This window comes from Pseudomonas sp. LAIL14HWK12:I7 (assembly GCF_000483465.1).
Lineage (GTDB): Bacteria > Pseudomonadota > Gammaproteobacteria > Pseudomonadales > Pseudomonadaceae > Aquipseudomonas > Aquipseudomonas kermanshahensis.
Genome location: NZ_AXYZ01000004.1, coordinates 511851 through 618686 on the forward strand (window position 1 = coordinate 511851; position 106836 = coordinate 618686).

Annotated in this window: 95 protein-coding genes (1 of these 95 cut by a window edge); 43 read left to right on the forward strand and 52 right to left on the reverse strand. The window is 62.5% G+C overall.

Annotated features, from left to right (window positions below):
• From argR to acs, 6 genes are all read right to left on the reverse strand, one after another.
• A protein-coding gene (gene argR, locus D886_RS0106320) for a transcriptional regulator ArgR (protein WP_027593085.1) crosses the window boundary here: on the reverse strand, positions 1–537 show its 5' portion. Its footprint begins 444 nt before the window's first position; only the first 537 of its 981 coding nucleotides appear in the window; it begins with the start codon at positions 535–537; its stop codon lies beyond the left edge, outside the window.
• A 105-nt stretch (positions 538–642) separates the two neighbouring features.
• Positions 643–1407 (reverse strand): arginine/ornithine transport ATP-binding protein AotP, encoded by a 765-nt coding sequence (aotP, locus tag D886_RS0106325; protein WP_027593086.1) that lies wholly within the window; start codon positions 1405–1407, stop codon positions 643–645.
• 22 nt (positions 1408–1429) lie between these two features.
• Positions 1430–2128 (reverse strand): ABC transporter permease, encoded by a 699-nt coding sequence (locus D886_RS0106330; protein WP_027593087.1) that lies wholly within the window; start codon positions 2126–2128, stop codon positions 1430–1432.
• On the reverse strand, positions 2125–2814 hold the full coding sequence (locus tag D886_RS0106335; RefSeq protein ID WP_027593088.1) for an ABC transporter permease: 690 nt from the start codon (positions 2812–2814) through the stop codon (positions 2125–2127). The genes D886_RS0106330 and D886_RS0106335 overlap by 4 nt, the downstream gene beginning before the upstream one ends.
• A gap of 88 nt (positions 2815–2902) precedes the next feature.
• Entirely contained in the window at positions 2903–3688 is a 786-nt protein-coding gene (locus D886_RS0106340; protein ID WP_027593089.1) for an ABC transporter substrate-binding protein, read from the reverse strand.
• Positions 3689–4294: 606 nt separating this feature from the next.
• The gene (acs, locus tag D886_RS0106345; protein WP_027593090.1) at positions 4295–6256 is read right to left on the reverse strand and encodes an acetate--CoA ligase; all 1962 of its coding nucleotides are present in this window, start codon (positions 6254–6256) and stop codon (positions 4295–4297) included.
• A gap of 408 nt (positions 6257–6664) precedes the next feature.
• Here acs and D886_RS0106350 point away from each other — a divergent pair, with 408 nt between their 5' ends.
• Positions 6665–6919 (forward strand): DUF2790 domain-containing protein, encoded by a 255-nt coding sequence (locus D886_RS0106350; protein WP_027593091.1) that lies wholly within the window; start codon positions 6665–6667, stop codon positions 6917–6919.
• A gap of 72 nt (positions 6920–6991) precedes the next feature.
• On the opposite strand, the gene D886_RS0106355 is transcribed toward D886_RS0106350, so the two are convergent.
• Entirely contained in the window at positions 6992–8551 is a 1560-nt protein-coding gene (locus D886_RS0106355; RefSeq protein WP_027593092.1) for a sigma-54-dependent phenylalanine hydroxylase transcriptional regulator PhhR, read from the reverse strand.
• 256 nt (positions 8552–8807) lie between these two features.
• On the opposite strand from D886_RS0106355, the gene phhA reads away from it, so the two are divergent.
• The 4 genes from phhA to D886_RS0106375 all read left to right on the forward strand — a co-directional run bounded on the left by phhA (position 8808) and on the right by D886_RS0106375 (position 11603).
• A complete protein-coding gene (gene phhA, locus D886_RS0106360; protein WP_027593093.1) occupies positions 8808–9596 on the forward strand; it encodes a phenylalanine 4-monooxygenase in 789 nt (262 codons plus the stop codon).
• 37 nt (positions 9597–9633) lie between these two features.
• Entirely contained in the window at positions 9634–9990 is a 357-nt protein-coding gene (locus D886_RS0106365; protein WP_027593094.1) for a 4a-hydroxytetrahydrobiopterin dehydratase, read from the forward strand.
• 189 nt (positions 9991–10179) lie between these two features.
• On the forward strand, positions 10180–10308 hold the full coding sequence (locus D886_RS28545; protein ID WP_256214942.1) for a hypothetical protein: 129 nt from the start codon (positions 10180–10182) through the stop codon (positions 10306–10308).
• Positions 10309–10403: 95 nt separating this feature from the next.
• Positions 10404–11603, forward strand: coding sequence for an MFS transporter (locus tag D886_RS0106375; protein ID WP_027593096.1), 1200 nt, complete (start codon positions 10404–10406; stop codon positions 11601–11603).
• Between the two features lie 121 nt (positions 11604–11724).
• On the opposite strand, the gene D886_RS0106380 is transcribed toward D886_RS0106375, so the two are convergent.
• On the reverse strand, positions 11725–14745 hold the full coding sequence (locus D886_RS0106380) for an FAD-binding and (Fe-S)-binding domain-containing protein (protein WP_027593097.1): 3021 nt from the start codon (positions 14743–14745) through the stop codon (positions 11725–11727).
• A gap of 151 nt (positions 14746–14896) precedes the next feature.
• Here D886_RS0106380 and D886_RS0106385 point away from each other — a divergent pair, with 151 nt between their 5' ends.
• Positions 14897–15781 (forward strand): LysR substrate-binding domain-containing protein, encoded by an 885-nt coding sequence (locus D886_RS0106385; protein ID WP_027593098.1) that lies wholly within the window; start codon positions 14897–14899, stop codon positions 15779–15781.
• Positions 15782–15900: 119 nt separating this feature from the next.
• Here D886_RS0106385 and D886_RS0106390 read toward each other — a convergent pair whose 3' ends face one another.
• The 6 genes from D886_RS0106390 to D886_RS0106420 all read right to left on the reverse strand — a co-directional run bounded on the left by D886_RS0106390 (position 15901) and on the right by D886_RS0106420 (position 22468).
• Positions 15901–17319: an amino acid permease gene (locus D886_RS0106390; protein WP_172960378.1), complete on the reverse strand. Its 1419-nt coding sequence runs from the start codon at positions 17317–17319 to the stop codon at positions 15901–15903.
• A gap of 659 nt (positions 17320–17978) precedes the next feature.
• A complete protein-coding gene (gene rluB, locus D886_RS0106400; protein WP_027593100.1) occupies positions 17979–19079 on the reverse strand; it encodes a 23S rRNA pseudouridine(2605) synthase RluB in 1101 nt (366 codons plus the stop codon).
• A gap of 268 nt (positions 19080–19347) precedes the next feature.
• Entirely contained in the window at positions 19348–20127 is a 780-nt protein-coding gene (scpB, locus tag D886_RS0106405; protein WP_027593101.1) for an SMC-Scp complex subunit ScpB, read from the reverse strand.
• The gene (locus D886_RS0106410; protein WP_177323882.1) at positions 20114–20839 is read right to left on the reverse strand and encodes a ScpA family protein; all 726 of its coding nucleotides are present in this window, start codon (positions 20837–20839) and stop codon (positions 20114–20116) included. Before D886_RS0106410 ends, scpB begins: the two co-directional genes overlap by 14 nt.
• A gap of 125 nt (positions 20840–20964) precedes the next feature.
• Positions 20965–21594 carry an L-threonylcarbamoyladenylate synthase gene (locus tag D886_RS0106415; protein WP_033694002.1) on the reverse strand — a complete coding sequence of 210 codons (630 nt, stop codon included), beginning with the start codon at positions 21592–21594 and terminating at the stop codon, positions 20965–20967.
• A gap of 13 nt (positions 21595–21607) precedes the next feature.
• Positions 21608–22468, reverse strand: a complete 861-nt coding sequence (locus D886_RS0106420; RefSeq protein WP_027593104.1) for a PHP domain-containing protein — start codon at positions 22466–22468, stop codon at positions 21608–21610.
• 67 nt (positions 22469–22535) lie between these two features.
• Here D886_RS0106420 and D886_RS0106425 point away from each other — a divergent pair, with 67 nt between their 5' ends.
• From D886_RS0106425 to D886_RS0106445, 5 genes are all read left to right on the forward strand, one after another.
• Entirely contained in the window at positions 22536–23129 is a 594-nt protein-coding gene (locus D886_RS0106425; protein ID WP_027593105.1) for a septation protein A, read from the forward strand.
• Position 23130: 1 nt separating this feature from the next.
• Positions 23131–23430, forward strand: coding sequence for a YciI family protein (locus D886_RS0106430; protein ID WP_027593106.1), 300 nt, complete (start codon positions 23131–23133; stop codon positions 23428–23430).
• Positions 23431–23636: 206 nt separating this feature from the next.
• The gene (locus D886_RS0106435) at positions 23637–24314 is read left to right on the forward strand and encodes a response regulator transcription factor (RefSeq protein WP_027593107.1); all 678 of its coding nucleotides are present in this window, start codon (positions 23637–23639) and stop codon (positions 24312–24314) included.
• 239 nt (positions 24315–24553) lie between these two features.
• Positions 24554–24970, forward strand: coding sequence for a Spy/CpxP family protein refolding chaperone (locus tag D886_RS0106440; RefSeq protein ID WP_027593108.1), 417 nt, complete (start codon positions 24554–24556; stop codon positions 24968–24970).
• 60 nt (positions 24971–25030) lie between these two features.
• Entirely contained in the window at positions 25031–26368 is a 1338-nt protein-coding gene (locus tag D886_RS0106445; protein WP_027593109.1) for a HAMP domain-containing sensor histidine kinase, read from the forward strand.
• A gap of 89 nt (positions 26369–26457) precedes the next feature.
• On the opposite strand, the gene D886_RS0106450 is transcribed toward D886_RS0106445, so the two are convergent.
• The gene (locus tag D886_RS0106450; RefSeq protein WP_027593110.1) at positions 26458–27015 is read right to left on the reverse strand and encodes an NAD(P)H nitroreductase; all 558 of its coding nucleotides are present in this window, start codon (positions 27013–27015) and stop codon (positions 26458–26460) included.
• 102 nt (positions 27016–27117) lie between these two features.
• On the opposite strand from D886_RS0106450, the gene D886_RS0106455 reads away from it, so the two are divergent.
• Positions 27118–28572 carry a TrkH family potassium uptake protein gene (locus tag D886_RS0106455; RefSeq protein ID WP_027593111.1) on the forward strand — a complete coding sequence of 485 codons (1455 nt, stop codon included), beginning with the start codon at positions 27118–27120 and terminating at the stop codon, positions 28570–28572.
• On the opposite strand, the gene D886_RS0106460 is transcribed toward D886_RS0106455, so the two are convergent.
• On the reverse strand, positions 28529–29590 hold the full coding sequence (locus D886_RS0106460; RefSeq protein ID WP_027593112.1) for an AraC family transcriptional regulator: 1062 nt from the start codon (positions 29588–29590) through the stop codon (positions 28529–28531). The genes D886_RS0106455 and D886_RS0106460 overlap by 44 nt on opposite strands.
• A 153-nt stretch (positions 29591–29743) precedes the next feature.
• Here D886_RS0106460 and D886_RS0106465 point away from each other — a divergent pair, with 153 nt between their 5' ends.
• Positions 29744–30055 carry a DUF962 domain-containing protein gene (locus tag D886_RS0106465; protein ID WP_027593113.1) on the forward strand — a complete coding sequence of 104 codons (312 nt, stop codon included), beginning with the start codon at positions 29744–29746 and terminating at the stop codon, positions 30053–30055.
• Here the strand turns inward: D886_RS0106465 and D886_RS0106470 are convergent.
• Complete coding sequence (locus D886_RS0106470; RefSeq protein WP_027593114.1) at positions 30052–30861, reverse strand: UDP-2,3-diacylglucosamine diphosphatase; 810 nt, start codon at positions 30859–30861, stop codon at positions 30052–30054. The two genes, D886_RS0106465 and D886_RS0106470, sit on opposite strands and share 4 nt — an antisense overlap.
• Positions 30862–30989: 128 nt before the next feature.
• Here D886_RS0106470 and D886_RS0106475 point away from each other — a divergent pair, with 128 nt between their 5' ends.
• Complete coding sequence (locus tag D886_RS0106475; RefSeq protein ID WP_027593115.1) at positions 30990–31763, forward strand: AraC family transcriptional regulator; 774 nt, start codon at positions 30990–30992, stop codon at positions 31761–31763.
• A gap of 164 nt (positions 31764–31927) precedes the next feature.
• Positions 31928–32818, forward strand: coding sequence for a DMT family transporter (locus D886_RS0106480; RefSeq protein WP_027593116.1), 891 nt, complete (start codon positions 31928–31930; stop codon positions 32816–32818).
• On the opposite strand, the gene D886_RS0106485 is transcribed toward D886_RS0106480, so the two are convergent.
• Positions 32819–33100, reverse strand: a complete 282-nt coding sequence (locus D886_RS0106485; RefSeq protein WP_027593117.1) for a SelT/SelW/SelH family protein — start codon at positions 33098–33100, stop codon at positions 32819–32821.
• A gap of 67 nt (positions 33101–33167) precedes the next feature.
• Here D886_RS0106485 and D886_RS0106490 point away from each other — a divergent pair, with 67 nt between their 5' ends.
• The gene (locus tag D886_RS0106490; protein WP_027593118.1) at positions 33168–35354 is read left to right on the forward strand and encodes a patatin-like phospholipase family protein; all 2187 of its coding nucleotides are present in this window, start codon (positions 33168–33170) and stop codon (positions 35352–35354) included.
• Positions 35355–35381: 27 nt separating this feature from the next.
• Here D886_RS0106490 and D886_RS0106495 read toward each other — a convergent pair whose 3' ends face one another.
• On the reverse strand, positions 35382–35819 hold the full coding sequence (locus tag D886_RS0106495; RefSeq protein WP_027593119.1) for a MarR family transcriptional regulator: 438 nt from the start codon (positions 35817–35819) through the stop codon (positions 35382–35384).
• A 150-nt stretch (positions 35820–35969) separates the two neighbouring features.
• Positions 35970–38114, reverse strand: a complete 2145-nt coding sequence (gene recQ, locus D886_RS0106500) for a DNA helicase RecQ (protein WP_027593120.1) — start codon at positions 38112–38114, stop codon at positions 35970–35972.
• 246 nt (positions 38115–38360) lie between these two features.
• Here recQ and D886_RS0106505 point away from each other — a divergent pair, with 246 nt between their 5' ends.
• The 3 genes from D886_RS0106505 (at position 38361) to D886_RS0106515 (ending at position 41072) form a co-directional block, all read left to right on the forward strand.
• Positions 38361–38948 carry a YecA family protein gene (locus tag D886_RS0106505; protein ID WP_027593121.1) on the forward strand — a complete coding sequence of 196 codons (588 nt, stop codon included), beginning with the start codon at positions 38361–38363 and terminating at the stop codon, positions 38946–38948.
• A gap of 7 nt (positions 38949–38955) precedes the next feature.
• Positions 38956–39318 carry a YbaN family protein gene (locus D886_RS0106510; protein WP_027593122.1) on the forward strand — a complete coding sequence of 121 codons (363 nt, stop codon included), beginning with the start codon at positions 38956–38958 and terminating at the stop codon, positions 39316–39318.
• A 380-nt stretch (positions 39319–39698) separates the two neighbouring features.
• The gene (locus D886_RS0106515; protein WP_027593123.1) at positions 39699–41072 is read left to right on the forward strand and encodes a TolC family outer membrane protein; all 1374 of its coding nucleotides are present in this window, start codon (positions 39699–39701) and stop codon (positions 41070–41072) included.
• Between the two features lie 137 nt (positions 41073–41209).
• Here D886_RS0106515 and D886_RS0106520 read toward each other — a convergent pair whose 3' ends face one another.
• From D886_RS0106520 to D886_RS0106530, 3 genes are all read right to left on the reverse strand, one after another.
• A complete protein-coding gene (locus D886_RS0106520; RefSeq protein ID WP_027593124.1) occupies positions 41210–41809 on the reverse strand; it encodes a tRNA-uridine aminocarboxypropyltransferase in 600 nt (199 codons plus the stop codon).
• A 75-nt stretch (positions 41810–41884) separates the two neighbouring features.
• A complete protein-coding gene (locus tag D886_RS0106525) occupies positions 41885–43450 on the reverse strand; it encodes a PAS domain-containing methyl-accepting chemotaxis protein (protein WP_027593125.1) in 1566 nt (521 codons plus the stop codon).
• Between the two features lie 136 nt (positions 43451–43586).
• On the reverse strand, positions 43587–44480 hold the full coding sequence (locus D886_RS0106530; protein ID WP_027593126.1) for a LysR family transcriptional regulator: 894 nt from the start codon (positions 44478–44480) through the stop codon (positions 43587–43589).
• 224 nt (positions 44481–44704) lie between these two features.
• Here D886_RS0106530 and speB point away from each other — a divergent pair, with 224 nt between their 5' ends.
• Together speB and D886_RS0106540 are read left to right on the forward strand one after the other, a co-directional pair.
• Positions 44705–45655 carry an agmatinase gene (gene speB, locus D886_RS0106535; RefSeq protein WP_027593127.1) on the forward strand — a complete coding sequence of 317 codons (951 nt, stop codon included), beginning with the start codon at positions 44705–44707 and terminating at the stop codon, positions 45653–45655.
• Between the two features lie 154 nt (positions 45656–45809).
• Positions 45810–47189 carry a sodium:solute symporter gene (locus D886_RS0106540; protein WP_027593128.1) on the forward strand — a complete coding sequence of 460 codons (1380 nt, stop codon included), beginning with the start codon at positions 45810–45812 and terminating at the stop codon, positions 47187–47189.
• Positions 47190–47267: 78 nt separating this feature from the next.
• On the opposite strand, the gene D886_RS28550 is transcribed toward D886_RS0106540, so the two are convergent.
• Both D886_RS28550 and D886_RS0106550 read right to left on the reverse strand, forming a co-directional pair.
• The gene (locus D886_RS28550; protein ID WP_256214945.1) at positions 47268–47396 is read right to left on the reverse strand and encodes a PA1414 family protein; all 129 of its coding nucleotides are present in this window, start codon (positions 47394–47396) and stop codon (positions 47268–47270) included.
• Between the two features lie 124 nt (positions 47397–47520).
• Complete coding sequence (locus D886_RS0106550; RefSeq protein WP_027593129.1) at positions 47521–48414, reverse strand: LysR family transcriptional regulator; 894 nt, start codon at positions 48412–48414, stop codon at positions 47521–47523.
• Between the two features lie 106 nt (positions 48415–48520).
• Between D886_RS0106550 and D886_RS0106555 the strand changes: the two genes are divergently transcribed.
• Positions 48521–49702 (forward strand): YbfB/YjiJ family MFS transporter, encoded by a 1182-nt coding sequence (locus tag D886_RS0106555; RefSeq protein ID WP_027593130.1) that lies wholly within the window; start codon positions 48521–48523, stop codon positions 49700–49702.
• Between the two features lie 133 nt (positions 49703–49835).
• Here D886_RS0106555 and D886_RS0106560 read toward each other — a convergent pair whose 3' ends face one another.
• Entirely contained in the window at positions 49836–50762 is a 927-nt protein-coding gene (locus tag D886_RS0106560) for a DMT family transporter (protein ID WP_027593131.1), read from the reverse strand.
• A 105-nt stretch (positions 50763–50867) separates the two neighbouring features.
• Positions 50868–51263: a hypothetical protein gene (locus D886_RS0106565; RefSeq protein WP_027593132.1), complete on the reverse strand. Its 396-nt coding sequence runs from the start codon at positions 51261–51263 to the stop codon at positions 50868–50870.
• Positions 51264–51433: 170 nt separating this feature from the next.
• On the opposite strand from D886_RS0106565, the gene D886_RS0106570 reads away from it, so the two are divergent.
• Together D886_RS0106570 and D886_RS0106575 are read left to right on the forward strand one after the other, a co-directional pair.
• Positions 51434–51727, forward strand: coding sequence for an addiction module antidote protein (locus D886_RS0106570; RefSeq protein WP_027593133.1), 294 nt, complete (start codon positions 51434–51436; stop codon positions 51725–51727).
• A gap of 110 nt (positions 51728–51837) precedes the next feature.
• Positions 51838–52110 (forward strand): hypothetical protein, encoded by a 273-nt coding sequence (locus tag D886_RS0106575; protein WP_027593134.1) that lies wholly within the window; start codon positions 51838–51840, stop codon positions 52108–52110.
• Positions 52111–52166: 56 nt separating this feature from the next.
• Here D886_RS0106575 and D886_RS0106580 read toward each other — a convergent pair whose 3' ends face one another.
• Entirely contained in the window at positions 52167–53528 is a 1362-nt protein-coding gene (locus D886_RS0106580) for a DEAD/DEAH box helicase (RefSeq protein ID WP_027593135.1), read from the reverse strand.
• Positions 53529–53632: 104 nt separating this feature from the next.
• On the opposite strand from D886_RS0106580, the gene D886_RS0106585 reads away from it, so the two are divergent.
• Entirely contained in the window at positions 53633–54919 is a 1287-nt protein-coding gene (locus D886_RS0106585) for a mechanosensitive ion channel family protein (RefSeq protein WP_027593136.1), read from the forward strand.
• A 114-nt stretch (positions 54920–55033) separates the two neighbouring features.
• Here D886_RS0106585 and D886_RS0106590 read toward each other — a convergent pair whose 3' ends face one another.
• The 4 genes from D886_RS0106590 to D886_RS0106605 form a co-directional block, all read right to left on the reverse strand.
• The gene (locus D886_RS0106590) at positions 55034–55969 is read right to left on the reverse strand and encodes an AEC family transporter (protein WP_027593137.1); all 936 of its coding nucleotides are present in this window, start codon (positions 55967–55969) and stop codon (positions 55034–55036) included.
• Position 55970: 1 nt separating this feature from the next.
• Entirely contained in the window at positions 55971–56846 is an 876-nt protein-coding gene (locus D886_RS0106595) for a carboxylate/amino acid/amine transporter (protein ID WP_027593138.1), read from the reverse strand.
• Positions 56847–57129: 283 nt separating this feature from the next.
• Complete coding sequence (locus D886_RS0106600) at positions 57130–57729, reverse strand: FMN-dependent NADH-azoreductase (protein ID WP_027593139.1); 600 nt, start codon at positions 57727–57729, stop codon at positions 57130–57132.
• A 108-nt stretch (positions 57730–57837) separates the two neighbouring features.
• Positions 57838–58155 (reverse strand): hypothetical protein, encoded by a 318-nt coding sequence (locus D886_RS0106605; RefSeq protein WP_027593140.1) that lies wholly within the window; start codon positions 58153–58155, stop codon positions 57838–57840.
• Between the two features lie 48 nt (positions 58156–58203).
• Here D886_RS0106605 and D886_RS0106610 point away from each other — a divergent pair, with 48 nt between their 5' ends.
• The 4 genes from D886_RS0106610 to D886_RS0106625 all read left to right on the forward strand — a co-directional run bounded on the left by D886_RS0106610 (position 58204) and on the right by D886_RS0106625 (position 62399).
• Positions 58204–59127, forward strand: coding sequence for a LysR family transcriptional regulator (locus D886_RS0106610; RefSeq protein ID WP_027593141.1), 924 nt, complete (start codon positions 58204–58206; stop codon positions 59125–59127).
• A gap of 13 nt (positions 59128–59140) precedes the next feature.
• Positions 59141–59953 (forward strand): alpha/beta fold hydrolase, encoded by an 813-nt coding sequence (locus D886_RS0106615; RefSeq protein ID WP_027593142.1) that lies wholly within the window; start codon positions 59141–59143, stop codon positions 59951–59953.
• Positions 59947–60504: a peptidylprolyl isomerase gene (locus tag D886_RS0106620; RefSeq protein WP_027593143.1), complete on the forward strand. Its 558-nt coding sequence runs from the start codon at positions 59947–59949 to the stop codon at positions 60502–60504. The genes D886_RS0106615 and D886_RS0106620 overlap by 7 nt, the downstream gene beginning before the upstream one ends.
• A gap of 62 nt (positions 60505–60566) precedes the next feature.
• Entirely contained in the window at positions 60567–62399 is a 1833-nt protein-coding gene (locus tag D886_RS0106625) for an ABC transporter ATP-binding protein (protein ID WP_027593144.1), read from the forward strand.
• A gap of 72 nt (positions 62400–62471) precedes the next feature.
• Here the strand turns inward: D886_RS0106625 and D886_RS0106630 are convergent, their stop codons facing one another.
• Positions 62472–63599: a GNAT family N-acetyltransferase gene (locus D886_RS0106630; protein WP_027593145.1), complete on the reverse strand. Its 1128-nt coding sequence runs from the start codon at positions 63597–63599 to the stop codon at positions 62472–62474.
• A gap of 263 nt (positions 63600–63862) precedes the next feature.
• Between D886_RS0106630 and D886_RS0106635 the strand changes: the two genes are divergently transcribed.
• Positions 63863–65107: a putative porin gene (locus D886_RS0106635; RefSeq protein WP_027593146.1), complete on the forward strand. Its 1245-nt coding sequence runs from the start codon at positions 63863–63865 to the stop codon at positions 65105–65107.
• Positions 65108–65311: 204 nt separating this feature from the next.
• Here D886_RS0106635 and D886_RS0106640 read toward each other — a convergent pair whose 3' ends face one another.
• Positions 65312–66433, reverse strand: coding sequence for a beta-ketoacyl-ACP synthase III (locus tag D886_RS0106640; protein WP_027593147.1), 1122 nt, complete (start codon positions 66431–66433; stop codon positions 65312–65314).
• Positions 66434–66607: 174 nt separating this feature from the next.
• Entirely contained in the window at positions 66608–70513 is a 3906-nt protein-coding gene (hrpA, locus tag D886_RS0106645) for an ATP-dependent RNA helicase HrpA (RefSeq protein WP_027593148.1), read from the reverse strand.
• Between the two features lie 554 nt (positions 70514–71067).
• On the opposite strand from hrpA, the gene D886_RS0106655 reads away from it, so the two are divergent.
• Both D886_RS0106655 and D886_RS0106660 read left to right on the forward strand, forming a co-directional pair.
• Positions 71068–72432 carry a glutamine synthetase family protein gene (locus D886_RS0106655; protein WP_027593149.1) on the forward strand — a complete coding sequence of 455 codons (1365 nt, stop codon included), beginning with the start codon at positions 71068–71070 and terminating at the stop codon, positions 72430–72432.
• 25 nt (positions 72433–72457) lie between these two features.
• Positions 72458–73765, forward strand: coding sequence for an FAD-binding oxidoreductase (locus D886_RS0106660; RefSeq protein WP_027593150.1), 1308 nt, complete (start codon positions 72458–72460; stop codon positions 73763–73765).
• Between the two features lie 103 nt (positions 73766–73868).
• Here D886_RS0106660 and fadD1 read toward each other — a convergent pair whose 3' ends face one another.
• Both fadD1 and fadD2 read right to left on the reverse strand, forming a co-directional pair.
• Positions 73869–75566 carry a long-chain-fatty-acid--CoA ligase FadD1 gene (gene fadD1, locus D886_RS0106665; protein ID WP_027593151.1) on the reverse strand — a complete coding sequence of 566 codons (1698 nt, stop codon included), beginning with the start codon at positions 75564–75566 and terminating at the stop codon, positions 73869–73871.
• Between the two features lie 264 nt (positions 75567–75830).
• The gene (gene fadD2 / locus D886_RS0106670; protein WP_027593152.1) at positions 75831–77519 is read right to left on the reverse strand and encodes a long-chain-fatty-acid--CoA ligase FadD2; all 1689 of its coding nucleotides are present in this window, start codon (positions 77517–77519) and stop codon (positions 75831–75833) included.
• Between the two features lie 230 nt (positions 77520–77749).
• Between fadD2 and D886_RS0106675 the strand changes: the two genes are divergently transcribed.
• Positions 77750–78694 carry an alpha/beta hydrolase gene (locus D886_RS0106675; protein WP_027593153.1) on the forward strand — a complete coding sequence of 315 codons (945 nt, stop codon included), beginning with the start codon at positions 77750–77752 and terminating at the stop codon, positions 78692–78694.
• A 34-nt stretch (positions 78695–78728) separates the two neighbouring features.
• Positions 78729–79199 (forward strand): MaoC family dehydratase, encoded by a 471-nt coding sequence (locus tag D886_RS0106680; protein WP_027593154.1) that lies wholly within the window; start codon positions 78729–78731, stop codon positions 79197–79199.
• Positions 79200–79332: 133 nt separating this feature from the next.
• On the opposite strand, the gene D886_RS0106685 is transcribed toward D886_RS0106680, so the two are convergent.
• The 7 genes from D886_RS0106685 to D886_RS0106715 all read right to left on the reverse strand — a co-directional run bounded on the left by D886_RS0106685 (position 79333) and on the right by D886_RS0106715 (position 84201).
• The gene (locus D886_RS0106685) at positions 79333–80571 is read right to left on the reverse strand and encodes an RNA polymerase sigma factor (RefSeq protein WP_027593155.1); all 1239 of its coding nucleotides are present in this window, start codon (positions 80569–80571) and stop codon (positions 79333–79335) included.
• Positions 80571–81056, reverse strand: coding sequence for an SRPBCC family protein (locus tag D886_RS0106690; protein ID WP_027593156.1), 486 nt, complete (start codon positions 81054–81056; stop codon positions 80571–80573). The genes D886_RS0106685 and D886_RS0106690 overlap by 1 nt, the downstream gene beginning before the upstream one ends.
• 21 nt (positions 81057–81077) lie before the next feature.
• Complete coding sequence (locus tag D886_RS0106695) at positions 81078–81422, reverse strand: YciI family protein (protein ID WP_027593157.1); 345 nt, start codon at positions 81420–81422, stop codon at positions 81078–81080.
• Between the two features lie 44 nt (positions 81423–81466).
• Positions 81467–81892 (reverse strand): nuclear transport factor 2 family protein, encoded by a 426-nt coding sequence (locus D886_RS0106700; RefSeq protein ID WP_027593158.1) that lies wholly within the window; start codon positions 81890–81892, stop codon positions 81467–81469.
• Positions 81893–82124: 232 nt separating this feature from the next.
• Positions 82125–82769, reverse strand: a complete 645-nt coding sequence (locus tag D886_RS0106705; RefSeq protein WP_027593159.1) for a LysE family translocator — start codon at positions 82767–82769, stop codon at positions 82125–82127.
• A 79-nt stretch (positions 82770–82848) separates the two neighbouring features.
• A complete protein-coding gene (locus D886_RS0106710; RefSeq protein ID WP_008098794.1) occupies positions 82849–83181 on the reverse strand; it encodes a type II toxin-antitoxin system HicB family antitoxin in 333 nt (110 codons plus the stop codon).
• Between the two features lie 54 nt (positions 83182–83235).
• The gene (locus tag D886_RS0106715; protein ID WP_027593160.1) at positions 83236–84201 is read right to left on the reverse strand and encodes a threonine dehydratase; all 966 of its coding nucleotides are present in this window, start codon (positions 84199–84201) and stop codon (positions 83236–83238) included.
• 76 nt (positions 84202–84277) lie between these two features.
• Here D886_RS0106715 and D886_RS0106720 point away from each other — a divergent pair, with 76 nt between their 5' ends.
• Positions 84278–85639 (forward strand): PLP-dependent aminotransferase family protein, encoded by a 1362-nt coding sequence (locus D886_RS0106720; RefSeq protein WP_081717461.1) that lies wholly within the window; start codon positions 84278–84280, stop codon positions 85637–85639.
• Positions 85640–85705: 66 nt separating this feature from the next.
• Here the strand turns inward: D886_RS0106720 and D886_RS0106725 are convergent, their stop codons facing one another.
• Positions 85706–85963, reverse strand: a complete 258-nt coding sequence (locus D886_RS0106725) for a DUF2790 domain-containing protein (protein ID WP_027593162.1) — start codon at positions 85961–85963, stop codon at positions 85706–85708.
• Positions 85964–86303: 340 nt separating this feature from the next.
• Between D886_RS0106725 and D886_RS0106730 the strand changes: the two genes are divergently transcribed.
• The gene (locus tag D886_RS0106730; RefSeq protein WP_033694003.1) at positions 86304–86708 is read left to right on the forward strand and encodes a GNAT family N-acetyltransferase; all 405 of its coding nucleotides are present in this window, start codon (positions 86304–86306) and stop codon (positions 86706–86708) included.
• On the opposite strand, the gene def is transcribed toward D886_RS0106730, so the two are convergent.
• The 3 genes from def to D886_RS0106745 all read right to left on the reverse strand — a co-directional run bounded on the left by def (position 86663) and on the right by D886_RS0106745 (position 88574).
• Positions 86663–87199, reverse strand: coding sequence for a peptide deformylase (gene def / locus D886_RS0106735; RefSeq protein WP_027593164.1), 537 nt, complete (start codon positions 87197–87199; stop codon positions 86663–86665). The genes D886_RS0106730 and def overlap by 46 nt on opposite strands.
• The gene (locus D886_RS0106740; RefSeq protein WP_027593165.1) at positions 87196–88149 is read right to left on the reverse strand and encodes a YihY/virulence factor BrkB family protein; all 954 of its coding nucleotides are present in this window, start codon (positions 88147–88149) and stop codon (positions 87196–87198) included. Before D886_RS0106740 ends, def begins: the two co-directional genes overlap by 4 nt.
• Before the next feature lie 245 nt (positions 88150–88394).
• A complete protein-coding gene (locus D886_RS0106745) occupies positions 88395–88574 on the reverse strand; it encodes a CsbD family protein (protein WP_027593166.1) in 180 nt (59 codons plus the stop codon).
• A 229-nt stretch (positions 88575–88803) separates the two neighbouring features.
• Here D886_RS0106745 and D886_RS0106750 point away from each other — a divergent pair, with 229 nt between their 5' ends.
• Both D886_RS0106750 and D886_RS0106755 read left to right on the forward strand, forming a co-directional pair.
• Positions 88804–90276: a nitrous oxide reductase family maturation protein NosD gene (locus D886_RS0106750; RefSeq protein WP_027593167.1), complete on the forward strand. Its 1473-nt coding sequence runs from the start codon at positions 88804–88806 to the stop codon at positions 90274–90276.
• A gap of 131 nt (positions 90277–90407) precedes the next feature.
• Positions 90408–90788 carry a hypothetical protein gene (locus D886_RS0106755; protein ID WP_027593168.1) on the forward strand — a complete coding sequence of 127 codons (381 nt, stop codon included), beginning with the start codon at positions 90408–90410 and terminating at the stop codon, positions 90786–90788.
• Here D886_RS0106755 and D886_RS0106760 read toward each other — a convergent pair whose 3' ends face one another.
• A complete protein-coding gene (locus D886_RS0106760; RefSeq protein WP_027593169.1) occupies positions 90789–91625 on the reverse strand; it encodes a S1 RNA-binding domain-containing protein in 837 nt (278 codons plus the stop codon).
• 131 nt (positions 91626–91756) lie between these two features.
• Here D886_RS0106760 and D886_RS0106765 point away from each other — a divergent pair, with 131 nt between their 5' ends.
• Positions 91757–92617, forward strand: coding sequence for a DUF6279 family lipoprotein (locus D886_RS0106765; protein WP_027593170.1), 861 nt, complete (start codon positions 91757–91759; stop codon positions 92615–92617).
• A gap of 54 nt (positions 92618–92671) precedes the next feature.
• On the opposite strand, the gene aceK is transcribed toward D886_RS0106765, so the two are convergent.
• Entirely contained in the window at positions 92672–94387 is a 1716-nt protein-coding gene (gene aceK / locus D886_RS0106770) for a bifunctional isocitrate dehydrogenase kinase/phosphatase (protein ID WP_027593171.1), read from the reverse strand.
• 137 nt (positions 94388–94524) lie between these two features.
• On the opposite strand from aceK, the gene D886_RS0106775 reads away from it, so the two are divergent.
• Together D886_RS0106775 and D886_RS0106780 are read left to right on the forward strand one after the other, a co-directional pair.
• Complete coding sequence (locus D886_RS0106775; protein ID WP_027593172.1) at positions 94525–95400, forward strand: DMT family transporter; 876 nt, start codon at positions 94525–94527, stop codon at positions 95398–95400.
• 13 nt (positions 95401–95413) lie between these two features.
• A complete protein-coding gene (locus D886_RS0106780; protein WP_027593173.1) occupies positions 95414–95872 on the forward strand; it encodes a DUF4265 domain-containing protein in 459 nt (152 codons plus the stop codon).
• A 10-nt stretch (positions 95873–95882) separates the two neighbouring features.
• Here D886_RS0106780 and D886_RS0106785 read toward each other — a convergent pair whose 3' ends face one another.
• On the reverse strand, positions 95883–96764 hold the full coding sequence (locus D886_RS0106785; protein ID WP_027593174.1) for a DMT family transporter: 882 nt from the start codon (positions 96762–96764) through the stop codon (positions 95883–95885).
• Positions 96765–97207: 443 nt separating this feature from the next.
• Here D886_RS0106785 and D886_RS0106790 point away from each other — a divergent pair, with 443 nt between their 5' ends.
• Together D886_RS0106790 and D886_RS0106795 are read left to right on the forward strand one after the other, a co-directional pair.
• Positions 97208–98068 carry a formylglycine-generating enzyme family protein gene (locus D886_RS0106790; RefSeq protein WP_027593175.1) on the forward strand — a complete coding sequence of 287 codons (861 nt, stop codon included), beginning with the start codon at positions 97208–97210 and terminating at the stop codon, positions 98066–98068.
• Positions 98069–98192: 124 nt separating this feature from the next.
• On the forward strand, positions 98193–100649 hold the full coding sequence (locus D886_RS0106795) for a TonB-dependent receptor (protein WP_027593176.1): 2457 nt from the start codon (positions 98193–98195) through the stop codon (positions 100647–100649).
• Between the two features lie 193 nt (positions 100650–100842).
• On the opposite strand, the gene D886_RS26780 is transcribed toward D886_RS0106795, so the two are convergent.
• A partial coding sequence (locus D886_RS26780) for a non-ribosomal peptide synthetase (protein ID WP_033693992.1) occupies positions 100843–106836 on the reverse strand: 5994 nt, incomplete at its 5' end.

Here is a 106836-nt window from a genome sequence, read left to right on the forward strand (position 1 = left end):
CACCGCCCCCGCCAGCTCCGCGCCATGATCACGCGCCAGCACGGCCAGCAACAGGTCGGTCACTGCCATACCACCACAGGCAGTCAGGCGGTCGCGGTCCCAGTCGAACAGGTGGCTGGTAGCGATGACCTTGGGGAAGCGCTCGGCAAAATCATCCTGCCAGCGCCAGTGCACCGCCGCGCGGTAACCGTCGAGCAGGCCAAGCTGCGCCAGCGGATACACACCGGCAGACAAGCCACCGATCATGCAACCACTGCGCGCCAGTTGCTTGAGTGCAGTCGACAGCACCGAACCCACGGCCTGCGGCGGCTCGTCGGCCAGCAACAAGAGCTTCTGGCACCCTTCGAGGCGGCCATTCCACGGCTCGCCCGGCAGGCGCCAAGCGCCCTCTACCGCCGGCTCGGCCTGCAGAAACGCCAAGTCGTAGACCACATCCGGATGCACCCGCTGGGCCACCTGCAACACTTCCTCGGCCAGCGCCAGGGTCAAGGGCTTGGTGCTGGGCCAGATGAGAAAACCGATTCGCTGGGTGGTCATAGGGTGCGGTCCGAAACCTTGGGGGGCGTTCACGTCAGTGGCACAGGGTCAGGCTGCGCTCGCTGCGCAGCATGCCCTATCCTGGTGCAAAGATGCAGCCTACTTTTACTTGAGGCTGCCGGAGAGGAATTGCTTGAGCCGCTCCGATTGCGGGTTGGCCAGCACCTCGCGCGGGCAGCCGGTCTCTTCGACCAGGCCCTTGTGCAGGAACACCAACTGGTTCGACACCTCGCGGGCAAAGCCCATCTCGTGGGTCACCACCACCATGGTCCGGCCTTCCTGGGCCAGCGCCTGCATGACCTTGAGCACATCGCCCACCAGCTCGGGGTCGAGGGCCGAGGTCGGCTCGTCGAACAGCATCACCTCAGGCTCCACGGCCAGGGCACGGGCAATCGCCACGCGCTGCTGCTCACCACCGGACATGTGCCCCGGGAAGGCATCCTTGCGGTGGGCCACACCGACCTTGGCCAGGTAGTACTCGGCCTTTTCCAGGGCTTCTTTCTTGCTCACCCCAAGCACGTGCACGGGGGCTTCGATGACGTTCTCCAACGCGGTCATGTGCGACCACAGGTTGAAATGCTGGAACACCATCGACAGGCGCGAGCGCATGCGCTGCAACTGGCGCGCGTCGGCCGCCTTGAGCGCGCCATCTTTGCCGGCGACCAGTTTCAGCTCTTCGTTATTGAGCAGAATCTTGCCGGCGTGGGGCTGCTCCAGCAGGTTGATGCAGCGCAGGAAGGTTGACTTGCCCGAACCGCTGGAGCCGATGATGCTGATCACATCGCCTGCCTTGGCCGCCAGGGACACGCCCTTGAGCACTTCATGGCTGCCATAGCGCTTGTGCAGGTCTTGGACTTCGAGTTTGTACATGCTGTCGATTCTCACAAAGCGGTCAGTGCTTGCGCGGCGCCAGGTAGCCGAGCCAGCGGCGTTCGGCCATCTTGAACAGGCGCACCAGGATGAAGGTCAGGCACAGGTAGAACACGCCCGCCGTGATGTAGGCCTCGAAAGGCAGGTAGTACTGGGCATTGACCGTGCGCGCCGCACCCGTGATGTCGATCAGGGTGACGATCGACGCCAGGCTGGTGGTCTGCAGCATCATGATCACTTCGTTGCTGTACTGCGGCAATGCCCGGCGCAAGGCCGAGGGCAGCAGGATGCGGCGGTACATCTTGAAGCGCGACATGCCCATGGCCTTGGCCGCTTCGATCTCGCCATGGGGCGTGGCCTTGAGGCTGCCGGCGATGATTTCTGCGGTGTAGGCGCTGGTGTTGACGGCAAAGGCCAGGCAAGCGCAGAAGGTCGCACTGGACAGCAGCGGCCAGAAGATACTCTCGCGCACCGCTTCGAACTGGGCCAGGCCGTAGTAGATCAGGAACAACTGCACCAGCATCGGCGTACCGCGGATCACATAGGTGTACAGCCAAGCGGTGAGGTTCACCAGCGGCTGCTTGGACACCCGCATCAGCCCCAGCGGAATCGCCGCGAGCAAACCGAACAACAGCGACAGCGCCAGCAGCTTCAGGGTGGTCAGCAACCCGCCCAAGTACAGCGGCATAGCCTCCCACACCACGTTGTAGTCGAAGATCATAGCTCAACCACCTTGACGCCTACCGAGTAGCGTTTTTCAAGATACTTCAGCGCCAGCAGCGAGACACTGGTCAGCACCAGGTACAGGGCCGCCACCGCCAGGAAGAAGGTGAAGGGTTCACGGGTAGCGTCCGCCGCCTGCTTGGCCTTGAACATCATGTCCTGCAGGCCGACCACCGAAATCAGCGCCGTAGCCTTGGTCAGCACCAGCCAGTTGTTGGTGAAGCCCGGGATGGCCAGGCGGATCATCTGCGGCACCTGGATGCGGAAGAACACCTGACGGTTGCTCATGCCGTAAGCCACGCCGGCTTCGGCCTGGCCCTTGGGGATGCCGAGGAAGGCGCCGCGGAAGGTTTCCGACAGGTAGGCGCCAAAAATGAAGCCCAAGGTCCCGATACCCGCCGCCAGCGGATTCAGGTCGATGTAGTCTTCGTAACCGAGCAGCGGCGCTACCCGGTTGATGATGTCTTGCCCGCCGTAGAAGATCAGCAGGATCAGTACCAAGTCCGGAATACCACGGATGACCGTGGCATACATATCGCCCAGCCAAGCCAGCCAGCGCACCGGCGACAAGCGCAGCGCCACACCGATCAGGCCGAGCACGATGGCCAGGGCCATCGACGACAGGGCGAGCTGCAGCGTCAGCCACGCCCCGTCGAGGATGACTGCCCCGTAGCCTTTCAACATGATGAGGTCCTCGACCTAGAGAATGAAAAATGGTGCAAACCTCAGAGCCTCTGCTGTTTGCACCATTGCACAGGTTTAACCCGACGTCTTACTTCGAGTCTGGACCGTAGATATCGAAATTGAAGTACTTGGCTTCGATTTGTTTGTACTTGCCGTTGGCACGGATGGCGTCGATGGCCGCGTTGATGCGGTCGACGTTGGCCTTGTCGCCCTTGCGCACGGCAATGCCGATGCCGTCACCGAAGTACTTGGCGTCGGTGAATGCGGGGCCTACGAACGCGAAGCCTTTGCCAGCGTCGGTCTTCAGGAAGCCATCTTCCAGCAGGGTGGCATCAGCCACGGTGCCATCGAGGCGACCGGCCGCGACATCCAGGTAGATTTCGTTCTGGGTGCCGTAAGGGACCACGGTGGCACCTTTGGCGCCCAGTACTTCCTTGGCGAAGCGGTCATGGATCGAGCCACGCTGCACGCCGATCTTCTTGCCCTGCAGTTCGTTGAGGCTATCGCTGACGGTGGTGCCTTCCTTCATGACCAGGCGCGCTGGGGTCAGGTAGTAGCGCTTGGTGAAGTCGACCGATTTCTTGCGGTCTTCGGTGATCGACATCGACGACAGGATAGCGTCGATCTTACGCACCTTCAGTGCCGGGATCAGGCCGTCGAACTCTTGCTCGACCCAGGTGCACTTGGCTTTCATCTCTTCACACAGGGCATTGCCGATGTCGTAGTCGAAACCGGCGATGCTGCCGTCCGGCTGCTTGAAGGCGAAGGGTGGGTAAGCGGCTTCGATGCCGATTTTCAACGGTTTTTCATCGGCCTGCGACACCAGGGAAAACACGGACAGCGCCAGGGCGCCAAGCAGTGCGAGCTTCTTCATCAGGTAACTCCATCGGTACGGGGCAATACAAGGCAGGGTAACAACTGCCCGATATGCGAATGGGTACAACGCGAGCCGCGCAGGGTTCGACCAAGGCCGCAGACCACGAGCGAGTGAGTGGCATTTTAACGACAGCCCGGTAGTCGATATTTCTTCAAAGCGACAACTACTTACAGAAGCGCTTGAAACCACTGCGGGCGATGTTGACAGCCATTGCAAAACATGCAAAGGCGCAAGGAAAATAACCTATAGACCTAGCAATTACTGGGCCTATTATTCGCAAAGCCTTGTACGACGGCAAGTGTAGCGTGCTGTGTTGCAGAAAATGGCTCGGCGAACGCACCGAAACAGGTCATAACTGTTTCCGCTCGCCCCGCGCCTGTGCGTAATCGGTGACAGAAGAGTTACCGATGAATGTCGGGTAACAGTAAAGCAAAAAACCCCGCCGGTTGCCCGTGCGGGGTTTCTACTTGGAGGGGACTGCGCTGCAGTCCAATCGCCGGCAAGCCGGCTCCCACAGGTTCGGCGGTGCTCCTGAATACTCTGCACCCCCTGTGGGAGCCGGCTTGCCGGCGATAGGGCTGCAAGGCAGCCCCGCTCATAGCATCAGGCCGTAGCCAGGTTCATGGCCTTGTGCGTGTCGATCAGATGCTGCACCACACCCGGGTCGGCCAGGGTCGAGATATCACCCAGCGAGCCGTATTCCGCCGTGGCGATCTTGCGCAGGATACGCCGCATGATCTTACCCGAACGTGTCTTCGGCAGCCCTGGCGCCCACTGGATCACATCCGGCGAGGCAATCGGGCCGATCTCCTTGCGCACCCAGTTCTTCAGCTCCAGGCGCAATTGTTCACTAGGCTCCACGCCGGCATTGAGGGTGACATAAACATAGATGCCCTGGCCCTTGATGTCATGCGGCACGCCCACCACTGCCGCTTCGGCAACCTTGGAATGGGCAACCATGGCGCTTTCGATCTCGGCAGTCCCCATGCGGTGGCCAGACACGTTGAGCACGTCGTCCACGCGCCCGGTGATCCAGTAGTAGCCATCCTCGTCGCGGCGCGCGCCGTCGCCGGTGAAGTACATGCCCCGGAAGGTTTTGAAGTAGGTGTCGACGAAGCGGTCGTGGTCACCATACAGCGAGCGCGACTGGCCCGGCCAGGAATCGAGAATCACCAGGTTGCCTTCGGCAGCGCCATCGATCAGGTTGCCCAGGTTATCCACCAGCGCCGGCACCACGCCGAAGAACGGACGGGTCGCCGAACCCGGCTTGAGACCAGTGGCGCCCGGCAGCGGGCTGATCAGGATGCCGCCGGTCTCGGTCTGCCACCAGGTGTCGACGATCGGGCAACGCTCCTTGCCGACGGTCTTGTAGTACCAGTTCCACGCTTCGGGGTTGATCGGCTCGCCGACCGAACCCAACAGGCGCAGGCTGGAACCATCAGCACCCTCTACCGCAGCCTGCCCTTCGGCCATCATGGCGCGGATTGCGGTCGGTGCGGTGTAAAGGATATTGACCTTGTGCTTGTCGACGATCTTCGACACACGGGTGATGTCCGGGTAGTTCGGCACGCCTTCGAACAGCAAGGTGGTGGCGCCGTTGGCCAGCGGGCCGTAGACGATGTAGCTGTGACCAGTGACCCAGCCAACGTCGGCGGTGCACCAGTAGACTTCACCTGGGCGGTAGTCGAACACGCGCTCGTGGGTCAGCGCGGCGTAAACCAGGTAACCCCCGGTGGTGTGCAGCACGCCCTTGGGCTTGCCGGTGGAGCCGGAGGTGTAAAGGATGAACAGCGCTTCTTCAGCGCCCATCTCTTTCGGCGCGCAGTGGCTGGAGGCCACTTTCATCAGGTCTTCGTACCAGATGTCGCGGTGTTGGTGCCAGGCGATATCGCCACCGGTGCGCTTGCACACGATGATCTTCTGCACGCTGCTGGTCTCAGGGTTGGTCAGCGCCAGGTCGACGTTGCCTTTGAGCGGCGTACGGCGCCCGCCACGCACACCTTCGTCGGCGGTGATCACCACCTTGGACTTGCAGTCGATGATTCGGCCAGCCAACGCCTCAGGGGAGAAGCCGCCGAACACCACCGAGTGGATTGCACCGATGCGGGCACAGGCCAGCATGGCGACCACGGCCTCGGGGATCATCGGCATATAGATAGTCACCACATCGCCACGGTGCACGTCTTGGCCGCGCAGGGCGTTGGCGAACTTGCAGACCTGCTCGTGGAGCTCGCGGTAGGTGATGTTGCGGTGCTCGGAAGGGTCGTCGCCCTCCCAGATGATCGCCAGTTGGTCGCCACGCTCTTCGAGGTGACGGTCCAGGCAGTTGGAGGAAACGTTCAGAGTGCCGTCGGCAAACCACTTGATATCGACATGGTGGTCATCGAACGAGGTCTGCTTGACCTTGGTGAACGGCTTGATCCAGTCGAGACGCTGGGCCTGCTCGCGCCAGAAGCCGTCCGGGTTGATCACCGATTGCTGGTACATGGCCTTGTAGGTGGCCTCGTCGGTCAGGGTAGTAGCCGCAACCTCGGGACGAACGGGATACAGTGGAGCCGCACTCATCTGTGTTACCTCGGTGTAATAGTTGTTTTTGTATGGAACCGTTTGTAACTGTACCAGAGCGGCAAAAGCCATTCGACGTTGGTAGTAAAGCAGCAGATTTTGGTACTGACGTACGAGCAAAGCGCTCTAGCACGCGGCTCGCAGCCCTGGGCAGAAAGAATCGCAGTTTTTTTCGCGTGATTGTTACAGATTCTGTCAAAACACTTTATCAAAAGTCCCACTGTTTCAGCGGTTGCCACCTGCCTAGAATTCATCTCGCCAACAACGGCAAGGCGATTAACTTCTGGCAACAGCCCCCACGAAGGCAAGCGTTAATCACCCGCTTAATCCCGATCGTTAAAACTAGCAGCACTCGCGGCGCCACAAGCGCCGCGCACCCCCTCACGACCTTAGACAGGTAAATAGAAAATGAAAGCGTTACTGGTATTGGTACTTGGCAGTCTTTGCGGCGCGGCAATGGCCGGCGAAGCAAACGATGCCGAGCAGATTCCGGTTGAACAGTACAGTTACTCGCAGCACTTGGACATTGCCCGCGTCATCTCCATGAGCGAAGTGCCCAACGTCTGTGAAGTCGTGCCCGCCCGCATGACCTACGAGGACTCCCAGGGCCAGAAGCACATTCTTGAATACCGCGTGATGGGGAACGGTTGCTCTAACGGCTAACCCTTGAGATCGGGGCCCCGCTGGGGCCCTTCGCGGGTTTCCCCGCGAACAAATAAACCCAGTCGGCTGGCATTATTCAGTTGACTTTCCCAATGCATAATCCCGCAACTTATTGGCAATCGTGGTGTGCGAAACACCCAGTCTTTTGCCCAGCGCGCGACTACTTGTAAATTCCCCCATCAAACTTTCCAGCACGGCTTTTTCAAAACGGCCGACAATCTGTGAAAGGTCCCCTTCCAATGAAAACTCTCCCAACGGTTGCCGCACACCGTAGTCCGGCAACCGTATATGTTCACTTTTAACTACACCGCCTTCACATAACGAAACCGCCTGGAACAATACGTTTTCCAGTTGCCGTACGTTGCCTGGCCAGTGGTATTGGCTTAGTTTATCCATCGCGGCCGGTAATAACCGTGGCAAGGCGCAGCCGATCTGCCGGCTGGCCTGGTCGAGAAAGTGCTGCACCAAGCCTTCCAGCCCGTCCATGCACTCACGCAATGGCGGAATGTGCAGCGACAGCACGTTGAGGCGGTGGTACAGGTCCTGGCGGAACTCACCGCGCGCGCACAGCTCGGACAAATCCACCTGGGTGGCGCAGATCACTCGCACATCCAGGTACACCTCTTCATCACTGCCTACGCGGCGAAAGCAACCGTCCTGCAGAAAGCGCAGCAGTTTCACCTGCAAACGCGGGCTCATCTCCCCTACCCCGTCAAGGAACAGCGTGCCGCCGGCCGTCAGCTCCAGCAGGCCCAGCTTGCCCTCGGCCCGCGCACCCTCGAAAGCACCCGGCCCGTAGCCGAACAGCTCGGTCTCGGCCATGGATTCTGGCAACCCCGCACAGTTGAGCGCCATTAACGGCGACTGCCCACGCGGGCTGGCCAGGTGGCAGGCACGTGCCAGCAACTCCTTGCCGGTGCCGGTCTCCCCTTCGATCAGCAAAGGGGCATCCAAGGGCGCCATGCGCCGTGCCTCCCGCACCACCGCCGCCATCACCCGCGAGCTCTGGAAGATACTGTCAAAGCCGCGCAGTTCCTGCTTGCGCACGTTGTAGATGCGCTCACCGATACGGTCCGCGCGGTGCAGGGTCAGCACTGCGCCGGCCAGCGCCTCGCTGTCGTCATGCTCGGATTGCAAGGGGGCGATGTCGGCGAGAAACACATCCCCTTTCACCTTGACCCGCAGGCCATTGATGCGTGACTTGTTGGCGCGCACCAACTCGGGCAGGTCGAAGTCTTCCACATAACGCGCCAGCGGCATGCCCGGCACCTCGTCGACGCGCACCCCGAGCAACTGCGCCGCAGTGCGGTTGGCGGCGACGATGCTGCCGCCCATGTCGATCGACAGCACCGGAAAGTCCAACGCACCCAGCAACGCGTTCAGCTCCATGTGCCGGCGCTCGCTGGGCATCAAGCCGACGCGTTTGACGCCGAACACCCCGGCAATGGCTTCGAACTTGGGCCGCAGTGCCTGAAACTGCAAGTTGATTAGGTTCGGGCAGTGCAGGTAGATGGCGTTGCCATGGTCGCCGCCCACCTCACCACGCAGCACGTTGATGCCGTACTCCACCAACAGGTTGAGGATGTCGCGAAGGATGCCGATGCGGTTCTGGCAATGCACTTTGATACGCATGAACGCTCTCGAAGCGCCGAAGTTTTTCAACCCGACGCAGAAAATTCGTAAAGATAAGCTGACAAAAACCCGTAAACCATCAGCCCTTTGCCCCGGATTTTCCGACACCTACGCCTTTTTGTAAAATTATCGTTACGAACCAGGACCGATCCTGGACCGGGGTGGCTGCCCTACCCCCGTGCAAATCGGGCAATGAGGGGATATTCCTTAGGTATGTCGTGGACATAACAAGAAAAGCCCTCACCAGGAGAGCCACATGAAACAGACGCAATACGTGGCACGCGAGCCCGATGCGCATGGTTTTATCGACTACCCGCAGCAAGAGCATGCGGTGTGGAACACGCTGATCACGCGTCAGCTGAAAGTCATCGAAGGCCGTGCCTGCCAGGAATACCTGGACGGCATCGATCAGTTGAAGCTGCCCCACGACCGTATCCCGCAATTGGGCGAGGTCAACAAGGTCTTGGGCGCCACCACCGGCTGGCAGGTTGCCAGGGTGCCAGCGCTGATCCCCTTCCAAACGTTCTTCGAACTGCTGGCCAGCAAGCGCTTCCCGGTCGCCACGTTCATCCGCACGCCGGAAGAGCTGGACTACCTGCAGGAGCCCGACATCTTCCACGAGATCTTCGGCCACTGCCCGCTGCTGACCAACCCGTATTTCGCCGAATTCACCCACACCTACGGCAAGCTCGGCTTGGCTGCGACCAAGGAACAGCGCGTTTACCTGGCGCGCCTGTACTGGATGACCATCGAGTTCGGCCTGATGGAGACCCCGCAAGGTCGCAAGATCTATGGCGGCGGCATCCTCTCTTCGCCGAAAGAAACGGTCTACAGTCTGTCGAACGAACCGGAACATCAGGCGTTCGACCCGATCGAGGCGATGCGCACGCCGTACCGTATCGACATTCTGCAGCCGCTGTACTTCGTGCTGCCGAACCTCAAGCGCCTGTTCGACCTGGCCCATGAAGACATCATGGGCATGGTGCAGCAGGCCATGCAGTTGGGCCTGCACACCCCCAAGTTTCCACCCAAGGTTGCTGCCTGAAGCCACCTGATAACAACTCGAACTGGAAAAAGACACCATGAATGCCTTGAACCAAGCCCACTGCGAAGCCTGCCGCGCCGACGCCCCGAAAGTCAGTGACGAAGAGTTGGCCGAGCTGATTCGCGAAATCCCGGACTGGAACATCGAAGTGCGTGACGGCCACATGGAGCTGGAGCGCGTGTTCAAGTTCAAGAACTTCAAGCACGCCCTGGACTTCACCAACGCCGTGGGTGAAATCGCTGAAGCCGAAGGCCACCACCCCGGCCTGCTGACCGAGTGGGGCAAGGTCACCGTGACCTGGTGGAGCCACTCGATCAAAGGCCTGCACCGCAACGACTTCATCATGTGCGCGCGCACCGACAAGGTGGCCGAGACGGCCGAAGGCCGTAAGTAACAAGCGAAAACGGGGCCGCAATGGCCCCGTTTTTTGTAAGGCAAATGTCCGCTATTCGCCCGTAAAACCGACAAACGAACGGGAAAAATTTCAAACTGTCATCCAGACTGCTGTATCCTGCCCCAGCTTTTTAAAGCCCCATACGCGCCTGGCGCAGCCTTTTCACTCACACTTGCGAGGAACGACGAGATGCATGAAATCCCGAATCTTCCCTTCCCAAGCCTGAACCCAGAAGAGCAAACCGTTACCGTCCATGCCGAGCCGACGCCTGCCGTCGACCAGGATGGTGACGATCAATCCAGCGCTGACCAGGAATAACTGCGCATCCCCCGACTGTGTGAAAACGGCTGACCTGCGGGCCACCCCCGTCATCACGTTTTCACACCGTCCAGAACTCTGCCACGAAGGCCCCCATGCCCCACTCACCGCGCCCTCTTGCGGTCACCCTGCAAGTCGTCTCCATCGTCCTCTTCACCTTTATTGGCTACCTGAACATCGGCATCCCCCTGGCCGTATTGCCCAGCTATGTGCATAACGACCTGGGCTTCAGCGCCGTGGTCGCTGGCCTGGTGATCAGCGTGCAATACCTCGCCACGTTGCTCAGCCGCCCGACGGCCAGCCGCATCATCGACAACCTCGGCAGCAAGAAGGCGGTGATGTATGGCCTGGCCGGTTGTGGGCTCAGCGGCGTATTCATGCTGGCTTGCGCCTTTCTCACCCACCTGCCCTGGCTGAGCCTGACCTGCTTGCTGATCGGCCGCCTGGTGCTGGGCAGCGCCGAAAGCCTGGTGGGCTCTGGCGCGATCGGCTGGGGCATCGGCCGGGTGGGCGCTGAGAATACCGCCAAGGTCATCTCCTGGAACGGCATTGCCAGCTATGGCGCTCTGGCCATTGGCGCGCCGCTGGGTGTGCTGATGGTCAAGACACTGGGGCTATGGAGCATGGGCGTGAGCATCATGCTGCTGTGCGCGGCCGGCCTTCTGCTGGCCTGGCCCAAGCGCGCGGCGCCCATCGTCAGCGGCGTGCGCCTGCCATTCCTGAGCGTACTGGGCAAGGTGTTCCCGCATGGCTCAGGCCTGGCCTTGGGCTCGATCGGCTTTGGCACCATCGCCACGTTCATCACCTTGTACTACGCCAGCCGCGACTGGCCGAATGCCGCACTGACCTTGAGCCTGTTCGGCGCCAGCTTCATCAGTGCCCGCTTGTTGTTCGGCAACCTGATCAATCGCATCGGTGGTTTTCGCGTGGCGATCGCCTGCCTTTCGGTAGAGACCGTGGGGTTGTTGATGCTGTGGCTGGCACCCAGTGCCGAGCTGGCATTGGCAGGTGCGGCACTGAGTGGGTTTGGTTTTTCGCTGGTGTTCCCGGCGCTGGGCGTGGAAGCGGTGAACCAGGTGTCGGCGGCCAACCGCGGCGCGGCGGTTGGGGCGTATTCGCTGTTCATCGATTTGTCGCTGGGCATTACCGGCCCGCTGGTGGGCGCAGTGGCGGCGGGGTTCGGGTTTGCTTCGATGTTCTTGTTTGCGGCAGGGGCTGCGGCGTGCGGGCTGGTGTTGAGCCTTTATCTGTACAGGCAGGCGCGCCGGGCTCGGGATACCCTGGAGCTGTCCTGATGATGCAGTGGCTGTACCGGCCTCTTCGCGGGCTTGCCCGCTCCCACAGGAATCACCACAACCGTCGAGCCAACGGTATCCCTGTGGGAGCGGGCTTGCCCGCGAAGAGGCCGGTGCAGGTTTAACGCTGCGCGTACTGCAACACCACTTCCAGCGGATGGCGCATCTGCCGTTCGGTCATGCGCTTGACCTGACTGCGGCACGAATACCCCGTCGCCAGCGGTTCGTCTTGCTTGTCCAGCTTGGTCGCCCAGGACTGCTCGAAGATGGTCCGCGAGGTCTCCTGGTTTCGCGCTTCATGCCCATAAGTACCGGACATGCCACAGCAACCCGTAGCCTCGGTCACCAGCTTCAAGCCCAGGCGGGCAAACACTTGCTCCCATTGACGGGTGCTGGCCGGCACGTTGGTCTTCTCGGTGCAGTGCGCCATCAGGCGGAAGCTGCCAGCATTGGCCGCCGCTTGCTCGGGCAATGCATCCATCAACCATTCCTGCGGCAACAGCACCTTCGGGCAGTCTTCCAGGCCTGGCACCTTCTGGTACTCCTGGCGATAGACCAAGGTCATCGCGGGGTCCAACCCCACCAGCGGTACACCACAATCGGCCAGGGCCTTGAGCTGGGTGCCATTACGGATCGCCGCCTTGGCGAACGCGCCAAGGAAGCCCTGTACGTGCAGCGGTTTGCCGTTGGCACTGTACGGCGCCAGGAACACCCGGTGGCCAAGACGGTGCGCCAGGTCGATGAACGCGGCCAGCAGCGGCGTCTCGAAGTAACGGGTGAAGGCATCCTGCACCAGCACGATGCTGCGCTCACGCTGGGCCGGGGTCAGCTCGCGCAGCGCTGGCACGCTGGCCACGCCAACGCGGCAGCGGGTCAGGGTCGCCTGGAAGTTGAAACGACTGATCAGCGGGCTGTCGACCATGCCGACCTTGTCGGCCAACAGCTTGCTCACCCACTTCGAGCCCATCACCGCGTTATACAGCCCCGGCGCATGCGCCAGGTACGGAATGGTGAACTCCAGCGAACCGATCAGGTAATCCCGCAATGGGCGCTGGTAGCGGCCGTGGTACAGCTCGAGGAAACGCGAGCGGAAGTCCGGCACGTTGACCTTGATCGGGCACTGCCCCGCGCAGGACTTGCACGCCAGGCAACCGGCCATGGCGTCGTAGACCTCGTGAGAGAAGTCCGCCTGCCCCTGGTCACGCCCGCGGTTGTTGCGCAACCGTGCCGGCAGGCCCTTGAGCCAGGACACCTTGTTACGCGCCGCCGCCAGCACGTCGATATCCGCCGCGCCTTGCAAACGCAGCCACTCACGCATCAACGAGGCACGGCCCTTGGGCGAATGCTGACGCTCCCGGGTGGCCTTCCACGACGGGCACATGGCATCGTTGGGGTCGTAGTTGTAGCAGGCGCCATTGCCGTTACAGTGCACAGCGCTGCTGAAGTCCTGCCAGACACGCTCGTCGATGGTGCGGTCGAGGTCGCCGCGCAAGGTCACGCCATCGACCCGGGTCAGGCCTTCGGCGCTGTCGGGTGGGGTGCAGATCTTGCCTGGGTTGAGCTGGTTGCGCGGGTCGAAAGCGCCTTTCAGGCGCTGCAGCGCCGGGTACAGCTCGCCAAAATATTCGGGCACGTATTCTGAACGCAGGCCCTTGCCGTGCTCACCCCACAGCAGGCCGCCGTAGCTTTTGGTCAGCGCCGCCACGGCATCGGAGATCGGCTTGACCAGCGCGGCCTGGGCCGGGTCTTTCATGTCCAGCGCCGGGCGCACGTGCAGTACACCGGCATCGACGTGGCCAAACATGCCATAGGCCAGGCCGTAGCCATCCAGCAATGCGCGGAAGTCGGCGATGTAGTCGGCCAACTGCTCCGGTGGTACTGCGGTGTCTTCAACGAACGGCTGCGGGCGCACCTCGCCCTCGACGTTGCCCAGCAGGCCCACCGAGCGTTTGCGCATGGTGTAAACGCGGGTGACCGCCTCGGCGCCCTCGGCCAGGGTGTGCCCCAGGCGCTCGACGCTGGTGTCGTTTTGCAGGTGCTGGATGAACGCCTGCACCCGTGCATTGACCTCGTCCGGCTGATCGCCGCAGAACTCCACCAGGTTGATGCCCAGGGTCGGGCGCTCGGGGTCAGCCGGGAAATACTCGGCGACGCTGTGCCAGACGATGTCCTTCATGGCCAGCATCAGCACCTTGGAGTCGACCGTTTCGATCGACAGCGGCTTGTGCGCCATCAGCGCATTGGCGTCACGCAGGGCGTCCATGAAGCTGGTGTAGCGGACGTTGACCAGTACCGCGTATTTCGGGATCGGCAGCACATTGAGCTTGGCTTCGACCACGTAGCCCAGCGAGCCTTCCGCGCCGCACAGCACGCTGTTGAGGTTGAAGCGCCCCTGTTCATCGCGCAGGTGTGCCAGGTCGTAACCCGTCAGGCAGCGGTTGAGCTTGGGGAAGGTGCTTTCGATCAGCTCGGCCTGGGTTTCCTGGATCTCGCGGGCCACGCGGTAGACCTCGCCAACCCGGCCTGGCGCTGCGCAGGCCTGCGCCAGCGCAGCGTCATCGATGGGCAGGCTGTGCAGGCGCTCACCGCCGAGCAGCACGCTGTGCAGTTCGAGCACGTGATCGCGGGTCTTGCCGTAGGTGCAGCTGCCCTGGCCGCTGGCATCGGTGTTGATCATGCCGCCGACGGTGGCGCGGTTGGAGGTGGACAGCTCAGGGGCGAAGAACAGCCCGTGGGGCTTGAGCGCGGCATTGAGCTGGTCCTTGACCACACCGGCCTGGACCCGCACCCAACGCTCCTCGGCGTTGATTTCGAGGATGGTGTTCATGTGCCGCGACAGGTCGACGACGATGCCATCGGTCAGCGACTGGCCGTTGGTGCCGGTGCCGCCGCCACGCGGGGTCAGCTTGACCTGGGCAAAGCGCGCGTCCGCCATCAGCGCGGCGACCCGCGCCACGTCATCGGCGTCACGCGGGAACACCGCTGCCTGGGGCAGGCGCTGGTAAATCGAGTTGTCGGTGGCCAGCACGGTACGGGTGGCGTAATCGGCACTGATCTGGCCACGGAAGCCGCTGTTACGCAGGGCCTCAAGGAATTCGGGGTAGTTGGCGGTCGGTGCACTTGTAGGCAGCTGGGCGATCATCGACGGATGGCCTCTTGATATGGGCTAATTCACGGAAAACCTGTCAAGCCGGCATGGGTTGTTTCACACCAGATGACGAATAGGCCAATGTTCCTGTAGTTTCGCGCCAAGGGCAAACGGATAATCCTGCCGCTATCGATGACTTTTATGAATGAATTACCGCCACCTGACACCGTCCATGTCGCTGCTGCTGGCGTTCGAGGCTGCCGCCCGGCATGAAAGCTATACCCGCGCCGCCGCCGAACTGTCGTTGACCCAAAGCGCTGTCAGCCGCCAGGTGCAGGCACTGGAGCAGCAATTGGGGCTGACGCTGTTCCGCCGTGAAGGGCGCCAGGTGCAGCTGACCGACGTCGGCCGGCTGTACCAGCGCGAGCTGAGCGAAGCCTTGGGGCGCATCCGCAGCGCCACCTTGCAGGCGCTGGCCTACCAGTCGGGTGTCGGCACGTTGCGCCTGGCCACCCTGCCCACCTTCGGCTCGAAATGGCTGCTGCCGCGGCTGCATGCGTTCTACAGCGCCCACCCGGGCATGCTGGTGCATATCCATTCACGGATCGAAGCGATCAACTTCGACACCAGCGAGATCGATGCGGCAATCGGCGTGGCGAGCCACGACCTGCCGGGGCTGATCTGCCACCGCCTGCACGCCGAAGAGCTGCTGGTGATTCTGCCGCCAGAGGCCGGCGCCGACGCGCATGGCTGGAGCCCTGCCCGGGTCAGCGAAGAAGTGCTGCTGAACGTCGCCAACAACCCGCATGCCTGGGGCGAGTGGTTCTCGCACCACAGCCTGCCGCACCGGGCGATGCGCCTGGGGCCGAGCTTCGAGCTGACGTCGCATTTGATCCAAGCGGTACGGGCCGGCATCGGCATCGGCTTGGTGCCGCGGATACTGGTGGAAGAGGAACTGGCCAAGGGCGAGCTGTTCAGCCCCGGCGAGGCGTTTGCCAGCCAACGCAGCTATTACCTGATCTATCCGCCACGCAACGAAGCGCTGCCGTCGTTGCGGGCGTTTCGCAGTTGGTTGCTGGAGCAGATCTGAGTTTTGTGCTGGTTGCACTGGCCTCTTCGCAGCACAAGGCTGCTCCTACAAGGGGCGCGTAACCAAAAAAACCCGATGCCAGTCACCTGGCATCGGGTTTTTCGTGCCGCCTATGGCGATTACTTGGCCACAGTACCGGCAGCCCCGTTAGCCTGTGCGTCACGCTTAGGCTTGATGAGGTAGAAGAGGAACATCACCACCACCCACACCGGGATCGCATACACCGAGATCTGGATACCCGGGATCTGCAGCATGATGCCCAGGATCAGCACCACGAAAGCCAGGCAGATGTAGTTGCCGTAGGGGTACCACAGCGCCTTGAACAGCGGCTTCTGGCCGGTGCGGTTCAGGTGCTGGCGGAACTTCAGGTGCGAGTAGCTGATCATCGCCCAGTTGATCACCAGGGTCGCCACGACCAGCGACATCAGCAACTCCAGCGCGTTCTGCGGGATGAAGTAGTTGAGCAGCACGGCAATCAGGGTCACCGCCGCCGAGACCAGGATCGAACGCACCGGCACACCGCGCTTGTCGACCTTGGCCAGGGCCGCCGGGGCATCACCCTGCTCGGCCATGCCCAGCAGCATGCGGGCGTTGCAGTAGGTGCCGCTGTTGTACACCGACAATGCTGCGGTCAGGACCACAAAGTTCAGCAGGTGGGCGGCCACATCGCTGCCCAGCAGGGAGAACACCTGCACGAACGGGCTGCTGCCGTAGCTGCCGCCGGACGCGTCGATGCTGGCGACCAGGTTGTCCCATGGGGTCAGCGACAACAGCACGACCAACGCGCCGATGTAGAAGATCAGGATGCGGTAGATGACCTGGTTGATAGCCTTGGGGATCACGGTTTTCGGTTTGTCGGCCTCGGCTGCGGTAAAACCGAGCATCTCCAGGCCACCGAAGGAGAACATGATGAACGCCAGGGCCATGACCAGGCCGCTGACACCATGCGGGAAGAACCCACCGTGTGCCCACAGGTTGGTCACCGACGCGTCCGGGCCACCGCTGCCGCTGGTCAGCAGGTAGGCACCCAGGCCGATCATGCCGACGATGGCCACGACCTTGATGATCGCGAACCAGAACTCGGCCTCACCGAATACTTTCACGTTCATCAGGTTGATGAAGTTGATCAGCAGGAAGAAGCCCGCCGCCGTGACCCAGGTCGGGATCTCCGGCCACCAGTAGTGGATGTACTTGCCGACCGCCGTCAGTTCCGACATGCCCACCAGGATGTACAGCACCCAGCAGTTCCAGCCCGACATGAAGCCCGCGAAACCGCCCCAGTATTTGTGGGCAAAGTGGCTGAACGAACCGGCCACCGGCTCTTCGACGATCATCTCGCCCAACTGGCGCATGATCATGAAGGCGATGAAGCCGCAGATGGCGTAACCAAGGATCATCGACGGGCCGGCGGATTTCATCACGCCTGCCGAGCCGAGGAACAGACCCGTACCAATCGCACCGCCGAGAGCGATCAACTGGATGTGGCGGTTCTTCAGGCCCCGCTTTAGCTCGCCTGAATGCATGTTTTGTCCACTCATGAACGAAGTCACCTGCATTGTTTTTATCTGTGACGAAATCGGACCCACCGCGCTCGTGGCGCAGCGGAATGGGCAAGGTGGTTACCTTGGGTTTCTTGAACGCGGGCGCCGCCGAGGCGGTTCAGCCGGGTGTGATCAAGAGTGCGCGGTACGCAAGAGGGTCACAGGTAAAACGCGGCGCACTGTATACCCCTGCAAGCGCGCAGGCGTCAACGCGTTGCGTCATTTCCTTGGGAAAAAACGCAGCGATCCTGTGGTGTGAGCCTTGAAAGGCGGAGTGATCGGCGTACATGGCGCCTCCATTTGTTGTTTTGTCAGCACGCCTCTGTGGGCGGGCTCTTGCACACGGCAATGCCTGCTATATCAGCGTGTGGCGGGGGTTTGGGCAATAGGTGGCCACGGTATAGGGGGAGCGCTGGCGACATTGGCGCGGCAAGTTCTGTTTACAGGTGTAGGAAAATGCGCATTCGATGGCCGGAAAGGGATGATTTTGTATAAAAAACGTTACACGGTGGTTTGCCAGCTTTCCACTCGTCAGAAAAAGGTTGATTGATCAATGAGTTGGGCCCGCTTTACGCCCCAGGTCCGCGCTTCATTCGGGTTGGGTGGAGGCGAAAAAAAACCAGCCCGAAGGCTGGTTTTTTATCTCACGCTGCGGATCAACCGCGCGGCTTGCCGCGGCCACGGCCTGCCGGCTTGTCGCCCTCTGGCTTGCCGGTACGCTTGCGCATCTCGCTCGGGCGCTCGGCCACCGTGCTGCCACGGTTGCCTTTGCGTGGCGCTTCATCACGCGACGGGCGCGCTGGGCGCTCGGCGGCGGTGTCACGCGGCTGACGCGCTGGGCGCTCGCCAGCCGTCGCATCGCTGGCCGGGCGCAGGTTACGCACGCGCTCGCCACGCCCCATCGGACGGCTCGACTTGCGCTGCATGCGCTCCATCTTGTCCTTGGCCTTGAGGTTCAAGGTCGGCAGCGCCACCGGCTGCAGGCCCACTTCGGCGGCCAGGATGTCGATTTCGCCCTGGGTCATTTCGCGCCAGCGGCCCATCGGCAGGTCGGAGTTGAGGAACACCGGGCCGAAACGCACGCGCTTCAGGCGGCTGACCACCATGCCCTGGGACTCCCACAGGCGACGCACTTCGCGGTTACGGCCTTCCATCACCACGCAGTGGTACCAATGGTTGAAGCCTTCGCCGCCCGGGGCCTTCTGGATGTCGGTGAACTTGGCCGGGCCGTCTTCGAGCATCACGCCCGCCTTCAGGCGCTCGATCATCTCGTCGTCGACCTCACCCCGTACACGCACCGCGTATTCACGGTCCATCTCGTAGGACGGGTGCATCAGGCGGTTGGCCAATTCACCGTCGGTGGTGAACAGCAACAGGCCGGTGGTGTTGATGTCCAGGCGGCCGATGTTGATCCAGCGCCCTTCTTTCGGGCGTGGCAGGCGGTCGAACACCGTCGGGCGGCCTTCCGGGTCGTCACGGGTGCAGATTTCGCCGTCGGGCTTGTTGTACATGATCACGCGGCGGGTGGCCTCGGCGGCTTCCTCGCGCTTGATCAGCTTGCCGTCGACAGCGATGGCATCGTGCAGGTCGACGCGCTGGCCGAGGGTGGCGGCAACGCCATTGACCTTGATCCGACCCTGGCTGATCCAGGCCTCGACGTCACGGCGCGAACCAACGCCGATGCGCGCCAGTACTTTCTGCAGCTTTTCGCCGGATGGAGGGGTAATTTCGGTATTTTGCAGGTCTTGCTCACTCATCTGGGCACCTCCCGGTGTAGGAATGAAAAAGGGGTCTTGGCGACGAACGCGCCAAAGGGCCGCGCATCATACGCGGTTCGTGTCGGGAACGCACTGGAGCGTAGTGGGTTTTGTGGGGGTGGCAGTGATTTTCAGCCCAGTGGTTCTTTAGTGGGCTGTACCGGCCTCTTCGCGGGTAAACCCGCTCCCACACAGAATGCCTGAAGCTTGCTACTTACCTGTGGGAGCGGGTTTACCCGCGAAGAGGCCGGCACTGGTGGTAGAGAGCTCAGGGCTGTACCGGGTCTTCACCCTCAACCGAAGGCTCTGGCTCAACCACGTCCTGCTCGCGCAAATCATCGAAGTCAGTCTTCAACCCTTCTTCCATCGCATCCAGCTCCACCAGCAAGCTGCGGAAGCTGGTCTCATCCTTCGGCGCCTCGGCTTCAGCCTCATCCCCAAGGCTTGCATCGGCCAACGCCTGAAGGTGCGCAGGCACCGGCGCCTCGTCGGGGTCGAGCAAGGGTTCGGGCTCCAATTCGCGCAACTCGGCCAACGCCGGCAGCTCCTCAAGGCTCTTGAGGTTGAAGTGGTCGAGAAAGGCCTTGGTGGTGGCGAACATCGCCGGCCGGCCCGGCACTTCGCGGTAGCCGACGATGCGGATCCACTCGCGCTCCATCAGGGTCTTGATGATGTTGCTGTTCACCGCCACACCGCGCACGTCTTCGATTTCGCCACGGGTGATGGGCTGGCGGTAAGCGATCAGCGCCATGGTCTCGAGCAGCGCACGGGAATAGCGCTGCGGCCGCTCCTCCCACAGGCGCCCGACCCAAGGGGCAAAGTCTTCGCGGATCTGCAGGCGATAACCGGTGGCCACTTCCTTGAGTTCGAAAGCGCGGCCATTGCACGACTTGCCAAGTACTTCCAGGGCCTTCTTGAACACCTTGGGCTCCGGGCGCTCCGCCTCTTCGAACAACTCGTACAGGCGCTCAAGGGACTGCGGTTTGCCCGAGGCAAGCAGAAAGGCTTCGATCAGCGACGCCAGGTCGCGGGGTTCATTCAGGTTCATCAGGTTCTTCAACAAACTCGGCGCGAAGCCGCACGTGGATCGCGGCGAAAGCCTCATTCTGCACCAGTTCGATCAGCGATTCCTTCACCAGCTCAAGAATCGCCATGAACGTCACCACCACCCCCAGCTTGCCCTCTTCTGCCGTAAACAGCTCGACAAAGGGTACAAATGCGCCGCCCTTGAGGCGGTCGAGCACCTGGCTCATGCGCTCGCGGGTCGACAGCGTCTCGCGGGTGATCTGGTGGCTTTCGAACAGGTCATTGCGGCGCATGACGTCGGCCATCGAGACCAGCAGCTCCTCCAGGCTGACCTGTGGCAGCAGCTTGCGCACCTTGGCCTGGGGAGCCTCCAGGCGTGGCACGACAATGTCGCGGCCCACCCGTGGCAACGCGTCGATACCTTCAGCCGCCGCCTTGAAGCGCTCGTATTCCTGCAAGCGGCGGATCAGCTCGGCGCGCGGGTCGCCCTCTTCTTCCTCGACCTCGATGGAACGCGGCAACAGCATGCGCGATTTGATCTCGGCCAGCATGGCAGCCATGACCAGGTATTCGGCAGCCAGCTCCAGGCGCACGCTTTTCATCAGCTCGACATACCCCATGTACTGGCGGGTGATCTCTGCCACGGGGATGTCGAGGATGTCGATGTTCTGTTTGCGGATCAGGTACAGCAGTAAGTCCAACGGGCCTTCGAACGCTTCAAGAATGACTTCCAGGGCGTCCGGTGGGATGTACAAGTCCACCGGCATCTCGGTCAGGGCTTCGCCGTAGACCAGCGCCAGTTGCAACTGTTGAGGCGACTCGACCTCTTCGGCCGGCGCCTCGGGCGCTTCCACCTGGCTCACGCGTTGACCAGGAACGGGGTCGGGTCGCCGCAGCCTTCGCGGATCAATGCAGGCTCATCGCCCGTCAGGTCGATCACCGTGGACGCCTTGAGGTCGCCGAAGCCGCCATCGATGATCAGGTCGACATGGTGCTCCAGGCGTTGGCGGATCTCGTAGGGGTCCGTCATGGGTTCTTCATCGCCCGGCAAGATCAGGCTCACACTCATCAACGGCTCTCCCAGCTCCTCGAGCAGCGCCAGGACGATAGGGTTGGAGGGCACGCGCAGGCCGATGGTGCGGCGCTTCTCGTGCATCAAGAGCCGCGGCACTTCCCGGGTGGCATTGAGGATAAAGGTATAGGGCCCCGGAATGTGCGCTTTGAGCAGACGGAACGTGGAGGTATCGATCTTGGCAAACAGGCCCATTTGCGACAGGTCGCAGCACAACAGGGTGAAATTGTGTTGCTTGTCCAACTGGCGCAGACGGCGGACCCGTTCGATGGCGTTCTTGTCACCGATCTGGCAGCCCAGTGCATAGGCCGAGTCGGTGGGATAGACCACCACACCGCCCTTGCGAATGATTTCGACGGCCTGTTTGATCAGGCGCGCTTGCGGGTTTTCCGCATGTATCTGGAAAAATTGGCTCACATAGTCGTCCTGTTCATACCGCCATAGGCTGTTCATGGCTGAATCGGCGCCACAGAGGTGGCAGGTCCTCGGGCAAAGGCCGGTAGGCACCGATCTCTCCCCAGGTGCCGGGGCCGTGGAAGTCACTGCCAGCGCTTGCCAGCAGGCCGAACTCACGGGTGAGGATAGACATCGTGCCCACCTGCTCGGCGGGCATCATCCCGTTGACCACCTCAAGCGCTTGCCCGCCTGCCTGAATATAGTCGGCAATCAGCCGTCTGCGCTTGCTGCGGGTCAGATCGTAATGCATCGGATGGGCCAGGCTCACCCAAGCGTTGGACTGGCGAAGGGTCGCAACGGTTTCGTCCAGGGTCGGCCAATGCTGCTTGACGTCGCCGAGCTTGCCGGCGCCCAGCCACTTGCGGAAGGCCTCGCCGCGGTCCTTGACGTGCCCCGCGCGCACCAGAAACTCGGCAAAGTGCGGGCGCGCTGGGGCGTTGCCGCTGTCGCCGAGTTCTTGTTGCACGGCCCTGGCACCGTCGAGCGCACCCGGCATGCCCTTGACCGCCAGCCGTTTGTCGATTTCCTCCGCGCGCAGCCAGCGGCCACGGTGCAACGCCTCGATGGCGTCGAGCAAGGGCGGTGCGTCGAGCGGGAAGTCATAGCCCAGCACATGGATGGTTGCCCCGCCCCAGGTGCACGACAGCTCTACCCCGCTGACCCAGTGCATGCCGTGCGCGTGGCAGGCCTGGCGTGCTTCGACGAGCCCTTCGAGGGTGTCATGGTCGGTCAGTGCCAGCGTTTGCACCCCGTGCTCATGGGCCCGGGCGACCAGGACCGTGGGCGACAGGGCGCCGTCGGAGGCCGTGCTGTGACAGTGCAGATCAACATTCATGGAGGAGCGCTACCGCTGGAATCGATGTTTGTTATTATGCCGTCACATCCCGATTCTGGCTGCCATTGTGAAACAATTCATCGATTTCATCCCGTTGCTGCTGTTCTTCATCGTCTACAAGCTCGACCCGCGGCCCATGGAGGTCGCCGGCCACAGCTTCGAATTCGGCGGTATCTACAGTGCCACGGCCATGCTCATCGCCAGTTCCCTGGTGGTGTACGGTGCCCTGTTCCTGCGCCAGCGCAAGCTGGAAAAAGGCCAATGGCTGACCCTGGTCGCCTGCCTGGTGTTCGGCGGCCTGACCCTGACCTTCCACAGCGAAACCTTCCTCAAATGGAAAGCGCCAGTGGTCAACTGGTTGTTCGCCCTGGCGTTCGCCGGCAGCCACTTCATCGGTGACCGGGTGCTGATCAAGCGCATCATGGGCCACGCCCTGACCCTGCCCGATGCCATCTGGACCCGCCTGAACCTGGCCTGGATCTGCTTCTTCCTGGTCTGCGGCGCGGCCAACCTGTTCGTCGCCTTCACCTTCCAGGCCTTCTGGGTCGATTTCAAGGTGTTCGGCAGCCTGGGCATGACTGTGATCTTCCTGGTTGCCCAAGGTGTCTACCTGTCGCGTCACCTGCACGACGACCCTTCTACCTCCAAACCCAAGGATTGACATGCTCTACGCCATCATCGCCAGCGACGTCGCGAACTCCCTGGAAAAGCGCCTGGCTGCCCGCCCTGCGCACATCGAGCGCCTGCAGCAACTCAAGGCCGAAGGCCGCGTGGTGCTGGCCGGCCCACACCCTGCCATCGACAGCAACGACCCAGGTGAAGCCGGTTTCAGCGGTAGCCTGATCGTGGCTGAGTTTGATTCCCTGGCCGCTGCACAGGCCTGGGCCGATGCCGATCCGTACATTGCCGCGGGCGTGTACGACAGCGTCATCGTCAAGCCATTCAAGCAAGTTCTGCCTTGATTCAAGGCCGTGTCGCCTGCTTTCGCGGGCAAGCCCGCTCCCACAGGGACAGCGCAAGCTTCGCGCTTTGCGCAAACCTGCAGGTGCGAGCTTGGCCGCGAAAGCAGGCCACGCGGTGCTGCTGGTTACACACTTGCCATCAGTCTGCGGTATCTTTGCCACTGGCGGACCAATATGACGCCGTCGATGGTTGAGTTGAGTGAGTCATGAGTGAGCTGTTACTGATTGATGATGACCAGGAGCTGTGCGAGCTGCTCGGCAGCTGGCTGACCCAGGAAGGTTTTTCTGTACGTGCCTGCCACGATGGCCTGAGCGCACGTCAGGCCCTGGCCGCGCATGCACCAGCGGCGGTGGTGCTGGATGTGATGCTGCCTGACGGCAGCGGCCTGGAGCTGCTCAAACAACTGCGCAATGACCATGCCGAGCTGCCGGTGCTGATGCTGTCGGCGCGCGGCGAGCCGCTGGACCGCATCCTTGGCCTCGAACTGGGCGCCGACGATTACCTGGCCAAACCCTGCGACCCCCGGGAGCTCACTGCCCGCCTGCGCGCCGTGTTGCGCCGCAGCCACCCGGCAGCCACCACCACCCAGGTAGAGATCGGCGACCTGATCTACAGCCCGGCACGTGGGGTGGCCAGCATCGATGGCCGCGAGATGACCCTGACCCTGTCCGAAAGCCGCATCCTCGAAGCCCTGCTGCGCCAGCCCGGTGAACCGCTGGACAAGCAGGAACTGGCGCAGATTGGTCTTGGCCGCAAGCTGACCCTGTATGACCGCAGCCTGGACATGCACGTCAGCAACCTGCGCAAGAAAATCGGGCCCCATGCCGATGGCCGCCCGCGCATCGTTGCGTTGCGTAGCCGGGGCTATTACTACAGCTTGTGAGATCGCTGGGACCGCTGCGCAGCCCATCGCCGGCAAGCCAGCTCCCACATGAGCAGTGCAGTGTTCAAGGGCAGCGCTATCGCTGTAGGAGCTGGCTTGCCGGCGATGGGCTGCGCAGCGGCCCCAAAATCTCAGCCGCCATCTTTACCCAGCCTTTACCCTCCCCTGACCGCCCTTGACGGTGAGCTGCGTAGACTGTGCTCATCCGGTAACCACCGGCCTATGAAAGGAGAGACACCATGCGCAAGACCCTTATCGCCCTGATGTTCGCCGCCGCCCTGCCGACCGTGGCCATGGCCATGCCTGAAGGCGGCCCGCGTCACGACGGCCCGCATCATCGCGGTGATGCGCCTTTCGCCCAACTGGACCTGAGCCGCGACCAGCGTCAGCAGATCGGCAAGCTGATGGGCGAGCAGATGAAGCAACGCCGCGACATCACCGAGCGCTACCTGTCCAAGCTGCCTGCCGCCGACCAGAAGGCCATGCAGGATGAACTCAAGGCCAGCCACGACAAGACCGACAGCCAGGTCCGCGCCCTGCTCAAGCCTGAGCAACAAAAGCAGTTCGACGAACTGCAGAAAGAGCGGGCTGCGAAGAAAGCCGAATGGCAAGCGTTCCAGGCCTGGAAAGCTGAAAAAGCCGCGAAGGCCCAGTAAGCTAACCGCCCGACGCCCGGCCCGCACCCCTGCGGGCCGGGCTTTTCCCGTTTGCAGGAGGTGCACTTGCGTTCACTGTTCTGGCGCATCCTGGCCAGTTTCTGGCTGGCCATTACCCTGGTTGCCGGGCTGTCGATCCTGTTGGGCCACATGCTCAACCAGGACGCCTGGATCCTCAGCCGCCACCCGGGCCTCAACACCCTCGCCAGCCACTGGGCCAAGCACTACGAACAGGAAGGCACGGCCTCGGCGCAGCAGTTCCTCGAACGCCGCAAGCAGCGCTTCAAGATCGATGTGCAAGTGCTCGACGACAGCGGCGAGGCGGTGGTGCCCGGCACCTTCCCGCGCCGCGCAGCGGCCTTCGAGGCGCGCCAGCACAATGACGAGCGGCGCTTGCCGTGGCGGCGCCTGACCGAGGAATACACCAGCCCCTACAGCGGTGAGACGTACCTGCTGATTTACCGGATCCCGCACCCCGAACTGGACGCGTGGCACCGCGAGAGCCTGCTCTGGCCACTCAGTGCACTGGGCATCGCCTTGGTGGTACTGACCTTGTTCAGCCTGTTGGTGACCCTGTCCATCACCCGCCCCTTGAGCCGCCTGCGCAGCGCAGTGCACGACCTCGGCCAGACCAGCTACCAACAGAACAGCCTGGCGCGCCTGGCCGCCCGGCGCGACGAGTTCGGGGTCTTGGCCAACGACTTCAACAAGATGGGTGCCCGCCTGCAGAGCACCATCGGCAGCCAGCGCCAGTTGCTACGCGACGTCTCCCATGAACTGCGCTCACCGCTGGCTAGGCTGCGTATCGCGCTGGCCTTGGCCGAACGGGCTGAGCCCGAGCAGCGTCAGGCGCTGTGGCCGCGCCTGACCCGCGAATGCGACCGGCTGGAAGACCTGATCAGCGAAATCCTTGCCCTGGCCCGTGTCGATGCCGAGCAGGCGCATGCCGAGCCGGTCGACCTCAACGCCTTGCTGGGCGGTGTGCGCAAGGATGCGTTGCTCAGCGCGCCGGAGCAGGAGGTCCGCCTGCAGGCGCAACCTGGCCTGACCTTGCAGGGTTGGCCAACCTTGATCGAGCGCGCCGTCGACAATCTGCTGCGCAATGCCTTGCGCTTCAACCCGGTCGGGCAGCCGATCGAAGTCAGCGCCGAGCGTGAGCAGGGCCGCATCGTGCTGAGCGTGCGTGACCATGGGCCTGGGGTGGCGGCAGAACACCTGGCGCAGCTGGGTGAGCCGTTTTTCCGCGCCCCGGGGCAGCAAGCCGCTGGGCATGGATTGGGGCTGGCGATTGCGCGCAAGGCGGCCGAGCGCCATGGCGGCAGCCTGGTGCTGGCGAACCATCCGCAAGGGGGATTTGTGGCACGGCTGGAGTTGCCTGTGGCACAGGTTGTTGGTTGAGCCTGGGGCGGGGCCGCTTTGCGCCCCATTCGCAGCACAAGGCTGCTCCTACACGGGTTACGCGATAGCGGCCCCAACCCTCTCAGCGTTTACTCGCCCCAGGCACTGACAAAATCAGCAGTGTCCAGCACGGGCGCGGTACGCGGCTCGTTCACCGGCGTGCCGACATACAGGTAACCGATCAACTCCTCATGCTCGGCCAACCCCAGCCCTTTGTGCACATGCGCATCGAACGCCATGTCACCGGTACGCCACACCGCACCGACACCCTGGGCATGCGCCGCGATCAGAATACCGTGGGCCGCACACCCGGCCGCCAGGCGCTGCTCGGACTTGGGCACCTTGAAATGGTCCTGCAGCTTGGCGATCACCACAATCAGCAACGGCGCACGCAGCGGCATGGCACGTGCCTTGTCCAGCGCTGCCTGGCTGGCATCGCCCTTGTGCTGCACCGCTTCGGCGAACAGCTCGCCCAGCTTCTCACGGCCCTGGCCTTCGATGGTCAGGAACCGCCACGGGCGCAGCTGGCCGTGGTCCGGTGCACGCAATGCAGCCTGGAACAACGCCTCACGCTGGGCATCATTTGGCGCGGGGTCGGTCAGACGTGGCACGGAAACACGGTTGAGCAATGCGTCGAGAGCCTCCATCGGCTACCCTCCTGGCAGGTGAATGTGCGGCCATTCTAGCGTTTACATCACCAGACCCATAGGTAGAATGGCGCCCTTCCGTTCAGAGTCAGAGCAGATCACATGGCGTTGCCGACCTTAAGGATCATTGGTTTCATCATCGGCATCTTCCTGATCACCCTGGCCGTCAGCATGGTCGTGCCCATGGCGACCCTGGTGATCTTCGAGCGCACTGGCGACATGCCGTCGTTCCTCTGGTCCAGCCTGATCACCTTCATCGCCGGCCTGCTCATGGTCGTGCAGGGCCGGCCCGAGCACGTGCACCTGCGCCCGCGCGACATGTACCTGCTGACCGTCAGCAGCTGGCTGGTGGTGTGCGTGTTCGCGGCCTTGCCGTTCCTGTTGACGCAACACATCAGTTACACCGACGCCTTCTTCGAGAGCATGTCCGGCATCACCGCGACCGGCGCCACGGTGCTCAGCGGCCTGGACAGCATGTCGCCGGGTATCTTGATGTGGCGCTCGATGCTGCACTGGCTTGGCGGCATCGGCTTTATCGCCATGGCCGTGGCGATCCTGCCGCTGCTGCGCATTGGTGGCATGCGCCTGTTCCAGACCGAGTCCTCGGACCGCTCCGAAAAGGTCATGCCGCGTTCACACATGGTCGCCAAGTCGATCGTCGGCGTGTACGTCGGTTTCTCCGTGCTCGGCGCGCTGGCCTTCTGGTGGGCCGGCATGCGGCCGTTCGATGCCATCAACCACGCCATGTCGGCGATTTCCACCGGGGGCTTCTCGACCTCCGACCAGTCGTTGGCGAAATGGGATATCCCTGCTGTGCATTGGGTCGCGGTAGTGGTGATGATCCTCGGCAGCCTGCCCTTCACCTTGTATGTGGCCACCTTGCGCGGCAACCGCCGGGCGTTGATCCGCGACCAGCAGGTTCAGGGGTTGCTCGGCATGTTGGTGGTCACCTGGCTCGTGCTGGGTACCTGGTATTGGGCCACCACCAAGCTGCACTGGCTGGATGCCTTGCGCCACGTGGCGCTGAACGTGACCTCGGTGGTCACCACCACCGGCTTCGCCCTGGGCGACTACAGCCTGTGGGGCAATTTCTCGCTGATGCTGTTCTTCTACCTGGGCTTCGTCGGCGGCTGCTCCGGCTCGACCGCAGGCGGTATCAAGATCTTCCGCTTCCAGGTCGCCTACATCCTGCTCAAGGCCAGCCTTAATCAGTTGATCCACCCGCGCGCGGTGATCAAGCAGAAGTACAACGGGCACCGCCTCGACGAAGAAATCGTGCGCTCGATCCTGACGTTCTCGTTCTTTTTCGCGATCACCATCTGCGTGATGGCGCTGCTGCTGTCGCTGCTGGGCGTGGACTGGATGACCGCGCTGACCGGTGCTGCCGGCACCGTGTCGGGCGTAGGCCCAGGGCTGGGCGAAGTGATCGGCCCAGCCGGCAACTATGCGACGCTGCCGGACGCCGCCAAGTGGATCCTCGCCGGCGGCATGCTGCTCGGCCGGCTGGAGATCATCACGGTGCTAGTGTTGTGCATGCCGGCGTTCTGGCGTCACTGACCCCTTCAGGCTCCGCGCCCAGGCGGGCGCGGTATTCGCTGGGGGTGGCATCGAACCAGCGGCGGAACGCCCGGTAGAAATTGCTCGGGTCGGCGAAACCCAGCAGGTAGGCGGTTTCCAGCAGGGTCATACCGGGCTGGGCCAGGTACTGCTCGGCCAGCTCACGGCGGGTATCGTCGAGCAAGGTCTGGAAGCTGGTGCCCTCCTCTTGCAGGCGCCGCTGCAAGGTCCGCTGAGACAGGTGCAGGGCCTGGGCCAGGGTTTCACGCTTGGGCTCGCCCTGGGGCAGGATGCGGCACAGCACCTGGCGCACCCGGTGGGTGACCCGGCTTTCCGAAAAGCGCGCCAGGTACTCACCGGCAAAACGGTCGTGCAATATGGCCATGGCCTCGTTGGCCGTCGGCAGTGGCGCTTCCATGTCGGCACGCTCGAACACCAGCGCATCGTGCGGTGCATCGAACACCAACGGTGAATGGAAGGCGACCTTGTAGGGTTCGATATTCTTCGGCTGCGGCCCCTGCACCAGTACCCGGCGCGGCTGGATGACGCGCCCGCTGAGCCAGGTGCACAACGACAGCGCGCACGCCAACGACGCTTCGGCGCTGTGCCGGGTCGGCGGCAGATGGTCGCCATGCACGGTCAGAATCAGCGAATAGCCCTCAGGGCCAAGGCGGAAGCTCAAGTCGGAGCTTTCGGCAATGATGCGCTGGTAACGCACCAGCCGCTCGAAGCCTTCGGCCAAAGTGCGGCTGGACATCAACGCATAGCCCACCACATGGAACGAAGCCGGGCGCACTACCCGTGCCATGTTCAGGCCGATGGCTTCGTTGCCCGACAGTTCCACCGCCAGCTGCCACAGCCGGGTCATGGAATCCTGAGGGAAACGCGCGTCGGGGTCGTCGAGGGCGGCGAAGTCGAGCCCGAGTTGCTTGAACATGGCTGGGCAATCGAGCCCTTCCAGCTCGAGTGCCTTGACGATCCCTGATGCCCAGCTGGCTGACGTGGTTCTTTCACTCATGACAGGCTTCTTATGCTGACCGCTCCTGCGGTGAACCCCAAGGATACTCAATTGGCGCCTATTGTCACTGGTAGGCCCCGCCAATGACTCTAGACTCGATTCAGGCTCCACGCCGTGCATCTTATCCAGAAGTATTAATCCCGGAGCAGTGCCATGAACAGCACAGCGCAGTTTCGCAGTTTTGCCGAGTTCTACCCCTACTACCTGGGTGAGCACAGCAACCCCACCTGCCGCCGCCTGCATTTTGTCGGGACAAGCCTGGTGATTGCCTTGCTGGCGTACACCATCGGCAGCGGCAAATGGTTGCTGCTGCTGGCCGTGCCGCTGTTTGGCTATGGCTTTGCGTGGGTCGGGCATTTCTTCTTCGAGAAGAACCGGCCGGCGACGTTTACCTATCCGCTTTACAGCCTGATCGGTGATTTCGCCATGTTCCGTGACATCTTGCTGGGCAAGATCAGCCTTTAAATGGCCTGGGCCGCCTTGCGGCCTTCAGCGAGTCGCGCCTGCGCATCCGCCAGGCGATACAGCTCGATGCTGCCATCCCAGTGCTCGATCAAGGCCGTGCACGACTCCACCCAATCCCCGCAATTGAGGTACTCCACCTCCCCCACCTTGCGGATCTCGGCATGATGGATGTGCCCGCACACCACCCCCTGAAACCCGCGGCGGGTGCACTCGTGGGCAATGGCATCCTCGAAGTCGCTGATGAAGCTCACAGCGCCCTTCACTTTGTGCTTGAGGTAAGCCGACAACGACCAGTAGCCATAGCCGTAACGTGCACGCCAGTGGTTGAGCCAACGGTTGAGCACCAGGGTGAACTCATACGCGCGGTCACCTAGAAACGCCAGCCAGCGGTGGTAGCGGGTTATTACATCGAACTGGTCGCCGTGGATCACCAGCAGGCGGCGCCCATCAGCCGTCAGGTGCTCGGCCTCATCTACCAACTGGATGTTACCCAGCATCAGCTTCGAATAACGGCGCAGGAATTCGTCATGGTTGCCGGTGACATAAATGACCTCGGTGCCTCGCTTGCTCATGGTCAACAGGCGCCGGATGACGTTGGTGTGCGCTTGCGGCCAATAGATGCCGCCACGCAGCTTCCAGCCATCGATGATATCGCCGACCAGGTAGATGCGGTCGGCCTGGTAGCCCTTGAGAAACCGCGACAGGTGCTCGGCCTGGCAGTCACGGGTGCCCAGGTGCACATCGGAAATCCACACGGTGCGCACACGTTGCTTGCGCGAGGGACGGGAGAGTTCAGCGTGGGTCATGGGCGGGCTCCGGCGCAGTTTGCTGGAGACTGGCAGGCGCGGATGACAGCGCTGTGGCAAAACCATGACGGGTGATGGCCTGCAGTGAATGAGGCACAATGCGCGTCTGCCCTGCGAGGACGCCCCCCATGACCACAGGCCCGATCCTCTCGCTGCGCCACTACCGTGACAGCCTGATCGCCCACAGCCACGAACACCCGCAACTGGTGTTCGGCCTCAGCGGCCGCCTGGAATTCGAGGTCCAGGGCCACGGTGCACGGGTAGATCGTCAGGCCCTGATGGTGGTGCCGGCGGGTGCGCACCACACCTGCTCCAGCGGTGCTGGCAGCGACTGCCTGGTGCTGGATGTGCCTGGGGAGCACTGGTTGCGCGAGCAACTGGGCGAGCATGCCGATGCCAGCCGCCGGCTGCTCGATCGCCCCGCGGCCTTGGGCCTGGACGCTCGCCAGCAGCAGCTGGTGGACTGGCTGGCGGCCAGCCCCATGGGCGACCCGCTGATCGCCCGCCAAGGCGCGGCGCTGCTGTTGGCCAGCCTTACCCCGCCGGCAGCCGCCAGCATCAGGGCCAGCCAGCGCCTGCCTTATGCGGCGTTCGATGCGCATATCGAGCAACATGCTGCCTACCCGTTGCAGGTCGCCGACCTGGCGCGCCTGGCCGGGCTGTCCACTGCTCGCCTGCATGCACGCTTTATTGCCGAATGCGCGATGACGCCGATGGACTACATGCGCCAGCGGCGCTTGCTAAAGGCGCGACAACTGGTGGAGCAGACGGTGCTGCCAATGGGGGAGATTGCGGCGCGGGTGGGGTACAGCTCGCAAAGTGCGTTTTCGGCGGCGATGTTGCGGGCCTTTGGCTGTACGCCTTTGGCGTTGCGGCGAGAGCCTGGCGATAACGGACGCTAGTTGGGCGACAGAACGGGTTTGCCTGAAGACCTACACTGTGCCTGCACTGGCCCTTTCGCGGGGCAAGCCCGCTCCCACATGCTTCGGGGGTTGCGCCGTACCTGTGGGAGCGGGCTTGCCCCGCGAAAGGGCCAGTACTGACATACTCTTGCTCAAGGACCACCATGAACCACCGCACAGCCCTAGGCGCCCTGCACATTGGCGCGCTGTTCTTCGGCCTTACCGGCGTCTTCGGCAAGCTGGCCGCCAGCGCCAGCCCGGCCATCATCGTTTTCGGCCGCGCCGTTTTTGCAGTCCTGGCCCTGGCCCTGTTCGCCAGTTTTGCCCGCCAAGGCTGGCACCGGCTCAGTGGCCAGGATGTGCGCCGCCTACTGCTCGGCGGCGTGCTGCTGGCGGGGCACTGGGTCAGCTTCTTCATCGCCGTCAAGGTGGGCGGCGTGGCCATCGCCACCCTGGGCTTCGCCAGCTTCCCAGCCTTTACCGTGATCCTCGAAGGCCTGCTGTTCCGCGAACGCATCCGCCGCAATGAAGCCGTGCTGGTGCTGCTGGTGAGCATCGGCCTGGTGCTGGTCACACCGGCCTTCGACCTGGCCAGCGAGGCCACTGGCGGCCTGCTCTGGGCGCTGCTGTCGGGGCTGTTGTTCTCGTTGCTGTCGCTGACCAACCGCGCCGGCTCCGGCCGCTTGCCCGCCGTGCAGGCAGCACTGTGGCAAAACCTTGTGGTCAGCCTGTGCCTGTTGCCGTTTGCAGCACCCGGGCTGGGCGCGGTGACGCCGATGGACTGGTTGTGGATCGCCCTGCTCGGCGTCTTCTGCACGGGCGTGGCCCACAGCCTGTTTGTCGCCAGCCTGGCTGTGATCAAGGCGCGCACGGCTGCCGTGGTGTTCGGCATGGAGCCGGTCTACGGCATCGCCGTGGCCTGGGCCGTGTTCGCCGAAACGCCCACCGTGCGCATGCTGCTGGGTGGCGCGCTGATCATTTTCGCCATCGTGCTGTCCAGCCGCCTGGCCGCCGAACAACCCGTAAAGCCACGGCCGCTGGCCGAAGGCGCCTGATCAGCGATCGTTGTGGCCCAGGTCGCGCTGCGGGTCGATCTGGTCACGCACCCGCTGCTTGAGCACCTTGGCCTCCGGGAACCCACCGTCGGCCTTGCGCTCCCAAATCTGCACGCCATCACAGGTGATGCGGAAGATGCCACCGGTACCCGGCTCCAGCGCTACCCGACCAAGGTCGTCGGCAAAGGTGCTGAGCAGTTCTTGGGCCAGCCAGGCGGCGCGCAGCAGCCATTGGCACTGCGTGCAATACGTGATGACGATTTCAGGCTTGCTGATGGCCATTGCGAAGCATCTCCAGGTAAGGGGCCGCTTATACTAGCGGTCTTTTGCCCACGGTTTGAGACTCACGATGCGCCGTTTGCTGTTCTGTTTTTTGCTGATGCTGGTTGCTGCCACGGTCAATGCCGCCGAGCAGGTACGCCCCAAGGTTGGCCTGGTGCTCTCTGGCGGCGCTGCCCGCGGCCTGGCCCATATCGGCGTGCTCAAGGCCCTGGAGGAACAAGGCGTGCACATCGACGCCATCGCGGGCACCAGCATGGGGGCGGTGATCGGCGGGCTGTACGCCTCGGGTTACAGCGTCGAAGAACTGGAGAAGCTCGCCACTACCCTGGACTGGCAACAGGCCTTGTCGGATGCGCCACCGCGCAAGGACGTGCCGTTCCGGCGCAAGCAGGACGACCGTGATTTTCTGGTCAAGCAGAAGCTAAGCTTTCGCGACGACGGCAGCCTGGGCCTGCCGCTGGGCGTGATCCAGGGCCAAAACCTGGCGCTGCTGCTGGAAAGCAAGCTGGCCCATACCGCCGACACCCGCGATTTCGACAAACTGCCCATCCCCTTCCGGGCGGTGGCCACCGATATCGCCAGCGGCGAAAAGGTGGTGTTCCGCCGCGGCCACCTGCCCCAGGTGATCCGCGCCAGCATGTCGATCCCCGCGGTGTTCGCCCCGGTCGAGCTGGATGGCCGCTTGCTGGTGGATGGCGGCATGGTCGACAACATCCCGCTGGATGTGGCCCGCGACATGGGTGTGGACCTGGCCATCGTGGTCGACATCGGTACGCCGCTGCGTGACCGCAAGCAACTGGCCACGGTGGTCGATGTGCTGAACCAGTCGATCACCCTGATGACCCGGCGCAACTCTGAAGAACAACTGGCCAGCCTGCACCGCGACGACATCCTGATCCAGCCGACGCTGGCCGCGTTTGGCGTGACCGACTTCGGCCGCGCCCGCGAGATGATCGAGGCCGGCTACCGCGCCACCCGCCTGCTCGACCCGCGCCTGGCCGCGTTGCGCCAGCCCGAGGGCGACAGCAGCCTGGCCGTTGCCCGCTCGCCGCGTCAACGCACGCCGGTGATCACTGCGATCCGGGTGGAAAACGACTCCAAGGTCAGCGACGACGTGATCCGCTCCTATATCCGCCAGCCGATCGATGCGCCCCTGGAGCTCGACCGCCTGCAGACCGACATGGGCACGCTGTATGGCCTGGACTACTTCGACCGGGTGCAGTACCGCGTGGTGCACAAGGGCGCTGACAACACCTTGGTGATCAATGCCCGCGGCAGACGCGGCGGCACCGACTACCTGCGCCTGGGCCTGAACCTGTCGGATGACCTGCGCGGCGACAGCGCCTTCAACCTCGGCGCCAGCTACCGGGTCAACGGCATCAACAGCCTGGGCGCCGAATGGCTGACCCGCGCCCAGATCGGCGACCAGCAAGAGCTTTACAGCGAGTTCTATCAGCCGCTGGATGTGGGCTCGCGCTACTTCGTCGCGCCCTACCTGGACATAGGCTCGCGCAACATCGAGGCGACCCTGGACAACGACCCGATCGCCGAGTACCGCCTGGAACGCTATGGTTTTGGCCTCAACCTCGGCCGGCAGATCGGCACCTATGGCGAAGTGCGCCTTGGCGCGGGCAAGGCCTGGGGGGAAGCCGAAGTGCGTATCGGTGACCAGGACCTGCCCAAGGTCAGCTTCAATGAAGGGTTCTACGAGCTCAAGTACTCGTTCGATACCCTCGACAACGTGTACTTCCCGCACAGCGGCGAAGACATCGGCCTGACCCTGCGCAAGTACGACAAATCGCTCGATTCCGACCAGGACTACCGCCAGTGGCTATTCAACCTGGACAAGGCCATCAGCAGTGGCCCGAATACCTGGGTGCTGGGCGGGCGCTACGGGCGCACGCTGGATGATGCCGAGGTGGTGACCTCAAGCTTCGTGATGGGCGGCGCGCGGGAACTGTCAGGGTTCCGCCAGGACTCGGTGTCGGGGCAGAACATCAGCTTGCTGCGCATGGTCTATTACCGCCGCCTGACGCCACGGGCCTACGTGCCGCTGGACTTCCCGTTGTACATCGGTGGCTCACTGGAGCGTGGGCGGGCGTGGAACAACGACAATGAGTTCGACAGTGGCTACATCAATGCGGCGAGTATCTTCCTGGGGCTGGAGACACCGTTGGGGCCGTTGAACCTGAGCTATGGGGCCAACAGTGCGCATGAGCAAGCGGTGTATCTGAACTTGGGGCATACCTTCTGAATCAATGGGGCCGTATCCGGCCCGAAATCAGGATTTTTCGAGGTTACCCAGAATCTTCGCATGCACCCGCATGCACACTTCCAGGTCCGCCTCATCCACCCCGGTGAACAGCTCTACCCGCAGCGCGTTGGCAATGGTCTCGATCTGTTCGATCAGCGGCTTGGCCGGTGGGCACAGCAAAATCTTCTTCGCCCGCCGGTCTTCAAGCACTGCCTGCCTGCGCACCAGGCCCTGTGCCTCCAGGCTGTCGAGCAAGCGCGCCAGGGTCGGGCCTTCGACACCCACACTCTGGGCCAGCTCACGCTGGGTCGGTGCTTCTTCGAAACGGGCCAGGTGCAGCAACACCAGCCAGCGCGCCTGGGACAGGTTTAACCCGGCCAGGCGGCGGTCCAGCTCGGCACGCCAGCCCCGGGACATCTGGGCCAGCTGCATGCCGAAGCGGTGTTGGTTGTCGGTCAGGGGCATAAGCAACTCATTGAATAGATCTAATTATTAGGCAGCTAACCATGCCCCGGACCACGTGGCAAGGCTCGGGCGCTTGCCAGTGTTCGATAATCGTCAAAAAGCATGACAAAGGTCAGCAGTTGGCGGTTCTGGCCTCGAACCTGCCGGCTGTTAAACGTCGAACTCCGCGGCCAATGCTGCGCGTATGCAATACAGCACCCCCTCCGGTACCCGTGGCCCAAACAAGGGCGCGATAGTCGAAACTGGCGGCAGCTCGCCTTCGCCGTCGAGGAAGGCGTCCTGCACCTCCATCATCAGGTCTTCCGGCAGGTCGAGGGCCTGATCGAGGCTCAGTTCCTGGCGGCCGATGGCCTCGGCCAGCAGGCTGTACACGTTCTTTTCGCTGCAATTGAGCTGGCCGGCGATCTGCGCGGGGGTCATGCCCGCGCGCGCCAGGCTGACCAGTTCGTGGCGCAGGTCGAGCACCACCTTGGGCGCCTCATCGGTGCCACCGCTGTCGTTGAGCACCTCCAGGAAGGCCTGACCGTAGCGCTCCAGCTTGCGCGCACCCACGCCGCTGACCTGGGCCATGTCGCTGAGGCTGGCGGGCTGGCTGCGCAGCATTTCAAGCAGCGTCGAATCGGGGAAGATGACGTAAGGCGGCACGCTGTGCTCCTCGGCCAGCTTGCGCCGCAAGGTACGCAGCGCCTCCCACAGCTCGCGTTCTTCGGCACGCACCAACTGGCTGGCCGGGCTGCCGCCGCTGCCAGCGCTCTTGGCCACCGTCTGCGGCTTGAGGTCGCGGCGCAGTTGCAAGGTCACCTCGCCGCGCAACAGCGGCCGGCAGCTGTCGGAAAGGCGCAGGCCCCCGTACCCTTCGAGGTCGATATCTACCAGGCCGCGTGCGACCAACTGGCGGAACAACGAACGCCACTCGACCTCGGCCAGCGACTTGCCGACACCGAACACCGAAAGCTTCTCGTGGCCGAAATTGCGCACTTTCTCGGTGTCCTTGCCCAGCAACACGTCCACCAGGTGCCCGACACCATAGCGCTGGCCGGTACGGAATACGGCCGACAGCGCCTGGCGGGCAGGTTCGGTGGCGTCCCAGGTCTGCACTTGGTCGATGCAGTTGTCGCAATGCCCGCAGGGCTGCTCCAGGGTTTCGTCGAAGTAGGCCAGCAACGACTGGCGGCGGCAGCGGGTTTCTTCACACAGGGCCAGCATGGCATCGAGCTTGTGCTGCTCGACGCGCTTGTGGCGCTCGTCGCCCTCGGAGTTTTGCAGCATCTGCTTGAGCATCACCATGTCCTGCAGGCCGTAGGCCATCCAGGCATCGGACGGCAAGCCATCACGGCCGGCACGGCCGGTCTCCTGGTAATAGGCCTCAAGCGACTTGGGCAGGTCGAGGTGGGCGACAAAGCGCACGTTGGGCTTGTCGATGCCCATGCCGAAGGCAATGGTGGCGACCATGATCAAGCCTTCCTCGTTGAGGAAGCGGTGCTGGTTGGCGGATCGCGTTTCGGCAGCCAGGCCGGCGTGATACGGCAGCGCCGGGAAGCCCTGGTCGCAGAGGAAGGCAGCGGTCTCGTCGACCTTCTTGCGCGACAGGCAGTAGACGATGCCTGCGTTGCCGCGACGCTCGCCGAGGAAGGCCATCAGCTGCTTGCGCGGCGCCTCCTTGGGCACGATGCGGTAGAAGATGTTGGGCCGGTCGAAACTGGAAAGAAAACGCTCGGCGCCCTGCAGGTGCAGGCGCTGGACGATCTCTTCGCGGGTGCGCATGTCGGCGGTGGCGGTCAGGGCGATGCGCGGTACATGCGGGAACAGCTCGGCCAGTTGGCCCAACTGCAGGTATTCCGGACGGAAATCGTGGCCCCATTGCGACACGCAGTGGGCCTCGTCGATGGCGAACAGCGAGATGTCCAGGTCGCGCAGGAAGTCGAGCATGCGCGGCTGAACCAGACGTTCAGGCGCCAGGTACAGCATCTTCAGCTCACCGCGGCGCATGCGCCCGGCCAGCTCACGTTGCTGCTCGGCGCTCAGCGTCGAGTTGAGTGCGGCCGCAGCCACGCCAAGCTCGTCGAGCGTGGCGACCTGGTCGTCCATCAACGCAATCAGCGGCGAAACCACCACGGTCAGGCCTGGGCGCAGCAGCCCCGGCACCTGGAAGCACAGCGACTTGCCGCCGCCGGTGGGCATCAGTACCAGCGCATCGCCGCCGTTGGCCACGCATTCGATGATTGCTGCCTGGCGCCCACGGAAACTGTCGTAGCCGAAGATATCCTTGAGAACGCGCTGAGCCTGTTCGAGCATGTGCAACTCCACAAATCGCCGTACCATCCTGGAGACAGGCTGGACGAAAAACCCGCCCCGCACACGCCGAATGCGTAAGCGGTTTTTACTAGACGGCCGACAAAGACCGCCCCTGGATGAAAAATCGCGGATTATACCCCAGTGCTAACCCACGCAGGGTGCCGCTGTGACAGACGTTCCCTTTGCCCCGCCAACGCTGCAAGGTGCTAGAATTCGGTATCGTTTATTCCCCAAGGTAGCCCTGTAATGTCCTTCGCCGAGCAACTCACCCGCCTGCAAGCCTTCCTCGACGCCGACGAGCTGCACGAAGAAGCGCTGGACTACGTCGCCGCTCACGGCTACCTCACGGCCCTGTCGATCAATGCCGAGGACGTACCTGAGCGCGAGTGGATCGACGCCCTGTTCGCCGAAGAACCCCACTACGCCAGCGATGCCCAGCGCACCGAGATCGAAGCGACCCTGGTGGCACTGAAGGCGCACATCGCGCGTCAACTGGCCAGCGACGAAGAATTCGACCTGCCATGCGACCTGGACCTGACCGACGAGCCGGACGATTCCGACCTGCGCGGCTGGTGCATCGGCTTCATGGAGGGCGTGTTCCTGCGTGAAGAGGCCTGGTTCGAGAACGCTGAAGAAGAAGTCAGCGAGATGCTGCTGCCGATCATGGTCGGTTCGGGCCTGTTCGACGAGCAACCAGAGTTCGCCGACATCGCCAGCAATGCCAACCTGCAGGACGACATGATCGTGCAGATCCCGGAAGCACTCAGCGCGCTGTTCCTGCTTCTGCACGCTCCTGACGAGAAGCCGGCGCTGCTCAAGCCACGCCACCACTGAGTCGGCTGTGCGCTACCTGCTGCTGGCCGTTGGCTGGCTCAGCGTTGCGCTGGGGGTGCTGGGGATATTCCTGCCGGTGTTGCCCACCACCCCTTTTCTGTTACTGGCGGCGGCGTGTTTCGCGCGCAGCTCGCCTCGCTTTCACTACTGGCTGGTCCATCACCCGAAGCTCGGGCCGTGGATCCGTGATTACCTCAGTGGCGAAGGCATACCGCTAAAAGGCAAGGTCTACGCCATCGGCCTGATGTGGGCCAGCATTGGCCTGTCGTGCTACTTGGTACCGCTGTTCTGGGCTAGAGCGTTCATGCTCACCAGCGCGGTGCTGGTCAGTCTCTATATCCTCAAGCAAAAGACCCTGCGCAAGCAGTGATCAATGCTGCGTGCGCCAGTAATAGCACCCTCTCGATGAACACATAGCGGGCCTAAATCCTTGCGCGTCACTTTTTTGTCGCCAAATATCTATTTCGCCTATCCAGCCTTTTTTTTAGCTGCAAAAGTTCTGGAACTCGCTGTAAACCTTGAAAAACGAGACTTTCAGCCGCTTTGATTTCGGTGGTCCTTCAGCGTCGCCCGCGCCCTCTTAGACCTGATAAGTCAATTATCAATATCTGTTATGAGAAAATCTTCTTATCACTTTGATTGAATGTTCTTAGCTCTGTTGTTAAAAACCTGAAACGATTTGCATGATAACTATATCGTCATTTTTTTGGCGACCAGCAGGACTTATTTTAGGATCAGGGAGAGGTACCCATGCGCGTTTTGACCCCCATCACCAGTGCATTACTGTTGGCAATGGCGTGTGCCAACGTACAGGCGATGTCGATTACCGAGGCTGTTCAGAGCGCCGTGGACTACCATCCGCAGATCAGCTCCAACCGCAACAGCAAGCTGTCTGCCGATGAAGACGTGAAATTCGCGCGCGGCGGCTACTACCCTTCCGTTGATCTGGTCGCAGGCTATGGCCGCCAGCGTTCGGACAACCTCAATACCCGCGGCACCAACCCCGACGGTACGCGCAACCATGACAAGGCCACCCTCAGCTACACCCAGTCTGAGCTGCGCCTGCGGCAGATGCTGTTTGATGGCTTCAACACCTCGAACGAAGTAGGGCGCACCGAAGCGGTCGCCACCTCCCGCGCCTACTACACCCAGGCGGTCGCCCAGGATGTTGCCCTGCGCGCAGTGGAGGTTTACCTCGAAGTGCTCAAGCGCCGTGAGCTGGTGACGCTGGCCAAGAACAACCTGCAAGCCCACCTGCGGGTAAACGACCAGATCGGCCTGCGCACCGAGCGCGGTGTCGGCAGCACCGCCGACCTCGATCAGTCCCGCGCCCGCCGTGCCTTGGCGGAGAACAACCTGGACACCGCCGAAGTCGACCTGGCCGATGCCGAGGCCAACTTCTTCAGCGTCATCGGCAAGCACCCCGATGAACTGGAAGGGCCGCAATCGATCAAGGTTGAAATTCCTGGCACCCTCGACGATGCCCGGGAAGGCATGCGCCAGAACAACCCTTACATCAAGTCCGCCCAGGCCGACGTCAATGCGGCCGAGCGGCAGTACGAAGTGGCCAAGTCGACCTTCTACCCACGCCTGGACGCTGTGCTGGCCACGGGTGCCAACAACAACCTTGGCGGTGAAAAAGGCCACAGCAATAACGATTGGCAGGCCGGTGTCGAGCTGAACTACAACGTGTTCCGCGGCGGCAGCGACAAGGCCCGCCTGCAGTCCGATGCCCACAAGATCAACCAGGCCCTGGACATCCGCAACAACGCGCTGCGCGAGCTGACCGAGAACCTGAGCCTGGCCTGGAACGCCATGAACAACGCACGCAAGCAGACCCCGACTGCGCGTGAATACGCCGAAACCACCAAGCGCGTGCGCGCGGCTTACCAGGATCAGTTCGGCCTTGGCCAACGTACCCTGCTCGACGTGCTCGACAGTGAGAACGAGCTGTACAACGCCGACCGTCGTTACACCGAAGTGCGTTACACCGAGGAGTTCTCGATGTACCGCGTGTTGGCAACCATGGGTGAACTGTTGAGCAAGCAGCGTATTTCGCTGCCGCCAGAAGCCATTGCCAGCAATGAGGTGAAGACCGACGCACAGCTGCCTGAGATGCGTTGATCAACAGTCGGGGCAACCTGACTGTTGGCTGATACACGTGTAGGAGCAGCCTTGCGCTGCGAAGAGGCCGGTGAAAACAGCCAGGATTAACTGCGTTTTCACCGGCCTCTTCGCAGCGCAAGGCTGCTCCTACACGTTTATGGGGTGCCGTGATTGCGCTGGAACGTCTCGGCACCCATGGCCTTGATCTGCCCTTCGATCAGCGCCTCGAACGGTTTGAGCAGTGCATCGAACCGGGCTGGCTGCTCCAGCACGTTCAGCGCCTCGACCACCGCCTCAAGGGTCGACAATGCACCCGGCTCCGGCGCCTTGCGCAACCGGTAGCGCGAAGGCGCGACCGCCCCCAGCGTCACACGCGGCAGGGCCTCCAGCAACGGATTCAGGTACAGCAGCTTGCGTGCCTTGCGCCAGGTACCGTCGGGCACGATCAACAGCAAGGGCCTGTCATCCCCCTCACCATAAGCCGTCAGCACCTGGGCATGCTCACCCGGGAACAGCAGCGCCGGCCGGTAGCCTGGTGTCTGCAGCAATTCAACGAGGTCGTCGAACACCTCGCCAACGCGCAATTCGGCATTGACCAGGCCAAGGGCGGCCAGGCGGGCGGTATTCAGGGCGTGCGAGCTCTCACTGGGGTGCTGCAGCAGTACCACGCGGGTGCGGCTGTCGAGCGAGGGTATCAGTGGGCAAAGGCAGTGGTCGAGCGGGCGCTGGCAGCGCTCGCAGCGGGGTCTGGGCATCGGCTTCTCCTTACCGGGCGCAGTGTGCCATAGCCCTGCAGAAAAGCCCCACTTCCTTGTGGGATACGCTGAACGTCAGCGGTTGAAACGCTCCGCCAAGCTATGCAGATACTCCGCCATACGCTCCAGGTCCTGGCTGATTTCCGCCCCTTGCCTGGCCTGCCCGGCGCTCTGATCACACAGCTGTGCAATCCTCACGATCTGCTGGTTGATATCCTCGGCAACATGGCTTTGCTGCTCAGAAGCCGTCGCGATCTGCTGGCTCATGCCGGTAATCCGGCTGACCGCCTGGGCGATACCGGTCAACGCCGCTTGCACCGCTTCGACACTGTGTACGCTGTCGCGCGAAATCTGCTCGCCGCGGCTGGCCGTGCTCACTGCCCGCTCTGCCCCTGCTCGCAACGAGGCGATGATCTGATGGATCTCCTCGGTCGAGGCACGGGTGCGCTGGGCCAAAGAGCGGACCTCATCAGCCACCACGGCAAAGCCGCGCCCCTGCTCCCCGGCGCGCGCTGCTTCGATGGCGGCATTGAGCGCCAGCAGGTTGGTTTGCTCGGCAATCGAGGTGATCGTATCGACCACGCTACCGATCGACTGGGTTTGCTCGGCCAACGCGTTGACCGCCTGGCCGATGTCGTTGACCGCATCGCTCATGCTGCCCATGGCCTTGAGACTCTGCTGGGCCAACTCACTGCCTTGCTGCGCCAACTGGTCGGCATCGCCTGCCGCATGGGCAGTGCTTTGCACGTTGTGGGTAACCTCTTGGATAGTCGCCGCCATCTGCGCGATGGCCGTGGCGGACTGGTCGGTCTCGTTGCGCTGGCGGTCAAGCATCTGCGCCTGGGCGTCGGACAGGTCAGCCGACTGCGCCGCCCGCGACTTAACCCCAACGCCGGCATCAACCAGGCGGGTCAAGGCGGTTTGCAAGCGGGCCTCTTCGCTGATGATGGCCATGTCCAATTGGCCCTGCAGGCCCAGGTTGTCGCTGTAGGTCAACGCCACCAAGGGGCTGGTGAAGGCTTTCGGGTGCTCGCCAAGTGTGCGCCGAATGGCCTGGCTGTGGTGATGCTCGACCAGGTACCAGGCCAGCAACAGGCTGGTCATCAGCACCCCCAGGGCCGCGTAGGGCGGCAGCCACAGGTAGCTTGCCGCCGACAGCAGGCCTGCGCCAATCAGTGGCCAGCCGTGCCCCAATTCATGCCCTAGCCGCGCCGCCCACGACACCGGCGAACGGCCGGCACGCAAGCGCGCGTAAAGCGCTTCGGCACGGCGAATCTGCTCACGTGTCGGCACTGAACGCACCGACTCATAGCCACTGACCCTGCCCTGCTCATACACCGGGGTGACGTAAGCGCTGACCCAATAGTAATCGCCGTTTTTGGCGCGGTTCTTGACCACACCCATCCAGGGTTTGCCTTGCTTGATGGTGTCCCACATGTGCCCGAACACCGCCGGGGGCATGTCGGGGTGACGCACCAGGTTGTGGGTCTGGCCGACCAGTTCGTCGTAGGTAAAACCGCTGATCGCCACGAAGGCGTCATTGCAGTAGGTGATGCGGCTGTTGAGGTCCGTCGTGGAGATCAGGCGTTGATCGCTGGAGAAGGTTCTTTCGTGCTCAGTGACGGGCAAATTCATGCGCATCTTGGGCGATCCTTGCAGGATGAAATAGGGAGGAATCATCAGCGCAAGTTGATGTTTAGCAGAGCGCTATCAGGTTAGCGGTCATGTTCTGTAGGAATTGAGCCCGTCCCGACGGAATGCATGGACAGGCTGTGTATCAGCCCACGTTGAGCTGGCTTTTAAGCAGGTCGCGGAACGTCTGAATCAACGGCTCGCGGCTGCGGCCACGACGAATGATCAACGAAAAGGGCGCCTGATAGCCGAAGGTAGACGGCGACAACACCCGTAGATCGCCCTTCTCCACCCAAGCCTGGGCGTAATGCTCTGGCAGGTAGCCAATGTAGGCACCGGAGAGAATCAGGATCAGCTGCGCCTCCATGCTTTCCACCGTCGCCGCACTGTGCTTGAAACCATGCCGGGCCAGCTCTGCCTGGCTCCAGTAGCCGCGCCCGACCATGCGCTGCTGGGTCACCACCTGCTCAGGGATGCGCCGCTCGTTGAACAACGGATGGCGGCTGCTGCAGTACAGCCAGTGCTGCTCACGGTACAGCGGCTGGTAAACCAGGCCGCTCATGCGCGAAGAAAACGCCCCGATGGCCAGGTCGAGGCGGTTGTCCTGTACACCCAATTGCAGTTCGTACGGGCTGGACACCGACAGGTGCAAGTGCACCGCCGGGTGCTCCTGGCTGTAGGCGCCGATGGCTTCGGCCAGGGGCAGCGCGCGGTCGCCCACGGTGGAGTCGATCACGCCCAGGTTGAGCGTGCCGCGCAGTTCACCCTTGAGGGCTGCGGCATATTGCTCAAAGCCATCCAGCTCGGCCAGCAGGCGCAGGCTCTCCTGATGGAACAGCTCGCCCTTGCTGGTGAGGCTGAAACCGCCGCGACCACGGTGACACAGCACAATCCCCAACCCGCCCTCCAGCTGGCTCATGTACGTGCTGATGGCTGACGTCGACAGGTTCAAATCGCGTTGGGCGTTGGCGAAGCCCTGGTGACGCACCACGCTGACGAAGATGCGTAGCAGTTTCAGATCGGGCAGGGTCGAGGTCATGGTGCAACGGTTCCGCAACAGTAAGTGCGTGAAGTCTAACCGGTTGCGCGGGCATTAGTTCAGAAATTCCTGAAGTAAGTATTTGCCGGTAGCGATTCTTCCTACGCACTACCTTGCGCAAACTCGGCCGAAATGTCCTGCCCGCCGGCACAACCAGACTACACAGGCGCGCCGCGGCACAGGTTCGAACAAACACAACAATCGACCGACTGATGAGGCCCACCGTGGACAAGACTCTCCACCAACCACTGGGCGGCAACGAAATGCCGCGTTTCGGCGGCATCGCCACCATGCTCCGCCTCCCCCACCTGCAAAGCGCCGCCGGCCTGGATGCCGCATTCATCGGCGTGCCCCTGGACATCGGCACTTCGCTGCGCTCCGGCACCCGCTTCGGACCGCGTCAGATCCGCGCCGAGTCGGTGATGATCCGCCCGTACAACATGGCTACCGGGGCTGCGCCATTCGACTCGCTGTCGGTCGCCGACATCGGTGACGTGGCCATCAACACCTTCAACCTGCTCGATGCCGTGCGCATCATCGAAGAAGCCTACGACGAAATCGTCGAGCACAACGTTATCCCGATGACCCTGGGCGGCGACCACACCATCACCCTGCCGATCCTGCGCGCCCTGCATAAAAAGCACGGCAAGATCGGCCTGGTGCACATCGATGCCCACGCTGACGTCAACGACCACATGTTCGGCGAGAAGATCGCCCACGGCACCACCTTCCGCCGCGCCGTTGAAGAGGGCCTGCTCGACTGTGACCGCGTGGTGCAGATCGGCCTGCGCGCCCAGGGCTACACCGCCGACGACTTCAACTGGAGCCGTCGCCAGGGCTTCCGCGTGGTGCAGGCCGAGGAATGCTGGCACAAATCGCTGGAACCGCTGATGGCCGAAGTCCGTGAAAAAGTCGGCGGCGGCCCGGTTTACCTGTCCTTCGACATCGACGGTATCGACCCCGCTTGGGCCCCTGGCACCGGCACGCCTGAAATTGGAGGCTTGACCACGATCCAAGCGATGGAGATCATTCGCGGCTGCCACGGCCTGGACCTGATCGGCTGTGACCTCGTCGAAGTCTCCCCGCCTTACGACACCACCGGCAACACCTCGCTGCTCGGCGCCAACCTGCTGTTCGAGATGCTCTGCGTGCTGCCGGGCGTCGTGCGTCGCTGATCCTGGCGATAGCACGGCACCGCTTGACTGCAATACCCCGGCAGGAGCCATGAGGGAGGGCCACTGAGGCCCGCCAACACAAGACTAGACCGCCGGGTGGCGCTAAGCCCGTGCGGTCGATCTCGCCATAATAAAGATAATCGGGAGACCCCCAATGGCCTTGGACATCATCGTTGTAATGATCTATACCGCCGGCATGCTCGGGCTTGGCTGGTATGGCATGCGTCGGGCAAAAACCCAGGAAGACTACCTGGTGGCCGGACGCAACCTCGGCCCGACCCTGTACATGGGCACCATGGCCACTACCGTACTCGGCGGCGCCTCCACCGTCGGCACTGTGCGCCTGGGCTATGTCCACGGCATTTCTGGCTTCTGGCTGTGCGCAGCCCTGGGCCTGGGCATCATCGCCCTCAACCTGTTCCTCGCCAAACCGCTGCTGCGCCTGCGCATCTACACCGTGACCCAGGTTCTGGAGCGGCGCTACAACCCGATGGCACGCCAGGCCAGTGCGGCGATCATGCTGGCGTACGCGCTGATGATCGGCGTGACCTCGACCCTGGCCATGGCGACCGTGCTGCAAGTGCTGCTCGAGTTGCCGTTCTGGATGTCGCTGATGCTCGGCGGCGGCGTGGTGGTGCTGTACTCGACCATCGGTGGCATGTGGTCGCTGACCCTGACCGACATCGTCCAGTTCGTCATCAAGACCGTCGGCCTGATGTTCATCCTGTTGCCGGTGTGCCTGTACAAGGCCGGTGGCTGGGACACCCTGGTGGCCAAACTGCCTGCGGCCAGCTTCCAGCTGACCACCATCGGTTGGGACACCATCATCACCTACTTCCTGATCTACTTCTTCGGCATCCTCATCGGCCAAGACATCTGGCAGCGCGTATTCACTGCCCGTGACGAGAAGGTCTGCCAACGTGCCGGTACCACCGCAGGCGTTTACTGCGTGGTGTACGGCCTGGCCTGCGCCCTGATCGGCATGGCCGCGCACGTACTGATGCCCGACCTGGCCAACCCAAACAATGCCTTTGCGGAGATGATCAAGAGCACCCTGCCCGATGGCATTCGTGGCCTGCTGATGGCGGCGGCCCTGGCGGCCATGATGTCGACTGCCAGCGCCGGCCTGCTGGCCGCGTCCACCACCCTGACTGAAGACCTGCTGCCCAAGCTGCGTGGCGGCAAGCAGTCGAGCCTGGCCATCAGCCGCCTGTTCACCCTGCTGACCGGCCTGGTGGTACTGGGTATCGCCTTGGTGGTGAACGATGTGATCAACGCCCTGACCTTGGCCTACAACCTGCTGGTCGGCGGCATGCTGATCCCGCTGATTGGTGCGATCTTCTGGAAACGCGCAACCACCGCAGGCGCCATCGCCAGCATGTCGCTGGGCTTCGCTACTGCGCTGCTGTTCATGTTCAAGGATGGGCTGGAAGCCAACACGCCGATCTACTACAGCCTGGCAGTTGGCCTGGTGAGCTTTGTCGCAGTCAGCCTGATGTCGCGTAAATCGATGGCAGCAGTCAAGCTGGCCTGATACGCACTAGGCCATACAGACGATTCGCCGCAACAAAAAGGCCGCAGCATCAGCAATGATGCGGCGGCCTTTGTCATTTCAGCGACGGCGCGGTTGGCGCTTGCGCTGCTCTTCATCAGTCGGGATCGGCACCGGCTGCAGGGGGGGTGGAATCAACCCCAGTGCGACAGCCAAGTCGTGGAGCCAGTTGAACAGTGGTTTCTTCATAGTGCCCCCTTGACGGGTCAGCCTCACGGTCAATCAATCCAGTGATGTTTCATACAGATCATAGCCCGATGTCCTGTATTGCGCATGCATCTGGTCTTAGAGATAAGGGCCATTTTGACGCGGATCAAGCCTGAACGGCGCATTCCGACGATTGGTTAATCGTTTCGCTTTGTTGCAGATCGATCCAGGCCTGCAAATTCGCCCCGCGCATGCCCTGGCGCCACATCAACCAAGTCACCGCCTGATCGAAGGGTGCCTGCAGCCGGTGGACCCGCACCCGGTCGCGCCCAGGCAGGCTGTCGAGCATGGACTGCGCCATCATGGCCACGCCCGCGCCCGCAATCACGCAGGCCAGCATGCTCTGGTACGACTCGATCTCCATCACCCGCCCCATCGGCGTATGAGCGTGGGCGTACCAGGCCTCCAGGCGCATTCGGTACGAGCAGCCTTGGCGGAAAGTGAACACCGCTTTGCCTGCCACGTCTTTTGCCGTGTGCACGGGTGGGTGTTCAGGGCTGGTGATCAACACCAGTTGCTCTTCGCACAGCGGCACACCGTCCAGCCCGGCCAGGCTTGGCGGGCCATCTACCAAGGCCGCGTCCAGGCCATGGCTGAGCAAGCCCTCGAACAGCTCACCGCTGGGCGCTGCACGCACCTGCAGGTTCACCGCCGGGTACGCCTGGTGATAACGCGCCAGCAACGCCGGCAGGTGGGTGGCTGCGGTGCTGTACATGGTGCCCAGCACAAACTCCCCAGCCGGCTGGCCACCTTGCACGGCCGCCATCGCCTCGTCACGTAGCGCCGACAAGCGATTGGCGTAGTCCAGCAGCACCTTGCCCGCGGGCGACAATTGCAGGCGCTGGCGCTCGCGCAGAAACAGCTCCACGCCCAATTGCTCTTCGAGCTGGCGCAGCCGCGTCGACAGGTTCGACGGCACCCGATGCAGGCGCTCGGCGGCGCGTGTGACCGAACCTTCCTCGGCCACCGCCTGAAAGATGCGCAGCTGGCTGAACTCCATACCTTTCTCCAAAACAGAACAACTTCATCATCATTATTCAATTTTATTGAACGCGAAAGCCCCCTAACCTGCCATCCATCGCTTACCAACGTGCAGGAGCCCTTCCATGTCGCCCCGTATACAACTGCTGGCCAGCGCCGTGGCGCTGATGATGGCCATGGGCATCGGCCGCTTCGCCCTGACCCCACAACTGCCGCAACTGATCGCCGAAGGCCAGTTCGACCTCACGGCCGCCGGGCTGGTCGCGGCGGCCAATTACCTGGGTTACTTCATCGGTGCGGTGGATGGCATGTTCGCCCGCAAGCCTGCCCAGGTACGCCTGCGTCTGCAGGGTGGCCTGTGGCTGTGCGTGCTGTTGACCTTGGCCTCGTGGGCCGCCGATGGCTTCTGGAGCCACCTGCTGTTGCGCTTCGGTACCGGCGTGGCCAGCGCCTGGGTATTGGTGATGATCACCAGCCTCAGCCAGCAGGTTGCCAACGCACACCATCAACCCCGCTTGGGCGCTTTGGTGTTTGCCGGGCCGGGCCTGGGGATCGCCGTTACCGGGCTGCTGGCATTGATTGCGCATGGGCTGGGGCTGGGTTCGGCAGCGCTGTGGCTGATCTACGCGGTGGCGGCGCTGATGATGCTGTTGGCCGTACGGCCCTGGTTGCCGCAGGCGCAAGCGCAAACGGTGCACCCGGCCACTGCGCAGCCCCGTAAGGCAGGTAATGCCGGGATTGCGCGCCTTGGGCTGGTCTATGCCTTGTACGGTGTCGGTTACATCCTGCCGGCCACCTTCTTGTCACAGATGGCCAACCAGCAGTTTCACGGCCAGTGGATGGCCGACCTGTTCTGGCCGGCCTTTGGCCTGGCAGCCGCGCTGGGCGTGCTGCTGGTGAGCGTGCGCCGGGCCGGCCGGACCTCTGCCTGGCTGACCGCCACCCTGTGGCTGCAAGGGCTCGGCGTGCTGGCATGCCTAATGGGCGGTGGCCTTGGCTTGGGGTTGGGTGTGGTGCTGTGCGGCGCGCCGTTCCTGGCCTGCATGCAACTGGTGATGCAGCGCTCGCGGGAGCTGGCGCCGCACGCGACGCAGCGCAATGCCGGGCTGCTCACTGCGTGCTTTGCGCTCGGGCAACTCAGCGGGCCGTTGTTGGCGGCAGTCAGCAACCACTACTCGGGGAGCCTGCAACTGGCGTTGCTGCTGGCTGCGAGCGGGTTGGCAGTGGCCGGGGTGTTGGTGCTGACTGCAGCCCATGCCAACCCCAGCTGCCTGGCGGCCCCTTCAACCACCGCGCAATCCGTGTAGGAGCAGCCTTGCGCTGCGAAGAGGCCAGTCGCAACAACGTAGATGCTCGCTGCTGCCACTGGCCTCTTCGCAGCGCAAGGCTGCTCCTACAGGGGTTTCGGTTGACGGTCAGTGAAGCCTAGGGCAGCGGCTATCACCCCACCCATTTGCGCAATTGCTGCTTCACCCAAGGCTCGGCGCTCACCAGCACTACGCCAAGCAACACCATCACCGCGCCAAGTACAAAGTTCACGCTCAGCGGCTCATCCAGCAGCAGCACGCCGAACGTGACGCCGAACAGCGGCGTGATGAACGAAAACACCGCGAGGTTAGACGCCAGGTATTTGCGCAATAACCAGAACCAGGTCAGGTAGCTGACAAACGACACCACGACCCCCTGGAACAGCACACTGCCCACCGCCAAAGGCGTCAGCGACACCGCGCCGATCTGGCCGCTGAGCAAGGCAATCAGCAGCAGCCCGGCAAAGCCCACCGCCAACTGATAGAACAGGGTCAAGGTCGCCGGCGCTTCCGAAAGCCGGGAACAACGCACCACCACCGTCGTCGCACCCCAGGCCAGCCCCGCCACAACGCCAAAGGCATCGCCCAGCAACGTGCGGCTGTCCATTTCTTCAAACGACATGCCACCGGCAAACGCGGTGGCGATCCCACCGAAGGCCAGCAAGATCCCCAACCACTGCAGCAGCCGCAGCCGCTCACTGGGCAGCATGAAGTGCAGGCCCAACGCCGTGAAAACGGGTGCCGTGTAGAGGAAGACCGACATGTGCGCTGCCGACGTCAGCTTCAACCCTTCAGCGATGAACAGGAATTCGACACCAAACAACCCGCCCGCCAACAGCCCGGCGCGCCAAGTGCTGCCCACCTGCTCCCAACCACCGCGCCAGCAGATCATCAGGCCCACCAGCACGGCGGCGATGCAGTTGCGCAAGGCGGCCTGCATGACCGGAGCGATGTCGACGGCAGCCGTCTTGATCAGCACTTGCTGGCAGCCCCAGATCAGGCATAACCCAAGCATGACCTGGAAAGCGAAGGCGTCGGGGTTCTTCCGGGCCGCGCTCATCGGCGGGCCTTTGGGGTAATCATTGGCATGGGATCAGCACGGCAGTCTTCAAAGACTGCCGATTATCGGGTTTACAGGCCCACCCGTGCCACCCTCAAAACGACCTCAAGCAATCTGTGCCTTCGATGACACCTGCTCAAAGGTCGCTTCATCCAGCGCATCGGCTTGTTCATCCAAGACCTGACGCGGGTGCTCGAAGCCCGGGATGCTGCTGTCGATCAGGCTCAACAGGCGCGAACCGCGTTCGCTGAGGACAAAGTTTTCGCCGTTGCCCCCCTCTTCATCAGGCCGACTTTCGATGAAGCCGCGTTCGAACAACAGTTTTTCGTATTCGCAGGCCCGGGTCTTCAAGTGGTCCAGATCGCCTATCGGCTGGCCTTTGGCGGCTAGCGCTGCGGCGTGCTGCTCGGCGTAGGGGCGTGGCGTAAAGCTGTGACCGGCGCTGTTCTGCACTTCATGCAGCAAGCGTTCGATCAAGTCCCAGTCGTAGGTGGTGCTCATGGCGGCAGGCTCCTGCTGTGGACGGAAGGGGTACACAGGTTGGGACCTGCCTGCGGCGGGTCGTGTTCAGAAAAAAACGGAAACCATTTGATGCGCTAGCCCCGTGTGATTAATAAACTACATTCACCCAATGAAGAAGATCGAATCCAGCAGCTTCAGAGGGATGCAAAATGACTGAAACATTTTTTGAGTTCGATGCGGCCGATTACCTGACCACACCGCAAGCCATTGCTCAATTCATGTCCGATGCGCTGGAGACGGGTGATGCCAGCTACGTGGCCAAAGCCGTTGGCGTAGTGGCTCGTGCAAAAGGGATGAGCGATCTGGCGAAAGAAACCGGCTTGTCTCGTGAGCAACTTTACCGGTCGTTCAGCGAACACGGCAATCCGACCCTTAAATCGTTCCTCGCAGTCATGAAGGCGTTGGGTATAGACATGACGGCAAAACCTCACCTTGCACACTAACTGTTGGTTATCTTGCACCTGCGGGTTATCGAGCCCGCCGGTCGTCCAGGCTGAACTTCAAGGCATGTACCGCCCTCCACCAGGCATAGCCAATGCCGGAGGTATGAAGGATGAAATCACTGCTGCGCATCACTTGTGCAACCGCCCTGTTCTGCGCCCTGCCCGCTTGGGCCTGCACGCCGGAGGAGGCCACTCAGAAGCGCGAAGAACTGGCCGGGCTGGTCAGCCAGCTGACCGAACAGAACCCGCAGAAGGCCAAGGAGATCAACGATGAGCTCCAGGGTATGGAGCTGGGGACGGCGAGCAAGGACCTGCCGGACAAGTGCCAGCTGATCGATACGCGAATCAAGGAATTGAAGACAGCGGAGAAGAAAGCGGAGTGACGCAGAGGCGGTAAAGGCCCTATCGCCGGCAAGGCGGCGATAGGGCTGCAGACGGCTTACTCAGCCGCTGGCGTGCGCTTTTTCAGCGGCGCCATGCCGTCGGAGCTGGCCAGCGGCGCGTTGGCCTTTGGCTTGGCGGTCGGCTTGCGCTTAGCGCCAGCCTTCTTGTCACCCGACTTCTTCTCGACCTTTTTCTTTTTGGTACCGGCAGCCTTGCCCGAAGCCTTGACCTTTTTAGGCCCGTTGTAGGTGCCTTTGACTTCCTTGATCACCCGGCGCTCGAACTGCTGCTTGAGGTAGCGTTCGACGCTCGACATCAAGTTCCAGTCGTTGTGGGTGATCAACGAGATCGCCAGGCCTTCGCCCCCCGCTCGGCCGGTACGGCCAATACGGTGCACGTACTCGTCACCGCTGCGTGGCATGTCGAAGTTGATCACCAGGTCCAGGCCGTCGATGTCCAGGCCACGGGCGGCAACGTCGGTTGCCACCAGCACGTTGGAGCTGCCCTGCTTGAAGCGTTCAATGGCCAGCTTGCGGTCTTTCTGGTCCTTCTCACCGTGCAGGACGAATGCCTTCACGTCCTTGGCCACCAGGTGGCCATAGATACGGTCGGCCAGGGCACGGGTGTTGGTGAAGATGATCGCCTTCTGGTAGGTCTCGTTTTCCAGCAACCACTGGACGATCTTCTCTTTGTGCTGGTCGTGGTCAGCCATGATGATTTGCTGACGGGTGCCTTCTGCCAGCTGCGAGACGCTGTTGAGCATCAGGTGCTCAGGGTCTTTCAACACCTTGCCGATGATGTCGCGCAGGGCCGCGCCGCCTGTGGTGGCGGAGAACAGCAGGGTCTGCTCACGGTTCTCACACTCCTTGCACAGGCGCTCCATGTCTTCGGCAAAGCCCATGTCGAGCATGCGGTCGGCTTCATCGAGGATCATGACCTTGACGTGGGACAGGTCCAGGTTGCCGGCGTTGAGTTGCTCGAGCAGGCGGCCCGGGGTGCCGATCAGCACGTCCGGCACCTTGCGCAGCATGGCGGCCTGTTCCTTGAAGTCCTCACCGCCGGTAACCAGGCCGGCCTTGATGTAGGTGAACTGGGAGAACAGTTGCACCTGCTTGAGGGTCTGTTGTGCCAGCTCACGGGTGGGCAGCAGGATCAGCGCACGGATTTCCACGCGCGGGCCGCTCAGGTCGACCAGGCGATTGAGCATTGGCAGGACGAATGCCGCGGTCTTGCCGCTGCCGGTCTGCGCGGTCACACGCAGGTCACGCCCTTGCAGGGCCAGGGGGATGGCCGCTGCCTGCACCGGGGTCGGCTCGACAAATTTAAGCTCGGCCACGGCTTTAAGCAGGCGTTCGTGCAGGGCGAATTGGGAAAACACGGAGGTAACCTCAGGCAAGTGCGGGAAATTCAGTTGCATAGGGTAACGTTTTCTGCCGCCGTAGCCGAATTTCTTTTGGCAACTTTATCGGCATCCGCGCTCTAATGGCGCTTCGTTTGGCAATACAGACTGTTCAAAACCCCATGGATATCCAACGAATCTGGCGTGACTCCCTCGACCTCTGGGGCACCCTCGATCAACATCCCATGCTCCACGCCGCCATCGGCCTGGCCGTCCTGCTGCTGATTTCTCTAGTCGTCGGCCGCCTTTCGCGCTTCCTGATGCTGCACGGCACCCGCCTGCTGGCGCGCCAACAGGCGCTGAAATGGCTGGATGACCTGCGCCACAACAAAGTGTTGCACCGGCTGGCCCAGACCACACCGTCGCTGGTGCTGCAGTTTGGCCTGAAGCTGGTGCCGGAGCTGTCCGACACGGCGCAGCACTTCCTCGGCAACGTTGCCCTGGCCTTTACCCTGCTGTTCATGACCATGGCCCTGTCGTGCCTGCTGGATGCCTTGCTCGACATCTACGCGCGCACCGAGCATGCCCGCACCCGCTCGATCAAGGGCTATGTGCAACTGGCCAAGATGATGCTGTGGATCTTCGCCTCCATCGTCATCGTCGCCACGCTTATCGACCGCTCGCCGTTGCTGCTGCTGTCGGGCCTGGGTGCCATGTCGGCGGTGCTGCTGTTGGTCTACAAGGACACCCTGCTGTCGTTCGTGGCCAGCGTGCAATTGACCAGTAACGACATGCTGCATGTGGGTGACTGGATCGAAATGCCCCAGGTCGGTGCCGATGGCGATGTGGTGGACATCACCTTGCACACGGTGAAGGTGCAGAACTTCGACAAGACCATCGTCTCGATCCCGACCTGGCGCTTGATGAGCGAATCGTTCCGCAACTACCGCGGCATGCAGCAGTCAGGCGGCCGGCGCATCAAGCGCAGCCTGTTCATCGACGCGGCGGGTGTGCGTTTTCTGACCCGCGAAGAGGAACAGCGCCTGACCCAGGTGCGCCTGCTGGGCGACTACCTGGCTGGCAAGCGCCAGGAGCTGCAAACCTGGAACGAAGCGCTGGGGCCGGTGGCCGAGCTGTCCGCCAACCGCCGCAAGCTGACCAATATCGGCACCTTCCGCGCGTTTGCGCTGGCTTACCTGAAGAACCACCCCAATGTGCATCAGGGCATGACCTGCATGGTCCGGCAGATGCAGACCGGCGCCGAAGGGGTGCCACTGGAGATCTACTGCTTCACCACTACCACGGTGTGGGCGGAGTACGAGCGGATTCAGGGGGATATCTTCGATTATCTGCTGGCGGTGTTGCCGGAGTTTGGCTTGAGCTTGTATCAGCAGCCGAGTGGCAATGACATGCGGGTGGGGTTGGCTGGGCGAATGCCGCACCGGTTGGAAGAGATGAGCGAGGCTTGAGATCGCCGGGGCTGCTTTGCAGCCCATTCGCAGCACAAGGCTGCTCCTACAGGAGGTACGCGCTCCCTGTAGGAGCAGCCTTGTGCTGCGAATGGGGCGCAAAGCGCCCCCGAATCACCCCGCGTAACCCAGCAGGTACAACAACCCGGTCAGGGTTACCAACGAAGCCACGGTCGACAACAGGATCGTCCGCGAAATCAACCCCGCCTCGCGGTTGTAGTACTCCGCCAGCATGTACGGCCCGGTCCCGGTCGGCAGCGCCGCCAGCAGCACCGCCGAAGCCGCCCACATGCTCGGCAGGCTGAACACCTTGTACGCCAGCACCCAGGTCAGGGCCGGCTGCCCAACCAGTTTCAATCCCACCAACGGCCACGGGCTGGCTTGCGCACCCGCGCGCTTTTCTGCCAGGAATGCGCCCAGCGATATCAAGGCGCACGGCGTGGTGGCCAACGCCAGCATGTCGAGAAAATGCATCACCGGCTCGGCCAGCCCCAACCCGCTCATGGCCCACCCCGCCCCCACCACCGGCGAAATCACCAGCGGGTTCTTCGCCAGCGCCTTGCTCACCACCAGCACCGCCCGGCCGACCTGCCGCTCTTCCTGCAGCCCGACCTCAATAAAGGTCAGCGAAATCGCGAACACCAGGCACACCACGATCAACGACGAGATCAGCGCCGGCTGCAAGCCCGCCTGGCCGAACAGCAACAGGCACAGCGGGATGCCGATGTAGCCGGTGTTGGCATACCCCGCACTGAGCCCGTCGATGCTCGCCGCGACCAGGCTATGGCCGCTGTACAGCCGCCACGCCAGCGTGATCACGAACATGGCCAGGGCGCCCGTGCCAAACGCCACGATGAAGCCTGGGTGCCAGATCTCGCTCCAGGTCGCAGTGGCGGTCACCTTGAACAGCAAGGCCGGCAGGCAGAGCCAGACCACCATCTTGTTGATTTCGGCTGCAGCCTTGTCGCCGAGCTTGTTGGCGCGACGGCACAGATAGCCGACCAGGATGAGGGCAAAGATCGGCGCGACGATGACAAAGAGGGTATGCATATCAGGCCTTGCGGGTCAGCGCGGCGTCAGTGCGGCTACCCAACCGGCTCATCCACACCGACGCCAGAATCACCGCGCCTCCAATAAGCAACCGCCCCAGTGGCTCGTGCTGGTTCCAGATCAACAGGTTGAGCAACAGCCCCACCGGCACATGCAGGTTGTTCATCACGGCCAGCGTCGCCCCGGAAACCAGGCACGCACCCTTGTTCCACCAGTACAGGCCCAGCGCGGTCGGGCACACCCCGAGGAACAACAGCACCAGCCATTGCACATCGGTGCTTGGCAGGTGCTGGGCATTGCCGAACAGCAAAAACGCCGGCAGCACGACGATCAAGGCCCCGAGGTAGAAGTAGCCGAAGCGCTTGTAGTGCGGCAGGTCGCTGGGGTTTCGGGCGATCAGGTGACGGTACAGCACCTGGCCGGCGGCATAGGTGAAGTTGGCCAGCTGCAGCAGCAGGAAGCCGATGAAGAACTCACCACTGATGCTGTCGAAACGAATCACCGCGGCGCCCGCCACGGCCACCAGCGCGGCCAGCAACGCCCATGGGTTGAAACGCCGGTTCAAGGCATCTTCGATCAGGGTCACGTGCAACGGCGTGAGGATGGTGAACAGCAGCACTTCCGGCACGGTGAGCACGCGAAAGCTCAGGTACAGGCAGACATAGGTAATGCCATATTGCAGCGCACCGATCAGCAGCATCGAACGCATGAAGCGCGGCTCGACCTGGCGCCAGCGGGTCAGCGGCAAGAACACCAGGCCCGCCAGCAGCACCCGCGCGAGCACGGCAAAGTAGCTGTCGACGTGCCCGGCCAGGTACTCGCCGATCAGGCTGAAGGAAAACGCCTGAATCAGCGCGACGATAATCAGGTAGCCCATGGTTGCCTCTCGTGGATCAAGGCGGCGACCTTAGCGGGTTGCGCCGCGTGAGTTCAACCATGAGAAGTGTGGGGGCTGTGCCGGCCCTTTCGCGGGCAAGCCCTCTCCCACAGGTACACCACGGGCCTTGAGAACAGTGAATTCCCTGTAGGAGCGGGCTTGCCCGCGAAAGGGCCGGCACAAGCAACCGAGAAATCCCAGGCAAAAAAAGCCCGGCCATCAGGCCGGGCAGGTACACCCAAAGGAGCAAAAACAGGTGTCAGGGTTGGGAATTCGTTAACGCTCAGGCCACCGCAGCCAGCTTGGCCTTGGCCTGGTTGATGCCCTTCTCGTGGAAGTCGCCGCTCATGTTCAGGCCTTCGGCATGGATGAAATTCACATCGTGAATGCCGATGAACGCCATCACCTGGCGCAGGTAGGGTTCCTGGTGGTCGCTGGTGGCGCCGGCATGAATGCCACCGCGGGCGGTCAGGACGATGGCGCGCTTGCCAGTCAGCAGGCCCTGCGGGCCGGTCGGGGTGTACTTGAAGGTGATGCCGGCGCGCAGCACGTGGTCCAGCCAGGCCTTGAGGGTGCTGGGGATGGTGAAGTTGTACATCGGCGCAGCCATCACCAGCACGTCGGCCGCCAGCAGTTCATCCGTCAGCTCATTGGAGCGGGCCAGCGCTTCGAGTTCAGCGGCGCTGCGCTGATCTTCGGGCTTCATCCAGCCACCGAGCAGGTTGGCATCCAGGTGCGGCACCGAGCTCACAGCCAGGTCACGTACGGTGATCTCATCGCTCGGGTGGGCGGCCTGCCATTGCTGGATGAAGTCGCGGGTCAGTTGACGGGAAACGGAATCCTGCTGGCGGGCGCTGCTTTCGATGATCAGTACGCGGGACATGGGGTGCCTCCATCGGCAAAAAGGGTGCGATTCGATGGAGGTGAGATTAAGGCTTGACCTATCGATAAAAAAGCGTAAAAAGTGGGTTCAATCAATCGATTAATCCGTTTATTCCACTGTACAGTTCACGCTGATCCGCAATTTGATGATCTGGCGATTGAACTTGGCGGTGACGTCGACGTTTTTACCTGCCGGCACGTTCACCCGGCGCACCCGCGGCGCTTCCGGGCCGTTGCGGAACATCACCTTGCAAGCTGCAGGCACCTGCCCATAGTTGTTGAGGGTGATGGCGCCAATGTCGTAGGCGGTATCGTAGGCCGTATAGTCGAGCTTGACCCCGTCCTCCAATTGCTTCTCCACATCGATGGGGTAAGCCATGGCACCGAGGGGCAGGCACATCAGTATTGCCGCACAACATTTCTTCATGGGGCGCTCTCCTTGGAAGAGCGCAGCTTAGGACAACAGGAGCGAAACATGAAAGCGCCGCGCGTAACCCTTGATCAGTGGCGAACACTGCAAGCAGTGGTCGATCACGGGGGGTTTGCCCAGGCCGCCGAGGCGCTGCACCGTTCGCAGTCGTCGGTCAGCTACACCGTGGCCCGCATGCAAGAGCAGCTCGGTGTTCCGCTGCTGCGCATCGATGGGCGCAAGGCGGTGCTCACCGAGGCTGGCAACGTGCTGCTGCGCCGTTCACGCCACTTGGTCAAACAGGCCAGCCAGCTCGAAGACCTTGCCCATCACATGGAGCAAGGCTGGGAAGCCGAGGTGCGCGTGGTGGTCGACGCCGCCTACCCCAGCGCCCGGCTGGTCCGTGCGCTGAGTGCGTTCATGCCGCAAAGCCGCGGTTGCCGGGTACGCCTGCGTGAAGAGGTGTTGTCGGGCGTCGAGGAAGTGCTACGCGAAGGCATCGCCGACCTGGCCATCAGCAGCTACAGCATCGGCGGCTACCTGGGCGCCGAACTGAGCGCGGTAGAGTTCATCGCCGTTGCCCACCCCGAACACAGCCTGCACCGCCTGGGCCGTGAAATTACCTTCCAGGACCTGGAAAGCCAGCTGCAGGTGGTGATCCGCGACTCTGGCCGCGCACAACCGCTGGATGTCGGCTGGCTGGGCGCAGAACAGCGCTGGACCGTCGGCAGCTTGGGCACCGCCACCACCTTCGTCAGCAGCGGCCTGGGCTTTGCCTGGCTGCCGCGGCACATGATTGAGCGCGAACTGCGTGAAGGCGTGCTCAAGCCGTTGCCACTGGATCAGGGTGGCAGCCGTCACCCACTGTTCTACCTTTATTCGAGCAAAGAGAAGACCCTGGGCCCGGCTACGCAGATTCTCATCGACCTGCTGCGCAACTTCGACACCGCGCCTCTGGACGTGCCCTTCGCAGCCCCCCCACAAGCCTGAGAGGACCGCGCCCATGGCCTATTTCGAACACGAAGGATGCTTACTGCATTACGAGGAATACGGCCAGGGCGAACCCTTGGTGCTGCTGCATGGCCTGGGCTCCAGCTGCCAGGACTGGGAGCTGCAGATACCGCTGTTGAGCCGCCACTACCGGGTCATCGTCATGGACATCCGCGGCCACGGCCGCTCCGACAAGCCCCGCGACGGCTACCAGATCGCCACCTTCAGCGAAGACCTGCTGGCCCTGCTCGAGCACCTGCAGACCGGCCCGGTGCACTTCGTGGGCCTGTCGATGGGTGGGATGGTCGGCTTCCAGTTTGCCGTCGATCACCCGCGCTGGCTGCGCAGCCTGTGCATTGTCAACAGCGCCCCGGAGGTGAAGCGCCGCACCCGCAGCGACTGGGCCTGGTGGGCCAAGCGTTGGGGCCTGGCACGCCTGCTCAGCGTCGAGACCGTGGGCAAAGGCCTGGCCCAACGCCTGTTCCCCAAGCCCGGCCAAGCTGACCTGCGCCAGAAGATGGCGCAGCGCTGGGCACGCAACGACAAACGTGCCTACCTCAAGAGCTTCGACGCCATCGTCGACTGGGGCGTGCAGGAACGCATCGGGCAAATTCGCTGTCCCACGCTGGTGATTGCCGCCGACCACGATTACACGCCGATACATCTGAAAGAGCGCTACGTAGCCCTGATGCCGCAGGCCAGGCTGGTAGTCATCGACGATTCCCGGCACGCTACGCCCCTCGATCAACCCGAGGTCTTCAACCAGACCCTGCTGCAGTTTCTTGCAGCGGCTTCTACCTCTCAAGGATCTTTGAGCCCATGCTGAAAAAACTCCTGCTCACCGCCTGCTCGGTCGCCTTCGCCACCAGCGTCATGGCGTCCGACAATACCCCTCATGTGTTGCTGGACACCAGCTTCGGTCAGGTCGAAATTGAGTTGAATGCCGAGAAGGCGCCGATCAGTACCAAGAACTTCCTGCAGTACGTCGACAGCGGCTTCTACAACAACACCATCTTCCACCGCGTGATCCCGGGCTTTATGGTCCAGGGCGGCGGCTTCACCGACCAGATGGTGCAGAAGAGCACCCAGGACCCGATCCGCAACGAAGCCAGCAATGGCTTGCTGAACACCCGCGGTACCCTGTCCATGGCCCGCACCTCGGACCCGAATTCGGCCACCAGCCAGTTCTTCATCAACGTGGCTGACAACGACTTCCTCAACCCAGGCCGTGACCGTGGTTATGCCGTGTTCGGCAAGGTGACCAAAGGCATGGAAGTGGTCGACCAGATCGTCAACTCACCGACCACCGTGAAAAAGGGCATGCGCGACGTGCCGGCCGATCCGGTCTATATCAAGTCCGCCAAACGTATCGACTGAATGCAGGTTTCACAGGGACGTGAACCCGCCTGAAGGCCGGACCAACAGGAGTGTTGTCACCCATGCTGTACCGCCGTTTCGAACGACTCATCGACATTTTTCGCGAGGCACCGAGCGAAGCACCGCCGAGCACGGTGTGGCCGTTCTACCTGTATTACCTGCGCCAGGTCTGGCCAAGCTTCGCCGCCCTGCTGGTGGTCGGCCTGGTCGCTTCGTTGATCGAAGTGGCGATGTTCAGCTACCTGAGCCGTATCATCGACCTGGCCCAAGGCACGCCCAATGCCAACTTCTTCAGCGAACACAGCGGTGAGCTGATCTGGATGCTGGTGGTGATCCTGCTGCTGCGCCCGCTGTTCTTCGGCCTGCACGACCTGCTGGTGCACCAGACCATCAACCCAGGCATGACCAGCCTGATTCGCTGGCAAAACCACTCCTATGTGCTCAAACAGAGCCTGAACTTCTTTCAAAGCGACTTCGCCGGGCGTATTGCCCAGCGCATCATGCAAACCGGCAACTCGCTGCGCGATTCGGCGGTACAAGCAGTGGATGCCCTGTGGCACGTGCTGATCTATGCCGTCAGCTCGCTGGTCCTGTTCGCCGAGGCCGACTGGCGCCTGATGCTGCCACTGTTGGCGTGGATCGCCTGTTACATCGCCGCGCTGTTCTACTTCGTGCCACGGGTTAAGGCGCGTTCGGTGATTTCGTCCGACGCACGCTCCAAACTGATGGGGCGCATCGTCGACGGCTACACCAACATCGCCACCCTCAAACTGTTCGCCCACACCGACTACGAACAGCAGTACGCCCGTGAGGCGATCCGCGAGCAGACCGAAAAAACGCAACTGGCCTCGCGGGTGATCACCAGCATGGACGTGGTCATCACCACCCTCAACGGCTTGCTGGTGGTCGGCACCACCGGCCTGGCGCTGTGGCTGTGGAGCCAGTCGCTGATCACCGTGGGGGCAATTGCCCTGACCACCGGGTTGGTGATCCGCATCGTCAACATGTCGGGCTGGATCATGTGGGTGGTCAACGGCATCTTCGAGAACATCGGCATGGTCCAGGACGGCCTGCAGACCATCGCCCAGCCGGTCACCGTCACCGACAAGCCCAATGCGCCGGCATTGAAGGTGAGCCGTGGCGCGGTGCATTTCGACGATGTGGACTTCCACTACGGCAAAGCCAGCAACGTGATCGAAGGGCTCAATCTGAACATCCGCCCGGGCGAGAAGATTGGCCTGATCGGCCCTTCTGGCGCGGGCAAATCGACCTTGGTGAACCTGCTGCTGCGGCTGTATGACGTGCAGGGTGGGCGTATCCTCATCGATGGCCAGGACATTGCCGAAGTGAGCCAGGCCAGCCTGCGTGCGCAGATTGGCATGATCACCCAGGACACCTCGCTGTTGCACCGCTCGATCCGTGACAACCTGCTGTACGGCCGCCCAGAGGCCAGCGAAGCGGCACTGCTTGAAGCCGTACGCCGCGCCCGCGCCGACGAGTTCATTCCGCAGTTGACCGACGCCCAGGGGCGTACCGGCTTCGATGCGCATGTGGGCGAGCGTGGGGTCAAGTTGTCTGGCGGCCAGCGTCAACGTATCGCGATTGCCAGGGTGTTGTTGAAGAACGCACCGATCCTGATCATGGACGAGGCCACTTCAGCGCTGGACTCTGAGGTTGAAGCCGCGATCCAGGAGAGCCTGGAAACGCTCATGCAGGGCAAGACCGTGATCGCCATCGCCCACCGGCTTTCGACCATTGCCCGGATGGACCGGCTGGTGGTGCTGGACAAAGGGCATATCGTCGAGAGTGGCAGCCACAGTGAGTTGCTGGCGCAGCAAGGGTTGTATGCGCGGTTGTGGCATCACCAGACCGGCGGGTTTGTTGGGGTGGATTGAGATGAGCGGTTGCCTGCGCCGGCCTCTTCGCGGGGCTTGCCCGCGAAGAGGCCGGCGCAGGCAACGTGTTATTCAGTCCCTGCGGTAAGGCAACATCCCCCGCGCCTCTTCGGCATACCCCTGAACCCCTTCCCGCTCCTGCAACAAAAACCCTTCCACCGCCCGCCGCAACCCGGGATGCAGCAGGTAATGCCACGACCGCGTCAGCACCGGCTCGAACCCTCGGATCAGCTTGTGCTCACCCTGAGCCCCCGCATCGAACCGCTGCAAGCCTTCAGCAATGGCAAAGTCCATGCCCTGGTAGAAGCACGTTTCAAAGTGCAGCCGGTCGAACTCATCCAGGCACCCCCAGTAACGGCCATACAGGCTGTCACCGCCCACCAGGCTCAGGGCCATGGCCACGTCACGCCCGCCTTGCCTGGCCATCACCACCCGCAGCGCGTCGGGCATGCGCTCGGCCAGCAGGCTGAAGAACTCACGGGTCAGGTACGGCGCACGCCGGCGCACTGCATAGGTGTTGGCGTAGCACAGGTAGACGAAGTCCCACTGCGCCTCATCCAGTTCATCACCCCGGTACCACTGAAAGTCGATGCCCTGCCCGGCCACTTGCTCGCGCTCTTTGCGCATCTGTTTGCGCTTGCGCGAGCTGAGCGTGTCGAGAAAGTCCTGAAAGTCCCGATAGCCTCGGTTGCGCCAGTGAAACTGGCAACCCAGCCGCTCCATCCAACCTGGCAAGCCGGCCATCTGCTGGTCCAATGCCGGGTCGGTGAAGTTGATGTGCGCGCCAGAGAGCCCGCCCTTGCCCAGGTACTCGGGCAATGCTTGCAGCACCAGCAAGCCATCGGCGGGGTCGGCGGCCAGCAGGCGCGGGCCACTGACCGGGCTGAACGGCACGGCGCCCAGCAGCTTTGGGTAGTAGGCAATGCCTGCCCGCTCACAGGCATCGGCCCAGCCGTGGTCGAACACGTATTCGCCAAACGAATGCCACTTGCGGTAGGCCGGCAGCACGGCGCGTACCTGCCCTTCACGCTCCAGCACCAAGTGCTCGGCAGCCCAGCCGGTCGAGGGGGCAACGCTGCCGCTGTCCTCCATCGCGCTGAGAAAGGCGTGGCGCAGAAACGGTTGGCCCGCAGGCACCAGGGCATCCCAGGTGGCCGCGGGAAGATCACGCAGATGAGCAAGGCTGTACAGACTGGTCACGGTTTCGACTCGCTGTCTTAAGGCCCTCAGTATCCCGGAAGAATGGCCCATCACTCAAATGACGATCACCTGGCCAATCCGTTCATTGCCGATTACTTAACAACAGTGCCACTAATTAGACATTAATCTGTCATTCCCCCCCGCAATACTTGCGCCTGTTTTCCGGAACCCCAGAACCTGTCTATTCAGGCCCTTTCCGAAGACATGCCAACACAGGGGCGGGCGCTGAGCCTCCCCCATTTTTTTCTAGTAGGGAGAACCTTATGCGTCTTGTTTCTACACTTACCGGAGTGAGCCTCACCGGCATGATGCTGGCTCTGAGTACTCCGGCCAGTGCTGCTGTCGACGCCAAGCTGCTCGAAATGCTCCGCGCCAATGGCTCGATCAACCAGGCGCAGTACAACGAACTGCAAGGCGATCTGGCAAAAGAGACCAAGGAAAAGGCCGACCAGAAAGCGCAGTCCGAGCGTATGAGTTCCTTTGAACAAAAAGTGGCATGGGCCGCCAAGACCCAGATCAAGGGTGATGTGCGCCTGCGTTACGAAGACGTCAACGTTGACGACCCGAACAGCAGCAGCGGCAACCAGGACCGCCAGCGCGTCCGTGCCCGTGTCGGCTTCTACAGCGAAATCAACCCGCAAGTCGATGCTGGCGTGCGTATCGCCACCGGTAGCAGCGCCGACCGCCGCTCGACCAACCAGAGCTTCGACAACTATTTCGACAAGAAATCGCTGTGGGTCGACCTGGCCTACCTCGACTGGCACCCGACCGCAGTGCCAAACCTGCACCTGATCGGCGGCAAGATGCCACAGCCGTGGGTGAGCATGGGCGATATCATCTGGGACAGCGATATCAACCCGGAAGGCGTGGCCGCGACCTACAAGGCTGACCTGGGCGGCGCCGAAGTGTTCGCCAGTGCCGGTCAGTACACCCTCAAGGACAACGTCGATGGCGACGGCGTGCAGTACAAGCACGATGCGCAGGTCTACCACGGCCAGCTGGGCGCCAAGTTCGCCCCTGCCGACGTGCTGAAAGTCACTGTGGGTGCGAGCATCTATGGCTACGACAACGACAAGGAAGCGGCCATTCTGCAGTCGTTCGGCAACACCACCAATGAGTTCAACCTGGTGGAAGGCTTCGGTCAGCTCGACTTCACTGGCTTCGCCATCCCGCTGTCGGCCTACGGCCAATACGTGAAAAACACCGAGAGCACCGACGGTGAAGACCAAGCCTGGCTGGCCGGTCTGAAAACCAAGGTCGGCGCTTGGAGCCTGGACTACAACTACCGCGATGTTCAACGTAACGCCGTGGTCAGCCTGTTCACCGACTCCGACTTCGGCAACGGCTTCACTGGCTCTCGCGGCCACAAGTTCAAGGTCGGTTACGAGATCGACAAGAACTTCTCGCTGGGCGCGGCGTACCTGATGGCCAAGACCGACCTGTCGCAGCTGCCGAACAGCAATGCTGACGTAGACACGCTGCAGGTAGACCTGGAAGCCAAGTTCTAAGCAACCGCTTCACTGCTTCACTGCTTCACTCAAGGCGGGAAATGCCGACCCCATCCGGTATTCCCTGCCTTTTTTTGTGTGTGACATTGTAGGGGGCTGCTTTGCAGCCCATTCGCAGCGCAAGGCTGCTCCTACCGGTGCGGTTCGCGTTCCCCTGTAGGCGCAGCCTTGTGCTGCGAAAGGGCCGCAAAGCGGCCCCGGCAATCAGCGTTTGCGCAGAATCACGCTACCCACCGAATACCCCGCACCAAACGAACTCAGCACGCCCACCGCACCCGCGGCCAGGTCATCCTGGTACAGGTGGAATGCAATCACCGACCCCGCCGAACTGGTGTTGGCATAACGGTCCAGAATCACCGGTGCCTCTTCCTCGGTGGCTTCACGCCCCAGCAGCTTCTTGACGATCAAGTGGTTCATGCTCAGGTTGGCCTGGTGCAACCAGAAGCGCTTGACGTCGCTCGGCTGCAGGTCATTGGCTTCAAGGTGCTCACCGATCAGCTCAGCCACCTTCGGGCACACTTCACGGAACACCTTGCGGCCTTCCTGGATGAACAACTTGTCCGCAGCACCTTCCCCCTCCTCCGCCGCGCGGTTGAGGAAGCCGAAGTTGTTACGGATGTTGTTGGAAAAACCGGTCCACAACTTGCTGCTGACAATCTCGAACTGGTGCTTCGAGGTGGCCTGGTCGGCACGCTCGATCAGCACGGCGGTGGCGGCATCACCGAAGATGAAGTGGCTGTCGCGGTCGCGGAAGTTCAGGTGGCCGGTGCAGACCTCGGGGTTGACCATCAGTACCGAACGCGCCTGGCCCAGCTGCACGCTGTTGGCGGCGGTCTGGATGCCGAAGGTGGCTGACGAGCAGGCCACGTTCATGTCGAAGGCAAAGCCCTCGATGCCCAATGCATTTTGCACTTCGATGGCAATGGCCGGGTATGGGCGCTGCAGGTTGGAGCACGCGACGATCACACCATCGACATCGGCAGCGGTACGGCCCGCACGTTCAAGCGCCTGGCGAGCAGCGGCCACAGCCATTTCACACAAAATCGACGGCTCGTCATTGGAGCGCTCTGGCAGGCGTGGCTTCATGCGTTGCGGGTCGAGGATGCCGGCCTTGTCCAGCACGAAGCGGCTCTTGATGCCCGAGGCCTTCTCGATGAAAGCGGCGTCGGACAGCGGCGCTGCCTCGACCTCGCCGCGCTCGATGGCGGCGGCGTTGTCGTGGTTGAACTGCTGCGCCCACGTGTTGAAGGACTCCACCAGTTCTTCGTTGGAAATGCTCTGGGCCGGGGTATACAGGCCGGTGCCGCTGATCACGACGTTATGCACGGTCGTTCCTCTGGTCAAAGGCCATCGCCACGGGGCGCTGGCTGGAAAATGCGTAATAGCACTTTAGTGCCAACTCGAAGGCGAGGGCGTTGCCCTCGTTCGCAGGTAAACCCGCTCCCACAGGGGCCGCCAGGCGACCCCAAATTGCATCAATATTGCCACATCTTCTGCGGTTTAGGCTTCCACCTGACTCCACTGTTTGCTGAGACGCTTGTCAGAAATCGGCACTTTGGTACCCAACTGCTGAGCGAACAACGACACCCGGTATTCCTCCAGCAACCACCGGTACAGCGTCAGTTGCTCATCACGCTTGCCCTCCTGGGCGTGCTTGTCGGCACGTGCCTTGTACTGGGCCCAGAGGTTTGCCAGCTCGCCACTCCAGACGCGGTCCTTCTGCACCTGCGAGCCGAGCTTCTCCAAGCGTAACTCCACGGCCTTGAGGTAACGCGGCAACTCCTTGAACCAGGCGCCCGGGGTTTCGCGAACGAAGCCCGGGTACACCAGGTTGGCCAGCTGTTGCTTGATGTCGTTCAGCGCCACCGCCTGGCTCAGGTCGATCTTGCCTTTGAAGCGCTTCTGCAGCCCGTGCCACAACTTGAGCACTTCCAAGGTCTGGCGCGCCAGGCGTTCAGCGTGCTCGGCCCAACTGCCACGTTTGCGCTCGGCCAACCCGGCCAAGGCGGCACCGTCGCGCGGCAGCGGGTGCTCACCCTCAAGGATGCAGCTGTCCAGGCTGGCCAGCAGAATGTCTTCGACCAGTGCCTCGACACGGCCCAGCTCGCGGTACAGCAAGCCCAGTTCGGTCAGCCCGGGCAGCTTGCCACGCAAAAACTTGGCAGGCTCCGCCAACTGCTGCAGCAACAGGCGCTGCAAGGCGCGACGGTGCTGAAACTCGGCTTCGGCCTGGGTCGAAAAACGCCCTTCGCGCACGGTGCCGTTTTCGTCCACCAGCGCCGGGTAGACGGTCATCGACAGGCCGGCGATCTTCTGCTGGGTGCTCTGCGCCACTTCACTGAAGGCCTTGGCCTGCACCGGGCGTTCGGCGTTTTCGCTGCGTGGCACGGCCAATGCGGCCTGGCTGGCGGCGACAAAGCGTGCGGTCAGCTCGGCCAGGTCGCGGCCTTCGCCGAGGAACTTGCCCTGGCCATCGACCACTTCGATGTTCATCCGCAGGTGGCCTTCGACCAAGTTGACCGATTCTGCCCAGGCCTCGTCGGACACACGCGCACCGGTCATGCGCAGCAGCTCCTGGCCCAAGGCCTGGGGCAACGCGCCCTGGCCGAAGGTCATGCGCGCCAGCGCGGCCTTGACAAAGTCCGGTACCGGCACGAAATTCTTGCGCAGGGCCTTGGGCAGGTTGCGCACCAGCGCCACGCACTTGGCTTCGATCAGACCCGGCACCAGCCATTCCAGGCGCTCGCCCGGCAAGCTTGGCAACAGCGGCGCCGGTACGCGCACGGTCACACCGTCGCGGGGGTGGCCCGGTTCGAAGTGGTAGGTCAACGACAGGCGCAAGTCCCCTACCTGCAGGCTGTCCGGGTACTGCGCCGCGGTGACCTCACTGGCTTCACGCGCCAGCACGTCTTCTTCGCGCATGATCAGCAGGTTGGCGTCCTTCTGGCTGGTCATGCGGTACCAGGCATCGAAGGTCGCGGTCTGGTGGATTTCCTCGGGCAGGCGCGCTTCGTAGAACGCGTAGAGGGTCTCTTCATCGGCGAGAATATCGCGCCGACGGGCCTTGGCCTCCAGTTCGTCGAGCTGTTCGAGCAGGCGTTTGTTGGCCGCCAGGCACTTGGCCCGCGACTGGATCTCGCCGCCCACCAGCCCCTCGCGGATGAATAGCTCGCGGGAGGTCACCGGGTCGATCGGGCCAAAGTGCACCGGCCGGCGCCCCACCAGAATCAGCCCATACAAGGTGATCTGTTCAAAGGCCACCACTTGCCCGCGCTTTTTCTCCCAGTGCGGTTCGAAGTGGTTCTTCTTGACCAGGTGGGTGGCCAGCGGCTCGATCCAGTCGGGCTCGATCTTGGCGACCACTCGCGCATACAGTTTGGTGGTCTCTACCAGCTCGGCCGCCATGACCCACTGCGGGCGCTTGCGGCCCAAGCCCGAGGACGGGTGGACCCAGAAGCGCCGCTGACGGGCACCTTGGTAGTCGCCCTCTTCCGTCTTCTGGCCGATCTGGCTGAGCAGGCCGCTGAGGATGGCCTTGTGCATGCGCTGGTAATCGGACGGTTCCTTGTTGACCGTCAATTGCAGGTCACGGCAAATCAGCGCCAGCTGGCGGTGGGCATCGCGCCATTCGCGCAGGCGCAGGTAATTGAGGAAATTCTTCCGGCACCAGTTACGCAACGGGTTGGCCGTCAACGCCTGGCGCTGTTCTTCGAAGCCACGCCACAGGTTGACCAATGCGGCGAAGTCGGAATCGACGTCCTTCCACTGAGCATGCGCCTGGTCGGCCGCCTGCTGGCGCTCCGGCGGCCGCTCGCGCGGGTCTTGCACCGACAGGGCGCTGGTGACGATCAACACTTCCTGCAAGCTGCCCTGGCGGGCGCCTTCAAGCAGCATGCGGCCCAGCCGTGGGTCGATCGGCAAGCGCGCCAGCTGTCGCCCAAGCGGGGTCAACTGGTTCTCGCGGTTGACCGCCGAAAGCTCCTGCAACAGGTTGAAACCGTCGCTGATGGCCTTGCCATCCGGCGGCTCGATGAACGGGAATGCGTCGATCGCACCCAGGCGCAGGTGCAGCATCTGCAGGATCACCGCCGCGAGGTTGGTGCGCAGGATCTCAGGGTCGGTGAACGCCGGCCGGCCGTTGAAATCCTCTTCGCTGTAAAGGCGTACACAGATGCCCGGTTCGACCCGGCCGCAGCGGCCCTTACGCTGGTTGGCGCTGGCCTGCGACACCGCCTCGATCGGCAGGCGCTGAACCTTGGCGCGGTAACTGTAGCGGCTGATGCGGGCGGTGCCGGTGTCGATCACATAACGAATGCCCGGCACGGTCAGCGAAGTCTCGGCGACGTTGGTGGCCAGGATCACGCGGCGCCCGGTATGCGACTGGAAAATGCGCTGCTGCTCGGCGGGCGACAGGCGCGCATACAGCGGCAGAATCTCGGTATGGCGCAGTTGCGCCTTGCGCAAGATCTCGGCGGCATCGCGAATTTCCCGCTCGCCCGGCAAGAAGATCAGCACATCGCCAGGCCCCTTGCCCTCGCTGCGCTCATGCTGCGCCAGTTCGTCCAGGGTGGCGAGGATCGCCTGGTCGACGGTGAGGTCTTCCTCGATCTGGTTGCCTTCCTCGTCCTGCTCGCTGGTCAGCGGGCGGTACCAGGTTTCGACCGGGAAGGTGCGCCCCGACACCTCGATGATCGGCGCGCCATCGAAGTGCTGGGAGAAGCGCTCAAGGTCGATGGTCGCCGAGGTGATGATCAGCTTCAGTTCCGGGCGGCGGTGCAGCAGGGTCTTGAGGTAGCCGAGCAGGAAGTCGATGTTGAGGCTGCGTTCGTGAGCTTCGTCGACGATGATCGTGTCGTAGCGTTCGAGGAAGCGGTCGTGCTGGGTTTCGGCCAGCAGGATGCCGTCGGTCATCAGTTTGACCAGGGTATTGGCATCACTCTGGTCTTCGAAACGCACCTGGTAGCCGACCAGCCCGCCCAGCGGCGTGCCGAGTTCTTCTGCGACACGGGTAGCGACGCTGCGCGCGGCGATACGGCGTGGCTGGGTGTGAGCGATCAGGCCATGGCTACCGCGCCCCAGCTCGAGGCAGATTTTCGGCAACTGAGTGGTCTTGCCCGAGCCGGTCTCACCGGCAATCACCAGCACCTGGTGCTCGGCCAGCGCCTTTTTGATCTCGTCACGTTTGGCAGCAATCGGCAGGCTGTCGTCGTAGCGCACGGTTGGCACGCTTTGCTGGCGTGCGGTGACCTGCGCGCAGGAGGCCTGGACCTTTTCCACCCACTGGGCGAGCTTCGCTTCGTCCGGGCGTTTGCGCAGCTCGTGCAGTTGCCGACGCAGACGGTGGCGGTCGGCGATCATGGCGTGGTCGAGGTTTTTCAGGAGCTGGTCGATGGCTTGGTCTGTCATGGGGCTTTTTAGTGATGCAGGTGAGCCTGCTTTTTCATGATCGGCATTTGAAGAGGCGCGATTGTCGCAGATTTGCGGGTTCTTTGCTGTCCGCGCTGGCCGCACCTTTGTGTGTAGGAGCAGCCTTGTGCTGCGAAGAGGCCGGTGACAACAAAGGTGATGTCGGTTGCTATCACCGGCCTCTTCGCAGCGCAAGGCTGCTCCTACAACGATCAGGCAGGCGCGCTATGTTTAGTGAAGGCTGATGTAAAGGTTGCCATTCACTGCTTTAATCAACCTTACGCCGCATGTGAGTATCAAAGGCATGACTCCCGCCCAGCCTATCGCCCCACCGTCGTCCCGCCCTTCGCTGCCGAAGGCCAGGAGCCGTGCTGGGGAAAATCCGCTGGTCCACATCATCCTCGCCTTCTGGGCTTTGTGGCACTGCCGTCACGCGCGCCCACCGGACACTTCGCTCACGCCATTGTGACCCAACCCGGCCACCGCCTGGCCGTTTGACTCAACTGGGCCGCCAGCATGCGCGGTGGCCCTGTGCACCCGTGAGCGAATTCATCATGCACTTTGCACCCGTAGAGCACGCCAGCCAATTCCTGGCCGACAACCCCGATATCGAGCTGTTCGAGCTGTTCATCCTCGACGCCAATGGCGTCCCCCGCGGCAAGCTGCTGCACCGCGAGGAACTGCTGGCGGTCTACCAGACCGGCCGCCCGCTGCCCAGCACCATCCTGGGCCTGACCCTCAATGGCGATGACGTCGAAAACTCTGGCCTGGTCTGGGACGTTGGCGACATCGACTGCCGCGCCTACCCGCTGGAAGGCAGCTTGGTGCGCCTGCCCTGGCGGCGCGTACCCACCGCCGCAGTGCAGGTCAGCATGCACCCCAGCGAAGGCCTGCCGGCGAGCATTGCCGACCCACGCCATGTGTTGCTGCGCACTGTCGAAGCGCTCAAGGCCGATGGCTACCACCCGGTGATGGCGTGTGAGCTGGAGTTCTACCTGCTCGACCAAAAACGCGATGCCCAGGGCCGCCCGCAGCCGGCCCTGGACAACGACGGTGGGCGCCCGCGCAGTACGCAGGTGTATGGCCTGCGTGAACTGGAACAGATCGAGCCCTTCCTCGCCGACCTTTACGCCGCGTGCAAAGCCCAGGGTATCCCGGCCCGCACGGCGATCTCCGAGTACGCACCTGGCCAGGTGGAAATCACCCTTGAGCACGGCGATGCGCTGCTGGCCATGGACCAGGCCGTGCGCTACAAGCGCCTGGTCAAAGGCGTGGCCCATGCGCATGGCATGCAGGCTTGTTTCATGGCCAAACCCTTTGCACAACTGGCCGGCACCGGCATGCACATGCACCTGAGCCTGGCCGACAGCGCTGGCAACAACCTGTTCGCCAGCGAGGACAAGGCCGGTACGCCGTTGCTGCGCCAAGCGGTGGCCGGCATGCTGCGCCACCTGCACGATTCGCTGCTGCTGTTTTGCCCCAATGCCAACTCGTTCCGCCGCTTCCAGGCCAACAGCTACGCGCCACTGGCGCCCACCTGGGGCGTCGACAACCGCACGGTCAGCCTGCGCGTACCGGGCGGCCCGGCCAACAGCCGACACGTGGAGCACCGCATCTGCGGTGCCGATGCCAACCCGTACCTGGCCGCAGCGGCCATCCTCGCCGCCAGCCACCGCGGCATCCGTGAACAGCTGGACCCCGGCGCCCCCGTTGAAGGCAACGGCTATGCCCAGGCCACCGAGCACTTGCCCACCGACTGGCTGACCGCCCTGGATGCTCTGCAGCATTCGGACTGGGCCCGAGAGGCACTGGGCGCTGAATTTCTTGGGGTGTACCTGAAGGTCAAGCGCGCCGAGTACCGCCAGTTCATGGCCGAAGTCAGCGAACAGGACTGGCGCTGGTACCTGCACCAGGCCTGAGCCCCATTCATAACAAGGAACACCCATGAACGCAGTATTGAACAAGGGACCGGCCCAACGCGCGCCGTCTTATTACAGCGCCACCCTCAATGACCACACGCAGTACCCGACCCTCAAGGGCACCGTGCACGTCGACGTGGCCATCATCGGCGGTGGGTTCACCGGCGTGGCCACCGCTGTGGAATTGGCCGAGCGCGGCCTGAAGGTGGCCATTGTCGAAACCAACCGCATCGGCTGGGGCGCCAGTGGGCGCAATGGCGGCCAGGTGACCGGCAGCTTGTCGGGCGACGAAGCCATGCGCACGCAAATGCGCGATCGCCTGGGCAGCGAGGTGGATGATTTTATCTGGCACCTGCGCTGGCGCGGGCACCAGGTCATCGAGCAACGGGTGGCACGCTACGGCATCGACTGCGACCTCAAGCGCGGCCACCTGCATGCCGCGATGAAGCCGTCGCACTTGAACGAACTGCGCGGTTTCGCGGCCGAGGCAGAGCGTCGCGGCATGGGCGATCAGGTCGAGATGCTCGACCGCAGCGCCATGGCCCAGCACCTGCAGAGCCCGCTGTACCTGGGCGCCTTGAAAAACCGCCGCAACCTGCACCTGCACCCGCTCAACCTGTGCCTGGGCGAGGCCCGCGCCGCCCACAGCCTGGGCGCGTTGATCTTCGAGCATTCAGAGGTGCTGGACATCGTCCACGGCCCGCGCCCGGCAGTGGTGACCGCCGAGGGGCGCATCGAAGCCCGCCAGGTGATGCTGGCCGGCGATGTCTACCACAAGCTGGAGCAACGCACGCTCAAGGGCAAGATTTTCCCGGCCATGGGCGGCATCGTTACCACAGCGCCGCTGGGTGAACTGGCCGAGCAGATCAACCCGCAGGACCTGGCGGTGTATGACTGCCGCTTTGTCCTCGACTATTACCGCCTGACCGCCGACAAGCGCTTGCTGTTTGGCGGCGGCGCCAACTACTCCGGGCGTGATTCACGCGACATCGAAGGTGAACTACGGCCCTGCATCGAACGCACCTTCCCGGCGCTCAAAGGGGTGCCGATCGAGTTCCAGTGGAGTTGCGCCATGGGCATCGTGGTCAACCGCATCCCGCAATTGGGCAAGCTCTCGGACAATGTCTGGTACTGCCAGGGTTACTCCGGGCATGGCATTGCCACCAGCCACATCATGGGCGAGATCATGGCCGAAGCGCTGACCGGGACACTGGAGAAGTTCGACACTTTCGCGCAGTGCAAGCACGTGCGGGTGCCGATGGGGGACTTGCTGGGGAATCCGCTGTTGGCGGCAGGGATGTGGTACTACCAGATGCTCGAGAAATTGCGCTGATTTCAGCGGCCCTTTCGCGGGCAAGCCCGCTCCTACAGTGAGATACCTGTGGGAGCGGGCTTGCCCCGCGAAAGGGCCAGCAAAGCCAGCCCAGAATACAGCCTCAAGCGATCTTCTTGAGCCCTTGCTTCTTCAGCTCTTCATCGCGCAACTCACGGCGCAGGATCTTGCCCACGTTGGTGGTCGGCAACGTATCGCGGAACTCGATGTAGCGCGGCACCTTGTAGCCGGTGACGTTGGCACGCATGTGCTCCATCACCTGCTCCTTGGTCACGGTCATGCCCGGCTTGACCACGATGAACATCTTGATCACTTCGCCCGACTTTTCGTCCGGCACGCCGATGGCCGCACACTGCAGCACACCTGGCAGGCCGGCCAGCACGTCTTCCAGCTCGTTGGGGTACACGTTGAAACCGGAGACCAGGATCATGTCCTTCTTGCGGTCGACGATACGCATGTAGCCGTCCGGCTGGATCAACGCGATGTCGCCGGTCTTGAGCCAACCCGCGCTGTCGAGAATCTCGGCGGTGGCGTCTTCGCGCTGCCAGTAGCCCTTCATCACTTGCGGGCCCTTGATGCACAGCTCACCCACCTCGCCCAGCGGCAGTTCATTGCCACTGTCGTCGATGATCTTGCACAGCGTCGAAGGCACCGGAATACCGATGGTGCCAACCTGGTTGGCCTCGGACGGGTTGACGGCGGCCACCGGGCTGGTTTCGGTCATGCCGTAACCTTCGCAGATGGCGCAACCGGTAACGGCCTTCCAGCGCTCGGCCACGCTCAATTGCAGGGCCATGCCGCCAGACAAGGTGATTTTCAGCGCAGAGAAGTCCAGCGCGCGGAACCCCTCGTTGTTGCACAGGGCGACGAACAAGGTGTTGAGGCCAACGAAGCCGCTGAATTTCCACTTGCTCAGCTCTTTGACCATCGCCGGCAAATCACGCGGGTTGCTGATCAGCACGTTGTGGTTGCCGATCAGCATCATCGCCATGCAATGGAAGGTAAAGGCATAGATGTGGTAAAGCGGCAGCGGTGTGATCAGGATTTCGCAGCCTTCATGCAGGTTCGAGCCCATCAGCGCCCGGCATTGCAGCATGTTGGCCACCAGGTTGCGGTGGGTCAGCATCGCGCCCTTGGCCACGCCCGTGGTACCGCCAGTGTATTGCAGCACGGCGACATCATTGGGTTGCGGGTTGGCCTCGGTGACCGGCTGGCCCTTGCCCAGCGCCAGGGTGTCGTTGAAGCGCACAGCACGCGGCAGGTCATAGGCCGGCACCATCTTCTTCACGTACTTGATCACACTGTTGATCAGCAGGCGCTTGAGCGGCGGCAGCAGGTCGGCCACTTCGGTGACGATGACATGCTTGACCTGGGTCTTGGGCACTACTTTTTCGGCCAGGTGGGCCATGTTGGCCAGGCACACCAGCGCCTTGGCACCGGAATCGTTGAACTGGTGCTCCATCTCCCGCGTGGTATACAGCGGGTTGGTATTGACCACGATCAGCCCTGCACGCATGGCGCCGAATACCGCTACCGGGTATTGCAGGACGTTTGGCAGTTGCACGGCAATGCGATCACCCGGTTTCAGGTCGGTGTGTTGCTGCAGCCAGGCGGCAAACGCCCCCGACAGCGCATACAGTTCGCCATAGGTGATAGTCTTGCCCAGGTTGCTAAAGGCCGGTTTGTCGGCAAAGCGTTGGCAGGATTGCTTGAGTACCGCCTGGATATTGGGGAATTCGTCAGGATTGATTTCCGCCGTAATCCCGGCTGGGTATTTATCCTTCCAAAAATGTTCGATCATGGAAGCCCACTCCTTCAGCAACAGCGAAGTTCGATTCACGCGTCGATGCGCTTATTATTGATATGTGATGGCGGCTTATTGCAAACCGGATCATCTGAAAGCGGCCCGAGAGTAACAGCTTTGCCAGGGGTCGCCTAGAGGCCAAAACAGGCCTCACGGTCACAAAAATGACTCAATGAACGATACAAGTCATTTTTAGAGTATTTATCCAAAATGTCGCAAAACGGGCCAAAAGGCCCGTTCCAGAGGCGCCCTGCATCCCTGTCAGGCGATGTCACGCAACTCGCGACGCAGGATCTTGCCCACCGGGGTCATCGGCAGCGACTCGCGCAGCACGATGTGCTTGGGCACTTTGTAGCCGGTGAAATTGGCTTTGCAGTACGCCTTCAGTTCATCGATGCTCAAGCCGCCCTCGCGCGGCACCACGAACAGTTTCACCGCCTCGCCAGAACGCTCGTCCGGCACACCGATGGCCGCGCAGTTGGCCACCTGCGGATGGCCCATGATCACGTCCTCGATTTCGTTGGGGTACACGTTGAAACCCGAGACGATGATCATGTCCTTCTTGCGGTCGACGATGCGGGTAAAGCCATCCGGGTCGATCACCGCGATATCACCCGTCTTCAGCCAGCCTTGTGCGTCCAGGGTCTGCGCGGTGGCCTCGGGTTGCTGCCAATAGCCCTTCATCACCTGCGGGCCCTTGATGCACAGTTCACCCCGCTCACCCACCGGCAGCTCGTTGCCGTCGTCGTCGATTACCTTGAACGCCGTGCCTGCCACCGGGATACCCACCGTACCCAGCCGCGCCAACTGGCCATAAGGGTTGGTACTGGCGACCGGCGAGGTTTCGGTCAGGCCATACCCTTCGACGATGCGGCAGCCCGTGAGGCTCTCCCAGCGCTCGGCGGTGGCCTTGACCAGCGCGGTGCCACCGGAGTTGGTGACCTTCAGCGCAGAAAAATCCAGGTGCCGGAAGCCGGGGTGGTCCATCAGCGCGACGAACAGCGTGTTGAGCCCCAGCAGGCCGGAAAAACGCCACTTGCCCAGCTCCTTGATGAAGCCGGCAATGTCTCGCGGGTTGGTGATCAGCACATTGTGGTTGCCGGTGACCATCATGCACATGCAGTTCGCGGTAAAGGCATAGATGTGATAAAGCGGCAGCGGCGCGATCATCACCTCCTGGCCTTCTTTGATCATCTTCTGCCCGTCTGGCCCATGCTGCGAGAAACACGCCAGCACTTGGAGCATGTTGGCCACCAGGTTGGCATGGGTGAGCATCGCGCCCTTGGCCAGGCCGGTGGTGCCGCCGGTGTATTGCAGCACGGCGATATCGTCCAGGCTCAGCGGCACCGGCTTGTGGCTGAGCGAGCGGCCCTCGCGCAGTACCTGCTTGAATGACACCGCCTGGGGCAATTGATAGGCCGGCACCATCTTCTTCAGCTTGTCGACCACGGTGTTGATCAGCCAGCCCTTGGCGGCGGGCAGCAGGTCGCCCATCTTCGCCTCGATCAAATACTCGATACAGGTATCGGGCAGCACCTCCTGCACGCGCTTGCCGAACATGTTCAGGTAGACCAGCGCGCGGGCGCCGGAGTCCTTGAACTGGTGGCGCATTTCACGCTCGGTGTAGAGCGGGTTGGTGTTGACCACGATCAGCCCGGCACGCAACGCGCCGAAGACCGCGATCGGGTACTGCAGGACGTTGGGCATCTGCACGGCGATGCGGTCGCCCGGTACCAGGTCGGTGTGCTGCTGCAGCCAGGCGGCAAAGGCCGCCGAATGGCGTTCCAGCTCGGCGTAGGTCAGGGTCACGCCCAGGTTGCTGAACGCCGGGCGGTCGGCGAAGCGCTTGCAAGAGCGCTCGAACACCTCGACGACGGAGGTGTAGGCATGGATGTCGATGGTGGAAGGCACGCCCGCCGGGCGCTTGTCATTCCAGAAGTCGGCTTGCATTTATTATTGTTCCTCTGCCTGGACCTGCTGCGGGGGGTGTAGCGGGTCGTTTAGTCCTTTGACCTGATCGCCAATGGCAAACAGGCGTTTAACCGACGTTAGCAGGTAAGCCCAAGGCGGCATATACGCCAAGCTCCGCCATTAACATTGTGAATCTTATTTGTGCCCTTCCTGCAATCCAGCCGGTTGCGCATACACTGTGCTCGTACCCCCCGCGCAAAGGACCGGCCATGCCCCACGACGCCTTCTGGCTGCCCGCCAGCGAGCATTGCAGCCTGTACGTACACCAATGGCTGCCGGCCACGCCGGTCAAGGCCGTGGTGCTGCTGGCCCATGGCATGGCCGAGCACGCCGGGCGCTACCAGCGCCTGGGCCATGCGCTGAGCGAGGCCGGCTTCGCCCTGTTCGCCCCCGACCTGCGCGGCCACGGGCGCACCGCCGAACTGGGCAGCCTCGGCCTGTTCGCCCGCCATCATGGCTGGAATGCCGTGGTCAATGACCTCGGCTTGCTCGCCCAGCACATCGGCCAGCAATACCCCTGCACGCCGCTGTTCCTGTTCGGCCACAGCATGGGCAGCTACATTGCCCAGGCGTACCTGCTGCACCACAGCGCCAGCCTGCACGGGGCGATCCTCAGCGGCTCGAACTTCCAGCCCGCGGCGCTGTACCGCGTGGCGCGGCTGCTCGCCCGGGTCGAGGCCTGGCGCCAAGGGCCGCTGGGCAAGAGCGCGCTGATCGAGTGGCTGTCGTTCGGCTCGTTCAACAAAGCCTTCAAGCCAAACCGCACCGCCTTCGACTGGCTGAGCCGCGACCCTGGCGAAGTGGACCTGTACGTGAATGACCCCCTGTGTGGCTTTCGCTGCAGCAACCAGTTGTGGCTCGACCTGCTGCAAGGCTTGGCGCAGATCAGCCGGGCAAGTAACCTCGCGCAGATCGATCCGAACCTGCCCCTGCTGGTGATTGGCGGTGAATGTGATCCGGTCAGTACCGGCAAGCGTCTCACCCATCTGGCCGACGCGTTACGCGCGACCGGCAACCAGCATGTACAGCTGCGCATCTACCCAGAGGCACGGCACGAAGTGCTCAACGAAACCAACCGTGACGAGGTCACCGCCGATATTCTCGGCTGGCTCGAACAGGCGCTGGCCCTTGGCCGCCCTGCGCGCAGTGAATGATAGCCGCCCTCGCCCACCGCTTAAGGAAGCCCCGATGTCCCAGGTCACCAACACGCCTTACGAAGCCCTTGAAGTCGGCCAGACAGCCACCTATGAAAAGTCTGTGGAAGAACGTGACATCCAGCTGTTCGCCGCGATGTCCGGTGACCACAACCCGGTGCACCTGGATGCCGAGTTCGCGGCCAAGAGCATGTTCCGTGAGCGCATTGCCCATGGCATGTTCAGCGGCGCGCTGATCAGTGCGGCGGTGGCGTGTACGCTGCCTGGCCCTGGCACCATCTACCTGGGCCAGAAGATGAGCTTCCAGAAGCCGGTGAAGATTGGCGACACCCTGACCGTGCGCCTGGTAATCCTCGAGAAGCTGCCCAAGTTCAAGGTGCGGATCGCCACCAATGTGTACAACCAGAACGATGAGCTGGTGGTCGAGGGCGAGGCCGAGATCCTGGCGCCGCGCAAGCAGCAGACGGTCGAGCTGGTATCGCCACCGAATTTCGTGGCCAGCTGATCACGTTTTTTCAGCCGGTTTTTGATGTAACCGGCACAGGCGCTATTCGCTGGCAAGCCAGCTCCCACACGGTTTGTGCAGACTCCAAACCTGTGGGAGCCGGCTTGCCGGCGATAGGACCTGTGCTGCCCGCTCATTTCAGGGCCTGGAGCCGCCGCTCGATATGCCGCCGCTCCGGCGCCTGCCGGGTCAACGCCAACGCCTGCTGCCATGCCGCACGGGCCTCTTCGACATGGCCCAGTTGAGCATGCAGCTCCGCTCTAGCCGCATGCGCCAGGTGATAGTCGTGCAGCTCACCCGCCGCCAGGATCGCTTCAACCTCTGCTAACCCCACCTGCGGCCCATCCCGTTTCGCCAGCGCCACTGCCCGGTTGAGCGCCACCACCGCCGACGGCCAATGCCGTTGCAACACGTCATACAGCCCGACGATCTCGTCCCAGTCCGTGTCATCCGCCGTGGCCGCCTCGGCATGCACCGCGGCTATCGCCGCCTGCACGGTATAGGCGCCATAGCCGCGGCTTCGCAGGGCGTGGCGCACCAGCTCACAGCCTTCTTCGATGCGCTCACGGTCCCACACGCTGCGGTCCTGCTGTTCAAGCACCACCAAGTTGCCCTGCGCGTCGATGCGCGCACGCTGCCGCGATGCCTGCAACAGCATCAGCGCCAGCAAGCCGATCACCTCCGGGTCTGGCAGCAATTGCCCCAGCAGGCGGCCGAGCCGGATCGCTTCGTCTGTCAGGTCCTGCTGCAGCAAGGCGTCGCCGGACGAGGCCGAATAGCCTTCGTTGAACACCAGGTAAATCACCCGCAGCACGCTCTCGAGGCGCTCGGGCAACTCATCGAGCGCCGGCACCTGGTAGGGGATGCCCGCGTCGCGGATCTTGGCCTTGGCGCGCACGATGCGTTGGGCGATGGTTGCCGGGCTTTGCAAAAACGCCCGGGCAATCTGCTCGGTGGTCAGGTCGCAGACCTCGCGCAGGGTCAGCGGCACCTGCGCGTCGGCGGCCAAGGCCGGGTGGCAGCAGGTAAAAATCAGCCGCAGGCGATCATCGCTGAGCAACGCTTCTTCGCTGGGGTCTTGTACCTGGCCTTCCAGCAGCATGATCAGGTCCGCCTGAGAGCGGTCGAAGCGGGCACGTCGGCGCAACGCATCAATGGCCTTGAAGCGGCCGGTCGACACCAGCCATGCCCGAGGGTTAGCGGGGATACCATCGCGCTGCCAGCGCTCAACAGCGATGAAGAACGCATCGTGCATGGCCTCCTCGGCCAGGTCGAAGTCGCCCAACAAGCGGATCAAGGTCGCCAGGATGCGCCGCGAATCGCGACGGTACACCGCCTCGACTTCGGCGCGCACCTGCGCCAGCCCTGCCATCAGTCCGGCATCCGCTGGGTCACCACCTCCACCAGGCGGTCCAGGCTTTCTCCCCAGCCTTGGTGAAAGCCCATTTCTTCATGGGCTCGGCTGTCGGCGGCGCTCCAATGCCAGGCGCGGGCGGTGTAACGGGTCTTGCCGTGCTCCTCGTCGAAGGTCACCACAGCGGTCATGAACGCTTTGTCAGAAGGTACCCAGCCCGGCCCGAAGGCGTCGGTAAACACCAGGCGCCTCGGCGCGGCAATCTCCAGGAACACGCCCTGGGTCGGGTACTCGGTGCCATCCGGGGCCCGCATCAGGGTGCGGAACAGGCCACCGACCCACAGTTGCATTTCGCATTCCGGGGTGGTCATGCCGTGCGGCCCCCACCATTGCATCAGCCACTGGGGCTCGGTCCAGGCGCGGAACACCTTGGCCGGGGGCGCGTCGATCAATCGGCTGATGGACAACTCGTGCTGCGCTTGCGCAGGGTGTGCAAGGCTCATGCTGGTGGTTCTCCGTGAGTGTCAGGGTTGCAGTTCGCGCACAGGTCGCACTTCAACGCTGCCGACCCTTGCGGCGGGGATGCCTTTGGCGATGTTCAGCGCCTCGTTCAGGTCTCGGGCATCTACCAGATAAAAGCCGGCCAGTTGTTCCTTGGTTTCGGCGAACGGGCCATCGGTGAGGCTCATGTGCCCACTGCGCACACGCACCGTGGTGGCGGTTTGCACCGGCTTGAGCGCCTCGGCCGCGAGCATGCGCCCAGCGCCCTGCAACGCCTCGGCATAGGCCATGCACTCGGCGTCTTCCGGGCTGTCGGGCAGGCTGTGCAGCAGCCCTTCGTCACAATAGACCAGGCACAGGTATTTCATGGTCGTCTCCAGGGCATTGGCAAAGTGCGTTTGGCGATATCAGATCAGGGCTTCAGATCGAACAGGGCTTTTTGCGTTTCCATGTCGAACGGTGCCGACCAGTGTTCATGGATGACTTGCCATTGCCCGCCCTGGCGACGATAGCCGACTGTGGCGCGCATGAAGCCGCATTGGCTCTCGTCGTCCGACGGGCCGCAGCGGTTCAACCAGTGCGCCAGGCCCAGGTCGCCGTCGGCGTATACGGTGAGCTCGGCCAGCTCGAAGATCATCGGGCCGGTGCACAGGCCCATGCACATTTCCCAGTGGGCCTGGTAAACAGCCTTGCCTTTGAATTGCAGGGTTTTGATGGCATCGAAGGCGACGATGTCGTCGGCATAGGGCGCAGTGATGCCGGGGATGTCACGGTCGCGCACGGCCTGCATCCAGCGGTCGATCAATTGGCGGAGTTCGTTTTCGGCTGCGGTGCTCATCGGGGGGGCCTCCGATCGTTTGTCAGGTTTGGGCACAGGTGGGGCCTGTGCTTTCAACTGTTAGTCGAACGGTAGCGGGGGAAATCGACAGGCCGGTGAAAATAAATGGGCTTGAGATTGGGTGAGGGCTACCAGGTGCTTGCCTCGGGTTATTTAGCGCCTGGGAGATCGAGCGCCGCGCGGGCGGCGCTCGATCTCCCAGGCGCTGAAAGACCCAAGGCATGCACCCTGCCTACACCCCAGGGCTGGCAAGAATGAACTCGCGATACCCCGAAACAATCACGTAAACCGCGAAATAGCAGAAAATCGCCGCCGACAGCAGGTACGACCAGGTCAGCAATCGATCCCCCAGCAATCGCCCTCCGTGGCTGGCAATGCCGCACAGGCTCAGGCACCAGACCAACCCCGCCGCAAAAAAGCCGCTGAGGAACAACCCGGCCTCCAGCAAGCTGCCACCACCGGATCGGGAAATCAGCACCCCACCGACCGCCGCGAACCACAAAATCGCGGTGGGTGAGGACATGGCCAAAAAGATCCCGCGCAAGAACTCGCGCCAGCCCGACTCCACCACCACGTCTGCCCGCGTGTCCATGTGCCCGCCGCGCCACGCCGCCAGCAGCATCTTCACTGCGAACCACACCAGCAGCGCAGAACCGCCCAGCCACAAGGTCCAGCGCACGCTTTCAAACTGCAGCAGCACGGTCATCCCGGCCAGTGCGGCAACGGCATAGATCAAATCCCCCACACAGGTCCCCAGCCCCAGCCAGAAACCCTTGAGAAAACCACGCTGCATGGCCAAGGTGATCATGGCGATGTTGGCGATGCCGATGTCCAGACACAGGGACAGGCTGAGGAGAAAACCATTGGAGAAAGGCATTGAGCACTCGATGACCGGCCAATTAAGCGCCGTAGAGCCTGCCACGAGTGATCAGGGGATGGGAAGAAGAAGTGTTCGATCAGGCAAAGGCCGCCTGCTCGAATACCTCATCCGCCCATTGGTTCAGGCTCTTGCCGGCGGCCCGGGCGGCAATGCTGGCAGCAGCGTGGACTTCTGGCCGGATACGCAGCATGACCTTGCCTGATGCCGGCTTTTCAGGGGTGATGCCCTGTTCTGCACAATCAGCGAGATAGTCCTCGAGCGCTTCACGGAAGGCTTCATGCAACTCAGGAACGGAGCTTGCGTGAAAGCTGATGATGTCGCGCATGCCAAGCACGCGACCCACGAAAATGTCGTCACGCTCATCGTATTCGATTCGGGCGGCATAGCCCTTGTAGCGCATGCAACTCATAGGCTGACTCCTGCCAAGTGCTATCAAAATACGATAGCACTTATTGCGTGTCATTCAGGATTTTTCATCACCCGCCAGCACGCGCGCATAACGCGCGCGATCCACGTTCGCCCCGCTCAGCACCACGGCCACCCGCCGGCCCACTTGCCGCTCGCGCTCCTGCATCAACGCCGCCAGCGCCGCAGCGCCCGCACCTTCGGCGGTGTTATGCGTGGCCTCGTGGTACACGCGCATGGCCTCGGCGACTTCACTGTCGCTCACCCGCACGATGCGCGCGGCATGCTCGCACACCAAGGCGAACGCCTCCGGGTGCGGTACCCGGCAGGCCATGCCATCGGCGAAGGTGTCGGCAGTGGCAGTGGTGACGATGCGCCCGCGCTCGAAGCTTTGCGCATAGGCATCGGCCGCGCTAGACACCACCCCCACGATCTCGGTCTTCAACCCCAGCAGGTTGCGTGCCTGGATCAGCCCGCAGATGCCCGACCCCATGCCGATAGGCACGTATACACAGTCCAGCTCAGACACGGCCTCGAACAGTTCCAAGGCATAGGTGGCTACCCCGCGCACCAGCTCCGGGTGAAACGATGGCACCATCATGTAGCCCAATTCGTCAGCCAGCCGGGCCGCCTCTTCACGGGCCACATCAAAATCGACACCGTGCTCTACCAGCTCGGCACCCAGGGCGCGCATGGCGGCGTTCTTCTCGGTGGAGTTGCCTTCGGGCACGACGATCACCAAGGGTATGCCCGCCTGGCGTGCGGCCAGTGCCATGCTCTGGCCATGGTTGCCGCGCGTGGCGGTGACCAGGCCACGGGGCGGCGCGCCATCCGCCAGCAGCGAACGCACGTAGACCAACCCGCCCCGCACTTTGAACGCCCCGGTGGGCGCGTGGTTTTCATGTTTCACCCACACTTGGCAGCCCAGCCGCTCGGCCAGCAAAGGCCAGGCGTGCTGGGGCGTTGCGGGTACATGCTGGTGAACGAAATCGGCGGCTTCGCGCAGGGCTTTCAAGTCAAACATGGCGATCATCCCTCATCGGTAGGTGGTTGATCCGATCCTAAGCGCCGGGCATTGTATGGGTACAACCTTATATTGCATGGGTAGCAATTTCGTGTGGATCCCAACGCTTGTGGATGATGACCAACCCCGCTACCTGGCCTTGGTCGATGCCATTGCCGACGCCATAGCGCGTGGCGAACTCAAGGTCGGCGACCGCCTGCCACCCCAGCGGCGCCTGGCCTGGAAGCTCGACCTCAACCCCAGCACCACCCAGCAGGCCTACCGTGAAGCTGCCGCGCGCCACCTGGTGGCAGGTGAAGTCGGCCGCGGCACCTACGTGCTGGCCGGCAGCAAGGAAGCGACGCTGTTTCGGCTCAAGCACCACGATGGGCAACAGCCGCTGATCGACCTGTCGACCAACGTCCCGGTGGCCGACCCGCACAATCAGGACCTGCAAAGCAGCCTGCGTAAGCTGCTGGAACGGCACGAGAGTGGCCTGCTGGATCATTACCTGGGGCCCGAGCAGTTACTGCTGGGCCGCATTCATGGCGCGCAATGGCTGGCCAATCGCGGCTTGGCCCTGCCCCCGGATGCACTGCTGCTCAGTAGCGGTGCGCAACAGGCACTGACCCTGGTGCTGCAGTCGTTCTGCCAGGCCGGTGAGCCGGTCATGCTCGAAGCCTTGACCGCACCCGGCATCAAGGCGGCCTGCCGGCAGTTGCGCTTGCCCGTGCATGGTGTGGCGTTGGACAGCCAAGGCCTGCGCCCCGACGACCTTGACCGGGTCGCCCGCGCCAGCGGTGCCCGTGTGCTGGTGACCACACCCACCCTGCACAACCCTACCGGCACCTGCATGGATGACGCTCGCCGCGAAGCGCTCGCTGCGGTCGTCAAACGCCTGGGGCTGCTGGTGATCGAGGACGATGTCTATGGCGCACTCAGCGACAGGCCGCCGCTCTATCCCCTGTTGGGCGAGCAAGGGATTTTCATCAGTAGCTTGTCCAAGACCGTGGCTGCCGGGTTGCGCCTGGGGTGGATCGTGGCCAGCCCACAGTTGCTGGCACAGGTCGACCCGCATGCCCAAGCCAGCCACTGGCCTGTATCGCCGTTGAACCTGCACATCGCCTGCCAGTGGATCGAAGACGGTACGGCTGCGCGGCGGCTGGCCTGGCAGCGGGCGGAAATTACCGAGCGTTGGCGCCTTGCGCGAAGGCTGCTGGGCGATGGGCTGTACAACACAGCGCAGCCTTCGCCTCACGCATGGTTGGCCACACCGCAGGGTGCGGAGGGGGTGGTAAGACGGTGTCGCGAGCAGGGTGTGGAAATCGTCCCGGCCAGTGTCTTCGCCATTGGTGCGACCGAGGTGCAGGCTGTGCGTATCAGCCTGTCGGCGGCGGCTAGCCGGGCCGAGCTGAAACGCGGGCTGGAGGTGGTGCGCCAGGTACTGTCCAGCCCATGACACCGAGGCCGGCCTGGCCACCTCTTCGCGACGGCTCGGCGCGAAGAGGCGGTTGGCGTTGCAGTATCAACCCTGCTGGCAACCCTCGCCCATGGCGCGGTACTGAATGGTGTGCACCTGGCCTTGGTGGTCTTCGTAGGTCATGGTCGCAGGCACTACTTCGCACACATTGGGGATGGTCGACAGGTTGATGACCCGTTTGATATCCAGGTTCATGGAGTAGTCGTATTGCTGGGCCACGGGCTCGTTGGAGACAGGTTTGACCTCATCGGCGAGGGCGAACGAGGACATACCGACCAATGCAAGAATCAGTAATGGTTTCATGTGGGTTTGCCTATAACGCAATCAAGCTGATCGATTGACTTCTAATGCCGTCACTGGCGCGGAGAAGTTGTCATCGACTGCAAAGATGACACGAAGTACCGATCCCGCTTCGTCGTACTGCTGGTGGGATGAGTAAAAGTCTACTCCCGGTTTGCAATAGTTGAACCCCGAAGTCGGATATTCACCCTTGCCGGTTTTGCAACAATCTGCGACATAATGGGTTAGGAATATTGGGCTAGAGCCTCTGGCACGTACCTGCCCAACTTGGCTGTTTAAACACGGGATACACGCCATTTCTGATTATCTGCATTGCTCCGAGTTGTCGGACACGGAGCGTCGCCTGCTCGATCACTTCTACCGCCAGCACGGCTCCCCCATGCGCGCAGCACGTGATGCTGCACTGTGGGTGGCGCGGGCCAGCGGCATCATTGCAGGCATGAGCCTGACCGCTGTCGGCGATGGCTTCTGGCTGACCGGGCTGTTCGTCGCCCCGCCACAGCGTGGCCAGGGTGTCGCCGGGCGGCTGATCGACAGTGCGTTGGCGCAAGCGGCTGGGCCGACCTGGCTGTTTTGCCACCCCGACCTTGTGCCCTTTTACCAGCGCCTGGGCTTCGACGAGTCGCAAACGCTACCCGAGCCCTTGGCCGCGCGCCTGCAGCGCTACCAACGCAGCAAGCGCCTGGTGGCCTTGGTGCGCGATCAGTCGTCGCTCGCGTCCAGCCCGGGGAACAGCACCTCGGTGTAACCGAATTTGGCGAAATCCTGGATGCGCGAGGGGTACAGCCGGCCGATCAGGTGGTCGCACTCGTGCTGCACCACACGCGCATGGAAGCCATCGGCAAAGCGGTTGATCGGGTTGCCCTGAGGGTCGAGGCCTTCGTAGCGAATGTGCTGATAACGCGGTACTACACCGCGCAGGCCAGGCACCGACAGGCAGCCCTCCCAACCGTCCTCGACCTCGCTCGACATCGGCGTGATCAGCGGGTTGAGCAGGATGGTCTGCGGCACCGGTTCGGCATCCGGGTAACGCTCGCTGCGTTCGAAGCCGAAGATGACCAGTTGCAGGTCGATGCCTATCTGCGGCGCAGCCAAACCCACTCCCCCGACATGGCGCATGGTCTCGAACATGTCGTCGATCAGTTGCTGCAGTTCAGCGCTGCCGATCATCTGCGGGGGCACGGGCGGGGCGATGCGCAGCAAGCGTTCGTCGCCCATCTTGAGAATGTCACGGATCATCGGGGATTCGGCTCGGTGGTTTGCGGCTCGACGGGGTGTTCATGGCCGAGCACAGTGATGGTTTCCTTGGGCTTATCGCCGTCGAAATCCTTTTCGCCAGGGTTCTTGCCCTCGGCCGACATGTGTTCGATCACGGCGTTCATTTCCGCGCCAAGCAACAGCACGGCTGCAGAAATGTAGAAATACAGCAACAGCACTATGATTGCACCAATGCTGCCATACATGGCGTTGTAATCGGCAAAGGTTTTCACGTAGTAGGCAAAGCCCAGGGAGGCGACGATCCACACCACCACGGCCAGCACCGAGCCTGGGGTGATGAAGCGAAACTTCTGCTTAACATCGGGCATCACGTAATAGATCAACGCCACCGCCACCATCATCAGGATGATGATCGCCGGCCAGCGCAGAATGGTCCACACCGTGACGATGACTTCCTGCATGCCGACCTGGGCGGCAATCCACTCCATCACCTGCGGCCCCAGCACCATCAACGCGGCGGCGGCCAGCAGCATGACGGCGATGCCCACGGTGTAGAAAATGGACAGCGGAATGCGCTTCCATACTGGGCGGCCTTCGGGTACGTCGTAGGCGGCGTTCATGGCGCTCATCATCAGCCGCACACCTGCCGAGGCTGTCCACAGGGCAATCACGATACCCACCGACAACAGCCCACCCTTGGACTGTTGCAACTGGTCGATCACTGGGTTCACCTGTTCCAGAGCCTGGGGCGGCAGCACCAATTCTGATTGCAGGCGCAACCAGGAGAAGAAATCTGGCAAATGCAGAAAGCCGATCAAGGCAATCAGAAACAACAGGAAGGGGAACAGCGAAAACAGCATCTGGTAGGCCAGCGCGGACGCATAGGTGGACATCTCGTCGTCAAGAAACTCTTTGACGGTGCGCACCAGCACGCGGTGCAAGGGCAAACCTTGCAGGGCGGAAAAAATCATAGCGTCTCCTTTCGCCGCTCGATCGATACAACAGACAAGTCTAATAGACCACGCCGTTGCTGTGCTGCTCCCGAGGGTTTAAAAGAAAATGCCTACATTAAACATAATCCTTGTAGGAGCAGCCTTGCGCTGCGAAGAGGCCGGTAGCAACTTACATAATATTCATTGCTATCACTGGCCTCTTCGCAGCACAAGGCTGCTCCTACAGGGCGACGCCTATACCCTGGCGAACAGGGCAGGATGCATCAAGGCTTTTTCACAGCGTCCTTCACATTGCCTTTGATCTGCTGGGCTTCACCCTTCAGTTCCTGCGCCTTGCCTTCGGCCTTGAGCTTTTCATTGTCGGTCACTTTGCCGACGCCTTGTTTCACGTTACCGATTGCTTCGTTGGCCAAGCCTTTCGCTTTGTCTTTAGTACCGCTCATGGCAAAACTCCTGCAAATGGAGACACGTGAACCGTGTCGACAGTCTGTGGACCTGAGGCCCTTCGCAAGAGTTTCAACCAATTTGCCACGATCAAGCCGAGCGGCAAATCTGCGGGCGAATACCGCACCAATTCCCGCCAACCACCTGCGCAGGGCCGACTGCCTGCCCTAGAATCCCCGCATACGACCGCCTGCAATAAAAACAACGACTTATCGGAAAACCCGCCCCATGCGTTTGATGCCTGTGCTCGTGGCCATGCTGCCACTGCTCCCCCTGCCTGCCCTCGCCGCCTCGCCGGCCGTCACCGAAGCCCTGCGCGTCGAGCGCTATGCCGATGACGGCCAACCCGGCAGCCTGCGCTGGGCGATCGAGACCAGCAACCAGAACCCCGGCCACTACCGCATCGAGATTGCCGCGGTGGGCCAGGCGCCCTATGTGATTAAACCCACGCGCGCGCTGCCTGAAATCAAAGGCCCGGTGAGCATTACCGGCCTGGCTTGGGCCCGCGACGGCCAGTACATCGCCATCGACGGCTCGGGCTATATCAAAGACCAGGGCGTGCACACCTGCCCCGGCGCCCTGCCCGGCCAGTTCGGCACCAACGTACGCACCACAACCCACCCGGGCCTGGTACTGCGCGACACCCAGGGCGTGCACCTGAGCGGCCTGGAAGTGCGCAACTTCTGCATCGGCATCCTGGTCAACCGCGCTAGCGGCAACGTCATCGAAGACAACCGCGTCGTCGCCAACAAAGGCGGTGCCGGCATCATGCTCACCGGTGACGACGGCGCCGGTAACCCCACCGCCACCAGCACGGTCAACAACAAGGTGCTGCGCAACCAGCTGATCGACAACGGCGACGGCCTGGAGCTGACGCGTGGTGCGGCCTTCAACCTGGTGGCGGACAACCTGTTCCGCTCCACACCGGCCAACCCCGAGCCGTCCCAGGGCATCGAGATTCTGCTGGGCAATGACAACACAGTGGTGCGCAACCGTTTCGAGCACTACTCGGACGGCCTGCAGATCAACTGGGGCAACCGCAACTACCTGGGCGCCAACACCTTCACCGGTAACTCGATCGGCGTCAGCGTCACCGGCGAGGGCAACATCCTCGATGGCAACCTGATCCACGGTAACCGCATCGGCGTGGCCTTGCGCCCAGAGCCGAGCGTCACCGCCACACGCCTGAGCGCCAACCGCATCTGGAATAACAGCCAGGACATCCGCCGCTGCGAGGCCGGTGGCTCCTGCGTGCCAAACCAGCGCACCGGCGCCATCGTCTTCGGCGTGCCAGCGCAGGCGCATGCGTTGTATGTAGGGTCGCGCGGGGTGGGTGCGGAGCTGGCGAAGAAGGACCAAGCGATCATCTGCGATGCCAAGGGCGAACCCAAGCCTTGCCAACCGTTGCCTAACCACAACCAGCAGCCACCTCGGCTGATTGCGCTTGAGGGAAATGTGATTCGCGGCGAGGTGCAGGGGCCGGCGTCGAGCCTGTTGCGCGTCGAGTTGTTCGGCAATGCGCAGGCTGCGGGCAGCGAAGCGGAGCAGTATCTTGGGGAAGTGCTGGTGAACAGCGATGCCCAGGGGCAGGCGCGGTTTGCACATCCCCTGGAGAATATCGGCGGGTTGCGTAGCTTTACCGCGACGGTGACCACTGCCGATGGGGCCACTTCCGAGTTGAGCCGGCCGGTGAGTCGCTGAGGCAAATGGCCTCTTCGCGGGGCAAGCCCGCGAAGAGGCCGGCGCAGGCAAAGCGTATGGCAAACCTTGCCCCGCTAACCGCCACCCCTCACAATGCAGGCCTTATTACGCGTCAACCCGCAGGAACCTGCATGAAACTCGACAAACCCGCCGCCATCGCCCGGCGCAATGAAGCACTGGCCCGGCCCGTGCTGACCAGCAGCAACACCCTGTTCGCCATCCTCGACCCCAAACGCAACCTGTGGTGGTTCGAAGTGCCAGTGGCGCTGTTGGGCAAAGGCCAGCCCGATTGGGTCAACCTGCTGCTGCACACCCCGGACAGCGATGAGCTGCAGCACCTGAAAGTACCGACCAACTTCCTCAAGGCTCACCTGGAGCAGATGGAAGTGCGCAAGCCAGGCAAACGCCGTTCGACCATCAGCCTGGCCCTGAGCGCTGACCGCGACTCGCTGCTGCGCGACACCCGCCCGGGTGGCGAGCAGCTGGACTTCCGCACGTTCGTGCAGGCCTGATCAGACCCGCTCGATGCGATCGTCATGGATGACGATGCGGCCTTGCTTGAACAACGCACCAATGGCCTTCTTGAAGTTGCCCTTGCTGACGTTGAACAGCTTGGTGATCACTGCCGGGTCGCTCTTGTCGCACACCGGCAGCACACCGCCTTCGGCGTCCAGGCGCGCCATGATCTGCTCCTGCAGGCTGTCAGCCAGGGCAGCGCCCACCGGTTGCAGGCTCAGGGCGATCTTGCCGTCGTGGCGGATTTCCTTGATGAAGCCCTTCTCGTGCATCCCCGAACGCAGGAACTTGAACACCTCGTTCTTGTGGATCAGGCCCCAGTGGCGGTTGTTGATGATCGCCTTGAAGCCCATCGGCGTCTCGCCGGCCACCAGTAGCTCAACCGGCTGGCCGACCTGGTAATCGGCCGGGGTACGGTCCAGGTAGCGGTCCAGGCGCGCGGTCGCGGTGATGCGGCGGGTACGCTTGTCGAGGTACGCGTGCACCACGCAGTAGTCGCCAATCTTCAGTGGCCGCAACTCTTCCGAGTAAGGCATCAGCAAGTCCTTGGACAGGCCCCAGTCGAGGAAGATACCGGCACCATTGATGTCCTTGACCTTGAGGCTGGCGAACTCACCGACCTGCACCTTCGGCTTCTCGGTGGTAGCAATCAGCTGGTCTTCGCTGTCCAGGTAGATGAACACGTTCAACCAATCGTCTACCTCGGTCTCGGCGTTCTTCGGGATGTAACGCCCCGGCAGCAGGATCTCGCCATCGGCGCCGCCGTCCAGGTAGAGGCCGAATTCCACGTGTTTAACGATTTGCAAACTGTTGTAACGCCCAAGCAGAGCCATTTCCGATGTTCCTCAAGACAAGACGGCTATTCTACACCTGAAGCCACCGTACTGCCCGACCGCTGATTCGGTGGAACCGTCATCTTCCCCCTTGCGTCTACCGACTGGCCAGCCACTGCAAGGATCAGCACATGCCTCGACGCCTGCTCAAGCCCCTGCTCATCACCGTCGCGCTCGCCCTGGCCCTGGTCGCGTGCAGCCGCATCGACCTGGCCTACCGCAACCTGGACCGCCTGGTGCCGTGGTCGCTCGGTGACTACCTGGACATGAACCGCGACCAAAAGGTGCTGCTCGACGAGCGGCTCAGGCAGCATCTGGCCTGGCATTGCAAAACCCAACTGCCCAGTTACCTCGACTGGCTGGACCGGGTGCGGGCCATGGTCGCCGAAGACCAGGTGACCGACCAGGCGTTGCAGCAGCGCACCCGCGAAGCGCGCGAGGCGATTGGCCGGGTTGCCGAAGAAATCACCCCCTCCGCCACCGAACTGCTGCGTGGCATGAGCGACGCGCAGGTGGCGGAAATGCGCGAGGCGTTCCGCGACGACATCAGCGAACGGCAAAAGCAGTATGTCGATACGCCTTTGCCCAAGCAGATTGCCCGCCGCGCCGAGCGCATGGAAAAACGCCTGACGCCCTGGCTGGGTGAGCTCAATGCAGCGCAACGGCTACGTGTGCTGAGCTGGTCACAGGCGCTGGGCGATCAGAACCGCCAGTGGATCGCCAACCGTGCCCACTGGCAGCAACAGCTGGTGCTGGCAATGGACAAACGCAGCGATGCCAGCTTCGAACCGCGCCTGGCGCAGTTGCTGCAGCGCAAAGAGAGCCTGTGGACGCCGGAGTACCGCATCGCCTACCAGAACACCGAGCTGCAAGCACGCAGGTTGCTGGTCGACCTGATGCACTTGAGCACCCCGGAGCAGCGTCAGCTACTGCAGGCGCGACTGAGCAAGGTGCGCACCGATTTCAGCGAGTTGAAGTGCCTGAAGGGCTGAAACCCCAGACGTGCGTGGCGCTGATAGTTTGCGGCCGCAGCGCAGCCCCAGCGGTTACCGCACCTTACGCCGATACGGGAACACATCGATCACCTTCCCGTCGCGAATCGTTGCCTGCAAACCCTTCCAGTAATCCGCGTCATACAACTCGCCATGCAAGCGGCTGAACAAACGCCGCTGGCCCATATCGGCAAACAGAAACGGCGGGAACTCTTCGGGGAACACGTCATGCGGCCCGATCGAGTACCACGGCTCGCCTGACATCTCGTCTTCCGGGTAGCGCGCTGGCGGTATATGGCGGAAGTTCACCTCGGTCAGAAAACAGATTTCGTCATAGTCGTAAAACACCACCCGGCCATGGCGGGTGACGCCGAAGTTTTTCAGCAACATGTCGCCGGGGAAGATGTTCGCCGCCGCCAGTTGCTTGATGGCCAAGCCGTAATCTTCCAGCGCTTCGAGCACTTGGCCTTCGCTGGCGTGCTCCAAGTAAAGGTTGAGGGGCGTCATGCGCCGCTCGGTCCAGCAGTGGCGGATCAGCACCGTGTCGCCTTCCAGGGCAACCGTGGACGGCGCCACTTCCAGCAGCTCGGCCAGGCATTCTGGTTCGAACTTGCTGCGCGGAAAGCGAAAATCGGCGAACTCCTGGGTATCGGCCATGCGCCCTACCCGATCGACGCTTTTCACCAGGCGGTATTTGTCGATCACCGTGGCGCGGTCAACGGTCTTCGATGGTGAGAAACGGTCCTTGATGATCTTGAACACGGTGTTGAAGCCCGGCAGCGTGAACACGCTCATGACCATCCCACGCACCCCAGGCGCCATGATGAAGCGGTCGTCACTGCTGGCCAGGTGGTTGATCAGCGCCCGGTAGAACTCCGACTTGCCATGCTTGTAGAAACCGATCGAGGTGTACAACTCGGCAATGTGCTTGCCGGGCAGGATGCGCTTGAGGAAGTTGACGAACTCCGCCGGCACCGGCACATCGACCATGAAGTAAGAGCGGGTGAAGGAGAAGATGATCGACACCTCCGCCTCGTCGGTGATCAGCGCATCGGCCTCGATGCCATGGCCTTCGCGGTGCAACAAAGGGATAACCAGCGGCCACTGCTCGTCGCGGGTGTACAGGCGGCCGACCAGGTAAGCGCCCTTGTTGCGGTACAACACTGGCGAAAACAGCTCGACCGCCAGGGCCGGGTCCTTGCACACCCAGTCCGGCAGGCATTCGCGCAGTTGTTCTTCCAGCCGCGTCAGGTCGCCCTCAAGGTCACCATAGGGCACATCGAACGGGTAATCGGCGAAGATCGCCCGCAGCAGGCCCTTGAGCCCGTCCTCAAGCTGATAGGTGCGGGTTTGCGCCGCGCGCTCGTGGCTGCGCATGGAAGGCCGGGTGGTGTGGATGAACATGCAGCCGTCGCTGATCTGGTCATGGCTGAACAGGCTGCAGAACAGCGAGTTGTACCAGGTCTCGGACAACTCGTCGTCGAGCCGTGGGTCGATCAGGTGGATGTAGGCGCTCTTGACCAGCGGCCACTGCTCCACATCCAGCAGCACCTCATCGGCAACGCTCTGCCGTAGCCGGCCGTTGGCCTCGGCCACCTTTTCTTCATAGAGGTTGATACGCGCCGCCGCTGCGCGCTGGATGTCTTGCCAGCGCGCCTGCTCGAAGCGCTCACGGGCGCCGAGGGTGATGCGCCGAAAGTGTTCGCGGTAGTCATCGAAGCCATCGAGGATCATCTGGGCGATTTCGCTGGCAGGCCAGTGCTGGGACATGCAGGGCATCTCGGTGCAGGGTGAGAGATACAGCTTAGCCGGTCCACAGCCCGCCTAGATTCACAGCGCAAGAAAGCACAAGAATCCCACTCCCCCCTGGCGTAAACTCGCGCCCTGCCCGAAACCCGGAGACCGTTGTGACCCCCATTGCCCTAGCCCGCCTGCTGACCCTTGCCGCTGTCTGGGGGGCGAGTTTTTTGTTCATGCGCATCATCGCCCCCGAACTCGGCACCGTGCCGACCGCGTTTTTCCGCGTGTCGATCGCCTGCCTGGGCCTGGTCGCCATCGTCGCCGCCGCGCGGGTACGCTGGGACTTCCAAGGCAAGCTCGGCGCCTGCCTGGTGCTGGGCATGATCAACTCGGGCATCCCGGCGACGTTCTACTCCGTGGCCGCGCAAGTACTGCCAGCTGGCTACTCGGCGATTTTCAACGCCACCACACCGCTGATGGGCGTACTGATCGGCGTGCTGTTCTTCCGTGAACCGATGACCCTGCCCAAGCTCTGCGGCATCTTCCTGGGCCTGTTCGGCGTCGGCGTCCTCAGCGGCGCTGGCCCCGTCGCGCTGGACCTGGCCTTGCTGCAAGGCGCCCTCGCCTGCCTGGCGGCCACCACCTGTTATGGCTTCGCCGGTTTTCTCGCCCGCCGCTGGGTCAGCGGCCTGGACAGCCGCCTCTCGGCCCTGGGCAGCATGCTCGGCGCTACGCTCCTGCTGAGCCCGCTGTTCGCCTGGAGCGCCCTGGTTCAGCCCCCTGCCAGCTGGGGCGGCTGGCAGGTGTGGCTGTCGCTGCTCGGGTTGGGCCTGCTGTGCACCGCATTCGCCTACATCCTGTACTTCCGCCTGCTCGAAGAAATCGGCCCAGTCAAAGCCAGCACCGTGACCTTCCTGATCCCGGTATTCGGCGTATTGTGGGGGGCATGGTTGCTGGATGAACCGCTGTCGATGGCGCACCTGTACGGCGGTGTGCTGATTGGCGCGGCCTTGTGGCTGGTGCTGCGGCCGACGCGCCATTGAAGCGGGGCACACGATGAACAGTGCATACAAGAAGGTGTTGTTTCGCCTGGTGCAGGACGCAGACGGTTACCCGCCGGCCTCGGTCGAGGGCCTGTGGGCCAAGGCAGTCGACGGCGGCTACCAAGTCGATGGCATCCCGTTCTATGTCTACGGCATTGCGCCGGGCGACATCATCGACACGCGGGAGGACAGCGGTGAAACCTGGTTCGACAGCTTGCGCATCAGCAGCGGCCGCTCGGTGTTCCGGGTGATCGTCAAGCCACCGGAAACCCTCGACCAGGTGCGCGCAGCCCTGCAAGACTTCGGCTGCAACTGCGAAGCAGAACAGGCGGTGAGGATGCTTGCCGTCGAAGTCCCCTCGCAGCGCGCGCTCGACACCTTGCTCTACTACCTGCTGACCCAACGCGAAGCCGACCTGCTGGACTTCGAGGAAGGCGTGCTGCGGCACACCATCCCCGAAGAGTTTCGCTAGAGCGCTACGCTTACGCCTCCGCCAACCGCGCAGCCGGCTTGCGGAACACGAACAGCAAGCCCACCACGATCAGCCCCATCCCCAACAGGCTCAGCGCTGCCAAACGGTTACCGAAGATCAGGAAGTCCATCACCGCAGTCACCGCAGGCACCAGGTAGAACAGGCTGGTGACATTGACCAGATTGCCCTTGGCGATCAGGCGATACAGCAGCAGGGTGGCCAGCAACGACACCACCAGCCCCATCCACAGCAGTGCACCGACGAAGCCGCCGGTCCACTGCACGTGCAACGGCTGCAAGGGGGCGAACAGCGCGCACAGGGCAAACCCTGCCAGGTACTGCAACGGCAAGGTGCCCATGGGGTTGTCGGTGATGCGTTTCTGCAGGATCGAACCCAAGGTCATGCTGCCCAGCGCCAGCAGCGCGAACAGCATGCCGGCCAGGGACACCCCACCCAGGTTGATGCTTTGATAGACCACCATCACCAGGCCAGCAAGGCCCAGCCCCAGGCCGAACAGCCGGCTCCAGGAACGACGACGCTCCATCAGTACTACGGTGAGGATCGGTTGCACCCCCATCACCGTGGCCATCACGCCAGGGGTGACATGGGTATTGAGCGCCAGCAGATAGAAGATCTGGTAGGCCCCCAACAACACGCAGCCAGTGCCCAGGGCGCGCAGCACCGCCCCACGACTGCGCGGCCAACGCAGGCCCAACAAGGGGCCGATCATCAACAGGCCCGCAAGGGCCAGCGCCGAGCGCAATAACAGGAAAGCGAACGGGCTGGCGTGCGCCAGGCCCAGCTTGGAGACGATTGCACCGCTGCTCCACAGCAAGACGAACAGGCTGGTGGTGGCCGCCGAGGCCACGGATGCTTTGGAAATGACAGACATGTATTGCCACCTTTCGGGCGAATGAGCCGAACGGAGGGCGTACGCTTCAGCGAGGGAAGTAGCCGACCGTGTTCAGTAGGTTGCGAGTGCGGTGGGATGCGGCCAGAAGCCGATCAGCCCAGCACGACCACGCAAAGAGGCGGAGCTACGCCGCCTACAACGCCACTGACAGGTGGTGGGTAGTGACTGATCATGGCCGGCTGCTGGCTTCCACGCACGACCTCGCCCGCGACTGGCGCGAAGGCAAAGCATGAGGTAGAAGGGATGGCTGGCATGAACAGGTCTTCAGGATGAGATCAATGGCCTGGACTATAGCCCGGCGTTTTCTGGCTGGCAACTGGCTAAACCGACCTTTGTAGGCGCGGCCGTTGGTTAATTTTTCACCGCCTTGGCTCGTCTGAATGCGAAACACCGCACGCATTCACCCGCTCCGAGGACCACTCATGAACGCAAAAGCCTGGCTCTACCGGCCAGCCCAGATCACCTGCCTGCTGCTGGTCAGCGCCTACGCCCACGCGGCCAAGCCAGGTGATGTATTCCAGGACTGCAAGGACTGCCCAGAAATGGTGGTACTGCCCGCCGGCAGCTACGTGATGGGCGCACCCGATGACGAAGCCGGCCGCCAGCCCGACGAAGGCCCGCTGCACACCGTGACCTTCGCCAAGCCTTTCGCGATGAGCCGCTATCAAGTCACCGCCGGCGAGCTGGACGCCTACATCAAGGCCACCGGCACCGTCATCAAGAGCGGCGACGACCGCCCCGGGCGCTGGTGCGAAGCCAGCAAGCCCACCTACAAACAAACGGCCCGCCAACCTGCGGTGTGCGTCGACTACGACGAAGTCCAGGCCTACACCGTGTGGCTGGCAAAAAAAACCGGCAAGCCCTACCGCATGGTCAGCGAGGCTGAACGTGAATACGCCGCCCGCGGCGGTTCTACCGGCCCGTTCCCCTTCCCGTTCGACGCGCCGGGAAAGTACGAGATCAGCAAGCACGCCAACACCTACGGCCCCCGTGACGGCTACACCTTCACCGCCCCCGTGGGCAGCTACCCGGCCAATGCCTTCGGCATGTACGACATGCACGGCAACGTCTACGAGTGGGTCGCCGACTGCTACCACGAAAGCTACGAAGGCGCCCCTACCGACGGCAGCGCCTGGATCCAGGACCCCAAGTGCATCCGCGCGCACATGCGCGGCAACGACTGGGGCGAGCCACCGATCTTCTCGCGCTCGGCCAACCGCAACGACCGCCTCAAGACCACCCGTGGCGACTTCCTCGGCTTTCGCGTAGCCCGCGAACTCTGAACGTTGTGACGCGGTTAACAGCACCTGCGGAAAAACAGTCAATAAGAATCGTTCCGGTTTTTCACAGGTGCTGCGTCACATACAGCACATAGAAAAAACCCCTCTGCCAACGAGAACGCAACAGATGTCCATGCCATTGCCCAGTGCGCTCAACCCGCTTGCCAAAGCCTTATTGATTCGTCATTCCCTTCGCCCCCAGCGTGCGCTGTCACGCATTGGCCTGGGCCTGGCGCTGTCCTCTGCGCTGGTTGCACAGGTGCAGGCACAGGAATGGACCCTGGATATTCCCGCGCAGTCGATGAACTCGGCGCTGCAGGCGCTGGCCAAGCAGACGGATACTCAACTGCTGTACAGCCCACAAGATATCAGCGGGCTGCGTTCTTCGGCACTGAAGGGGCGCCATGACCTGGCGTCATCGCTGCGCATCCTCTTGCAAGGGACGGGGTTGAGGTACCAGATCGATGGCAACTCGGCGACGGTGACCGCGAGTTCGGCCGCAAAGGAAGGCCAGGTCGAGCTTTCGGCGACCAACGTCAATAGCGTGGGCCTCGGCGCTACTACCGAAGGCACCGGTTCGTACACCACAGGTATCACCAGTACAGCCACGAAGATGAACCTGTCGCTTCGTGAAACGCCTCAATCGGTCACCGTGATGACGCGTCAACGCATGGATGATCAACACCTCAGCGCCATCACCGATGTGCTCAAAGAGACCCCAGGGATCACCATGTCCCAGGATGGCGGGGAGCGCTTCAACATCTACGCCCGCGGGAGTGCCATCGATACCTACCAGTTCGACGGCGTCAATACCAGCCAGGAAAACCAGACGCGCAACATGCCCAGCACGCTGCTGGACATGGCCTTGTATGACCGGGTCGAGATCGTCCGTGGCGCCACGGGCCTGATGACCGGTGCCGGCGAGCCTGGCGGCGTGATCAACTTGATCCGCAAGAAGCCGACCCGCGAGTTCAAATCCTATGTCAAGGGCAGTGTTGGATCCTGGGATAACTACCGCAGCGAAGTCGATGTCTCCGGCCCACTGACAGAAACAGGTAACGTCCGAGGGCGCATGGTTGCGGCCAAGCAAGACAACCACACGTTCATGGACTGGTATGACCAGAAGCGGGAAATCCTCTACGGCGTCGTCGAAGCCGACCTGACCGACACGACCCTCGTGCGTTTTGGTGTCGACTACCAGAAGTACAAATCGACGGGCGCGCCGGGTGTCCCGCTGCTGTTCACCAATGGCAAGCAAACCGATTTCTCACGATCCACCAGCTCCGGCGCTCGGTGGATGTACGATGATTTCGAGACCATGAACTACACGGCGACCTTGGAGCAGCAGTTGGTCAACGACTGGAAGCTCAGGGTGGTGGCCAATTACATGGACGTCGATCGCGATGCTGACCTGGGCTGGTACCGCAGCACGTCCGGGGTCACGTACTTGAACGAGGAAACCGGCGCTGCAAGCGCCGAACGGGCAAAGATTTCCGCCGATCAAACCCAGAAGGGCTTGGACGTCAACCTCGCCGGCACTTACGAGCTGTTCGGCCGTTCCCACGACTTGGTCGTGGGGTACAACTATTCCGAATATGAAAACGACCACCACTCGCAGACCGGTGGTATCGCCACGTTCAATTTCTACACCTGGGATAACTACCTGGCCCGCGACGGCTACCGGCCCTCTCTGATTTTCAACATCAAGACACGACAAAGCGGTTACTTCGTGGCCAACCGTTTCAACATTACCGATGACCTGCACCTGCTGCTGGGTGCACGGGTTTCGCAATACACTTACGACTCCGACCTGACCTCGCTGATTGCCAACACCAACACGGTCAGCAAGATGCGTGAAACCGGCCAGGTAACCCCCTATGCCGGTGTGGTCTACGACCTGACCCCTGAACAGTCTGTCTATGTCAGCTATACCGACATCTTCAAGCCGCAGACGTCGATGGACAAAGACGGCAAGGTACTCGAGCCTGTGGTCGGCAAGAACTACGAATTGGGGTGGAAAGGCGAGTTCTTCGATGGCCGCCTGAATACCAGCGCCGCCGTGTTCATGGTAGAGCGGGACAACTTCGCTGAAATTGATCCGGGCCAACTCACACCAACCAATGGCCAGGCGTACCGTGCCGTAGACGGCGCGAAAACCAAGGGCTTTGAGTTTGAAATCGCGGGTGAGATCGCGCCTGGCTGGAATGTACAAACCGGCTACAGCCATGCCCGTACCGAGAACGCCGACGGCGACCGTCTGACGACCCAATTGCCCATGGACACGTTCCGCCTGTGGAGCACTTATCGCTTCCAGGGCAACTGGGACAAGCTGACCGTAGGCGGTGGCGTCAACTGGGATTCCAGCAAAGCGTTGACGTTCACCAACTTCAACAATGCCAAGGTCAAGGATGACGACTATGCCGTGGCCAGCCTGATGGCGCGTTACCAGGTCACCGACCACTTGGCGGCAACGCTGAATGTGAACAACCTGTTCGACGAAAAGTACTACTCTGGCATGGCCGGCAGTTATGGCCACTATGGTGCACCGCGTAATGCCACGCTCGACCTGCGCTACGACTTCTGATGGCGTTCATCTAGCCAGGCGGGTCTAGCCGGCCACGGTGCATACGACAGGCCTGTTGATAACGGCGCTTCCCTAACCGGAGCGCCGTTTTTTCATGCCCAGCCTTTGCGAAGGCGAGCGCCATTTACGCCTGCATACAAAAAGGGGCTATCCCGTACGGATAGCCCCTCTTGGTACTTCTACAAGGCCGTTGTTACGCGACCGTATCCACCTCCCTCAACTTAGCCACCAGGCTCTCGATCACCTCTGCATGCTTGAGGATGTCATAGTGGCCAGCTGAGACAGCGTTGCTTTCAGCATAGGCATGGGTCCAGGCAGGGCTCACGCTGCCGCCTGCCCACCAGCACGATGCCAATGCCTGGGTGGCCGGAAGCGGCTCGACCCCTTGCGACAACACCTTCAGCCGCATGGCAACGATGAATGTATGAGCCAATTCAGCGCTGCCGACTTCGGCAAACGCTGACTGCCCACCCTGCATCGCGCAGACTTCGTCGATCACCTGCTCCAGCATTGCAGTTGCAGTACCGGCTGGCACTGAGCCAATAGCCAGTTGTTCCTTGGGTACGCCCAACACGACACCCAGGAAGCCGCGTAGGTCATCGCTCCAGTCACCTTGCACGTCATTTGGCTCGGTCCCCGGCATGAAGCTGTCGACCAGCCCGAGCAACGATACCTGCTGGCCCTGGCTTTCCAGTTCCTGGGCCACCAGCACGGCCAGCGTCCCCCCCAACGACCAACCCAGCAGGCGGTAAGGCCCTTCGGGCTGCTTCTGGCGGATGTACTGGGCGTAATCGATGGCCATCGACTGAAGCGAATCGTCCACCCAGTCACGGTCGAGCAGCATTCGGCATTGCACACCGTATACGCTGCAGCGCCCCTCCAGGCGTCGGGCCAGTGGTTCATAATCGAACACCGTACCAAAGCCCGCGTGCAGGCAGAACAGGGGGGCCACATCGGGCACCCGGCTGTTGAGCAGCAACAAAGGATCGAGGCTTTCATCGGCGGCGGCATAGCCACTGAGTTCACCGATGGTCGGTTTAGCCATGACGTCCCGCAGTTTCAGCTCTATCGGAATATCATCGCTGGCGCGGACCTTCGACAACATCTTGAGCACCCGCAGCGAGTCACCGCCAAGCTCGAAGAAGTTGTCGTCCACACCCACACTTTGCACGCCCAGCACCTCTTGCCAGATGTTCACCAAGGCCTGCTCCACGGCATTGCGCGGTGCAATCCGTTGCCGCTGTGCTGCAAACTCAGGGGCAGGCAATGCATTGCGATCGATTTTGCCATTAGGTGTGAGCGGCAGCGTCGGCAACAGCACCAACTGCGCAGGCACCATGTAGTCAGGCAGCTCGGCGCGCAGAGCCTCACGCAGCTGCATCGCATCGGTTGCGGCCGTACCGGTGACCACATACCCGACCAGCTGTTTGCCGGCAGCGCCCTCACGCGCCACGACTACGGCATCCCTGACATCGGCCAGGTTACGCAAGCGCGCTTCGATTTCGCCCGGTTCGATACGGAAGCCGCGCACCTTCAGCTGGCTGTCCAGGCGCCCAATGAAATCGATCACCCCGTCAGCACGGCGGCGCACGCGGTCCCCCGTCCGATACAGGCGCGAACCTTCGGCGAAGGGGTCGGCCACGAAACGCTCGGCCGTCAGGGCACTGCGCTGGTGGTAACCCCGCGCCACACCCTCGCCCCCGATGTACAGCTCACCCGCGACACCCTCGGGCAGCGGGTTGAGGTCATCATCGAGTACATGCAAGGTGCGCTGGCCGACCCGATCACCGATCGGCGCATACACCGCCTCGCAACGCTGCTGTGCCGATACCTTCCACAGCATCGGCGTCACTACCGTTTCTGTAGGCCCATAACCATTGGTCAAGAACTGCGGTTGCAAGGTGCGCTTGACCAATTCGAACAAGGCATCGGGTACCGCATCCCCGCCGAAGCAATAGATGCGTACCGCAGGTGGCGCCTCTGGCTGACTCTCGGCAAACTCGGCCAACTGCTGCAGGTAGGCTGGCGGGAAGCACGCAATATCGATACTTTGTGCCTGCAGCACCTGCCAGGTTTCTTCCGCGGTCCACAAGCGGTTCTCGCGAACCACCAGGCAACCACCGGAGGACAGGGTGGAAAGCCACCGTTCCTGGGCTCCGTCGAAGGCAAACGACATGAACAACAACTCGCGCGTGGCCTCGTCCATTTCATACAACTGGGCGATGGCCTGGCAGTGCATGCGGATTTGCCCATGGCTTACCGCCACACCTTTCGGCTTGCCGGTAGAGCCAGAGGTGTAGATCAGGTAAGCGAGGTTGTCTTCCTGTACCTGAAGCTGGGGTGCAGTCGACGGCAGCTGCGACAGCGACAACTGGTCCAGTGCCACCACGTGTTGTACGTCACCCAAACGCTCACGCAGGCTGCTGCTGGTCAGCAGCAGGTGCATGTGCGAATCCTCCACGATCCACTGCAGACGTTCCTGCGGGTAGTCAATGTCCAGTGGTACATAGGCCGCGCCGGTTTTCATCACGGCCAGGAAGGCCACGATCGTCTCGACCGAACGCTCCAGCGCAACCCCCACCGTCGCTTCAGGCTGCGCGCCCAGGCTGATCAAATGGTGCGCAAGGCGGTTGGCGCGTTCGTCCAGTTGCGCATACGTCAGTTGCTGCCCATCACAGATGACAGCCACAGCTTGCGGCCTGGCTACCGCGTGTTGGGCAATGCGCACAGCCAGCAACGGCAGGCCCTGTTGCTTAGGTTGCAGTTGGTTGCGCTCGCGTGCCTTGAGCGACTGCATCGGCGTGAGCATGTCCAGGCTGCCTATCGCTGCGTTCGGGTTATCCAGTATCCCGGTGAGTAAGCGCTCAAAGCTGCCCCGGATCATGTCCGTTGCCGCATGAGTCAAGCGGTTTCGCAGGTACAGGAACTCGACGGACAAGGTCTCGCCCAGGTGTACGGCGAGGTCCATGGCATAGTTGGTCACGTCACGGCTACTGACTTCACCGAACCGCAGTGTGCCAGCCCCTTCCTCGCGCAGACGCTCATCGACTGGATAGTTCTCGAAGACCACGATGCTGTCGAACAGCGGTTGCCCCGCGCGCCCTGCCCAACGCTGGACGTCAGACAAGGCAGCATGTTCATGGTCTCGCAGTTCCAGGTTGTAGGCCTGAAGCTGACGTACCCACTCACCGACAACGTGATGAGGTTGTGCTGACTGCACCACTGGCAAGGTATTGATGAACAGCCCGAGCATCTCATCGGCGCCGGCCAAACCTGCTGGCCGCCCAGCTACCGTGGCCCCGAAGCACACCGTGGATTGCCCGGTATAGCGCTGCAAGAGCAACAGCCAAGTGGCCTGAATCAAGGTGTTCGGGGTGACGCGCAGACGCTGTGCCTGTTCGCGTAAACGGGAAGTCTGCTGGCGGTCCCATTTCAGATACAGGGCATCATGGCCAACCTGCTTGGCATCAGGCTGTGGCGCTATGCTGCCCGCCAGCAGCGTCGGGCTTTCCAGCCCTTGCAACTTACTGCCCCAGAACGTCTCGAGCGCGCTTTGCGGCTGCTCGCCCAGCCAACGGATGTAGTCAGCGAAGCGGCCGAGCGGCGCCTTGGCAGCATGACCGTGGTAATGCTGCAGCACCTCGCCCAGCAGGCGTGAGTTGCTCCAGCCATCCATCAGGATGTGATGGCGTGTCCAGATCAGGTGCAAGCGTGCGTCTTCGAGCTTGACCAATGTCAACCTCATCAGCGGTGCAGCCATCAGGTCAAAGCCTTCTGCCGCCTCCCTTGCAGCCAGGTCTTGCAATGCCTGAGCGGTATCATCACGGCCGCGCCAGTCAAGCACTTGCACAGGCAGGGTGGCGTGGCGATGGACCACTTGCAGCGGCTGGTCTGCTTTGGCAGACAACCAGAAGCCGGTACGCAGGATGTCATGGCGCGCAATCACATGGTTCCAGGCCGCGATGAAACGCTCGACTTCAAGGCCTTCGACTTCTACTGCGGTCTGGTTGATGTAGAGCGCGGCTTCCGAGCCCTGCAGCGTGTGGAAGAGCATGCCCTGCTGCATCGGGGATAGCGGGTAGAGATCGGCAATGTCCGCAGCTGCAACCGGCAAGCTGTCCAGCTGAGCCTGGGTAAGGCCCGCCAATGGGAAGTCCGATGGTGTGACACCGCGATGGGACGGTTCGCAGCAGTGGGCCACCAACGCTCTCAACTCATCGGCATACGCGTCCGCCAGCTGCTTGAGTGTCGCCTCGTCGAACCGCTCGCGGCTGAAACTCCAGCTCACCTTCAATTCGCCGCCATACACCTGGCTGTTCACTGTCAGCAAGCTGGGCAATGGCGCGTCTGCGTCCTGGTTAGCACCCGCGTACTCCTTGGCAGGCACGAACAGGCTCGACTCGCCGTCAAAGCTACCGTCGAACTGCCCCAGGTAGTTGAACACGATTTCCCCCTGGGGCAGCGCCGCGAGCACATCACGCGCGTTGTCCCCGCCCAGGTATCGCAGCAGACCATACCCGACCCCTTTATTGGGTACTGCGCGCAATTGCTCCTTGATGGCCTTGATCGATTCGGCCAGGCCAGCGTGAGGGCGCAAGGTGATCGGATACATGCTGGTAAACCAGCCTACCGTGCGGCTCAGGTCGATGCCATCGAACAGGTCTTCCCGACCATGGCCTTCCAGGCGCACCAACACGTCCGGGCGCCCCGTCCAACGGCCCACTACCCTGGCCAGCGCAGTCAGCAGCAAGTCGTTGATCTGTGTGCGATAGGCCACCGGGGCTTGCTGAAGCAGTTGCCGCGTGGTCTCGCGGTCCAATTTGGTGCTGACCGACGCCGCATGTTTGAGCAGGTTTTCGCCTTGCGGGTAGTCACACGGCAGCGCGTCATTGGCGCCCTGCAGTTGTGTTTGCCAGAAGCCCAGCTCGGCCTGCAACTCAGGGCTGGTGGCATGACGCTGTACATGCTCCGCCCAGACTTTGAACGCGCAGGTCTTGGCCGGCAAGCGCAGCGCATTACCGGCCCGCAGTGCTTGGTATGCCTGTTGCAAATCCTCCAACAGCACCCGCCACGACACACCATCCACAACCAGGTGGTGGATCACCAGCAGCACGCGTTGGCTGCCATCGGCGAGGTTAGCCAGCACCGCCCGCAACAGCGGGCCCTGCTCCAGGCTCAAGCTGCGCTGGGCTTCTTCGACAAGAGGCTGAAGGTCGTCTGCATTGACGGCCGAGCGCGTCCACAGTTGATGGGGTAGCGCTTCGCGGAACTCGGCTTGCCAGGCGCCACCCTTCGACTCGAAGCGCAAGCGCAGTACATCATGGTGCTCGACCAGTGCGAGCAAAGCTGCGTCCAGCGTATCCGAGTCCAGTCGTTCACTCGGTGTCAGCAGTACCGACTGGTTCCAGTGGTGTCGTTGAGGAATATCCGCCTCGAAGAACCAGTGCTGAATCGGTATCAGCGGCGTGACGCCGGTTACCGGCCCTTGATCGATGACAGCACTCGCCGCGCGGCGGGCCACGGCTGCCAGGCCTTGAACTGTTTGAGCCTGGAACAATTCCTTGGGTGTGAACTGGATGTTTTGCAGGCGTGCGCGACTGACCACCTGCAGCGACACGATAGAGTCGCCCCCCAACTCGAAGAAGTTGTCACTCAAGCCGACGCGTTCCAACCTGAGTACATCTGCCCAGATCGCCGCGATCTGCTGCTCCATTTCGGTCTGGGGTTCGATGTATTCGCCTTGCAGCAAACTGGCATCCGGTTGCGGCAGGGCCTTGCGGTCCAGCTTGCCGTTCGGTGTTACCGGCAGCGTGCTCAGCAACAGCAGGTGCGCGGGCACCATGTAATCCGGCAGCCCGGCCTTGAGGGCCTCACGCAGGCTGTCGCGCAACGCGGCCTCGTCTTGCGTGCTGTCGGCGGGTACCACATAGCCCACCAACTGCTTGCCACTCGGCCCGTCCTGGGCCAGCACCACCGCTTCCTGCACCGCTGGCAATTCCAGCAGGCGCGCTTCGATTTCACCTAGTTCAATCCGCAACCCGCGGATCTTCACCTGGTGGTCGAGACGCCCGGCGTAGTCGATCACGCCGTCGGCGTTGTAACGCGCCAGGTCACCGGTGCGGTACAGGCGCCCGCCGTTGTCGCTGAACGGGTCCGGCACGAAGCGCTCGGCCGTCAGCGCCGGGCG

Bases quoted from the DNA above. Each gene is read 5' to 3' on its own strand.
- aotP (WP_027593086.1), bottom strand. From the start codon at position 1,407: ATGTACAAACTCGAAGTCCAAGACCTGCACAAGCGCTATGGCAGCCAT.
- D886_RS0106330 (WP_027593087.1), bottom strand. From the start codon at position 2,128: ATGATCTTCGACTACAACGTGGTGTGGGAGGCTATGCCGCTGTACTTG.
- D886_RS0106335 (WP_027593088.1), bottom strand. From the start codon at position 2,814: ATGTTGAAAGGCTACGGGGCAGTCATCCTCGACGGGGCGTGGCTGACG.
- D886_RS0106340 (WP_027593089.1), bottom strand. From the start codon at position 3,688: ATGAAGAAGCTCGCACTGCTTGGCGCCCTGGCGCTGTCCGTGTTTTCC.
- acs (WP_027593090.1), bottom strand. From the start codon at position 6,256: ATGAGTGCGGCTCCACTGTATCCCGTTCGTCCCGAGGTTGCGGCTACT.
- D886_RS0106350 (WP_027593091.1), top strand. From the start codon at position 6,665: ATGAAAGCGTTACTGGTATTGGTACTTGGCAGTCTTTGCGGCGCGGCA.
- D886_RS0106355 (WP_027593092.1), bottom strand. From the start codon at position 8,551: ATGCGTATCAAAGTGCATTGCCAGAACCGCATCGGCATCCTTCGCGAC.
- phhA (WP_027593093.1), top strand. From the start codon at position 8,808: ATGAAACAGACGCAATACGTGGCACGCGAGCCCGATGCGCATGGTTTT.
- D886_RS0106365 (WP_027593094.1), top strand. From the start codon at position 9,634: ATGAATGCCTTGAACCAAGCCCACTGCGAAGCCTGCCGCGCCGACGCC.
- D886_RS28545 (WP_256214942.1), top strand. From the start codon at position 10,180: ATGCATGAAATCCCGAATCTTCCCTTCCCAAGCCTGAACCCAGAAGAG.
- D886_RS0106375 (WP_027593096.1), top strand. From the start codon at position 10,404: ATGCCCCACTCACCGCGCCCTCTTGCGGTCACCCTGCAAGTCGTCTCC.
- D886_RS0106380 (WP_027593097.1), bottom strand. From the start codon at position 14,745: ATGATCGCCCAGCTGCCTACAAGTGCACCGACCGCCAACTACCCCGAA.
- D886_RS0106385 (WP_027593098.1), top strand. From the start codon at position 14,897: ATGAATTACCGCCACCTGACACCGTCCATGTCGCTGCTGCTGGCGTTC.
- D886_RS0106390 (WP_172960378.1), bottom strand. From the start codon at position 17,319: ATGAGTGGACAAAACATGCATTCAGGCGAGCTAAAGCGGGGCCTGAAG.
- rluB (WP_027593100.1), bottom strand. From the start codon at position 19,079: ATGAGTGAGCAAGACCTGCAAAATACCGAAATTACCCCTCCATCCGGC.
- scpB (WP_027593101.1), bottom strand. From the start codon at position 20,127: ATGAACCTGAATGAACCCCGCGACCTGGCGTCGCTGATCGAAGCCTTT.
- D886_RS0106420 (WP_027593104.1), bottom strand. From the start codon at position 22,468: ATGAATGTTGATCTGCACTGTCACAGCACGGCCTCCGACGGCGCCCTG.
- D886_RS0106430 (WP_027593106.1), top strand. From the start codon at position 23,131: ATGCTCTACGCCATCATCGCCAGCGACGTCGCGAACTCCCTGGAAAAG.
- D886_RS0106435 (WP_027593107.1), top strand. From the start codon at position 23,637: ATGAGTGAGCTGTTACTGATTGATGATGACCAGGAGCTGTGCGAGCTG.
- D886_RS0106440 (WP_027593108.1), top strand. From the start codon at position 24,554: ATGCGCAAGACCCTTATCGCCCTGATGTTCGCCGCCGCCCTGCCGACC.
- D886_RS0106450 (WP_027593110.1), bottom strand. From the start codon at position 27,015: ATGGAGGCTCTCGACGCATTGCTCAACCGTGTTTCCGTGCCACGTCTG.
- D886_RS0106455 (WP_027593111.1), top strand. From the start codon at position 27,118: ATGGCGTTGCCGACCTTAAGGATCATTGGTTTCATCATCGGCATCTTC.
- D886_RS0106460 (WP_027593112.1), bottom strand. From the start codon at position 29,590: ATGAGTGAAAGAACCACGTCAGCCAGCTGGGCATCAGGGATCGTCAAG.
- D886_RS0106465 (WP_027593113.1), top strand. From the start codon at position 29,744: ATGAACAGCACAGCGCAGTTTCGCAGTTTTGCCGAGTTCTACCCCTAC.
- D886_RS0106470 (WP_027593114.1), bottom strand. From the start codon at position 30,861: ATGACCCACGCTGAACTCTCCCGTCCCTCGCGCAAGCAACGTGTGCGC.
- D886_RS0106475 (WP_027593115.1), top strand. From the start codon at position 30,990: ATGACCACAGGCCCGATCCTCTCGCTGCGCCACTACCGTGACAGCCTG.
- D886_RS0106480 (WP_027593116.1), top strand. From the start codon at position 31,928: ATGAACCACCGCACAGCCCTAGGCGCCCTGCACATTGGCGCGCTGTTC.
- D886_RS0106485 (WP_027593117.1), bottom strand. From the start codon at position 33,100: ATGGCCATCAGCAAGCCTGAAATCGTCATCACGTATTGCACGCAGTGC.
- D886_RS0106490 (WP_027593118.1), top strand. From the start codon at position 33,168: ATGCGCCGTTTGCTGTTCTGTTTTTTGCTGATGCTGGTTGCTGCCACG.
- D886_RS0106495 (WP_027593119.1), bottom strand. From the start codon at position 35,819: ATGCCCCTGACCGACAACCAACACCGCTTCGGCATGCAGCTGGCCCAG.
- recQ (WP_027593120.1), bottom strand. From the start codon at position 38,114: ATGCTCGAACAGGCTCAGCGCGTTCTCAAGGATATCTTCGGCTACGAC.
- D886_RS0106505 (WP_027593121.1), top strand. From the start codon at position 38,361: ATGTCCTTCGCCGAGCAACTCACCCGCCTGCAAGCCTTCCTCGACGCC.
- D886_RS0106515 (WP_027593123.1), top strand. From the start codon at position 39,699: ATGCGCGTTTTGACCCCCATCACCAGTGCATTACTGTTGGCAATGGCG.
- D886_RS0106520 (WP_027593124.1), bottom strand. From the start codon at position 41,809: ATGCCCAGACCCCGCTGCGAGCGCTGCCAGCGCCCGCTCGACCACTGC.
- D886_RS0106525 (WP_027593125.1), bottom strand. From the start codon at position 43,450: ATGCGCATGAATTTGCCCGTCACTGAGCACGAAAGAACCTTCTCCAGC.
- D886_RS0106530 (WP_027593126.1), bottom strand. From the start codon at position 44,480: ATGACCTCGACCCTGCCCGATCTGAAACTGCTACGCATCTTCGTCAGC.
- D886_RS0106540 (WP_027593128.1), top strand. From the start codon at position 45,810: ATGGCCTTGGACATCATCGTTGTAATGATCTATACCGCCGGCATGCTC.
- D886_RS28550 (WP_256214945.1), bottom strand. From the start codon at position 47,396: ATGAAGAAACCACTGTTCAACTGGCTCCACGACTTGGCTGTCGCACTG.
- D886_RS0106550 (WP_027593129.1), bottom strand. From the start codon at position 48,414: ATGGAGTTCAGCCAGCTGCGCATCTTTCAGGCGGTGGCCGAGGAAGGT.
- D886_RS0106555 (WP_027593130.1), top strand. From the start codon at position 48,521: ATGTCGCCCCGTATACAACTGCTGGCCAGCGCCGTGGCGCTGATGATG.
- D886_RS0106560 (WP_027593131.1), bottom strand. From the start codon at position 50,762: ATGAGCGCGGCCCGGAAGAACCCCGACGCCTTCGCTTTCCAGGTCATG.
- D886_RS0106565 (WP_027593132.1), bottom strand. From the start codon at position 51,263: ATGAGCACCACCTACGACTGGGACTTGATCGAACGCTTGCTGCATGAA.
- D886_RS0106570 (WP_027593133.1), top strand. From the start codon at position 51,434: ATGACTGAAACATTTTTTGAGTTCGATGCGGCCGATTACCTGACCACA.
- D886_RS0106575 (WP_027593134.1), top strand. From the start codon at position 51,838: ATGAAATCACTGCTGCGCATCACTTGTGCAACCGCCCTGTTCTGCGCC.
- D886_RS0106580 (WP_027593135.1), bottom strand. From the start codon at position 53,528: ATGCAACTGAATTTCCCGCACTTGCCTGAGGTTACCTCCGTGTTTTCC.
- D886_RS0106585 (WP_027593136.1), top strand. From the start codon at position 53,633: ATGGATATCCAACGAATCTGGCGTGACTCCCTCGACCTCTGGGGCACC.
- D886_RS0106590 (WP_027593137.1), bottom strand. From the start codon at position 55,969: ATGCATACCCTCTTTGTCATCGTCGCGCCGATCTTTGCCCTCATCCTG.
- D886_RS0106595 (WP_027593138.1), bottom strand. From the start codon at position 56,846: ATGGGCTACCTGATTATCGTCGCGCTGATTCAGGCGTTTTCCTTCAGC.
- D886_RS0106600 (WP_027593139.1), bottom strand. From the start codon at position 57,729: ATGTCCCGCGTACTGATCATCGAAAGCAGCGCCCGCCAGCAGGATTCC.
- D886_RS0106605 (WP_027593140.1), bottom strand. From the start codon at position 58,155: ATGAAGAAATGTTGTGCGGCAATACTGATGTGCCTGCCCCTCGGTGCC.
- D886_RS0106610 (WP_027593141.1), top strand. From the start codon at position 58,204: ATGAAAGCGCCGCGCGTAACCCTTGATCAGTGGCGAACACTGCAAGCA.
- D886_RS0106615 (WP_027593142.1), top strand. From the start codon at position 59,141: ATGGCCTATTTCGAACACGAAGGATGCTTACTGCATTACGAGGAATAC.
- D886_RS0106620 (WP_027593143.1), top strand. From the start codon at position 59,947: ATGCTGAAAAAACTCCTGCTCACCGCCTGCTCGGTCGCCTTCGCCACC.
- D886_RS0106625 (WP_027593144.1), top strand. From the start codon at position 60,567: ATGCTGTACCGCCGTTTCGAACGACTCATCGACATTTTTCGCGAGGCA.
- D886_RS0106635 (WP_027593146.1), top strand. From the start codon at position 63,863: ATGCGTCTTGTTTCTACACTTACCGGAGTGAGCCTCACCGGCATGATG.
- hrpA (WP_027593148.1), bottom strand. From the start codon at position 70,513: ATGACAGACCAAGCCATCGACCAGCTCCTGAAAAACCTCGACCACGCC.
- D886_RS0106655 (WP_027593149.1), top strand. From the start codon at position 71,068: ATGCACTTTGCACCCGTAGAGCACGCCAGCCAATTCCTGGCCGACAAC.
- D886_RS0106660 (WP_027593150.1), top strand. From the start codon at position 72,458: ATGAACGCAGTATTGAACAAGGGACCGGCCCAACGCGCGCCGTCTTAT.
- fadD1 (WP_027593151.1), bottom strand. From the start codon at position 75,566: ATGATCGAACATTTTTGGAAGGATAAATACCCAGCCGGGATTACGGCG.
- fadD2 (WP_027593152.1), bottom strand. From the start codon at position 77,519: ATGCAAGCCGACTTCTGGAATGACAAGCGCCCGGCGGGCGTGCCTTCC.
- D886_RS0106675 (WP_027593153.1), top strand. From the start codon at position 77,750: ATGCCCCACGACGCCTTCTGGCTGCCCGCCAGCGAGCATTGCAGCCTG.
- D886_RS0106680 (WP_027593154.1), top strand. From the start codon at position 78,729: ATGTCCCAGGTCACCAACACGCCTTACGAAGCCCTTGAAGTCGGCCAG.
- D886_RS0106685 (WP_027593155.1), bottom strand. From the start codon at position 80,571: ATGGCAGGGCTGGCGCAGGTGCGCGCCGAAGTCGAGGCGGTGTACCGT.
- D886_RS0106690 (WP_027593156.1), bottom strand. From the start codon at position 81,056: ATGAGCCTTGCACACCCTGCGCAAGCGCAGCACGAGTTGTCCATCAGC.
- D886_RS0106695 (WP_027593157.1), bottom strand. From the start codon at position 81,422: ATGAAATACCTGTGCCTGGTCTATTGTGACGAAGGGCTGCTGCACAGC.
- D886_RS0106700 (WP_027593158.1), bottom strand. From the start codon at position 81,892: ATGAGCACCGCAGCCGAAAACGAACTCCGCCAATTGATCGACCGCTGG.
- D886_RS0106705 (WP_027593159.1), bottom strand. From the start codon at position 82,769: ATGCCTTTCTCCAATGGTTTTCTCCTCAGCCTGTCCCTGTGTCTGGAC.
- D886_RS0106710 (WP_008098794.1), bottom strand. From the start codon at position 83,181: ATGAGTTGCATGCGCTACAAGGGCTATGCCGCCCGAATCGAATACGAT.
- D886_RS0106715 (WP_027593160.1), bottom strand. From the start codon at position 84,201: ATGTTTGACTTGAAAGCCCTGCGCGAAGCCGCCGATTTCGTTCACCAG.
- D886_RS0106720 (WP_081717461.1), top strand. From the start codon at position 84,278: ATGGGTAGCAATTTCGTGTGGATCCCAACGCTTGTGGATGATGACCAA.
- D886_RS0106725 (WP_027593162.1), bottom strand. From the start codon at position 85,963: ATGAAACCATTACTGATTCTTGCATTGGTCGGTATGTCCTCGTTCGCC.
- def (WP_027593164.1), bottom strand. From the start codon at position 87,199: ATGATCCGTGACATTCTCAAGATGGGCGACGAACGCTTGCTGCGCATC.
- D886_RS0106740 (WP_027593165.1), bottom strand. From the start codon at position 88,149: ATGATTTTTTCCGCCCTGCAAGGTTTGCCCTTGCACCGCGTGCTGGTG.
- D886_RS0106745 (WP_027593166.1), bottom strand. From the start codon at position 88,574: ATGAGCGGTACTAAAGACAAAGCGAAAGGCTTGGCCAACGAAGCAATC.
- D886_RS0106750 (WP_027593167.1), top strand. From the start codon at position 88,804: ATGCGTTTGATGCCTGTGCTCGTGGCCATGCTGCCACTGCTCCCCCTG.
- D886_RS0106755 (WP_027593168.1), top strand. From the start codon at position 90,408: ATGAAACTCGACAAACCCGCCGCCATCGCCCGGCGCAATGAAGCACTG.
- D886_RS0106760 (WP_027593169.1), bottom strand. From the start codon at position 91,625: ATGGCTCTGCTTGGGCGTTACAACAGTTTGCAAATCGTTAAACACGTG.
- D886_RS0106765 (WP_027593170.1), top strand. From the start codon at position 91,757: ATGCCTCGACGCCTGCTCAAGCCCCTGCTCATCACCGTCGCGCTCGCC.
- aceK (WP_027593171.1), bottom strand. From the start codon at position 94,387: ATGTCCCAGCACTGGCCTGCCAGCGAAATCGCCCAGATGATCCTCGAT.
- D886_RS0106780 (WP_027593173.1), top strand. From the start codon at position 95,414: ATGAACAGTGCATACAAGAAGGTGTTGTTTCGCCTGGTGCAGGACGCA.
- D886_RS0106785 (WP_027593174.1), bottom strand. From the start codon at position 96,764: ATGTCTGTCATTTCCAAAGCATCCGTGGCCTCGGCGGCCACCACCAGC.
- D886_RS0106790 (WP_027593175.1), top strand. From the start codon at position 97,208: ATGAACGCAAAAGCCTGGCTCTACCGGCCAGCCCAGATCACCTGCCTG.
- D886_RS0106795 (WP_027593176.1), top strand. From the start codon at position 98,193: ATGTCCATGCCATTGCCCAGTGCGCTCAACCCGCTTGCCAAAGCCTTA.